The 90,677-nt window shown below is 69.4% G+C and carries 84 protein-coding genes; 57 read left to right on the top strand and 27 right to left on the bottom strand.

What is annotated here, in order from left to right:
• Window positions 1–91: 91 nt before the first annotated feature.
• Window positions 92–346: a hypothetical protein gene (locus ACIA58_RS38005; RefSeq protein ID WP_396408705.1), complete on the bottom strand. Its 255-nt coding sequence runs from the start codon at window positions 344–346 to the stop codon at window positions 92–94.
• Between the two features lie 75 nt (window positions 347–421).
• Here ACIA58_RS38005 and ACIA58_RS38000 point away from each other — a divergent pair, with 75 nt between their 5' ends.
• The 3 genes from ACIA58_RS38000 to ACIA58_RS37990 all read left to right on the top strand — a co-directional run bounded on the left by ACIA58_RS38000 (window position 422) and on the right by ACIA58_RS37990 (window position 2,846).
• Window positions 422–967, top strand: a complete 546-nt coding sequence (locus ACIA58_RS38000) for a hypothetical protein (RefSeq protein WP_396408704.1) — start codon at window positions 422–424, stop codon at window positions 965–967.
• A 72-nt stretch (window positions 968–1,039) separates the two neighbouring features.
• On the top strand, window positions 1,040–1,564 hold the full coding sequence (locus tag ACIA58_RS37995) for a hypothetical protein (protein WP_396408703.1): 525 nt from the start codon (window positions 1,040–1,042) through the stop codon (window positions 1,562–1,564).
• Window positions 1,521–2,846 carry an APC family permease gene (locus ACIA58_RS37990; RefSeq protein WP_396408702.1) on the top strand — a complete coding sequence of 442 codons (1,326 nt, stop codon included), beginning with the start codon at window positions 1,521–1,523 and terminating at the stop codon, window positions 2,844–2,846. The genes ACIA58_RS37995 and ACIA58_RS37990 overlap by 44 nt, the downstream gene beginning before the upstream one ends.
• On the opposite strand, the gene ACIA58_RS37985 is transcribed toward ACIA58_RS37990, so the two are convergent.
• The 4 genes from ACIA58_RS37985 to ACIA58_RS37970 form a co-directional block, all read right to left on the bottom strand.
• The gene (locus ACIA58_RS37985) at window positions 2,812–3,864 is read right to left on the bottom strand and encodes an ABC transporter permease (protein WP_396408701.1); all 1,053 of its coding nucleotides are present in this window, start codon (window positions 3,862–3,864) and stop codon (window positions 2,812–2,814) included. The two genes, ACIA58_RS37990 and ACIA58_RS37985, sit on opposite strands and share 35 nt — an antisense overlap.
• On the bottom strand, window positions 3,861–4,739 hold the full coding sequence (locus tag ACIA58_RS37980; protein ID WP_396408700.1) for an ABC transporter ATP-binding protein: 879 nt from the start codon (window positions 4,737–4,739) through the stop codon (window positions 3,861–3,863). The genes ACIA58_RS37985 and ACIA58_RS37980 overlap by 4 nt, the downstream gene beginning before the upstream one ends.
• The gene (locus tag ACIA58_RS37975; RefSeq protein WP_396408699.1) at window positions 4,736–5,128 is read right to left on the bottom strand and encodes a GntR family transcriptional regulator; all 393 of its coding nucleotides are present in this window, start codon (window positions 5,126–5,128) and stop codon (window positions 4,736–4,738) included. The genes ACIA58_RS37980 and ACIA58_RS37975 overlap by 4 nt, the downstream gene beginning before the upstream one ends.
• A 74-nt stretch (window positions 5,129–5,202) precedes the next feature.
• Complete coding sequence (locus ACIA58_RS37970; protein WP_396408698.1) at window positions 5,203–6,501, bottom strand: cryptochrome/photolyase family protein; 1,299 nt, start codon at window positions 6,499–6,501, stop codon at window positions 5,203–5,205.
• Between the two features lie 69 nt (window positions 6,502–6,570).
• On the opposite strand from ACIA58_RS37970, the gene ACIA58_RS37965 reads away from it, so the two are divergent.
• The 10 genes from ACIA58_RS37965 to ACIA58_RS37920 all read left to right on the top strand — a co-directional run bounded on the left by ACIA58_RS37965 (window position 6,571) and on the right by ACIA58_RS37920 (window position 14,393).
• Window positions 6,571–7,275 carry a metal-dependent transcriptional regulator gene (locus tag ACIA58_RS37965; protein ID WP_396408697.1) on the top strand — a complete coding sequence of 235 codons (705 nt, stop codon included), beginning with the start codon at window positions 6,571–6,573 and terminating at the stop codon, window positions 7,273–7,275.
• 237 nt (window positions 7,276–7,512) lie between these two features.
• Window positions 7,513–8,292 carry a class I SAM-dependent methyltransferase gene (locus tag ACIA58_RS37960; RefSeq protein ID WP_396408696.1) on the top strand — a complete coding sequence of 260 codons (780 nt, stop codon included), beginning with the start codon at window positions 7,513–7,515 and terminating at the stop codon, window positions 8,290–8,292.
• Window positions 8,293–8,335: 43 nt separating this feature from the next.
• A complete protein-coding gene (pabB, locus tag ACIA58_RS37955) occupies window positions 8,336–9,700 on the top strand; it encodes an aminodeoxychorismate synthase component I (RefSeq protein WP_396408695.1) in 1,365 nt (454 codons plus the stop codon).
• Between the two features lie 12 nt (window positions 9,701–9,712).
• Window positions 9,713–10,411, top strand: a complete 699-nt coding sequence (locus ACIA58_RS37950; RefSeq protein ID WP_396408694.1) for an aminotransferase class IV — start codon at window positions 9,713–9,715, stop codon at window positions 10,409–10,411.
• A 66-nt stretch (window positions 10,412–10,477) separates the two neighbouring features.
• Window positions 10,478–11,383 (top strand): SPFH domain-containing protein, encoded by a 906-nt coding sequence (locus ACIA58_RS37945; protein WP_396408693.1) that lies wholly within the window; start codon window positions 10,478–10,480, stop codon window positions 11,381–11,383.
• Between the two features lie 13 nt (window positions 11,384–11,396).
• Window positions 11,397–11,606, top strand: coding sequence for a hypothetical protein (locus ACIA58_RS37940; protein WP_396408692.1), 210 nt, complete (start codon window positions 11,397–11,399; stop codon window positions 11,604–11,606).
• Complete coding sequence (locus ACIA58_RS37935) at window positions 11,599–12,315, top strand: GPP34 family phosphoprotein (protein ID WP_396408691.1); 717 nt, start codon at window positions 11,599–11,601, stop codon at window positions 12,313–12,315. The genes ACIA58_RS37940 and ACIA58_RS37935 overlap by 8 nt, the downstream gene beginning before the upstream one ends.
• 58 nt (window positions 12,316–12,373) lie before the next feature.
• On the top strand, window positions 12,374–12,733 hold the full coding sequence (locus tag ACIA58_RS37930) for a GntR family transcriptional regulator (RefSeq protein ID WP_396408690.1): 360 nt from the start codon (window positions 12,374–12,376) through the stop codon (window positions 12,731–12,733).
• A complete protein-coding gene (locus ACIA58_RS37925) occupies window positions 12,733–13,626 on the top strand; it encodes an ATP-binding cassette domain-containing protein (protein ID WP_396408689.1) in 894 nt (297 codons plus the stop codon). Before ACIA58_RS37930 ends, ACIA58_RS37925 begins: the two co-directional genes overlap by 1 nt.
• Window positions 13,623–14,393, top strand: coding sequence for a hypothetical protein (locus tag ACIA58_RS37920; RefSeq protein WP_396408688.1), 771 nt, complete (start codon window positions 13,623–13,625; stop codon window positions 14,391–14,393). The genes ACIA58_RS37925 and ACIA58_RS37920 overlap by 4 nt, the downstream gene beginning before the upstream one ends.
• A 391-nt stretch (window positions 14,394–14,784) precedes the next feature.
• Here the strand turns inward: ACIA58_RS37920 and ACIA58_RS37915 are convergent, their stop codons facing one another.
• The 4 genes from ACIA58_RS37915 to ACIA58_RS37900 form a co-directional block, all read right to left on the bottom strand.
• Window positions 14,785–17,445 (bottom strand): glycogen debranching protein, encoded by a 2,661-nt coding sequence (locus tag ACIA58_RS37915; RefSeq protein WP_396408687.1) that lies wholly within the window; start codon window positions 17,443–17,445, stop codon window positions 14,785–14,787.
• A 43-nt stretch (window positions 17,446–17,488) separates the two neighbouring features.
• Complete coding sequence (locus tag ACIA58_RS37910; protein ID WP_396408686.1) at window positions 17,489–18,493, bottom strand: LacI family DNA-binding transcriptional regulator; 1,005 nt, start codon at window positions 18,491–18,493, stop codon at window positions 17,489–17,491.
• A gap of 74 nt (window positions 18,494–18,567) precedes the next feature.
• A complete protein-coding gene (locus ACIA58_RS37905) occupies window positions 18,568–19,257 on the bottom strand; it encodes an LLM class flavin-dependent oxidoreductase (RefSeq protein WP_396408685.1) in 690 nt (229 codons plus the stop codon).
• Between the two features lie 121 nt (window positions 19,258–19,378).
• Window positions 19,379–20,119 (bottom strand): SDR family NAD(P)-dependent oxidoreductase, encoded by a 741-nt coding sequence (locus ACIA58_RS37900; protein WP_396408684.1) that lies wholly within the window; start codon window positions 20,117–20,119, stop codon window positions 19,379–19,381.
• Between the two features lie 120 nt (window positions 20,120–20,239).
• On the opposite strand from ACIA58_RS37900, the gene ACIA58_RS37895 reads away from it, so the two are divergent.
• The 3 genes from ACIA58_RS37895 to ACIA58_RS37885 are packed head-to-tail and all read left to right on the top strand — an operon-like array spanning window position 20,240 to window position 22,778.
• A complete protein-coding gene (locus tag ACIA58_RS37895; RefSeq protein WP_396408683.1) occupies window positions 20,240–21,733 on the top strand; it encodes an AlkA N-terminal domain-containing protein in 1,494 nt (497 codons plus the stop codon).
• Between the two features lie 2 nt (window positions 21,734–21,735).
• The gene (locus ACIA58_RS37890) at window positions 21,736–22,290 is read left to right on the top strand and encodes a GNAT family N-acetyltransferase (protein WP_396408682.1); all 555 of its coding nucleotides are present in this window, start codon (window positions 21,736–21,738) and stop codon (window positions 22,288–22,290) included.
• Window positions 22,287–22,778, top strand: a complete 492-nt coding sequence (locus tag ACIA58_RS37885) for a methylated-DNA--[protein]-cysteine S-methyltransferase (protein WP_396408681.1) — start codon at window positions 22,287–22,289, stop codon at window positions 22,776–22,778. Before ACIA58_RS37890 ends, ACIA58_RS37885 begins: the two co-directional genes overlap by 4 nt.
• 16 nt (window positions 22,779–22,794) lie before the next feature.
• On the opposite strand, the gene ACIA58_RS37880 is transcribed toward ACIA58_RS37885, so the two are convergent.
• Both ACIA58_RS37880 and ACIA58_RS37875 read right to left on the bottom strand, forming a co-directional pair.
• Complete coding sequence (locus tag ACIA58_RS37880; protein ID WP_396408680.1) at window positions 22,795–24,006, bottom strand: cation:proton antiporter; 1,212 nt, start codon at window positions 24,004–24,006, stop codon at window positions 22,795–22,797.
• 1 nt (window position 24,007) lies between these two features.
• On the bottom strand, window positions 24,008–24,484 hold the full coding sequence (locus ACIA58_RS37875) for a cation:proton antiporter regulatory subunit (protein WP_396408679.1): 477 nt from the start codon (window positions 24,482–24,484) through the stop codon (window positions 24,008–24,010).
• Window positions 24,485–24,611: 127 nt separating this feature from the next.
• Between ACIA58_RS37875 and ACIA58_RS37870 the strand changes: the two genes are divergently transcribed.
• The 3 genes from ACIA58_RS37870 to ACIA58_RS37860 all read left to right on the top strand — a co-directional run bounded on the left by ACIA58_RS37870 (window position 24,612) and on the right by ACIA58_RS37860 (window position 28,602).
• A complete protein-coding gene (locus tag ACIA58_RS37870) occupies window positions 24,612–25,154 on the top strand; it encodes a PadR family transcriptional regulator (protein ID WP_396408678.1) in 543 nt (180 codons plus the stop codon).
• The gene (locus ACIA58_RS37865; protein WP_396408677.1) at window positions 25,151–27,172 is read left to right on the top strand and encodes an FAD-dependent oxidoreductase; all 2,022 of its coding nucleotides are present in this window, start codon (window positions 25,151–25,153) and stop codon (window positions 27,170–27,172) included. The genes ACIA58_RS37870 and ACIA58_RS37865 overlap by 4 nt, the downstream gene beginning before the upstream one ends.
• Window positions 27,173–27,369: 197 nt before the next feature.
• Window positions 27,370–28,602 (top strand): FAD-dependent monooxygenase, encoded by a 1,233-nt coding sequence (locus ACIA58_RS37860; protein WP_396408676.1) that lies wholly within the window; start codon window positions 27,370–27,372, stop codon window positions 28,600–28,602.
• Here ACIA58_RS37860 and ACIA58_RS37855 read toward each other — a convergent pair.
• The 5 genes from ACIA58_RS37855 to ACIA58_RS37835 all read right to left on the bottom strand — a co-directional run bounded on the left by ACIA58_RS37855 (window position 28,552) and on the right by ACIA58_RS37835 (window position 33,773).
• A complete protein-coding gene (locus ACIA58_RS37855; protein ID WP_396408675.1) occupies window positions 28,552–29,142 on the bottom strand; it encodes a TIGR03086 family metal-binding protein in 591 nt (196 codons plus the stop codon). The genes ACIA58_RS37860 and ACIA58_RS37855 overlap by 51 nt on opposite strands.
• A 136-nt stretch (window positions 29,143–29,278) precedes the next feature.
• Window positions 29,279–29,869, bottom strand: coding sequence for an HhH-GPD-type base excision DNA repair protein (locus ACIA58_RS37850; RefSeq protein ID WP_396408674.1), 591 nt, complete (start codon window positions 29,867–29,869; stop codon window positions 29,279–29,281).
• Between the two features lie 21 nt (window positions 29,870–29,890).
• On the bottom strand, window positions 29,891–31,942 hold the full coding sequence (locus ACIA58_RS37845; protein WP_396408673.1) for an iron ABC transporter permease: 2,052 nt from the start codon (window positions 31,940–31,942) through the stop codon (window positions 29,891–29,893).
• Between the two features lie 29 nt (window positions 31,943–31,971).
• Window positions 31,972–32,946 (bottom strand): ABC transporter substrate-binding protein, encoded by a 975-nt coding sequence (locus tag ACIA58_RS37840; protein WP_396408672.1) that lies wholly within the window; start codon window positions 32,944–32,946, stop codon window positions 31,972–31,974.
• A gap of 11 nt (window positions 32,947–32,957) precedes the next feature.
• Window positions 32,958–33,773, bottom strand: a complete 816-nt coding sequence (locus ACIA58_RS37835; protein ID WP_396408671.1) for an ABC transporter ATP-binding protein — start codon at window positions 33,771–33,773, stop codon at window positions 32,958–32,960.
• Between the two features lie 98 nt (window positions 33,774–33,871).
• On the opposite strand from ACIA58_RS37835, the gene ACIA58_RS37830 reads away from it, so the two are divergent.
• Window positions 33,872–34,759 (top strand): GntR family transcriptional regulator, encoded by an 888-nt coding sequence (locus tag ACIA58_RS37830; RefSeq protein ID WP_396408670.1) that lies wholly within the window; start codon window positions 33,872–33,874, stop codon window positions 34,757–34,759.
• Window positions 34,760–34,901: 142 nt separating this feature from the next.
• The gene (locus ACIA58_RS37825) at window positions 34,902–35,777 is read left to right on the top strand and encodes a hypothetical protein (RefSeq protein WP_396408669.1); all 876 of its coding nucleotides are present in this window, start codon (window positions 34,902–34,904) and stop codon (window positions 35,775–35,777) included.
• On the opposite strand, the gene ACIA58_RS37820 is transcribed toward ACIA58_RS37825, so the two are convergent.
• Window positions 35,760–36,707 (bottom strand): NAD-dependent epimerase/dehydratase family protein, encoded by a 948-nt coding sequence (locus ACIA58_RS37820; RefSeq protein ID WP_396408668.1) that lies wholly within the window; start codon window positions 36,705–36,707, stop codon window positions 35,760–35,762. The genes ACIA58_RS37825 and ACIA58_RS37820 overlap by 18 nt on opposite strands.
• A gap of 166 nt (window positions 36,708–36,873) precedes the next feature.
• Between ACIA58_RS37820 and ACIA58_RS37815 the strand changes: the two genes are divergently transcribed.
• From ACIA58_RS37815 to ACIA58_RS37800, 4 genes are all read left to right on the top strand, one after another.
• Window positions 36,874–38,340 (top strand): LCP family protein, encoded by a 1,467-nt coding sequence (locus tag ACIA58_RS37815; protein ID WP_396408667.1) that lies wholly within the window; start codon window positions 36,874–36,876, stop codon window positions 38,338–38,340.
• Window positions 38,341–38,598: 258 nt separating this feature from the next.
• Window positions 38,599–38,976 (top strand): YciI family protein, encoded by a 378-nt coding sequence (locus tag ACIA58_RS37810; protein WP_396408666.1) that lies wholly within the window; start codon window positions 38,599–38,601, stop codon window positions 38,974–38,976.
• A gap of 36 nt (window positions 38,977–39,012) precedes the next feature.
• Entirely contained in the window at window positions 39,013–39,822 is an 810-nt protein-coding gene (locus ACIA58_RS37805) for an alpha/beta fold hydrolase (protein ID WP_396408665.1), read from the top strand.
• Between the two features lie 220 nt (window positions 39,823–40,042).
• Entirely contained in the window at window positions 40,043–40,669 is a 627-nt protein-coding gene (locus tag ACIA58_RS37800; protein ID WP_396408664.1) for a superoxide dismutase, read from the top strand.
• Between the two features lie 96 nt (window positions 40,670–40,765).
• Here ACIA58_RS37800 and ACIA58_RS37795 read toward each other — a convergent pair whose 3' ends face one another.
• The gene (locus tag ACIA58_RS37795) at window positions 40,766–41,548 is read right to left on the bottom strand and encodes an alpha/beta fold hydrolase (protein ID WP_396408663.1); all 783 of its coding nucleotides are present in this window, start codon (window positions 41,546–41,548) and stop codon (window positions 40,766–40,768) included.
• Between the two features lie 232 nt (window positions 41,549–41,780).
• Between ACIA58_RS37795 and ACIA58_RS37790 the strand changes: the two genes are divergently transcribed.
• The 3 genes from ACIA58_RS37790 to ACIA58_RS37780 all read left to right on the top strand — a co-directional run bounded on the left by ACIA58_RS37790 (window position 41,781) and on the right by ACIA58_RS37780 (window position 44,947).
• Window positions 41,781–44,081: a M4 family metallopeptidase gene (locus ACIA58_RS37790; protein ID WP_396408662.1), complete on the top strand. Its 2,301-nt coding sequence runs from the start codon at window positions 41,781–41,783 to the stop codon at window positions 44,079–44,081.
• 117 nt (window positions 44,082–44,198) lie between these two features.
• Window positions 44,199–44,645 (top strand): phage holin family protein, encoded by a 447-nt coding sequence (locus ACIA58_RS37785; RefSeq protein ID WP_396408661.1) that lies wholly within the window; start codon window positions 44,199–44,201, stop codon window positions 44,643–44,645.
• Window positions 44,642–44,947, top strand: a complete 306-nt coding sequence (locus tag ACIA58_RS37780) for a DUF3618 domain-containing protein (RefSeq protein WP_396408660.1) — start codon at window positions 44,642–44,644, stop codon at window positions 44,945–44,947. The genes ACIA58_RS37785 and ACIA58_RS37780 overlap by 4 nt, the downstream gene beginning before the upstream one ends.
• Window positions 44,948–44,951: 4 nt before the next feature.
• Here the strand turns inward: ACIA58_RS37780 and ACIA58_RS37775 are convergent, their stop codons facing one another.
• Window positions 44,952–46,493 carry a carboxylesterase/lipase family protein gene (locus tag ACIA58_RS37775; protein WP_396408659.1) on the bottom strand — a complete coding sequence of 514 codons (1,542 nt, stop codon included), beginning with the start codon at window positions 46,491–46,493 and terminating at the stop codon, window positions 44,952–44,954.
• Window positions 46,494–46,608: 115 nt separating this feature from the next.
• Here ACIA58_RS37775 and ACIA58_RS37770 point away from each other — a divergent pair, with 115 nt between their 5' ends.
• On the top strand, window positions 46,609–47,742 hold the full coding sequence (locus tag ACIA58_RS37770) for a sensor histidine kinase (protein WP_396408658.1): 1,134 nt from the start codon (window positions 46,609–46,611) through the stop codon (window positions 47,740–47,742).
• Window positions 47,739–48,389, top strand: a complete 651-nt coding sequence (locus tag ACIA58_RS37765) for a response regulator (protein ID WP_396408657.1) — start codon at window positions 47,739–47,741, stop codon at window positions 48,387–48,389. The genes ACIA58_RS37770 and ACIA58_RS37765 overlap by 4 nt, the downstream gene beginning before the upstream one ends.
• On the opposite strand, the gene ACIA58_RS37760 is transcribed toward ACIA58_RS37765, so the two are convergent.
• Both ACIA58_RS37760 and ACIA58_RS37755 read right to left on the bottom strand, forming a co-directional pair.
• Window positions 48,390–49,646, bottom strand: a complete 1,257-nt coding sequence (locus tag ACIA58_RS37760; RefSeq protein WP_396408656.1) for an RNA polymerase sigma factor — start codon at window positions 49,644–49,646, stop codon at window positions 48,390–48,392. It lies immediately after the preceding gene.
• Window positions 49,643–50,533 carry a TIGR03564 family F420-dependent LLM class oxidoreductase gene (locus ACIA58_RS37755; protein WP_396408655.1) on the bottom strand — a complete coding sequence of 297 codons (891 nt, stop codon included), beginning with the start codon at window positions 50,531–50,533 and terminating at the stop codon, window positions 49,643–49,645. The genes ACIA58_RS37760 and ACIA58_RS37755 overlap by 4 nt, the downstream gene beginning before the upstream one ends.
• 93 nt (window positions 50,534–50,626) lie before the next feature.
• Here ACIA58_RS37755 and ACIA58_RS37750 point away from each other — a divergent pair, with 93 nt between their 5' ends.
• Together ACIA58_RS37750 and ACIA58_RS37745 are read left to right on the top strand one after the other, a co-directional pair.
• A complete protein-coding gene (locus tag ACIA58_RS37750; RefSeq protein WP_396408654.1) occupies window positions 50,627–51,160 on the top strand; it encodes a TetR/AcrR family transcriptional regulator in 534 nt (177 codons plus the stop codon).
• A gap of 54 nt (window positions 51,161–51,214) precedes the next feature.
• Window positions 51,215–54,202, top strand: a complete 2,988-nt coding sequence (locus ACIA58_RS37745; RefSeq protein WP_396408720.1) for a glycine--tRNA ligase — start codon at window positions 51,215–51,217, stop codon at window positions 54,200–54,202.
• Window position 54,203: 1 nt separating this feature from the next.
• Here the strand turns inward: ACIA58_RS37745 and ACIA58_RS37740 are convergent, their stop codons facing one another.
• Together ACIA58_RS37740 and ACIA58_RS37735 are read right to left on the bottom strand one after the other, a co-directional pair.
• Window positions 54,204–55,190: a GDSL-type esterase/lipase family protein gene (locus ACIA58_RS37740; RefSeq protein WP_396408653.1), complete on the bottom strand. Its 987-nt coding sequence runs from the start codon at window positions 55,188–55,190 to the stop codon at window positions 54,204–54,206.
• Window positions 55,187–55,882, bottom strand: coding sequence for a GntR family transcriptional regulator (locus tag ACIA58_RS37735; protein WP_396408652.1), 696 nt, complete (start codon window positions 55,880–55,882; stop codon window positions 55,187–55,189). The genes ACIA58_RS37740 and ACIA58_RS37735 overlap by 4 nt, the downstream gene beginning before the upstream one ends.
• 105 nt (window positions 55,883–55,987) lie before the next feature.
• Between ACIA58_RS37735 and ACIA58_RS37730 the strand changes: the two genes are divergently transcribed.
• From ACIA58_RS37730 to ACIA58_RS37705, 6 genes are all read left to right on the top strand, one after another.
• The gene (locus ACIA58_RS37730) at window positions 55,988–57,031 is read left to right on the top strand and encodes an isocitrate/isopropylmalate dehydrogenase family protein (protein WP_396408651.1); all 1,044 of its coding nucleotides are present in this window, start codon (window positions 55,988–55,990) and stop codon (window positions 57,029–57,031) included.
• The gene (acnA, locus tag ACIA58_RS37725; RefSeq protein WP_396408650.1) at window positions 57,028–59,511 is read left to right on the top strand and encodes an aconitate hydratase AcnA; all 2,484 of its coding nucleotides are present in this window, start codon (window positions 57,028–57,030) and stop codon (window positions 59,509–59,511) included. Before ACIA58_RS37730 ends, acnA begins: the two co-directional genes overlap by 4 nt.
• Entirely contained in the window at window positions 59,508–61,280 is a 1,773-nt protein-coding gene (locus ACIA58_RS37720; RefSeq protein ID WP_396408649.1) for an aldehyde dehydrogenase family protein, read from the top strand. The genes acnA and ACIA58_RS37720 overlap by 4 nt, the downstream gene beginning before the upstream one ends.
• 96 nt (window positions 61,281–61,376) lie before the next feature.
• A complete protein-coding gene (locus ACIA58_RS37715; protein WP_396408648.1) occupies window positions 61,377–62,099 on the top strand; it encodes a VIT1/CCC1 transporter family protein in 723 nt (240 codons plus the stop codon).
• Window positions 62,096–63,994, top strand: a complete 1,899-nt coding sequence (locus ACIA58_RS37710; RefSeq protein WP_396408647.1) for an FAD-binding protein — start codon at window positions 62,096–62,098, stop codon at window positions 63,992–63,994. The genes ACIA58_RS37715 and ACIA58_RS37710 overlap by 4 nt, the downstream gene beginning before the upstream one ends.
• 10 nt (window positions 63,995–64,004) lie before the next feature.
• Complete coding sequence (locus ACIA58_RS37705; RefSeq protein WP_396408646.1) at window positions 64,005–64,574, top strand: Chromate resistance protein ChrB; 570 nt, start codon at window positions 64,005–64,007, stop codon at window positions 64,572–64,574.
• 19 nt (window positions 64,575–64,593) lie between these two features.
• Here ACIA58_RS37705 and ACIA58_RS37700 read toward each other — a convergent pair whose 3' ends face one another.
• Complete coding sequence (locus ACIA58_RS37700; RefSeq protein WP_396408645.1) at window positions 64,594–65,526, bottom strand: MurR/RpiR family transcriptional regulator; 933 nt, start codon at window positions 65,524–65,526, stop codon at window positions 64,594–64,596.
• A 199-nt stretch (window positions 65,527–65,725) separates the two neighbouring features.
• On the opposite strand from ACIA58_RS37700, the gene ACIA58_RS37695 reads away from it, so the two are divergent.
• The 16 genes from ACIA58_RS37695 to ACIA58_RS37620 all read left to right on the top strand — a co-directional run bounded on the left by ACIA58_RS37695 (window position 65,726) and on the right by ACIA58_RS37620 (window position 83,997).
• Window positions 65,726–66,910: a C45 family autoproteolytic acyltransferase/hydolase gene (locus ACIA58_RS37695; protein ID WP_396408644.1), complete on the top strand. Its 1,185-nt coding sequence runs from the start codon at window positions 65,726–65,728 to the stop codon at window positions 66,908–66,910.
• Between the two features lie 49 nt (window positions 66,911–66,959).
• Window positions 66,960–67,991 (top strand): Fe(3+) dicitrate ABC transporter substrate-binding protein, encoded by a 1,032-nt coding sequence (locus ACIA58_RS37690; protein WP_396408643.1) that lies wholly within the window; start codon window positions 66,960–66,962, stop codon window positions 67,989–67,991.
• Window positions 67,992–68,022: 31 nt separating this feature from the next.
• A complete protein-coding gene (locus ACIA58_RS37685) occupies window positions 68,023–69,066 on the top strand; it encodes a FecCD family ABC transporter permease (RefSeq protein ID WP_396408642.1) in 1,044 nt (347 codons plus the stop codon).
• Complete coding sequence (locus tag ACIA58_RS37680) at window positions 69,063–70,091, top strand: FecCD family ABC transporter permease (RefSeq protein WP_396408641.1); 1,029 nt, start codon at window positions 69,063–69,065, stop codon at window positions 70,089–70,091. Before ACIA58_RS37685 ends, ACIA58_RS37680 begins: the two co-directional genes overlap by 4 nt.
• Before the next feature lie 9 nt (window positions 70,092–70,100).
• On the top strand, window positions 70,101–70,910 hold the full coding sequence (locus ACIA58_RS37675) for an ABC transporter ATP-binding protein (protein ID WP_396408640.1): 810 nt from the start codon (window positions 70,101–70,103) through the stop codon (window positions 70,908–70,910).
• Window positions 70,911–70,934: 24 nt separating this feature from the next.
• Window positions 70,935–71,909: a pyridoxal-phosphate dependent enzyme gene (locus ACIA58_RS37670; RefSeq protein ID WP_396408639.1), complete on the top strand. Its 975-nt coding sequence runs from the start codon at window positions 70,935–70,937 to the stop codon at window positions 71,907–71,909.
• A 178-nt stretch (window positions 71,910–72,087) separates the two neighbouring features.
• Entirely contained in the window at window positions 72,088–72,876 is a 789-nt protein-coding gene (locus ACIA58_RS37665) for a COG4280 domain-containing protein (protein WP_396408638.1), read from the top strand.
• Window positions 72,873–73,091 (top strand): hypothetical protein, encoded by a 219-nt coding sequence (locus tag ACIA58_RS37660; protein WP_396408637.1) that lies wholly within the window; start codon window positions 72,873–72,875, stop codon window positions 73,089–73,091. Before ACIA58_RS37665 ends, ACIA58_RS37660 begins: the two co-directional genes overlap by 4 nt.
• Before the next feature lie 102 nt (window positions 73,092–73,193).
• Window positions 73,194–74,645, top strand: coding sequence for a TldD/PmbA family protein (locus tag ACIA58_RS37655; protein ID WP_396408636.1), 1,452 nt, complete (start codon window positions 73,194–73,196; stop codon window positions 74,643–74,645).
• On the top strand, window positions 74,642–75,964 hold the full coding sequence (locus ACIA58_RS37650) for a metallopeptidase TldD-related protein (RefSeq protein ID WP_396408635.1): 1,323 nt from the start codon (window positions 74,642–74,644) through the stop codon (window positions 75,962–75,964). Before ACIA58_RS37655 ends, ACIA58_RS37650 begins: the two co-directional genes overlap by 4 nt.
• A gap of 70 nt (window positions 75,965–76,034) precedes the next feature.
• Entirely contained in the window at window positions 76,035–76,709 is a 675-nt protein-coding gene (locus tag ACIA58_RS37645) for an MBL fold metallo-hydrolase (protein ID WP_396408634.1), read from the top strand.
• A 15-nt stretch (window positions 76,710–76,724) separates the two neighbouring features.
• Window positions 76,725–78,971 (top strand): aminotransferase class III-fold pyridoxal phosphate-dependent enzyme, encoded by a 2,247-nt coding sequence (locus ACIA58_RS37640; protein WP_396408633.1) that lies wholly within the window; start codon window positions 76,725–76,727, stop codon window positions 78,969–78,971.
• Window positions 78,972–78,976: 5 nt separating this feature from the next.
• Entirely contained in the window at window positions 78,977–79,885 is a 909-nt protein-coding gene (locus ACIA58_RS37635; RefSeq protein ID WP_396408632.1) for a ribonuclease Z, read from the top strand.
• 103 nt (window positions 79,886–79,988) lie between these two features.
• Window positions 79,989–81,113: an EfeM/EfeO family lipoprotein gene (locus ACIA58_RS37630; protein ID WP_396408631.1), complete on the top strand. Its 1,125-nt coding sequence runs from the start codon at window positions 79,989–79,991 to the stop codon at window positions 81,111–81,113.
• On the top strand, window positions 81,110–82,330 hold the full coding sequence (efeB, locus tag ACIA58_RS37625; RefSeq protein ID WP_396408630.1) for an iron uptake transporter deferrochelatase/peroxidase subunit: 1,221 nt from the start codon (window positions 81,110–81,112) through the stop codon (window positions 82,328–82,330). The genes ACIA58_RS37630 and efeB overlap by 4 nt, the downstream gene beginning before the upstream one ends.
• A gap of 20 nt (window positions 82,331–82,350) precedes the next feature.
• A complete protein-coding gene (locus ACIA58_RS37620) occupies window positions 82,351–83,997 on the top strand; it encodes a phospholipase C (RefSeq protein WP_396408629.1) in 1,647 nt (548 codons plus the stop codon).
• Here the strand turns inward: ACIA58_RS37620 and ACIA58_RS37615 are convergent.
• Together ACIA58_RS37615 and ACIA58_RS37610 are read right to left on the bottom strand one after the other, a co-directional pair.
• A complete protein-coding gene (locus ACIA58_RS37615; RefSeq protein WP_396408628.1) occupies window positions 83,994–84,815 on the bottom strand; it encodes an alpha/beta fold hydrolase in 822 nt (273 codons plus the stop codon). The genes ACIA58_RS37620 and ACIA58_RS37615 overlap by 4 nt on opposite strands.
• A gap of 16 nt (window positions 84,816–84,831) precedes the next feature.
• Window positions 84,832–85,842: a helix-turn-helix transcriptional regulator gene (locus ACIA58_RS37610; RefSeq protein ID WP_396408627.1), complete on the bottom strand. Its 1,011-nt coding sequence runs from the start codon at window positions 85,840–85,842 to the stop codon at window positions 84,832–84,834.
• Window positions 85,843–85,905: 63 nt separating this feature from the next.
• Here ACIA58_RS37610 and ACIA58_RS37605 point away from each other — a divergent pair, with 63 nt between their 5' ends.
• A complete protein-coding gene (locus tag ACIA58_RS37605; protein WP_396408626.1) occupies window positions 85,906–87,045 on the top strand; it encodes an epoxide hydrolase family protein in 1,140 nt (379 codons plus the stop codon).
• Window positions 87,046–87,056: 11 nt separating this feature from the next.
• Here ACIA58_RS37605 and ACIA58_RS37600 read toward each other — a convergent pair whose 3' ends face one another.
• Window positions 87,057–87,887: an oxidoreductase gene (locus ACIA58_RS37600; protein ID WP_396408625.1), complete on the bottom strand. Its 831-nt coding sequence runs from the start codon at window positions 87,885–87,887 to the stop codon at window positions 87,057–87,059.
• 92 nt (window positions 87,888–87,979) lie between these two features.
• On the opposite strand from ACIA58_RS37600, the gene ACIA58_RS37595 reads away from it, so the two are divergent.
• Both ACIA58_RS37595 and ACIA58_RS37590 read left to right on the top strand, forming a co-directional pair.
• Complete coding sequence (locus tag ACIA58_RS37595) at window positions 87,980–88,537, top strand: TetR family transcriptional regulator (RefSeq protein ID WP_396408624.1); 558 nt, start codon at window positions 87,980–87,982, stop codon at window positions 88,535–88,537.
• A gap of 82 nt (window positions 88,538–88,619) precedes the next feature.
• Window positions 88,620–90,278, top strand: coding sequence for a S1C family serine protease (locus ACIA58_RS37590; RefSeq protein ID WP_396408623.1), 1,659 nt, complete (start codon window positions 88,620–88,622; stop codon window positions 90,276–90,278).
• Window positions 90,279–90,677 lie beyond the last annotated feature (399 nt).

The raw sequence follows: 90,677 nt of genomic DNA, 5'->3' as shown, positions 1-90,677 counted from the left end.
CTCACCTTCTACAACAATCAACGCCGACACACCGCACTCGGCGGCCGACCACCCATCAGCCGACTGTCACCAACCTCATGACCGAGTACATCTAGAGCGTCGCGCTGCCGCGGATCCAGTGGGCGCGGAGGTTGTCGCGAGCGCGCTGGACCTGCTCGCGGGCGGCCGGGTCGGGGACCTCGAAGTCGTCGATCAGCCGGGTGAGCGCGAGCTCCAGCGCCGCGACCAGCGCGTCCTCCTCGGACAAGTCGGACTCGGCCACCCCGCGGAGCCCGGCGGTGAGCGCGGTCAGTCCGGCGCGCTCCTGATCGGTGAAGTGCACCCGGATCTCGGTCCTGCTGTCCACGCCCGTCCCTCCTCGCCGGTTGGTACAGTCATGGTGCAGTGCAACGGCCATGTTGCACAAGAGTGAGGGGTCGCGGTGGACGAGACGCTGCGTACGGCGACCATCGCCGTACTGGCCGAGCACGGCTGGTCCGGCGTGACGCTGGAGCGGGTCGCGGAGCAGGTCGGCCGGTCGCGGGTCACGCTCTGGCGGCAGGGACTCACCGTCGAGGCGCTGCTGAGTTCGTTGCTGGACGCGCTGGCCGCCGACTACCGGGACACCATGTGGCCGGTGCTGGCCGGTTCCGGGACCGGGCGGGAGGGCCTGATCCGGACGCTGGAAGCGCTGTTCGACGTGATCGATCGGCATCTGCCGCTGATGTTGTCGTCGGACCTGGTGTTCCACCAGGAGCAGGCGCGCAACGGGCCGGTCTCGTTCCTCGACCCGTTCGAGCGGTTCCTCCGCGAAGGCGAGTCGGACGGCACACTGCACCCGCACGGCCGGATCAGCGATGTGGCCGAGGTACTGATGGTCTCCGCGGCCTTCACCTACGTCCACATGCGTGGGCGCCACCACTGGTCGCGGTCCCGCGCCCGGCGGCTCACCCTCGACCTGGTGCTCCGCGGAGTCATCGACGCGTGAAACATGTCTGTTGCATTTCTTGCAACAAGCGTGTTTCACTGGCGGCATCGTCACCTTCGGTTGGAGACCGCCATGACACTTCCGTACGCCGAACCGCTGGTCCGCCGCGAGCCGCAACCGCGGGTCATCCCCGAACCTCCGCGCGTCGGGGAGCCCGGCGGGGAGCACTGCGGCCTGTGCGACTGGCTGGCCGACTTCGAGAACTCCGAGCACCGGCCGCCGCTGTGGCACGACGACGACTGGGCGCTGTGCCGGGCGACCGGGGTCACGATCCCCGGCGTGGTCTGGCTGACCAGCCGGAGCCACCACGACTCGTTCGCCGACCTGCCGGACCGGCTCGCGCAGAGCTACGGTCCGGTGGTCGCGCGCATCGAGCGCGCCATCCTCGCGCTCGGCGACATCGCCCGGGTGCACGTCTATCGTTGGGGCGACGGTTCGGCCCACTTCCACGTGTGGTTCTACCCCCGGCCGCTGGGCATGCTCGAGGCCAAGCGGGAGATGCTGCCGTTGTGGGCCGACCTGCTGCCCGAAGCGCCCAAGGAGGTCGTCGCTGATGCCGAGGCCAAGATTGCGGCCGCTCTGGCGGCGGACAACTGACATGAACGCGGCCGCGCGGCCAGAGGAGCCGGCAGCGGCCGCTCGGACCGGGCCAGGGCTGGCGCGCCGACTCGGTGTCGGTGATGCCGTGGTGATCGGGCTGGGGTCGATGGTCGGCGCCGGTGTCTTCGCCGTCTGGTCGCCGGCCGCGCAGGCGGCCGGCTCGTGGTTGCTCCTCGGCCTGGGGATCGCCGCTGTTGTTGCCTACTGCAACGCGGCCTCGTCGGCGCAGCTCGCGGCGGTCTACCCGATCTCGGGTGGCACCTACGTCTATGGTCGCGAGCGGTTGGGGGAGTGGTGGGGCTTCGCCGCCGGTTGGTGCTTCGTCATCGGCAAGACGGCGTCGTGTGCCGCGATGGCGCTGACCTTCGCGACGTACGTGACGGACGTCGGCTGGCTGCGGCGGTTGATCGCGCTGGCGGCAGTCCTCGCCTTGGCTGCCGTCAACTACCGGGGAGTGACCAGGACGGCACGCCTCACCAGGATCCTTGTCACCTGCACCCTCGTAGTTCTCGCCGTCGTGCTCGTCGTGCTGTTCACCGGCGAGCATCAGCATCAGCCGGCAACCGGCACTTCGGTGTACGGCGTTCTGCAGTCCGCCGGGCTGCTGTTCTTCGCGTTCGCCGGTTATGCGCGGATCGCGACCATGGGCGAGGAGGTCCGCGAGCCGGCCCGGACCATCCCACGGGCGATCACCGTCGCCGTGGTCATTGCCATCGGCATCTATCTGCTCGTCGCGCTGGCGCTGCTGCGGACCGGCGACCCCGCGTCGACCGCGGCGCCCCTCGCAGCCGCAGTCGACGGGGTCGGTGCGGCCTGGGCGACACCGATCGTCCGGATCGGCGCCGCCCTCGCCAGCCTCGGCGCCCTGCTCGCCCTGATCGCCGGCATCGGCCGCACCACGCTCGCCATGGCCCGCAACGCCGACCTCCCGACCTGGCTGGCCGCCGTACATCCCCGCTACCAGGTCCCGCACCACGCCGAGCTCGCGCTCGCCGCGGTCGTCGGCGTCCTCGTCCTCACCACCGATCTGCGCGGCGTGATCGGCTTCTCGTCGTTCGGCGTCCTGCTGTACTACGCGATCGCGAACGCGTCCGCCTTCACCCAGCCGGCCGGCCAGCGTCGATGGCCCCGCGCCGTGAACGTGGTCGGCCTGACCGGTTGCGTCGTACTCGCGGTCACCCTTCCGTGGAGGTCCGCGGTCGTGGCTGCCGCACTCCTCGCGGCAGCCCTTCTCGTCCGCCGGTTCAGGACAGGTCGCGCCGGATCCGCCAGAAGCTGAACCCGGTCAGCCCCAACGCCAGGAGCATGAACAGCCCGAACTCGCGCCACTGCAGATCCCAGAAGGTGCCGGCCGTGAAGTAGCGCACATGCTGCCGGTAGCCCTCGTCGGCGAGCCGCTGGAAACACGCCACCTCGGCCGGCGTGGTCGTCACCTGCTGCTTCGGCCCGGCGGGCGGCGGCCCGGGCGCACACGCCATCGTCCAGTCGGGCAGCGTGCTCAATTCCTTGCCGGACTTGTCCACGGTCTGGTCGGACACCTTCCAGGCGGCGACCGCACCGGTGGCGACCTCGATCTCTTTCACCTGCTGATTCGCCCCGTCGCCGCTGATCCCGAACCCACGGATGTTCTCCGCGGTCGCGGCGATGTACCTGTCGACCGGTGCCAGCAGGTGCGGCCGGATCAACGACGGCGTGAGGATCTGGACCAGGATCACCGCCGCCAGCGTGATCGCGAGTGCCACCAAGGTGCGGCGTACCGCCAGCCCGATCGCGACTCCGAGAGCGAACGCGAAAGCCGCGTAGCCGACCGGGACCAGGCCACGGGCCGAGAAGGTCGACGGGAACATCCGCGGCAAGTAGGTGTTCGAGTCCTGACCGGCGTTCAGCGCGTCGTCGATCGGGGCCGACCACCAGGTCACCGCGAAGCTGAGCAGCCCGGTGATCGCCATCGCCGACAGGCCGGTCACACCGAGCTTCGTGGCCAGCCAGCGCCGGCGGGTGATGCTCTGGCTCCACACCAGCCGATGCGTGCCGGTCTCCAGTTCGCGGGCGATCAGCGGCGCACCCCAGAACGCACCGATCACCGGCGGTACGGCGTACAGCAGGAGCTGGCCGACGCGGTAGAGCACCGGGTTGAGCCGCTCGTAGGCGAGACTTTGGATGAAGTTGGTGGTCAGGCGGTGGTAGTCGTCGAGCAGGTTCGGTCCGGTCGCGGCGAGGAAGATCGCGGCCGCGACGATGACGGTCGCGACCACGACGAACTGCACGCGGAACTGCCGCCAGGTCAGCCAGATCATCGCTGCACCTCCAGGATCGGGCGCTCGGGCTGGACGTCGCGGCCCATGTAGGCCAGTACGAGGTCCTCGAGCGAGAGTTGGCTGACCGTCCAGGCCGGATCGTGGATCGGCCGGTCGGTCCGGATCAGGTACGTCGACTGCCGGTCGGTGTGGCTCGCCGTCACCACGAACTGGTCCTGCGGCAGATCCTTCGGGTCGCGGCGCGGACCGACGAGCCGGTAGTGCGTGGCCAGCAACGTGTCGATCTCGCCGCTGACCTGCACCCGGGAGTCCACCAGGACGATCACGTAGTCGCAGGCGCGCTCGACGTCGGAGACGAGATGCGAGGACAGTACGACGCTGAGCTCCTGGTCCGCGACCGCCTCCATCAGGTCCTGGAGGAACTCGCGCCGGGCCAGCGGATCGAGCGCGGCGACGGGCTCGTCGAGGATCAGCAGCTCGGGCCGCTTGGCCAGGCCGAGCGTGAGCGCAAGCTGCGCGCGCTGACCGCCGGACAGCTTGCCCGCCCGCTGCTTCGGATCGAGTTTCAGGTGCTGGATCCGCTGCTGTGCAAGGGATTCGTCCCACGCCGGGTTGAGCCGTCGCCCGAGTCGCAGGTGGTCCGCAATACTCAACCGCGCGTACGTCGGCGTGTCCTGCGCGACGTACCCGACCTTGGCCTGCTGCGCCCCGGCCCGCGCCCCCAGCACCTCGACCGACCCCGCACTGGGCGTCAGCATCCCGACAGCCAGATTCAGCAAGGTGCTCTTACCGGCCCCGTTCGGACCGACCAGCCCCACCACATGCCCGGCCGGAACCTCGAGATCACAATCGGTCAGCGCCCAGCGCCGCCCATACTTCTTACCCAACCCATGGGCCTGCAGAACCGTTGTCACGCTATGTCCTCCTGAGCGGCGGTCCGAAAGGTTGTCAGGAACAACGCCTCGATGCTCTCGTCGTCGAGTCCGGCCTTGCGGGCCTTCGCCAGCCAGCGGCGGAGGTCCTGGCGGAGCGGGCCGTGGGCGGCCAGGGTGTTGTCGGTGAGGGTGCGGGTGACGAACGTGCCGCGCCCGGGCCGGGCCTGGACCAGGCCTTCGTGCTCGAGCTCGCGGTATGCCTTGAGCACGGTGTTCGGGTTGATCGCCAGCGCCGCCACCACGTCCTTGACGGTCGGCAACTGGTCCCCCTCCCGCAGCAGGCCGAGCCGCAACGCGTTGCGGACCTGCTGAACGATCTGCTGGTACGGCGAGACCCCCGACCGGCCGTCCAGATGGAACTCGATCATCCATAACCCCATTCATCTAGGTAACTAGCACTATAGGGGTATGGCGCAAACGCCCGTCAAGAGCGGGACGCGGATCAGCGGATGGCGTCGTACCGGCGGAGCGCCTCGCGGCGGGCCTCGCCGTGGTCGACGACCGGGGTCGGGTAGCCGTCGGCGTCGTGCTTCCACGGCTCGTGCGCCGCCTTGCCGTCGAGGTGGCGCAGTTCCGGGACCCAGCGCCGGACGTAGTCGCCGTCGGGGTCGAACTTCAGCCCCTGCCCGACCGGGTTGAAGATCCGGAAGTACGGCGCCGCGTCCGCGCCGCAGCCGGCCACCCATTGCCAGTTGAGCGAGTTCGACGCGAGATCGCCGTCGCGCAGCGATCGCATGAACCACCGGGCGCCGAACCGCCAGTGCACATGCAGATCCTTGACCAGGAACGACGCGACGACCATCCGCACGCGGTTGTGCATGAACCCGGTCTCGGCCAGCTGCCGCATCCCGGCGTCGACGAACGGGAAGCCCGTCCGGCCCGCGCACCACGCGTCGAACAGTGCGCCGGGCTCGTCGTACTCCATCTTCTCGAACTCCGGACGCAGCGGCTTCCAGGCGGCCTGCGGGTGACGCGCGAGGAGGTCCGCGCAGAACTCGCGCCACGCCAGCTCCCGCCGGTACGCCTCCGCGCCGGCGCTGCGCTTGCGGGCCAGATCGGCGAGCATCGTCCGCGGATGGATCTCGCCGTACTTCAACGGGATCGACATCCGCGAGGTGCTGTCCAGATCTGGCCGGTCGCGCTCGTCGTCGTACGCCGCGACGTCGTCGAGGTACGCCTGCCAGTGCTCGAGCGTCGCCCGCTCACCCGCGCCGTCGGCGGACGGCAGGTCCTCGCCGTCCGCCTTGATCCACTGCACGTCCGCCGGCGCCTCCACCGGCTGCCGCCATCCGTGCGCCAGCCACGCCTTGAAGTACGGCGTGAAGACCTGGTACGACCGCCCCTGCTGATTGAGCACCCGGCCGGGGGCCACGGCGTACGGCGATCCCGTCCGCTCCAGTGGACACTTCAATGAGGCTTCAACTTCTTGATCGCGCTGTTGCCCGTACGGCCCGTAGTCCGCGCTGACATGCACGCTCGCCGCCCCGACCTCGGCCGCGATCGCCGGTACGACGGTCGCCGGATCGCCCCGCCGTACGACCAGCCGGCCGCCCATGGAGTCGGACAGACTGCGCAGCGATGCCATCAGGTGATCCCGCCGCGGATCGCCGGACCGCTCCCACAGCAGCGGGTCCACCACGAACATCCCGAGCACCCGGCCGTCACCCGCCGTCACCGCATCGAGCAAGGCCGGGTTGTCGCTCAGCCGAAGGTCCCGCCGGAACCACATCACCGCTGTCATCGGGCTCATCATCCGCCGGTACCCACAGCGATTGGGTAAGGCTTGCCTACATAGGTGAGAATGGGTGTCGTGAGCGAGCTGATCGATACCACCGAGATGTACCTGCGGACCGTCTACGAGCTGGAAGAAGAGGGGATCCTGCCGTTGCGGGCACGGATCGCCGAGCGCCTGCACCAGTCCGGTCCGACGGTCAGTCAGACGGTGGCGCGGATGGAGCGCGACGGTCTGATCAAGGTGGAGGGCGACCGCCATCTGGAGCTCACCGACGTCGGCCGCAAGCAGGCGGTCCGGGTGATGCGCAAGCACCGGCTCGCGGAGCGGCTGCTGGTCGACGTGATCGGGCTCGAGTGGGAGGACGTGCACGCCGAGGCCTGCCGCTGGGAGCACGTGATGAGCGACGCGGTGGAGCAGCGGCTGCTGACGATCCTGAACCACCCGACCGAGTCGCCGTACGGCAATCCGATCCCGGGCCTGGAGGAGCTGCAGACCAGCGGTATCGCGAGCGGGACGGAGGACTTCCGGATCGGTGTCGAGCCGCTCGACCAGGTCCTCGACCAGGCCACCGGTGAGAGTGTGCGGGTACTGGTCCGCCGGATCGCCGAGCCGGTGCAGACCGACGACGGCGCGATGGCGGTGCTGCGCAAGGCCGGCGCGCTGCCCGGCCGTGAGGTCGACTCGACCCTGGACGCCGACGGCGTACTGGTCGGCAGCCACGAAGCCGGCGGCATCATCAGCGACGAGACGGCCGGCCACATCTTCGTCAGCCGCGTTTAGGGGGTGTCCCCCACTCCCGCGCCTACTGCGCGGCACTCGGCACGGCACCTCGCCGCGCGGGTGCAAAGGGAACGATGCTCCGCATCGACCCCTTTGCCCCCGCGCGCCGATGCACCGCACCGAGCACCTGCTCGCTACGGCGTGGGAGTGGGAGACACCCCCTGATAGTCAACTCTGCGTTAACGCTGAGCACCCGGCGGAGCACGCCGGGTCGCCTGCCGGTAGCGTCGGTCCGCGATGTCTGAGAACCCTGTTGATTGGCCGCAGTACCTGCGGGAGTTTCATACCGCCACGCCCGGCAGCACGGAAGCGCTGCTGTCCCGGGCGGTGGCCGGCGACCATACGCCGTACCGCTGGCTGGTCCGCGCCGTCTCGGGCGAGGCCCGTAGGGTGCTCGACCTGGCCTGCGGCAACGGGCCGGTCGCGCGCGAGCTGTACGGGCGCCAGGTGGTCGGGGTGGACAACAACCCGGCCCAGCTCGCCGGTGCGCCCGGTCCGAAGGTGCAGGCCGACGCGTTGCACCTGCCGTTCGCGAACGAGGTCTTCGACGTCGTCACCTGCTCGATGGGCCTGATGGTCCTCCAGCCGCTTCCTGACGTCCTGGCGGAGGCGGCCCGGGTACTGCGGCGAGGTGGTGTGCTGGCGGCGATCGTGCCCGCCGTACGGCCGCTGCGGCGCGGGGACATCCGCACGTTGAGCGGTCTGACCACGCGGCTGCGATCGACGCCGCAGTTCCCGGCCGGCGGCGAGATCACCGAGCTGAAGGACCAGCTGCATCACGCCGGGTTCCACGTGATGGAGAGCCAGCGCGAGCGGTACGTGTACATGATCCGCAGCCGCGACGACGCGATGCGACTCGTCAACGCGCTCTACCTCCCGGGTACGCCGGACGTCCGCCGCGACACCGCCGCCGGGTGGCTCGCGGACCGCGCCGAGTCCAAGGACGGCCTCGAGGTCGCGATCCCGATCCGCCGCATCACCGCGATGCGCACGAAGGTCGCCCTGACCATCTCCTGAACGGTGGGGTCCGATCCGGGCCCGCGGTCGGTACGGTGTGCTTGTGAGTGCGCTGCGCTGGTCCGTCCGGACGCTCGATCGGGCGCTCGACGGTGAGACGGTCTACCGCGAGCTGCTGGCCGCTGAGCCGGTTGCGTTCTGGCTCGACGGCAGTCTCACCGACCGCGCGCCGCGCCGCGTCTCCGTCCTCGGTACGTCGCTCGGGGCCGAGGTCATCGTCCGGGATGTTGCCGATGGCGACGTCTTCGCCGAGCTTCAGGAGTTGCTGGCCGCGCGGGTCGCAGAGCCGCCGCCGGAGCTGGCCGGGCTCTTCTGCGGCGGGTACGTCGGATACTTCGGGTACGAGCTGAAAGCACTCACCGGCGGCGTGGTCGCCCACGAGTCGCCCACGCCGGATGCGCTCTGGATCTGGGCGAACCGGTTCGTCGTGATCGACCACGATCGGGACCGGACGTACCTGGTCGCAGTCGACAAGCCTGACGGGGAGCCCGGCGCCGGCGAGGACTGGCTGGACCGGGCCGAGACGGCCGCCGCCGACTGGTGGATGGGCAGCTTGGAGACGCCGGCGATCTCGACGCTCGACCTCGAAGTACATCTCGAGCAGGACCGGGCGACGTACCTGGCCGGCATCGCGCGCTGTCTGGAGGAGCTCGAGGCCGGCGAGACCTACGAAGTGAACCTGACGAACCGGGTCCGCCTGCCGGCCGTGCCGGACCCGTTCGAGTTCTTCCGCTGGCAATGGTCCGCGAACCCGGCGCCGTACGCCGCCTTCATCCGGTACGGCGATCTCGCGGTGGCGAGCTCCTCCCCGGAACGGTTCCTGACCGTCGACGCGGACGGCTGGGCCGAGTGCCGGCCGATCAAGGGGACCGCGCCGCGCGATCTCGACCCGGCGCAGGACCAGCTCGCGGCGAAGGCGCTGGCCGAGGACGACAAGACCCGGGCCGAGAACCTGATGATCGTCGACCTGATCCGCAACGACCTCGGCCGGGTGAGCGTGCCGGGGACCGTGAACGTGCCGCAGCTGATGCAGGTCGAGAGCTACCGGACCATGCACCAGCTGGTGACGACGGTCCGGGGCCGGTTGCGGGACGGGCTGACCGCGGTCGACGCGGTCCGCGCCTGCTTCCCGCCGGGGTCGATGACGGGCGCGCCGAAGATCCGCACGATGCAGATCATCGACGAGCTCGAACCGAGCGCGCGCGGGGTGTACTCCGGGGCGCTCGGCTACCTGTCCCTGGACGGGCGGGCGGACCTGAGCGTGGTGATCCGGACGGCGGTGCTGACCCCGGACGGGACCGTGATCGGGGCCGGGGGTGCGATCGTGCTGGATTCCGACCCGGTCGCGGAGTACGACGAAATGGTGCTGAAAGCAACGGCAGCCGTCGGCCGGGTGGGCCGCGGGTGAAGGGTGGGGGAGATGAGTGGTCTGCTGGTGGCGGATTCGTTCCTGGTTGCCAATGGCAAGGTCCGGGGACTGGAGCTGCACCGGGAACGGTTCGTCCGGTCGTGTGCCGAGGCGGGGGTCGCCGCGGAGCGGTTCTGGGACGAGCAGGCCGGGCGGCTGCCCGGGTTCGGTCGGTGGTTCCCGCGGTTCGAGCTGCCGGCCTCCGGTGAGCTCGCCGTCCAGCTGCGGCCGGCGCCGCCGATCGGCGGTCGCGTGCGCGTCGCCGTACACGAAGGTCCGGATCCGCGGACCGCGCCGCGGGTCAAGGGTCCGGATCTGGAGCTGCTCGGCAAGTTGAGGGAGGCGGCGCCCGACCGGGCCGACGAGATCCTGCTGCTCGACGCCGACGGGACCGTGCTCGAGGCGGCGTACTCGGCGGTCGCCTGGTGGGAGGACGACACGCTCTGCTTCCCGCCGTCCGACCGGCCGCTGCTCGCTTCGGTGACCGCCCAGCTGCTGCGCCGCATCGCGGCGAATCAGGGCGTCGAGATCTCCGAGCGGGCCGTCACCCCGCAGGAACTGCAGAACGCCACCGAGGTCTGGCTGGTCAACGCCCTGCACGGCATCCGCCCGATCCACGCCTGGGGCGCGTCTGCCATCGACCCGCTGCCCAACTCCGTCTCCACGGTCTGGCAGTCCCACCTCGAGTCCCAGGCGGCCCGGCTGCCCTGATCCGCCGCTTGTAAATGTGATATCACTTTGCTACCTTTGCGCTATTCGAGCAAGGGAGCGTGTGTGATGGTGGATGTCGCGGTGGAGATGCCGGCGCCGAAGGTGACCGAGCGGGCCGGCCGGGATCTGAACGGCTGGCCGATGGCGCTGCTGGCGTTCCTGCTGCTGGTGGCCGGGGTGGCCGGATTCATCATTGGTGTCACCCACGACCGGGGCCCGCAGGTGGTGGGTGGGATCGCGCTGTTCGTGGTCGGCGTGATCGTCGCCGCCGGACTGACCGCGGTCTCGCCCGGGCGGGCCCGGGTGCTGCAGATCCTCGGGCGGTACGCCGGGACGGTCCGCACCAACGGGCTGCGCTGGGTGAACCCGATCTCTTCCCGGCGCGAGGTCTCGACCCGGATCCGCAACCACGAGACAGCCGTTGCCAAGGTCAACGATGCCGACGGCAACCCGATCGAGATCGCCGCGGTGGTGGTCTGGCAGGTCGAGGACACCGCGCAGGCGATGTTCGAGGTGGACGACTTCGTCGAGTTCGTCGCGATCCAGACCGAGACCGCGGTCCGGCACATCGCGAACAGCTATCCGTACGACGTGCACAGCGACGACGACGTGTTGTCGCTGCGGGACAGCACCGACGAGATCACCGAGAAGCTGTCCGCCGAGATCGGCGCCCGGGTGCAGGCGGCCGGTGTCCATGTGATCGAGTCGCGGATCACGCACCTCGCGTACGCACCGGAGATCGCCCAGGCGATGCTGCGCCGCCAGCAGGCCGGCGCGGTCGTCGCGGCCCGGCAGCGGATCGTCGAAGGTGCGGTCGGCATGGTCGAGCTCGCGCTGGACCGGCTGTCCGAGCACGAGGTGGTCGAGCTGGACGAGGAGCGGAAGGCGACGATGGTCAGCAATCTGATGGTGGTGCTGTGCGGCGACCGTGACGCCCAGCCGGTGGTCAACGCCGGCTCGCTCTACCAGTGAGTGGTCGCGTCCCGTGGCTGTCGAACGCAAGAAGATCCTGCTCCGGCTGGATCCCGTGGTGCACGACGCGCTGGCCCGCTGGGCGGCCGACGACCTGCGCAGCACCAACGCACAGATCGAGTACCTGCTCCGCCGGGCGCTGGCCGATGCCGGCCGGCTCCCGGGCGGGGTAGGCAAACTCCGCCGCCCCGGCCGCCCTCCCAAGGAGGAAGACGATGAGTAGAAGGAATGCGACGATCGTCACAGGTGGACAACTGCTACGCCGAGCGCCGAGACCTGCTCGGAAGATTGTTGCGCTTGGCAACCTCCAGGTCCCGGATGCCTTGCCGGCAAGGATGTTCTTGCTGGCTTACGATCCGGACCGGGGGCGGCTGACGGCTCGGTCGAAGCTTGGGAAGGTGCTTCGGGCGGCGGTCCTGGTGGACCTGGTGCTGAGTGGGAATCTCGTCGACGACAACGGGCGGGCGCGGGTGACGTCGGCCGCGCCGCCGATCGACCCGGTGCTCGCGGCGGTGCTCGAGGAGGTTCGGGCGATGGGCCCGCGGCGATGGCGGTACTGGATCGACCGGCGGACGGGTGCGACCGTACGCCGGGTTCGCGACGACCTCGACCGCGCGCGCCTGATCAGGGTCGAGCCGCACCGCGTCCTCGGCATCTTCCCGGCGGACCGCATCACCGTCCGGCACCCGCTCATGCGCCGCCAGCTCCTGCAGGCCGGCCACGACACCCTCCGGGCCTCGCGACTCGTCTCCCGGGTGGATCTCCGCGACGCATCCCTCGTCGTGCTCGCGTCCACCGCGGACCTCCGCACGGTCATCAGCAAGGACCAGCGCCTTCGCCACAAGGACCGCCTGGCGCAGCTCGCGGTTCGCGTCGGGCCTGTTGTACCGGCGTTGAAGAAGACGCTCCAGCAGGCGCAGTACTCCGGCTGACCCCGGGTGCCGCTATGGTTCGTTGCTCAACCAACGAACCGAGGAAGGGGGGTGGATTGTGTTCGACGACCGGAGTCCGATCTATCTGCAGATCGCCGAGCAGATCAAGAACGACATCGTGACCGGCGCGTTGGCCGAGGACGAGCAGGTGATGTCGACCAACCAGTACGCCGCCTTCTACCGGATCAACCCGGCCACCGCCGCCAAGGGGTTCGCACAACTGGTCGACGAGGGCGTGCTGTACAAGAAGCGCGGGATCGGGATGTTCGTCTCCCCGAACGCCCGCGACCTGCTCCGCACCGGCCGCCGCGATTCGTTCTTCGCCGACGTCGTCGACCCGATGATCCGCGAAGCCAAAGCCATCGGCATCCCCCTCAAAGACATCCTCCAGCACATCCGCACGTACGGAGAAGCCTGATGACCGCCCTGACTGTGAGGACCGAAGAGTTGTCGGTCCGGTTCGCGGGTGTGCCCGCGCTGGATCGGCTCGATCTGCGGCTGGCGCCCGGGAAGATCCACGGGCTGCTCGGGCGGAACGGGTCCGGTAAGAGCACGCTCGCCGCGGTCCTGGCCGGTTTCCGTCGGCCGGACGAGGGGCGGGTGCTGATCGAGGGCGGTGACCTCGGTGCGGCGCAGGAGCCGTACGAGAACGCCGTCGTCACCAGCCGCGTCTGCCTGATCCGCGAGTCCGGCGACCTGCCGGAGGCTGTGCAGGTCAAGCAAGCGATCGGTCTGGCCGCCGCGCTGCGCCCGTACTGGGACGCGGACCTCGCGGGCGACCTGCTGGACCGCTTCGAGGTACCGGTGAACAAGAAGATCCAGAAGCTCTCCCGCGGTAAGAAGTCCGCGCTCGGCGTCGTTCTCGGCCTCGCCAGCCGGGCTCCGCTGACGATCTTCGACGAGAGCTACCTGGGCATGGACGTCCCGTCGCGGAACCTGTTCTACGACGCACTGCTCGCCGACTACAGCGAAGTGCCGCGCACGTTCGTACTGTCCACCCATCTGGTCAGCGAGGTGAGCGCGATGCTCGAGGAGGTCGTCATCCTCGACAACGGCCGACTCGTCACGCAGTCGCCGGTGGACGCACTGCGCGGCCGCGGCGCCTCGATCGTCGGCCCGGCGGCGGCCGTGGACAAGTTCACCGCCGGCCTCACCGTGCTCGCGGAGGAGCGGCTCGGCGGCACGAAGTCCACCACCGTCCTCGGCGACCTCGATCCGGCCCTGCTCGCGGAGGCGTCCGCCGCCGGCCTGGAGATCGGCCCGGTCGGCCTGCAGGACCTCTTCGTCCACCTGACAGGAGCCCGCTCTTGACCAGCACAGTGGTGGACGGCCGCGCAACGCTTCCGCGCGGAGCGACGAACCGGCACCGGCTGAAGACGGTGTTGTGGTCGATGACTGTCGGCCTGCGCCAGATGCTCGTCGGCTACTGGATCGTGATGCTCGTCGCCTTCCTGGTGATCGGGCTCGTCATCCAGCTCCTCACCAGCGGTGTCACCGGCAGCATGTGGGACTACGGCACCCAGTCGCCGAAGTACTTCTCGCTGGCCTTGGGCGTCACGCTCACTCCGCCGTACCTGGCCCTGCTCGTCTCGCACGGCGTGACCCGCCGGATGTTTGCGGTTGCCTCCGGCATCTATCTGACCGGCGCGGCCGCGGCCACCTCGATCGTGTGGGTGGTGGCGTACCAGCTGGAGCACGCGCTCTACGCGTCGCAGGGCTGGCCCGACAAGCTGACGAACCCGCACCTGTTCACCGACACGTCGCAGGTCGGCCTGATGTTCGCCGAGTTCTTCCTGCTGATCCTGTCTCACGAGGTGACCGGCTGGTTGCTCGGCATCACGTTCGTCCGCCTCGGCTTCTGGCGCGGCGTGCTGATGCTCCCGCTCGCCCTGGTCCCCGCGGTCGCCGCCGAGTTCCTCCTCGTCGCGCAGTGGCTCGCGGACGTCCTCACGAGCACCGGCTATCACCGTCCGCCACTCGCCGTCGCCATACCTTCCGTCCTCGTGGTCAGCGCGCTCGGTGTGTACGCCGGGTATCGCATTCTGCAACCGATGGCCCTGAAACCCGCTAAGGGCTAAGACACGTTATGCACAGGGGGTGTGTATAACTGCGACGGTTTCTGTGGATGGTTGCGTGTTCACTGTGGACGACCAAAACTGTTGCCAGGAAAGGCTTGTGCGACCCCTGTCCAAGAGCGTAGAAATGTCGACACGCCGCTTCGGACTGGAGTGGCGGGTCGATCGGAAACCGAGGGCCCTCGCGGTGGGGATCCCCACCGAGGTAGACCGGTGACGGGGTCTGCCGGCCTCCACGGACCCGTATCGGGAAGCTGGAGACGTCACCTTCCTTCAGCTGGTGCGGGCCCCTCCGACTCATACTCGGAGGGGCCCGCCTTCTTGAACTCCCCGGTGCCGAAACAAAGAACCCCCGAGGTCGCGAACGACCTCGGGGGTTCTGAGTGGGCACCTCTCAGTTGAGCGTGATCCTCAGCTCGGTGTGAGAGCCCTTCGCCGGCACGTGGACCTCGGTCCCGCGACTGGTGGTGACGAGCTTGTACTGCGCTGTGCGGCCGTCGACCGTCACAGTCTTCACCTTCGCCCCGGACGGCAGTACCGCACCGATCGTGAGCGTCGCACCGACGCCCTTCGCGGTCACATCGGTCGATAACGCCTTACCTGTAAGGCGCGCGGACACATCGACCGAGCCGCGGCCGACCAGGATGTTGCTACCGGCCACCTTCTGCTGGCCTTCCGGCAGCTGCGGCACCACGGCGATCCGGCCGTGGCCGAGGTCGGGGTCGACGCCGAGCTGCTGGTGGATCACCGGCCAGAGGATGCCGTACGCGCCCCAGGCCTGCAGCGCCATCGAGCGGTCGTAGAACGGCCGGCCGATGTTCGCCGCGGAGTCCGGCGACGGGGCGATCTCCGGCATCGCGCCGGGCGTCTCCCATACCGACGGGTCGAGCTGGATCCGGGCGTTGCCGGTGGTGTACGCCTGCTGCTGCTTCGCGCCCATCCGGCCGAAGTTGCCTTCCGCAACGGCCATGATCGAGGTGTTGAGACCGAAGATGCTGCGCTCGCTCTTCACCTGGGACACCACCGGATCACAGGTCGCGCCCGGGTTGCCGGCCGGGTCCGACGTCGCACCGGTGCCGGTGTGGAACAGGCCGAATTCGCCTGTGTAGCAAGCCGTTTCGCGCTGGTCGAGCGCGGTGTTCGCATGGTCGGTCGAGGCGAGCGGCGAGGCCGGCTTGCCCGGGCGGGCCAGGACCGCCTCCATCGGCGTGACACCGATCCAGTGCCGCTGGAAGATCGGCGTGTTGTCGTTCGCCGGGTCGGCCGGGTCGTCGATCGAATCGGCGTAGCCCATCGCCTGCGGAACCCACCACTGCGCCTCGAAGCGCGACTCGAGGTCGTTCGCGCGGCTCGTGGCCCACTGCTGCGTCTTCGTGTCGTGCTTCGACGCGGCCAGATCGGCGAGGTCGGTCAGACCGCGGATCAGGTAGACGGTGTTGTCGAGCTTCTCCACGCCCATCCCGGTGCGCTCGACGTTGCCGAGACCCTCCGGCCAGCCGTCGCCGTCCTTGTCGAGTTCGCGGTACACGTACTCCAGGTTCCGGACGCTGAAGTCGTACATCTCGTCGCGGAACTTGTTGTCACCCGTCCAGCGCCACAGCAGCGCGACCGTACTCGGGAACTTCACCGTCTCGTCGGTGTTGCCCGCGCTCTGGTTCGAGCCGAAGTACACCGAGCCGGTCGGTGTCACCTCGTGCGCGACCTTGCCGCTGCGGTTGTTCAGGATGTCGCTCACGTCGCGCAGCGATCGCAGATGCGCCTTCACGGTGTCGAACTGACCCGCTGCCACCGCGGCGAAGGCGGTGTACTCACCGTCGGTCGCGAACAGCCACGGATAGTCCGGGAAGCCGGCGCCGAACCAGCGTGCGGTCTGGACCGTCCCCGCCGGTGCCGGGTAGTCCTTGCCCTCGTTGACGTCCCGGATCTGCAGGTTGTGCGCCTCCTGCACCGAGTCGGCGAGGTTCTGCTTGCTCCACTCGACGCTCTGCTGCAGCAGTCGGTCACCAGGCAGGTCCACCGCGGACTGCGCGTCGATCTGCTGCCGCGCGGAAGTCTTTGCCCGCAGCAACTTCTCTGGGTTGCGCAGCGCCTGGCCGTACTCGCGTTGTGCGGCCTGGCTGCCCTGGTCCGACCCGGCCACTGCGAACCAGATCGTCTTGTGCTGACCCGCCGAGAGCTTCACGTCGTACGTGAGCCGGCCGCCGGTGCCCTTGCCGACGAGCGAGTCGTCGCAGCGTGCGGGCGTCGTACCGTCCTTCGGGCAGATCACGGCCGGATCCTGCGGCCCGCGGTGGTCCGGACCGAGCTCGTGGCCCGTCGGACGCAGGGACGATCCGACGAACGCGGCGTAGTCGTGGGCGGTCGCGTTCGGGTACGACGGCGTTCCCTGCTCGCTGAACTTGAGCGCACCGCCGGCGTAGTCGCCGGTGTCGGGCAGGTTGGCGTCCGCGGCGCCCGGGGTGGTCCAGTCCCATGGATAGGACTGCATCAGCTCGGAGTGCGCGTCCACGTCGAGCTTGACCTTCTTCGCCGTACTCGAGCTGAGCGTGAGGCCGACCAGCGTCGCGCGGACCCCGTCGGGGACGAAGTCGGTACGGCGTACGTCGACGGCGCCGGAGTAGTCGATCCGGCTGTAGCCCTGGCCGCTGGTGTACTTCGCGGCGGCGACGTCCTTGCCGAGCCAGTTGCCGTCGAGGCCGAACCAGATGCCGTCGAGCAGCTTGATCGGCTGGGTCCAAAAGCCGCCCATCTCACCGCGGACGTGCCAGCCGGTGGCGGGGTACAGGCCCGACTCGTCGCCCATCGCGTACGCGCGGTCGCCGACGACGAGCGATCGCCGGTCGGCGAGGCGGGTGGTCTCGGACAGCTCCGACCCGGCCGGTGCGGAGACGGTCGCGGCGCGCCCGGTCGTGGTGGACGAGCCCGCGGGGCCGGCGATCGCCGAGGCGGTGCCGGCGAGGACGGTCGCGGCCGCGAGCAGGGCGATGCCGGCGCTCCGGCGTACCGGTCTGCGGCCGGGTGGGGAGCTACTGCGGTTGGTCGGATGGGGAGTCATGGCGGTTCCTCCTTCTCGCGGCGCCCGGGGGACAGCGCCGGGATCAGCCAGGGGCTGAGCTGCCCCTGATCACCAGTTCGGGCTTCAGCAGGCATTCGGCCGGTGTGCCGTCGGGCGCGCCGGTCAGGATCTTGATCAGTTCACCGGCGATCTCGTCCATCGGTTGCCGGAGGCTGGTCAGGCCGGGGGAGACGACGTCCGCGAGCGGCGAGTCGTCGAAGCCGGTGACGCCGAGCTCGCGGCCGGCGGTGAGGCCGCGGCGGGTCAGCTCGCGGAGCGCGCCGAGGGCGAGAATGTCGCTCAGGGCAACGATCCCGTCGATCGCGCGGCCGGCGTCGAGCAGATCCGCGGTGGCACGGGCGCCTTCGTCGAGGCTGTCCTCGCGGCAACGCACGGACAACCCGCTGGTCGGCAGGCCGAGCGCCCTGCACTCGTCCCGCCATCCGCCGGCGCGGTCCTCGGCCAGCCCCGACGACTTCGGCCAACCGAGGAAGGCGATCCGGCGGCGGCCGGTCTCGTACAGATGCCGGACCGCCATCGCGGAACCGGCCGCACCGTCGACGTCCACCCACGGACCGGGCTGTGTCGTCTGTTTCCACACCCGCCCGAAGCTGACGAACGGGATGCCCTGTTCCTTCAGCCAGCCGTGCCGCGGGTCGTGCGTCTCGGTCTGCGAAAGCACGAACCCGTCGACGAGCCGGCGCGCGTGCAGATCGTCGTACGTCGGCATGCCGTCGACGCCGGGCGGTGCCGTGAACAGCAGGATGTGCCGGCCGGTGCGCTCGGCGGCGGCGCAGAGCGCGTGCAGGAACTGGTCCATCACCAGATGGGTCTGGTTCGGCCAGTCCGGGACGCAGTACCCGATCAGCTCGACCGCGCTGGTGCGCAGACTGCGGGCGTTACGATTGGGCCGGTAGTTGAGCAGTTCGATCGATTTGTTGACGCGTTCGAGCGTGTCCGGCCGGAGCCGGTGCGGCGCGTTGAGTGCGTTCGACACCGTCTGCACCGACACCTCGGCGTGGGCGGCGACCTGCTTGAGCGTGGCCACGCGACCTCCCACGGACGTTTTGAACGTTAAAAACATCGGCAGTCTGCCCCGGGCCGTCCAAAACTGTCAACGGTTCAGAGCGGCGGTGGCCCCTCGCGGACGATCGACAGCGTCTCCTCGGCCCCCATCGGCGCGATCCACCGCCCCCACCACGCGGCCCCCGCCTCGGCGAACGCCGCCGGGTCACCCCCACTGACCTTCACCTCGCGGGCCCCGTCCTCCAACAGTCCGCGGACATCGTCAGGAGTGATCTGCTGCGGTGCATCCGTGCTCCCCTTGTAAGCACAGGACCCACCCCAGCGCAGAATCCGCCGCCTGACGGCAGGCACCAACATGTTCCCGCCCACCCAGACAGGAATTCGGGGCTCCTGCACCGGCCGAGCCGTCAGCCGCACATCGTCCAGCCGGTAGTGCTTGCCGCGGAAGCTCACCCGCTCCCCGCTCCACAGCCGATCGATCAACTCCAGCCCCTCGTCCAGCATCTCCGCCAGCACCTTGGGACTCTTTCCCTCCATGAACGGATCGCCCGGATCCCCGATCCCCACCCCGAGCACGAACCTCCCGTCCGAGAGGTGATCCAGCGCAACCGCCTCCGCCGCAACCTTCCACGGCCGGCGCCGGGGCAGCGGCGTCACCGTCGTACCGATCCGGATCCGCTCTGTCGCCACCGCCATCGCCGCCATGCAGATCCAAGGGTCGTACGTCGGCTGGGACGCGTCGCCCTGGTAGACGAGAATCCTCCAGGAACAACGCGTCCCAGCCACACTCCTCAACCATCCGGGCAAGCTCCGCCAACCCACGCGGATCCCGCCCCGCACCCACCGCCCCGACCGTCACCGAGAACTTCATCCCCAGACGCTAGCCGGGTCCACCGACAGGCTGTGCTCAGGCGGTGTGGCCGCCGTCGATGGTGAGCTCGGTGCCGGTGATGTAGGCGGCATCAGGACCGGCGAGGTAGGCGACAGCGGCGGCGATCTCGGTGGAGTTGCCGAAGCGGTCGATCGCGAGGTTGGCGATCTGGACGGCGGCGAAAGGGCCGTCGGCCGGATTCATGTCGGTGTTGATCGGGCCGGGCCGGACGACGTTCGAGGTGATGCGGCGCGGCCCGAGCTCGCGGGCCAGCGCCTTGCTGAGCCCGGTGACAGCGGACTTGCTCATCCCGTACAGCGTCATCCCGGGGGTGGTGACCCGGCCGGAGACGCAGCTGCCCAGGTGGATCAGCCGACCGCCGTCGGCGAGCAGCGGTACGGCGGCCTGCGTGGCGGCGTACACACCGCGCACATTCACCGCGAGTACCCGATCCACGTCATCCAGCGTCAGCTCGCCGATCGGCGCGATCGCCCCGATACCGGCGTTGTTCACCAGGATGTCCAACCCACCAAGGGAATTCGCGGCCCGGCGTACGCCGTCGCCGACCGCGATCGCGTCCGCCGCGTCGACCGCCAGCGCGACGCTGCGCCGTCCGAGGGACTCGATCTCCTTCACCACCTTCGCCGCCGCGTCGGCGGATGCGTTGTACGTGATCGCGACGTCGGCGCCACGCTCCGCCAACGCGATCGCGGTCGCCGCGCCGATCCCGCGGCTGCCACCGGTTACCAGGGCCTTCTTGCCAAGCAGTTCGTTCATGTGGTCAAGTCCACGCGACGTCACCGGGGCAAGGCTGGCGAGAATCCGCCACCGGATCCTGCCGTCGCAATTTCGCGACCCCGTCCCACCTCCATGTCGTAAAACCGCTAGAGACTGTCGGTGCCGGCAGGGATGCTGGAGGACGTGTACGAGTGCAGGGAGCGATGCATCCGGGCCGTGCAGTCCAAGGACGCGCGGTTCGACGGGTGGTTCTTCACGGCTGTTCTGACCACGAAGATCTACTGCCGGCCGAGCTGTCCGGTGGTGCCGCCGAAGGTCGAGAACATGCGGTTCTACCCGAGCGCGGCCGCGGCGCAGCAGGCCGGGTTCCGCGCGTGCAAGCGGTGCCGTCCGGACGCGAGCCCGGGCTCCCCGGAGTGGAACGACCGCGCCGACCTGGTGGCCCGGGCGATGCGCCTGATCGCGGACGGCGTCGTCGACCGTGACGGCGTACCTGGCCTCGCCGGCCAGCTCGGGTACAGCGTGCGCCAGGTGCAGCGACAACTCCAGGCCGAGCTCGGCGCCGGGCCGCTCGCGCTCGCGAGGGCGCAGCGTGCACAGACCGCCCGCCTGTTGATCGAGACGAGCGACCTGCAGATGGCGGACGTCGCGTTCGCCGCCGGGTTCTCGAGCGTGCGGACGTTCAACGAGACCGTGCAAGAGGTCTTCGCGCTCGCGCCGACCGAGCTCCGCCGCCGTGCCCGCCGGGGTACGACGTCGTCCGCGCCGGGCACGATCTCGCTGCGACTCCCGTTCCGCGCGCCACTGACACCGGACAACCTGTTCGGCCACCTGATCGCGACCGGCGTGCCGGGCGTCGAGGAGTGGCGCGACGGCCACTACCGGCGCACCCTGCGGCTCCCGCACGGTCACGGCGTGGTCGCGTTGCGTCCGATGCCCGACCACATCGCCTGCCAACTCTCGCTCACCGATCAGCGCGATCTCGCGATCGCGATCAGCCGTTGCCGGCGGATGCTCGACCTCGACGCGGATCCGATCGCGGTCGACGACCTGCTCAGCGAGGACCCGGTGCTCGCGCCGCTGATCGTGAAGGCGCCGGGCCGACGCGTTCCGCACACGGTCGACGGCGAGGAGTTCGCCGTCCGCGCGGTGCTCGGTCAGCAGGTGTCCACCGCGGCGGCGCGGACGCACGCGCATCGCCTGGTGCTCCAGCACGGCGAGCCGATCGAGGATGCGGCCGGTGGACTCACCCATCTGTTCCCGACGATGCAGGCGCTGGCCGGCGTCGACCCGGAGACGCTGGCGTTTCCGAGGTCCCGGCGGACGACGCTGATGACGCTGATCGAAACACTCGCCGCCGGGGAGATCGACCTCGGCGCCGGTGCGGACTGGGATCGCGCGCGGGAGCAGCTGACCGCGCTGCCGGGGATCGGACCGTGGACGGTCGAGTCGATCGCGATGCGCGCGCTCGGTGACCCGGATGCCTTTGTGGCCAGTGATTTAGGTATCCGGTACGCCGCCCGTGACCTAGGCTTGTCCGAGGCCCCCAAACTCCTGACCGACCACGCCCGCGCGTGGCGGCCTTGGCGTGCGTACGCCGTGCAGTACCTGTGGGCCACCGGTGACCACGCGATCAACAAGATTCCGGAGTGAGAATGACCGACCTGACCACCGACCGTCTGTTGCTCCGCCAGTGGCGTGACTCCGATCGGGAGCCGTTCGCCGCCTTGAACGCCGACCCCGCGGTGATGGAGCACTTCCCGGCCCTGCAGACGCGTGAGCAGAGCGACGCCCTGATCGACCTGAACATCCCGCACCTCGACGGCCGCGGTTGGGGGTTGTGGGCGATGGAGGTGAAGGACACCGGTGAGTTCATCGGCTTCACCGGTCTGAACGTGCCGAGCTTCGAGGCGCCGTTCCTGCCCGGGGTCGAGATCGGCTGGCGCCTGGCGAAAGGTGCCTGGGGCAACGGTTATGCGACCGAGGCGGCCCGGGCCGCGTTGGCACATGGGTTCGGACCGGCCGGACTGGAGGAGATCGTCTCGTTCACCGCGACCCCGAATCTGCCCTCGCAGCGGGTGATGCAGCGGATCGGGATGGTGCACGACGAGGCCGGCGACTTCGACCACCCGCGCATCGAGAAGGGCCACCGCCTGCAGCGCCACGTGCTCTACCGGATCAACCGCGCCCAGTGGGAGTCCACCCAGTGACGTATGCCGTCATCGACAGCCCGCTCGGTCCACTCACCCTGGTGGGGACCGATGCGGGCGAGTTGACCGGCCTGTACATGGACCAGCAGCGCTACCGTCCCGAGGAAGCCGGCTTCGGCGACCGGGACGACGCGACTCTGCCGGCGGTGGCCGAGGAGCTGGACGAGTACTTCCACCACGGCCGCACGACCTTCGACGTACCGCTCCACCTCGTCGGCACGCCGTTCCAGCGCCAGATCTGGACCGCGCTCCAGACCATCCCGTACGGCGAGACCACCACGTACGGCGGTCTCGCCACCGCGCTCGGGCTGAAGCCGCAGTCGGCCCGGGCGGTCGGCCTCGCGAACGGGAAGAACCCGATCAGCATCATCGTCCCGTGCCACCGCCTGGTCGGCTCGACCGGCAGCCTCACCGGCTACGGCGGCGGCATCGAACGCAAACGCGCCCTCCTCGATCACGAGTGCGGACTCCAGCCACTCATCAACTGATCGTCCGCCGGCGGGTTCACGCCTGCGGCTGGCGGTCACGCTCCTCGGCGACTGGTTTGGTGAGTGCCGGCGATCCGCGCTTGAACAGCCGGCGGGCGAGCGGCTCGGTGTAGCGGGCGGCGACCGGGCCGAGGATGACCAGGATCAGGACGTACGCCGTCGCGAGCGGACCGAGCTTCGGCTCGACCCCGACGGCCAGCCCCGCGATGACGATCGAGAACTCGCCACGGGCCACCAATGTCCCGCCGGCCCGCCAGCGTCCGGCCGTCGAGATGCCGGCGCGGCGGGCGGCGTACCAGCCGGTGGCGATCTTGGTGAGCGCGGTGAGGACGGCCAGCCCGAAGGCGATCGCCAGCACCGGCGGGATCTTCGCCGGGTCCGTGCTCAGCCCGAAGAACACGAAGAACACCGCGGCGAACAGATCGCGCAGCGGGCTCAGGAGACTGCGGGCACCATGCACGACCTCGCCGGACAACGCGATCCCGACCAGGAACGCCCCGACCGCCGCCGACACCTGCAGATGCTGCGCGATCCCGGCCACGAGCAACGTGAGGCCGAGGACGACGAGCAGCAGCATCTCCGGGTTGTCCGACGACACCGCTCGGCTGATCACGCGCCCGTACCGAAGCGCGATGAACAGGACGACGCTCACCGTGCCGAGGGAGATCAGCAGCGTCATGCTGCCGCCGGCCAGCCCGACGCCTGCCAGCAGTGCGGTGAGGATCGGCAGGTAGACCGCCATCGAAAGGTCTTCGAGCACCAGGATGCCCAGTACGACAGGGGTCTCGCGGTTGCCCAATCGGCCCAGGTCCCCGACCACCTTCGCGATCACGCCCGACGACGAGATCCACGTGACACCGGCCAGCGCGACCGCCGCCACCGGACCCCAACCGAGCAGCAGAGCCACGGCGGCGCCGGGCAACGCGTTCAGCAGGAAGTCGACCGCACCCGACACGTACTGCGTCTTCAGCGTGCCCACCAGATCCGAGGCGGTGTACTCGAGCCCGAGCAGCAACAGCAGCAGGATCACGCCGATCTCGGCGCCGGTGGCAACGAATTCCTCACTCGCTGCCAACGGCAACAATCCGCCGTGCCCGAAGGCGAGCCCGGCCAGCAGGTACAGGGGGATCGGTGAGAAGCCGAGCCGTCCGGCGATCCGGCCGAGGATGCCCAGGGCAAGGATGACCGCCCCGAGCTCGATCAGCAGGGCGGTGATGTTCTCGTGCATGTCACCCACCCGCGATCAGGTCGGTCACGGCGTCCACGCCCTCGCGGGTGCCGACCACGACCAGGGTGTCGCCGATCGCGAAGCGGAAGTCCGGCGTCGGCGACGGCGTCGCCCCCGTGCGCCGCAGTACCGCGACGATCGACGCGCCGGTCCGGCTGCGCGCCTGGGTGTCCCCGAGCGTGCGGCCGGCGTACGGCGACCTGGCCGTGACCGGGATGTGCTCGGTGACCAGGTCGATCTCGATCTCGCCGCGGACCGGGTCGATCGGCGCCGGGACCAGCAGTTGCGCCAGCGCCGCTGCCTCGCCCTGGCCGAGCGGGACCGTGGCCTGACAGGTGTCGTCGTCGTCCGGATCATGGAACCCGAGGAACCGCCGGCCGTCGTTGTGGACCACCACCGAGACGTGTCTGCCGGCTTCGGTGATCAGGTCGTACCGCGTGCCGATTCCTGGCAACGTCGTCTTGGTCGGGTGATTCATGAGGCTCCGATCAATAGATGGCGTCTGCAACCATTCTCTCAAACCCCGAGCGCCCGGCCCGGTCCCTGGATGTGATCCAGGTTGCAATCAGGTGCAGTGCAACGAGTTGCATAGGTACGCTCCGGGGATGGCGCTGGAGCACGCGATCCTGGTCTCGCTGACCGAGCGCGCCGGGTCCGGCTACGAGCTCGCCCGGCGGTTCGACCGGTCGATCGGCTACTTCTGGCCGGCCACGCATCAGCAGATCTACCGGGTGCTGCGGCGGATGGACGACGCCGGCTGGGTGACGCACACCGAGATCGCCCAGGACGGGCGACCGGACAAGAAGGTCTACCGGGTCGCGGCCTCGGGACGGGCCGAGCTCTCCCGTTGGCTGGCGGAGCCGGAGGACCCCGCCGTACTGCGGGACGGTCTCGGCGTGAAGCTCCGTGGCGCCTCGCTCGGCTCGGTGGATGTCGTCTTCAAGGAGATCGAGCGGCACCGGGTCGAGCACGCGACCCGCCTCGAGGTGTACCGCGGGATCCAGAAGCGCGACTTCCCGAAGCCGACCACCCTGCACGGCCGCGACCTCCACCAGTACCTCGTCCTGCGTGGTGGCATCCGCACCGAGGAGTCGTTCGTGCAGTGGTGCGACGAAGTGATCGACGCCCTCCGGAAGGACAAACCATGAGCGCGTACCCGCACTTGCTCGAGCCGCTGGACCTCGGGCATGTGGTGCTGCCGAACCGCGTGATCATGGGGTCGATGCACACCGGCCTCGAGGACCGGTTGAGCGACCTGCCGAAGCTGGCGGCGTACTTCGCCGAGCGGGCGCGTGGCGGGGTCGGCCTGATGGTGACGGGCGGCTACGCGCCGAACCGGACCGGCTGGCTGACGCCCTTCGGGTCGATGCTGACCAGCCGCCGCCAGGCTCGCCGGCATCGCATCCTCACCGATGCGGTCCACGAAGCCGGCGGCCGCATCGCGTTGCAGATCCTGCACGCCGGCCGCTATTCGTACCACCCGTTCAGCGTCTCGGCCTCCGCGCTGAAGGCTCCGATCAACCCCTTCAAACCGCGTGCCCTCTCCGACCGCGGGGTGCTGAAACAGATCACGGCGTACGTCGACTGCGCCGCGCTGGCCCGCGAGGCCGGGTACGACGGTGTCGAGATCATGGGCTCCGAGGGGTACTTCATCAACCAGTTCCTGTCCGAGCGCACGAACAAGCGGACCGACCGCTGGGGCGGCAGTCCGGAGAACCGGCGCCGGATCGCCGTCGAGATCGTCCGGCGGACCAGGCAGCGGGTCGGCGACGACTTCCTGATCATCTACCGGCTCTCGATGGCCGACCTGGTCGAGGGTGGTCAGACCTGGGACGACGTGGTTGCGCTGGGCAAGGAGATCGAGGCCGCCGGTGCGTCGATCATCAACACCGGCATCGGTTGGCACGAGGCCCGCGTCCCGACCATCGTCACCTCGGTGCCGCGCGCGGCCTTCACCTCGGTGACCGCGGCGTTCAAGCCGCACGTGCGCATTCCGGTCGTCACCTCGAACCGGATCAACCTGCCGCAGGTGGCCGAGGAAGTGCTGGCGCGTGGTGACGCCGACCTGGTCAGCATGGCCCGCCCGTTCCTGGCCGATCCAGAGTGGGTGCTGAAGGCAACGACTGACCGGGCCGACGAGATCAATGTCTGCATCGCCTGCAACCAGGCGTGTCTGGACCACGTGTTCGCGAAGAAGAAGGCCAGCTGCATGGTCAACCCGCGGGCCGCCCGCGAGACCGAGCTGCGGTTGCTGCCGACCCGTCGTACCAAGAGCATCGCGGTTGTCGGTGCGGGACCGGCCGGGCTGGCTGCGGCGGTGACGGCGGCCGAGCGGGGACATCAGGTCGAGCTGTTCGAGGCGGATGCCGAGATCGGCGGGCTGTTCGGGATCGCGCGGCGGATCCCGGGCAAGGAGGAGTTCGCCGAGACGATCCGGTACTACCGGCGGCGGCTCGAGCTCACCGGGGTCAAGCTGCACCTCGGCCACCGCGCGAGCGTCGAGGATCTGGCCGGCTTCGACGAGATCGTGCTCGCGACCGGGGTCGTGCCGAGGGTGCCGGCGATCCCCGGTATCGACCACCCGACGGTCCTCTCGTACGCCGACGTCGTACGGGAGGGGAGACCGGTCGGCGACACGGTCGCGGTGATCGGGGCAGGCGGGATCGGCGTGGATGTCAGCGAGTTCCTGACCACGCCGGAGTCGCCCACGCTGGATCTGGACGCGTGGAAGGCGGAGTGGGGCGTTGGCGATCCGACCAAGCTCGCCGGTGCGCTCGGCGTACCGCACCCGGAGCCGTCGCCGCGGAAGGTGTACCTGCTGCAGCGCAAACCCGGGAAGATCGGCGCCGGCCTCGGCAAGACCACGGGCTGGGTGCACCGGGCCGCGCTGAAGAACAAGCAGGTCGAGCTGCTGCGCGGCGTCAACTACGAGCGCATCGACGACGAGGGCCTGCACCTCACCTTCGGGCCCAAGCGCGAGAAGCCACGCGTCCTCGCCGTCGACACCGTCGTCGTCTGCGCCGGCCAGGAGCCGGTCCGCGACCTCGCAGAGGCACTGCAGGCAACCGGCCGCCCGGTCCATGTCATCGGCGGCGCCGACGTCGCCGCCGAGCTGGATGCCAAACGCGCCATCGACCAGGCGACCAGGCTCGCGCTGACCCTCTGACCGGTACCGACCAACGGGTAGTGGTCCCGCCGCTCAGCCGTCCCCAGGCTCCGCGGCCTCGGAGCGACAGGCGATTCGGCTACCACTACCCGTCCGTCGGTACCGCTGTGCCCCCGGTGCACTAGTGCGCGCTGGCGGCCACCGCTCCGGCTAGTGCACCGTTTACGGCGTACGCGCACTAGTCAAAGGGGTGACCGATGAAGACTGTTCTGATCTCTGGTGGCGGGATTGCTGGGCCGGCGTTGGCGTTCTGGTTGCGGCGGTTCGGGTTCGCGCCGACGGTTGTCGAGATTGCGCCGGGGCCGCGGCCGGGCGGGCAGACTGTCGACCTGCGGGGAGTGTCCCGGGTGGTCGCCGAGCGGATGGGCGTGATGCCGGCAATCGCGGAGCGGAAGATGCACGAGCGTGGGCTCGAGTACGTGCGGGCCGACGGCCGGCGGTCCGCGGTGATGCACGCCGAGCTGATGGACGGTGCCGGGCCGGTCGCGGAGATCGAGATCCTGCGAGGCGACCTGGCCGCGATCCTGACCGAGGCGACGGCTGAGGTGGAGTACGTGTACGGCGACTCGATCACCCAGCTGCACCAGGACACGACCGGCGTCGACGTGACATTGGCGAGTGGGACGCAGAGGCGGTTCGATCTGGTGATCGGCGCGGACGGGGTGCACTCGCGGGTCCGGCGGCTCGCGTTCGGTCCCGAGGAGGAGTTCGTGCAGCACCTCGGCGGCTACACGTCGTACTTCACCGTCGAGACGCCCGAGCCGCTGGACCACTGGTTCAAGGTGTACACCGCGCCGCGCGGTCGGTGGGTCGGGCTGCGGCCGGATCACGATCCGCGGTTCGCGAGGGCGTTGCTGAGCTTCCGGTCGCCGGTGATCAGCTACGACCGGCGCGACGTCGCGGCGCAGAAGCAGTTGGTGCGGGAGCAGTTCGCCGGGCTCGGCTGGCACACGTCGCAGATCTTGAACCAGCTCGACAAGGCCGACGACTTCTACTTGGACAGCACCAGCCGCGTCGTCGTACCGCAGTGGTCTCGTGGCCGGATCGCGCTCGTCGGCGACGCCGGGTACTGCGGCTCGCCGATGGCCGGTCACGGTACGGCGCTCTCGCTCGTCGGGGCGTACGTCCTCGCGGGGGAGCTGGCCGCGGTCGACGGCGACCACGTCCGCGCGTTCCCGGCGTACCAGGCCCGGATGCAGGCGTACGCCGATCAGCGGATGGAGCTGCCGCCGGGCGGGATCAAGATGGCGATGCCGATGTCGTCATTCGGGATCCGGTACCGCGACTTCGTGTTGCGGGCGATGACGTCCCGGCTGATGGCCGGTGCGCTGACGAAGATGACGCTCGCGAAGCCCGACGCGATCGACCTGCCCGAGTATTCAGTCGAGCGGGGACACCCACTCCGGGTTGCGACCGAGCAGGCCCAGTAGCTGGTCGAGGTCGGGAGCAGACGCGGAGACCTTCACGGTCCGGTCGAACGCGTAGCCGGGGCCGCGGTTGCCCTCGGTGTCGGGGATGCGGCGGGCCAGCGTGAGCGCCATCTCGACCATGTCCGGCGGCGGGTTGTACGGGACGTCGATCGCGCGGGCCAGGTCCCAGGCGTGGACGACGCAGTCGAGTTGGTGGAAGGTCAGCGCGATCCGGCGCGGGAACGAGCCGAACTCGCGCACCTCCACCAGCCGGTCCAGTGCGCCGCCGTCGGCGAAGGCATCCGCGACCCGCACGTTCGACCGGCGGTACGCGCCGGCCGGGTTGTCGGCGAGGCGGCCGCCGTTCCAGGTGTGGATCGAGGCCGAGCCGTTCAGCGCGGCGGCCGCGAGGCCTTCGTTCTGGCTGACCAGATGACGGAGCAGGCCCCGGACGGTCCAGTCCGGGCAGGGGGTGGGGAACCACAGGTGCTCGGTCCGCACCTGCATCACGACTTCCCCGAGCACTGCGCCGGCCCGACGATCCAGATCCCGGATGTCCATCCGCTCTCCTCCCGTGGCGCACTGCCGAGCATAAGGCGGTATGTCGCCTCCTGCAGGAAACCGCGCGGTTCACAAGGGACAACCCGCACGCAGCGAGCCTGGCCTGCAACAGGTCGGGCTCCGGTGTCGCGGGGGTCTAGGCGCCGGCGACTTCCTTGGCGGAGGCCTTCGCGGCCTTCTTGAAGTTGCGGACCTGGACCAGGGAGGCCGCGTCGGTGACATCGGCGATCGAGCGGTGCGAGCCCCGGTCGCCGTAGTGCCCGGCGGCTTCGCGCCAGCCCTTGGGCTGTACGCCGCGCTGTTTGCCGAGCATCGCGAGGAAGATCTTCGCCTTCTGCTCGCCGAACCCGGGCAGCGCCTTCAACCGCTTCAGCACCTCGGCGCCGTCCGGCTTCGGGCGGCCGCTCAGCCAGATGTTCTCGGTCTCGCCGTCGTAGGTGTCGATGATGTGCTGCGCCAGCGCGTGCACCCGGCGGCCCATCGAGCCGCCGTACCGATGGATGGCCGGCGGCGTCACGCAGAGCTCGACGAAGGTCTCCAGGTCGGACGCGGCGATCTTGTGCAGGTCGAACCCGTCCATCCGGTTCGCGATCTTCCACGGGCCGGAGAAGGCGTGCTCCATCGGGTACTGCTGGTCCAGGAGCATCCCGACCAGCAAGGCGAACGGGTCGTCGTTGAGCAACTTGTCGGCGTCCGGGTTGCCGGTGAGGTGCAGTTCGCGCAGCATGCCGCCCATCTTGACACGGCGTCAGCTGGTAGGCACCCGGGTCCTCCAGAGCAGGTAGACGAAGTACGGCGCTCCGATCAGGGCGGTCAGCAGGCCGGCCGGGATCTGGGCGGGGGCGAGGACGGTACGGCCGAGGCTGTCGGCGACGCTCACCAGGATGGCGCCGAGCAGAGCCGCGACCGGCAGGATCCGGGCGTGCCGGCCGCCGACCAGTGCCCGAGCGGCGTGTGGGGCGACGAGCCCGACGAATCCGACCACGCCGATCGCGGACACGGCAGCTGCGGTCAGCAGAGCCGCGGCCAGCAACATCAGCAGCCGGGTCCGCTCCAGCCGCACCCCCAGAATCCGCGGCACATCGTCGTCCAACGCGAGCAGATCCAGCTCCCGCCGGGCATGCGCAACAACTGGAGTCAGGACTATCAGTGCGATCGCGAGCGGTAGAACCTGCGGCAGCGTCCGTCCGTATGTGCTCCCCGACAACCACGTCATCGCCAGACTGAGATTCCACGGGTCCGTCGCGACGATCAGCAGCGTGATGATCGCCGTGGCGACGGACGAGACGCCGACGCCGATCAGCACCAGTCGGTCGGAGCTCAGCCCGCCACGCCACGAGATCAGATAGACCAGCCCGAAGGTGACGACCGCGGCGACCGCGGCGACGCCGGAGAGCAGCCAGATGCTTGCTGACGGCAACAGGATGAGCGTGGCGATCGCGCCGACGCCGGCGCCGCCGGTGATACCGAGGATGCCCGGCTCAGCCAGCGGGTTGCGGCACACCGCCTGCACCGTCGTACCGGCGATGGCGAGGGCGGCCCCGCAGAGCAGCGCCGACACGACGCGGGGAAACCGCTGGTCCAGCACGAAGGTGATCGCGCGGCCGGAGGCGCCGTTGATCCAGTTCGCGAGGTCGCCGGTGCGGAGGAGCGCGTCGCCGGTCAGCAGCGCGCCGACCGCCGCGGCGATCAGCAGCACGGCGAGCGCCGCGGTCACGATCCAGAAGGTACGGCGACTGCGCAGACCGGAGCTCGTCCCGCCGGGGGAGCGGCTCGGCCCTGAGTCGCGGTGGCGTCGGGCCAGCCAGATCAGGACGATCGCACCGACGACCATCGTCATGATGCCGGTCGGGATCTCGACGCCGGCCTGCCCGCCGAACGCGGCCCGAAGTACGACGTCCGAGGCGAGTACGACGAGGACGCCGGCGAGACCGGAGAGCGGGAGGAGGACCCGGTGCCGGAGCAGGCCGGGGACGATCGGGGCGACCAGGCGGACGAGGACCGGCGCGACCAGGCCGACGAAACCGACCGGTCCCGCGACCGTGACGGCGGCCGCGGAGAGCATGACGGTGACGAGGGTGGTCAGGACGCGGATCCGGCGTACGTTCACGCCGAGGACGGACGCGGTGTCGTCGCCGAGGGCAAGGATGTCGAGCTTCGCCGCCAGCAGGAACGCGGCGAGGATGCCGAGGGCAACGATCGGCGCCATCTGGGTGACCGCACGCAGGTCGGTCTGCACCAGCGTGCCGGCGCCCCAGGCGAAGGTGCCGACCGTCTCCTCGCGGTACAGCAGCAGAAGCAACGTGGTCACCCCGGCGAGCGCCATCGCGACCGCCGACCCGGCCAGAATCAGCCGGGTCGGCCCGGTGGAGCCGCCCGCCGACAGGACCAGCACCAACCCCGCAGCTGCCAGTCCGCCGACGAACGCCACCCCACCGGCGGGCAGCACCGGCAGCGACACCCCGAACGCCGCCACCACCACAACCGCCAGATACGCCCCCGCGTTGACCCCCAACGTGTCCGGCGACGCCAGCGGGTTCCGGGCCAACGACTGCAACCCGGCGCCGGCCACCCCCAGCGCCACCCCCACCAGAGCCCCGGCCAGCAACCGAGGCAACCGCGACGCGACAAGCACGTTCGCGGCGTTGTCGGTCCCCTGGCCGAGCGCCAGCCGCACCAGATCCCCGGCCCCCACCGAGGAGGTGCCTTGGGTCAGATGCACACCGGCCAGCACCACGATCGCCGCCAGGGCAACCACAAACACCCCGGTGACCTGCAACCGGCGAACCGGAACAGCCAAGGGAACAGACTGAACGGCCTCCTGCTGGGTCAAGAGGTGACTGCCTGGACCGCGGCGTCGATGAACTGCTCGGTGGACTTCGGGCCGCCGAACATCCAGATGCCGTCCGGGAGGCGGTGGACCTTGTCGGTCTTGACGAACGGGAGGTTCTTCCAGATCGCGTTGCCGGCCAGGTCGCCGCCGAAGACATCGCCGCCGTCGTTCTTGTTCGCGATGTAGAGGAAGTTGCCGTCCGGCAGCTTCGTCAGCCCCTCGAGGTCGGTCTGCGCCAGCCCGTAGTCCTTGTCGCCGGCGCCGGTCCACCCGTTCTTCAGGCCCAGCTCGGTCGTGACCGCACCGAGCAGCGATCCGCTCGTGTACATCCGGATCGAGATCGTGCTGCCCTGCTTCCACCCGTCCGCCATCGTGAAGCCGGTCCCGGCCTTGCCCGCGTCGGCGATCTTCTGCTTGCCGTCGGCAAGCGCCTTGTCGAAGTCGGCGGTCAGCTGCTTGGCCTGCTCCGCCTTCCCGACCGCCTGGCCGACGAGGTCCAGGTTGGTCTTCATCTGCGGGATCGCGTTCGCGGCGTCCGCACCACGGATCACCAGCACCGGCGCGGCCTTCTCCAGTTGCGTGATCGTGTTCGCCGCCTCGTCGGTGGTGGTGATCACCAGATCGGGGTTGAGGGCAACGATCGCGTCGACGCTCGCCTCACCGCGGGTGCCGACATCTTTGACCGACGGGTCCAGCCTCGCCGCGGTCACCCAATTCGTGTACCCCTTGGTGTCCGCGACGCCGACCGGCATCACGCCGAGCGAGACCAGGTTCTCGGCGGCGTTCCACTCCAGCGCGACCACCTTGGTGGCCGGTGCCTTCAGGTCCAGCTTCTTGTTCCGCGCGTCGGTCAGCGAGACCGGCTGGGCGGCCGCGTCACTGGCGTCGTTGGAGGCGGCTGGTTCGCTCGTGCCGCAGGCGGTCAGGCCCAGGAGGGCAGCAGCGACCAGAGCGATGGCGGTTCGTCTCATCAGGATGACTTTCAGATCGTCGTGACACGGGTCAGGTGCTTGCCGATGGGCCGGGTGGTGACGAGGCCGGTGGCCGGATCGGTGCCGACCTCGATGGTGATGCCGTACGTCTCGGTGAGCGCATCGGCCCGCAGTACCTCTTCCGGCGTACCGGTCGCACGTACCCGCCCCTGATCGAGTAGTGCGATCCGGTCCGCCACCGCGGCGGCCTGGTTCAGGTCGTGCAGTACGACGCCGACCGCGACCCCGTGCTCGTCCGCGAGGTCGCACATCAGGTCGAGGATCTCGATCTGGTACCGCAGGTCGAGGAACGTGGTCGGTTCGTCGAGCAGCAGGACGCCGGTGTCCTGGGCGAGGCAGGTCGCGAGCCAGACGCGCTGCAACTCGCCGCCGGACAGTTCGTCGACCGCGCGCTCGGCCATCGACGTGACACCGGTGACCGCCATCGCGTGCTCGATCGCCCGCGGGCCGTCCGCGTCGTCGTTGCGCCAACGGCTGCGATGCGGATGACGCCCGTACCCGACGACGTCGCGGACGCTCACGCCGTTCGGGGTCGGCCGGGACTGCGAGAGCAGCGTGACCTTGCGGGCGAACTCCTTCGCCGACAGGTCGAGCGCGTTCCCGCTGCCGGGGAAGGTGATGCTGCCGGCGTCGGGGTGGTGCAAGCGGGCAAGGGCCCGCAGCAGCGTCGACTTGCCGCTGCCGTTGGGGCCGACGAGCGCGGTCACGTGAGCGGGCTCGAGGTGGAGCGAGGCGCTGTCGACCACGCGCCGGCCGTGATACCCCAGGCAGAGTTCGGTGCCGGTCAGCCCCATCGTTTCCTGCATGCGCCAGAGGATAGCCTTACCTAAGCTGACATGTCAGGAGGGGTCTCGTTCCGGGATAGTGCGCGTACGATGTATGCGCACTATTTCGGGAGGGGTCGATGACGCAGTACGAGGTGGTCGCGGCCGAGCTGCGGCGGCGGATCCTGGCGGGTGAGTTGCGGCCGGGGGATCGGGTGCCGTCGACGCGGGCGCTGGTGCGGGACTTCGGGGTGGCGATGGCGACCGCGACCAAGGCGCTGCAGGCGTTGCAGGCCGAGCGGCTCGTGCATCCGAGTCCCGGCGTCGGCACGGTGGTCGGTCCGCCGCCGCGGGCCGCGCGCCGCACCGAGCAACCAGAGCTGAATCGCGACGAGGTCGTGCGGATGGGGATCGCGATCGCGGACGGCGAGGGCCTCGCGGCGCTGTCGATGCGGCGGATCGCGGCCGAGCTCGGAGTGTCGACGATGGCGCTGTACCGGTACGTCGGGGGCAAGGACGCGCTCGTCGTGCAGATGGTCGACGCGGCGCTCGGCGAGTTCCCGTTGGGGCCCGCGCCGGACGAGTGGCGGGAGGCGATCGCGATGGTGGCGCGGGTGCACTGGGCGGCGTACCGGCGGCATCTCTGGCTGGCGAGTGCGATCAGCCTGAGCCGGCCGCAGTTGGTCCCGCGGTTGCTGCCGCACACGGACGCGGTGCTGCGGGCATTGCGCGGGTTCGAGAAGAGTGCGGCGTTGTCGACCATGATCAGCTTGTTCGCGTACGTGCGCGGTGTGGCGCTGGTGATGGAAGCCGAGATGCAGGCCGAGCAGGACACCGGCGTGACCGCGGACGAGTGGGTCACCGAGCAGGCGGACAAGCTGGGCACGATGATCGCGCTGGGAAATCTGCCCGCGTTCCGCGAGCTGCTCGCGGACGGGTTCGACTACGAGTACGACCTGGACAAGTTGTTCGAGTTCGGCCTCGCCGTCTTCCTCGACGGACTGTCTGCCCGGGGAAGGGGTGTCTGATGCTCCCGCGCCTACTGCGCGGCACTCGGCACGGCACCTCGCCCCCGCGCGCCGATGCACCGCACCGAGCACCTGCTCGCTACGGCGCGGGAGCACCAGACACCCCTTACGCTGAGTGCTGACGAGTTCTCCGGAGGTGGCGATGGAGCCTGTGTTCGCGCCGGGTGTGCCTGTGGGCGTACGGCGGTTGTACGAGCACCGGTCCGAGTTGTTCGTCGCGGCCGACGCGCCCCGGCCGAAACGGCAGACGTCGTGGTCGGTGGCGCCCGGGAACACGTTCGGCACGCTGCTGGTGTGGCTCGCGGTCTGCGTCGGTGGCTGGATCCTGGCGCTGATCGTGATGGCGGCGATCCTGCCGACCGCGGTGGCGGCCTGGGCCGCGGTGGCGCTGGCGGGCGTCGCCGTATTGGCGACCGGCGGGATCCTGGTGAAGTCGATGGTCGAGGACCGCGGGCACAAGGCGGTCCGGATCCAGCACGGGAAGTACCTGCTGCCGGAAGACTTCGACGAGCCGGCCGCGCGGCTGCTCGGCCGGGCCCAGCGCGCGGTGAGAACGGTGCTTGAGGCAACAGTTACCCGGCGCGGCCTGCTGGACGAGATGAAGAACGAGCTCGTGCTGCCCGAGCAACTGTGGGACATCGCGCAGGTGCTCCGCGAGCAGACGGTACTGCGGGCCCGGCAGAAGGACATCGCCCGCGGGATGGAGACCGCCGAGCTGGACGCCGTACTCGGCCCGCAACGTCGCGCCCTCGCCCTGTCGGTCGACGCGATCAAGCGCAAGGTGGATCTCCTGGACCGGTACGCCGATCGGGTTCGCTCCGCCGACGCAGCCCTCCGCGCCGAAGCCGCGCTGGAGGACGGCGACCGCTACATCGAGCTGCTCGCCCGCACCGAGCCCGTCGGCGACACGTCCATCGTCCAAGGCTTCGCCGACGAGGCCACCGCGTTGAAGGACACGCTGACCCGCTCGATCAACGCCGCCCGGGACGCTGGCCGGACGCTAGCGCTGCCGGAGTAGTTCTTCTTCCTGGTCGGGCGTCAGGCCGAGGTTGAGCTCAGGCGCACCGCGGTCGTGGTCCCACTGGAGGACGTCGGCGACCGTCGTCCGCAACGGGGTGACGGACATGCCGGCCGCGCGGGCCTTGGCCGGGTTGCGGCGGCGTTCGCCCCACTCCGCCTCCGGGTCCATCAACGGGAAGCGGGGCGGCACCGCGTCGAACGGGACGGGGACGATGTCGACCGTCGTGTGCGACAGTTCGGCGGCGGACTCGATGAGCTCGGCGATGGTGGAGTCCGGGCCGATCGCGTTGAACGCGCCGGCGCGCTCGTCGGCGATCAGCTGCACCACGAGACGCGCGACATCCCGGCTGTCGATGAGTTGCAGCGGCGCCTCGGGCTTCGTCGGGAGCGCGACCCGGCCGCCACGGGCACCGCGGCGGATCCAGTACAGCGCGGTGCCGGACGAGTCGCCGGGACCCGTCACCCGGCCAGGACGCACGATCGTCGCGCGGTCGCCGTACCGCTCGACCACGTCGTCCTCGCACGCGACCTTGCAGGGTCCGTACGTGTCGTTCGTGAGTACGTCGGCGTCCCGCATCGGCTCGCGCCGGGGAGCGGTCTCGTCGGTGCCGGCCGGCAGGTCCCGGACGTACACCGCGTGGCTCGAGACGAACACATACCGCCCGACCCGGTCACCGAGGACGTCCATCGCCTGGTCGACGTCGCGGGTCCGGAAGCCGCTCAGGTCGACCACCGCGTCCCACTCGCCGGTCCGGAGCGCATGGTAGTCCCCGGTCTCCCGGTCGCCGACCAGTTCGGTGACCTGCGCGGGCAGCGGTGCTCCGCTCTTCCCGCGGCTGAACGACGCGACCTCCGCTCCGTGCGCCAGCGCGTCCTCGACGATCGCGCGTCCGACAAACCCGTTCCCACCCAGCACCAGAATCTGCACGATCGGTCAACCTACCGGCCGGATCCGGCCGATTGACAACCGATTAACGCTGTAACACGTCTGAAGAGGTACAGGGTGTGGTACTTGGCGCACACTGGAAGTGGGACGGGCGACAGGGGAGCCAATGGGGAGACGTGCGCGCGCGGCAACGAGACGGCCACGATCGGTGCCGAAGTTGCTGGGGCTGACCCTGTTGGGCGCACTGCTTCCAGGACTCGGGTTGATCATCGGCGGCCGCCGGCGGATCGGCGCGTTCGTACTCACCCTCTTCCTCGGGCTCGTCGGCCTCGGCGTGTACGTCGGGCTGACCCGCCGGGACGAGGTCCTCGCGGCCGCCGTCGTACCGAGGCGGCTGCTGATGACGTCGGTGGTGATCGGCGCTGTCGCGTTCTTGTGGATCGTCGTCATCGTGGCGTCGCACCGGTCGTTGCGTCCGGCAACGGGTGGCGCGGGCGGGCGGGCGCTCGGGGCCGGGTTCGTCGGCATCCTCTGCTTCGCGATCGCGGCGCCGGCCGCGGTCGGCGTACAGAGTGTGCTCGCGCAGCGGACGCTCGTGCAGGACGTGTTCCAGGCGCAGGGCGAGAGCAAGAGCGCGACCCGGCCGACGACGGTCAACGTCAAGGACCCGTGGGAGGGCAAACCGCGGCTGAACCTGCTGCTGCTCGGCGGTGACGACGCACCGAGCCGGGAGGGCGTGCGGACCGACACGGTGATCGTGGCGAGCATCGACACCAAGACCGGCAACACGGCGCTGATCTCACTCCCGCGGAACCTGACCTTCATGCCGTTCCCGAAGGACTCGCCGCTGTACAAGTACTACCCGAACGGCTTCGGCAAGGAGGGGCTCAGCCTCGACGGGCGGCTGGAGTGGATGCTGACGGCGATGTACCAGAACATCCCGGACGCGCACCCCGGCATCCTCGGCCCGTCGGACAACGAGGGCGCGGACGTGGTCAAGCAGTCCGTCGGTGAGGCGATCGGGCTGAAGCTCGACTACTACCTGCAGGTGAACCTGCAGAGCTTCCCGGAGATCGTCGACGCGCTCGGCGGGATCAAGGTCAACGTCAACGAGCGGGTCGCGATGGGCGGTATCAGCAGCTCGCACATCCCGCCGAAGGAGTGGATCGAGCCCGGTCCGAACCAGCACCTCGACGGCCGGCACGCGCTGTGGTTCGCCCGCGGCCGGTACGGCGCCGACGACGACCAGCGGCAGATCCGGCAGCGGTGCGTGATCAAGAGCATCGTCGACGCGGCGGATCCGCAGACGCTCGTCACGAAGTACAAGGCGATCGCGAAGGCCGGTCAGCATCTGCTCCGCACCGACATCCCGCAGGAGCTCCTCCCGGCGATGGTCGAGCTGGCCCTCAAGGTCAAGTCCGGCACCGTCTCCAACGTGACGCTGAACTCCGAGAAGCTCCGGCTCAAGTACCTCCACCCCGACTACCAGGCCCTCCGCGACACAGTCGAGAACGCCCTCGAGTCCACCCCGGCCCCCGCCGTCACGCCGACCACCCCGCTCACCCCGAAGAGCACCCGCAAGCCGATGACCACGACGACCACCCCACCGCCCGGTCCCACGCAGAACCTGGTCGACGCCTGCGCCTACAACCCGTCCGGCGACCAGCCGAACTAGTACCGACGAACGGGTAGTGGTCGCACCCCACGGCCCGATCGCCGCCAGGTCCCAGCGCGAGCAGCTCTGCAGCCCGGTCGGCGGCGGCACCACGACCCGTCCTTCGGTACCGCGACAGACGGCTGAGGAACGGCTCGGCGACTGCGGCCGGGCGAGCCTGCACGAATCGGTTACCTGATCCGGGTTGCGTGTCGATCTGGTGGAGGGTCGATCGACGTGGGAGTAAGTGATCGATCGACACGACGAGGAGCTGCAGCGATGCGCTACATGATCATCAACAAGGCGGACGCCGGGTCCGAGGCGGGGAAGTTCCCGTCGCCGGAGGTGGCCGAGGGGGTGGGAGACGTGGTCGAGGCCCTGTCGAAGGCGGGCGTGCTGCTGTTCGCGGAGGGCGTGCACCGCAGTTCGCTCGGCGCCCGGGTGAAGGTCGAGGACGGCAAGCGCAACGTCACCGACGGCCCGTTCGCCGAGACCAAGGAGTTGATCGGCGGCGTGATCGTCGTCGAGGTCCGCAACCGCGACGAGGCGATCGAGTGGGCCGCCCGGCTGGCCGAGGCGCTCGGCTCCGAGGTCGAGGTACGCCGGGTCGTCGACGAGGCGGACTTCGACCCGGAGTCCGGCCTCTACGTGAACTGAGTGTCCATTCGTGCCACCGTCGTTCGTGGAGGTGGCATGAACAACACACTGAAGGTTCCCGAGGCGGAGTTGTACTACGAGGTGCGCGGATCAGGGCCGTTGGTGGTCCTGGTCGGCGCACCCATGGACGCGGACTCGTTCGCACCCCTGGCCGATCTGCTGGCCGGTGACTACACGGTGCTGACGACCGATCCGCGAGGGATCAAGCGCAGCACCCTCGATCCCGGCGGTACGTCGCGCCCCGAGCAGCGGGCCGACGATCTGGCCCGGCTGATCCGGCACGTCGACGCGGGCCCCGCCGTCGTCCTCGGCTCGAGCGGGGGAGCGGTCACCGTGCTGGCGCTCGCCCAGCAGCACCTGGACGCCGTACGCGCGGTGATCGCCCACGAGCCGCCGCTCGACCGGCTGGTCGAGGACGGTGACGAGCTGCTGGCCAGGTCCGAGAAGCTGATGGCCGACTACCTGGCCGGCGATGCGGTCGGCGCGTGGCAGCAGTTCTTCCAGCTGGCGAACCTCGGCGTGCCGGACGAGGTCGTCGAGGCGATGTTCAGCGGCGAGCGCGACCCGCAGCAGGTCGCCGCAGAGCGGTTCTGGTTCTCGCACGAGATGCGGGAGACGATCACGTGGATGCCGGACGTAAACAAGCTGCGTGCGGCCCGGGTGGTCGTCGGGATCGGTGCGGACTCGGTCGGGCAGCTGTGCGAGCGGACCTCGGAGGCGCTGGCCGGTCGGCTGGGCATCGAACCCAGCCGTTTCCCCGGTGGTCACACCGGGTTCGCCGATCAGCCGGAGGTCTTCGCCGACGCGCTCCGCGCAGAGTTGAAGGTCCTTCACCAGCCCCGGTGAGACTCGCCCGCGGGCCGCTGGGTGGAGTATGTGAAGCTGGGGGTGTCCGGTACGTGTTGCAGGGGTGTGAAGGCGGTCGTGCCGGGCACCGGTCGATGAGGGTGCCGCGGACGTCCACGTGGTTCCTTGACCTCAACCGTGGTTGAAGTTTCAAGCTGGTGCCGCTGAAACAGGACATCGGAGATATCGGCCCCCGGTGGGCCCCGACGAAGGAGCAGAGTTGACCACGTACACGCTTCCCGATCTTCCCTACGACTACAGCGCGCTCGCGCCGAGTATCGCCGGCGAGATCATGGAGCTGCACCACGACAAGCACCACGCGACCTACGTGAAGGGTCTGAACGACACTCTGGACAAGCTGGCCGAGGCCCGCGACAAGGGTGACTTCGGGTCGATCGTCGGGCTGGAGAAGACGCTCGCCTTCAACCTCGGCGGGCACGTCAACCACTCGATCTTCTGGAAGAACCTGTCCCCGGACGGCGGCGACAAGCCGGACGGCGAGCTGGGTGCCGCGATCGACGAGTTCTTCGGCTCGTTCGACGGCTTCCAGGCGAACTTCACCGCGAGCGCGACCACGATCCAGGGCTCCGGCTGGGCCATCCTCGGCTGGGACGCGCTGGGCAGCCGGCTGCTGATCCACCAGCTGTACGACCAGCAGGGCAACCTGCCGGCCGGCCAGACCCCGATCGCGATGCTGGACATGTGGGAGCACGCGTTCTACCTGCAGTACAAGAACGTGAAGCCGGACTACGTCAAGGCCTGGTGGAACGTCGTCAACTGGGCCGACGCGTCAGCTCGCTTCGACGCGGCCCGCGCCGGCGCCGGCGCGCTGATCACCGGCGCCTGATCTTCGCGGATCTGCACGCCATCACAATCCGTCGCGCCCGCCGGCTCCCCGCTCACGCGGGGCCGGCGGGCGCGATTGTGATGGCCCGGGGATCCGTTACCCGCAGAAGTCGGCGATCACCGGGGCGATCGCCGCGGCCTTGATCACGTGGTTCTGACCCGGTACTTCGGTGTGCTCCGCGCCCGGGACCGCGTCGGCGAGCGCCCGGGTGGACGTCTTCATCCAGGCCGGGCTCTTCCCGCCGTTCACCACCTGCACCGGCTGCTGGATCGCCGCCCACTGCGACGCGTCCATCGGGTCGCCGAAGCAGTTGCCGCCGAGGATCCGGGCGTCGTAGGGCAGGGTGGGCGCGATCGCCTTCATCGGCTTCCAGGCCGGCATCAGCTTCATCATCGTGACGAAGATCCCGGGCAGGCCGATGCCCTTGGTGAAGAAGTACTTGATCGCGTCCGACGGCTCGAGGGCCTCCAGGTCGGCGACCCAGCTGCGTGGGATCTGGGTCCGGCTGTCGTCGACGACGTACGGCGGCTCGAACGCGACCAGCTTCTCGATCGGCAGCCCGGCCGCGGCGGCCCGGAGCGCGAGCGCCGCGCCCGACGACGAGCCGTACACGTACGCCGACCCGCCGGCCGCCTCGATCACGGCCGCGAGGTCCTCGATCTCCCGGTCGACCTCGTACGCACCGGCGTCGCCGGAGTCGCCGCGGCCGCGCCGGTCGTAGTTGTAGACGGTGAACCGGTCGGCGAGCGCCTCGGCGACCGCGGGCATCGGGCCCTGTGCGCGGGAGCAGAGCGCGCCGTCGACGAGGACGAGCGCCGGCCCCGTCCCGCGCCGGTCGTAGGCGATGGTGGTGCCGTCCTTCGATACGACGGTGTTCATAGTGTTCCTCCTGGTGGGTGACGATCTCACCCCTGCGTCGAGCGTGAAGGTTCTCCCTCGACTCCGTGTGACGTAGATCACTCAGGCTCGCACTGTGCACTCGGCAGATGACAGGGTGCAGCCAACGCAAGCGTCCGCCCCCGCTTACGTGTGGGGTTCGGGCGTTCCGTCCGGGAACGAGCTTGGGGGCTCGACAGCGTTCCCGGTGTCCAACGGAACTGGGAGGAAGCCCGTGAAAGTTCGTTCCTGGCTGGCCGGTCTCGCGGCCGGCGCAGTCGCACTCACCCTCGCGTCACCAAGTCTGGCCAGCAGTGCTCCGGTCACGTCGGTTGCCAATGGCCCCGAGATCCGGCAGCTCGACACCCCGAAGGGCGGTGGCGCCGGTGTCGTCGCCAAGCGCGACGAGCTCGGTCGCGCGCACTCGATCCGGCCGGCGACGCCGCTGAAGGCGCCCGCCGCGGTCGGCGCGAAGGCGGCCAGGTCCGCGACCAGCAAGCCGGACGCGCTCGCGGTCGCGAAGGCCCAGGTCGACGCGGTTGCCCCGTACTTCGGTGCGCGGCCGGCCGATCTGGTGGCGAGCAGCAGCGCCCTGTCGGAGTACGGCTCGCAGACCCGCTTCCAGCAGACCATCGACGGCGTCCCGGTGTACGGCGGCCAGATCGTCACCAACCTGGACAAGTCCGGTGCGCTGGAGTCCGCCAACGGCGAGGTCACGCTGGCGACGTACGGCGCCTTCCCGGCCGCCGGCCAGGTCGACGCGGCGAAGGCGAAGGCGAGCGAGGCCGCGGTGAAGGCGGTCGCGGAGCGCGCCAAGCTCGACGCCGGCAAGCTGACCGCCAAGCTGGACGGGCCGCGCTGGTTCGACCTCGGCCTGATGACCCGTACGCCGGGCTCGGCCGCGATCCCGGTCTACCTGTTCGAGGTGACCGGCCCGGGCGACGTCCGCTGGCAGGCGATGGTGCACGCCTCGGCCGGGCAGGCGCTGCTTGCCTGGAGCCTGAACGAGAACCTGAACCGGGTGGTCTGCGACGCCAACCACACCGTCATCCAGACCGGCGCCGAGGACGTCCGCTGCGGCACCGTCTTCCCGTCGGCCCGCGCCGACGGCGAGGCGCCGTCGGCGATCCAGGACGTCAACCAGGTCTACGAGTACTTCGGTGACACCTCCGACACGTACGCGTCGCTGGGCACCGACCTGACCGAGCTGATCGGCGCCGACTACGGCGACGGCAAGGGCAAGGCGCTGCGCGGTACCGTCCGGATCTGCGTCGACGGCGGCTGTCCGTACGCGAACGCGTTCTGGAACGGCGAGCAGATGGCCTTCGGCGAGGGCGTCAGCACCGACGACGTGACCGGTCACGAGCTGACCCACGGCGTCACCCAGCACACCTCCGGCCTGGCCTATCTGTGGGAGGCCGGCGCGATCAACGAGTCGCTGTCCGACATCATGGGCGAGTTCGTTGATCTGACCAACGGTTCCGCGGACGACACCGCGGCGAACCGCTGGCAGATCGGCGAGGGCTCGAGCCTGGGCGTGATCCGGAGCATGTCCGACCCGACCAAGTTCGGCGACCCGGACCGGATGCGCAGCGCGAACTGGTTCGACGACGAGTTCTTCCAGGACAACGGCGGCGTGCACTTCAACTCCGGCGTCGGCAACAAGGCGGCGTACTTGATCGCCGACGGCGGCGCGTTCAACGGCCAGAAGATGCTCGGCATCGGCCTGGCCCGCTCCGAGGTGCTGTGGCACGAGACCCAGAAGGTGCTCACCACCGGCGCGGACTACGGCGACCTGGCCGAGGGGCTGCGGGCGACCTGCGCCAAGCTGGCCAAGAAGAAGAAGTCCGGCATGACCAAGGCCGACTGCGCCCAGGTCGAGCTGGCCATCAAGGCGACCGAGATGGACTTCGAGCCGGCCGTCGGCAAGCCGGCCCAGGCGCCGGTCTGCGACACGGCCGGTGCCAAGGCCAAGAACCTGTTCAAGGACAGCTTCGTCGAGTACCCGGACGGCAAGGTCGTCCGCGACGCGGGGTGGGTGCTCGGCAAGGCCGAGGGCCTGGACGGTTCGCTGGTCGACACGTCGTACTCGCTGGACGGTGACGACTCGATGCTCGGCGTCGTGACCGCTCCGGACACCTCGATCAGCCTGCAGACCGCGAACGGCACGAAGATCAAGAACCCGAAGACGTACCTGCGCTTCACGCACGCGTACAACTTCTACAACGTGTTCATCATCTTCGGCGTCCGGACCGGTACGTCGACGCTGGAGTACTCCGACAACGGCGGCGCGACCTGGAAGGACACCGCCGACCTGAAGTGGGTCAACGGCCCGACCGTCGACCCGAACTTCACCGACGAGCCGGCCGCCTGGCACGGCAACTCGGGCGGCTGGGAGACCAGCCGGCTCGACCTGACCGACTTCCAGGGCAAGCAGCTGAAGTTCCGCTGGACCGAGCACGGCAAGGACTTCGCCGACCTGCTGCCGGCCAACTGGTGGCTCGACAACGCCGCCGTCTACACCTGCTCGAAGTAGCTCGACCCAGCACGACCCAGCACGACGAGGGCCCGGCGGATCCGTCCGCCGGGCCCTCGGCTGCGTAGCGTGACGCGAATCGGGTACCGGGTCGTCAGCCGAACACGGGAGGCGGCCATGACGATACGTCCGGAACTCGCCCGGCACGATGCCGAGCCGAAGAACCACAACGACAACGTCGGTGCGCTGGTGAGTCAGGTGACCAGCGACCTGAGCCGGCTGGTTCGCGACGAGCTGCAGCTGGCCAAGGCCGAGCTCAAGGAGAAGGGCAAGGAGGCCGGAGTCGGCGCCGGGCTCTTCGGCGGAGCAGGCACGGTCGCGGTCTACGGGCTCGGCGTGCTGATCGCCGCGGCCGTCCTCGGCCTGGCCACCGCGTGGCCTGCCTGGCTGTCGGCCCTGGCGATCGCCGCCGTGCTGTTCGCGATCGCGGCCGTCGCGGCCTTGCTCGGCAAGCGGCACGTCACGCGTGCCACCCCGCCCGTACCGCATCGTGCCGTCGACGGCGTGCACGAGGATCTGGAAGCGCTCAAGGGACACCAGCCCGAAGGGAAGGTCACGTCATGAGCACCACCAAGAACGGGGCGCACCGAGAGCCGATGTCGGACACGGAGACGCTCCGCGTCGACCTCGAGGAGACCCGGCAGCACCTCGCGGACACGGTGCAGGAGCTCAGCCGCCGGCTGAACGTCCCGCACCGCGTCAAGGAGACCGCCGGTCAGGCCGGGCAGAAGATGAAGGAAGTTCCCGGTGCGATGAAGGATCTGCCGGCGATGAGCAAGCGGCACCCGAAGGCGGCCGCAGCCGCCATCGGAGGCACCGCCGTAGCCGTCGGCGTCGGCGCCTGGATGGCCCGTCGGCACAGCTAGACCATCACCACAGGTCGCAGTGGTGGTTGCCCCGGTCATCGATCGGATGGGTACCACCAGGAGCGAGGATCTGGGTGCTCGGCCACTGCGGCCAGGTTGGTGTTCCGGGACCGTTCGGGTTGCCGGTGCGGGCGAAGTTGGTCCAGTAGCGGCGCAGCTGGGCAGCGAGCTGCTGCTGGGCCGGCGTCAGCTGGTACGACGGTCCGCCCGCCGTGTCGAACAGGTAGTTCAACTCCGCGCCGTGTGACGAACCAGTGGGGAAGCCCGCCGGGAACATCACGTACCCCGGTGCCGCCGGATCCGCGAACTCGTAGGAGTACGCCGTGGTCCGCCGCGCGAAGGCAGCTGTCGTGGCCTGCTGGGTGCAGGCGAAGACCCGGTCTGTGTCCATCGCCGACCAGGCCAGCGCCGCGGCCCGATCACCGCTGTACGCGGATGCGGGGTACGCGGCCTGGACCGTGGCTGCCCGGTCGCCGAACGCCTCGGTGAGCCGTGTGCGGTAGTTGCCCTCGGTCACCGGATTGCTCATGAGCTCCGCGATCGACGCGATCGCACGGCCCTCGTCCTTGTTGTAACCGGACAGGATCGGGATCCTCGGGAACAGGCCGGCCCGAACCGCCTTCCCCGGCTCGACCGGCAACGTCGGGGTGTTGTAGGCAAGAGATCCGAAGGCGGCGGACTGGCTGAACACCTTCGCCGTGTCCAATCTCCGCAGACACTTCAGGACAGCGCTACGGGTGCAACCGAGCTTCGTCGCCGCGGCCTTGCCGGTCTGCTGCACCTGCGTGACCGAGTGCCAGAACGAACCGGCCGGGATGCCCATGAGCAGACCGTTTCGCGGCCAGTCGAGCAGGCACGAGCCGCTCTCCATGATCGCGCGATCGACCAAGCCACGGGTGGCCGGTGACGTGAGCAGTCCGCAAGTCCCGACCCCGCCACCGGACTCGCCGAACAGCGTCACGTTGTGGGCATCTCCACCGAAGGCGCCGATGTTCTGCCGGACCCAGCGCAGCGCGGCCTGCTGGTCCTGCAGACCGAAGGTGCCAGATCCAGGCAGGCCGGGCAGTCCGAAGTTACCGAAGACACCGAGCCGGAAGTCGACCGTCACCACGATGACGTTGCCCTCGGTTGCCAGCGAGGTCGCCGTGTACTGACTCCCCGAGCCGGCGTTGAACCCGCCGCCGTGCGACCACACCATCACCGGTCGCGGCGCGTTCGACGTTGCCTTCGGCACCGTCACGTGCAGGTACAGGCAGTCCTCCGACGCAGTGGGCATCGGCTGTCCGTCATTACCGAGCTGAGGGCAGGGCGGCGTGGGTTTCGACGCGTCCCGGACGCCCGACCAGCGCGCCGGCGGCTGTGGCGGTCGCCACCGCAACGCCTTGACGGGCGCGGCGGCATACGGAATGCCTTGGTATGTCACCGTCGACGGCCCGACCGCGCCACGCACCAACCCGTCATGGATATGGACGACGTCCTGAGCCGGGGGAGATGTGGTCGCCGGCACGACAGCCAGCAGGCTCAACGCGAGAAGGCTTCTGATCATGTCTTCAACCCTGCTGCCAGGCCCGGGCCGGCAGCAGTAGCCAGATGGCTAGTTCTACTGGCCGAACGGCGACGATGTGCCCCGGCAGGACCGAAGTTCTCCTAGGCTCGGGAGGGTGGACGAGGACCAGGAGCAGCCGTGGCCGCGTCGGCAGCGCCTCGCCGACGTCGGATTGACGCTGCTTGCCTACCTGGTCGCGGCCGTGACCCTGGCCGGTGAAGTGACGGCGGTTCCGCGGCCGGCGCAGGCGTGGATCGTGCTGGATACGGTGATCGCGACCGTCGCGCCGGCGTTGTTGATGTTCCGGCGCCGGTGGCCGGTTCAGGTGGTGGCGATCCTGCTGGCCATGACCACGGTCTCCACGACCTCGGGTGCGGCGGCGGCCATAGCGTCGGTCATGGTGCGGCGCCGGTACCAGCAGGCGCTCGCCGTCGCCGGGTTCGCACTGGCCGTCGTGACGATCAACCTCGTGGTGCGGCAGGGGTTCGCCACCTACTGGCCGATCTTCGGCGTGCTGGTGATGGTCGGGGCCATCGAGCTCGGGTTGTTCCTGCGCCTGCGGCTGCGGCTGGCCCGGGAGGCCGCGGAACGCATCCGCCGGGCCGAGGCGGAGCAGAAGGCCCGCATCGACCATGCCCGGCACTCCGAGCGGCTGCGGATCGCCCGCGACATGCACGACGTCCTCGCGCACCGGATCTCGTTGCTGAGCATGCACGCCGGAGCGTTGGCGTTCCGCCCGGATGCGCCGGCCGAGGACGTTGCCGCGACGGCGGAGGTGATCCGCGGCGCGTCGCACGACATCCTGACCGACCTGCAGAAGGTGATCGGCGTACTGCGGGACGACAGCCTGCCGCCCGATCCGGATCTGCGCACGCCCGGGCTGCGTCGCATCGCTGAGCTGATCGACGATGCGGTCCGGTCAGGGCAACCGGTCCAGGCGGATGAGTTGCCGGAGACAACCATCCCGGAGGCCGCCGGGCGAACGGTGTACCGGGTCGTGCAGGAGGGGCTGACCAACGCGCGCAAACACGCGCCGGGACGGCCGGTGCGGATCGGCTTCGCCGCCGACGACGGTCTGACTGTTGTCGTCAGCAACGAGCTGGTGCAGTCGACGGATGCGGGCGTGCCGGGGTCGGGGCTCGGTCTGATCGGGTTGCGGGAGCGGGTGGAGCTGCTCGGCGGAAGGCTCAGCTACGGGCCGTCGAACGGCGTCTTCCGGCTCGCCGCCTGGCTACCCTTGGCGTCATGAGCGACCGGTCGTTGCGGGTGTTGCTGGTGGACGACGATCCGCTGGTGCGGATGGGCCTGCGGACGATGCTCGGCGGCGTACCGGATCTGGTCGTCGCGGGGGAGGCCGAGGACGGGGCGGAGGTCCTCGACCTGGTCGCGTCGACCCGTCCGGACGTCGTGCTGATGGATCTCAAGATGCCTGGCACCGACGGCATCGCCGCGACCGCGCAACTGCGTGGCCGTCCGGATGCGCCGGCCGTCATCGTGCTCACGACGTACGACGCCGACGACCAGGTGCTGCGTGCGCTGCGGGCGGGGGCGGCGGGGTTCGTGCTGAAGCACACGCCACCGGCCGACATCGTGGCGGCCGTGCGGCGCGCCGCCGCCGGTGAACCGGTGCTGTCGCCGTCCGTCCTGGCCGGCCTGATCAAGCACGTCACCACCCCGGACCGCGACCGGCAGCACGCGCGGGACCTGCTCGACGCCCTGACCGACCGCGAGCGGGCGATCGCGACCGCCATCGCCCGCGGCCGGACCAACCGCGAGATCGCCGCCGAGCTCTACCTCAGCACCGCCACCGTGAAGGCCCATCTGACCCGGCTGATGGCCAAGCTGGACGTCGCCAACCGGACCCAGGTCGCCGTCCTCCTGCACGAGGCGGAGTAGCTAGCAGGCGGCGGCGCGCTCGAGCAGGAGCCTTCGTTCGCGTTCGTTGCGGGTCAGGGCGGCGGCCCGCTCGAACTCCTCGCGCGCCTCGGCCAGCCGGCCGAGCTTGAACAGGAGATCGCCCCGCACGCTCGGCAGCAGGTGGTAGTCCTTCAACGACGGCTCGTCCGCCAGCGCGTCCACAGCCTGCAGCCCGCGCTCCGGGCCGAACGCCATCGAGATCGCGACCGCCTGGTTCAGCTCGATCACGGGCGACGGCGTGACCTGCGCGAGTACGGCGTACAGGCCGGCGATCCGGGCCCAGTCGGTGTCGTCCGGGTCGGCGGCCCGGGCGTGGCAGGCGGCGATCGCGGCCTGGAGGAGATACGGGCCGGGTGGCTTCTCCAGGGCCCAGGCGCGATCGATCCCCTCGAGGCCGCGGCGGATCAGCAGCCGGTCCCAGCGGCGGCGGTCCTGCTCGAGCAGGAGCACCGGCTCGCCGTCGGGTCCGACACGGGCGTTGGCTCTGGACGACTGCAGCTCCATGAGGGCCAGCAGGCCGAGTACTTCGGGCTCGGTCGGCATCAGCTCCGCGATCAGACGGCCGAGCCGCATCGCCTCGTTGCACAGCGCCGGACGCATCCAGTCGTCGCCCGCGGTCGCGGAGTACCCCTCGTTGTAGATGAGGTAGACCACCTCGAGCACGGACGACAGCCGGTCCAGCAGGTCCGGCCCGGACGGCACCTCGAACTCGACGCCGGCCTTGGCCAGGTTGCGCTTGGCCCGGACGATCCGCTGCGCGATCGTCGGCTCCGGGGCGAGGAACGCGCGCGCGATCTCGTCGGTCTTCAGGCCGCCGAGCAGCTTCAGGGTCAGCGTCACCCGCGCGTCCATGGTGAGCACCGGGTGGCACGCGGTGAACACGAGCCGGAGCAGATCGTCCTCGATGTGGTCCTCGAGGATGGCCTCGACGTCGTCCTCGACGCTGTCGCCGTCGATCTCCAGCTCGTGCCCCATCTCGGCGAGCTTGCGCTGGTAGGTGTCCTTGCGCCGGATCAGGTCGATCGCCCGGCGCTTGGCGATCGCCATCAGCCAGGCGCCCGGATTGTTCGGTACGCCGGACTCGGGCCACTGCTCAAGCGCCGCCACCAGCGCGTCCTGCGCCAGCTCCTCGGCCAGACCGACGTCGCGCACGATCCGCGCCACACCCGCGATGATCCGCGCCGACTCGATCCGCCAGACCGCGTCGACCGCCCCGTGCGCATCCGTAACCGTCACCCGCCGATAGTAGACACGAACTCGGTCGTCCGCGCTTGTTCGGCCGGCGTACCGATCGGTGCGAGCATCAGGTCGGTGATCCCGGTGTCACGCAGCCGGTCCAGCTTCTTGCGCACCGCGCTCTCGTCGCCCGCGACCAGGATCTCGGCCGGCCCGTCGACGCCTTCGCGGTCGAGCACGGCCCGGTACTCCGGCACCTGGCCGGACAGCGCGAAGTCGGTGGCGTACTGCGTTCGCGTCGACTCGAGGTCGGCAGTCAGGCAGATGTGCAGACCGGCGACGATCCGCGGCGCCCGACCGCTCTGGGCCGCCTTGGTGATCGACGGTACGACATGGGTCTCGAGCGTCCTGGGCCCGGTCATCCAGGTGATGGTGCCGTCGGCCAGTTCGCCGGTGACCTTGAGCATGGCCGGACCGAGGGCGGCGACCAGCACCGGCGGCGCGACCGCTCCTTCGACGGCGACCGAGCCGACCGCGGTCAGCGTCTCGCCGTGATGGTCGACCGCTTCGCCGCGGAGCAGTGGTCGCAGTACCTCCAGGTACTCGCGGAGCCGGCGAGCCGGCCGATCGGTGGGTAGCCCGAACATCGAACCGACCATCAGCGCGATGCCGGCCCCGATCCCCAGCGTCAGTCGGTTGCCGGTCGCTGCCTGGACGGTGAGCGCCTGGCTCGCCAGCACCAGTGGATGCCGCTGGGGGAACGGCACCACCGCCGTGCCGAGTTCGACGGAGGTCGCGCCGGCGGTGGCCAGGGTAAGAAGGGCGTCGAGGTTCGGGCCCTGGGTGACCCAGACGGTGTCGATAGCGCGAGCCGTCCGGATCTGCTCGGTGATCCCGGCGAGATCGCGTTGTTTGCGGGCGTCCCCGAACGCCAGTCCGATCCGCATCTGCCACTCCTCACGAGTGATTAGTGGGGTGGTACCCCGGTTAACTCCTGATACGATATGGGGTGCCACCCCACTTAAGCAAGGAGCCCGATCGTGCGAGCGGACGCCCGGCGAAACCGCGACCGGATGGTCGCGGCCGCTGCCGAGGTGGTCGCTGAGCAGGGAGCCGAGGCCTCGCTGGAGGAGATCGCCCGCCGCGCCGGGGTCGGCTCGGCCACCCTGCACCGCCATTTCGGCGGCCGGGTCGCGCTCCTCGAGGCCGTCTTCGAGAGCAGCATCGCCGGCGTCTGCGCCCGGGCCGAGGAGCTCCGGGAGCATCCGCAACCCCTGCGGGCGTTCACGATCTGGCTACACTGCATGGTCGGCCACATCGCCACCGTCCACGGTCTCGGTCCGGCGCTGGTGATGAGCGCCGAACACGGCTCGCAGTGTCACGTCCGGATCCGCTCGGCCGGCCGGCTCCTGCTCGAGCGGGCTCAGGAGGACGGCTCGGTGTCCGCCGACGTGGACATCTCCGACCTGCTGACGCTGGTCAACGGCCTCGCGCTGGCCAGCGGCCAGGACGCCGGCCGGGCCGGCCACCTGCTCGACCTGGTCATCCGGGGAATAGCACCCGCGCAGGCCTAATAGACTTCGCTCCGAACACCCCCCGAATACGGCTTGAGGTTTGTTGTGCTCACCATGCAGGACGCGCTGCTCGCGCTGACGAAGTACTGGACCGACCGGGGCTGCATGGTCGTGCAGCCGTTCAACACCGAGGTCGGCGCCGGCACGCTGAACCCGGCGACCATCCTGCGGGTGCTCGGTCCCGAGCCGTGGCGGGTGGCGTACGTCGAGCCGAGCGTCCGACCGGACGACAGCCGCTACGGCGAGAACCCGAACCGCCTGCAGACCCACACCCAGTTCCAGGTGGTGCTGAAGCCGGACCCGGGCAACCCGCAGGAGTTGTTCCTGGACAGCCTGACCGCGCTCGGGATCGACATCCACGCGCACGACGTCCGGTTCGTCGAGGACAACTGGGCCAACCCGGCGACCGGATCGTGGGGGCTGGGCTGGGAGGTCTGGCTGGACGGCCTGGAGATCACCCAGTTCACGTACTTCCAGCAGGCCGGCGGCATGACGCTCGACCCGGTGTCGGTGGAGATCACCTACGGCATCGAGCGGATCATGATGGCGCTGCAGGGTGTCTCCCACTTCAAAGACATCTCCTACGCGCCGGGCATCTCGTACGGCGAGGCGTTCGGCCAGGCGGAGTACGAGATGAGCCGTTACTACCTCGACGACGCCGACGTGGAGTCACAGAAGCGTTTGTTCGAGGAGTACGCGAACGAGGCCCGCCGGATGATCGACGACCGGCTCCCGGTGCCCGCGCACATCCAGGTACTGCGTTGCTCGCACACGTTCAACGTCCTCGACGCCCGCGGCGCGGTGAGTACGACGGAGCGCGCGAAGGCGTTCGGCCGGATGCGCACGCTGGCTCGCGAGGTCTCGCGGCTGTGGGCCGAGCGCCGTGCGGAGCTGGAGTACCCGCTGGGGCACGCCGAGCTGCCGCCGGCCGCGGCCGAGCCGACCGAGTTCCCGGCGAGCACCGGGACCCGGCAGCTGACGTTCGAGATCGGCACCGAGGAGATGCCGCCGTCGGAGGTCACCAAGACCGCCGAGGCGGTGCGGAAGGCGCTGGAGGAGAAGCTGGCCGCGACGCGGCTCGGCCATGGCGCGATCACGACGTACGCGACCCCGCGCCGGGTGGTCGCCTTCGTCGCGTCGGTTCAGGCCGGTGAGCCGGACGCCGAGCGCGTGGTCCGCGGTCCGAAGAAGGCCGCCGCGTACGACGCCGACGGCAACATCACCAAGGCTGCCGCCGGGTTCGCCCGCGGTCAGAAGGTCGACCCGAGCGAGCTCCACGACCTGGACGTCGACGGCGTCGAGTACGTCGCGGTGACCAAGCCCGACCCGGGGCGGGGCGCCGCCGAGGTGCTGAGCGGCGTACTGAGCGAGATCGTCACCGGACTGCGCTCGGACAAGAACATGCGGTGGAACGACGCCAAGCTGTCCTTCACCCGCCCGATCCGCTGGCTGGTCGCGGTCCTGGGCGATCAGGTCGTGCCCGTGTCGGTCTCGACGCTCGCCGCCGGCCGCACCACCCGCGTCCACCGCACGGCCGCGCAGCCGAAGGTCGAGCTCGCCTCGGCCGAGGGCTACCTGGACCTGCTCCGCATCCACGGCGTCGAGGCCGACCCGGCCAAGCGCCGGTCGGAGATCGTGTCGGCGGCCACCGAGCTGGCGAAGGGCGTCAACGGAACCATCGACTTCGACGGCGAGTCCGCGCTCGTCGACCAGATCGTCAACCTGATCGAGGAGCCGACGTCGATCCTCGGCGGGTTCGCCGCGGACTACCTCGATCTGCCGAGCGAGATCCTGACGACCGTGATGCGCAAGCACCAGCGCTACCTGCCGGTGCGTGACACGGACGGCAAGCTGCTCCCGCACTTCGTTGCCGTGGCCAACGGTTCCGTGGACGAGGACGTGGTCCGGGCCGGCAACGAGGGCGTACTGCGGGCGCGTTACGAGGACGCCGCGTTCTTCTGGCGCGCCGACCTCGACACCCCGCTCGAGTCGATGAAGGCCGAGCTGGACAAGCTGGCCTTCGAGGAGCGCCTCGGCTCGATGGCCGACCGCGCCGGTCGCATCGGCCGGATCGCCCTGGCGCTGGCCGCGAAGGTGGGCCTCGACGGCGACGACCTGACCACGCTGAAGCGGGCCTCCGAGCTCGCGAAGTTCGACCTGGGCTCGCAGATGGTGGTCGAGCTGACCAGCCTGGCCGGCACGATGGCCCGCGAGTACGCGCGTCGCGCCGGGGAGACCGAGGGCGTCGCCCAGGCCCTGTTCGACATGGAGCTGCCGCGGTCGGCCGGTGACCCGGTGCCGTCGACGACCCCGGGTGCACTGCTCGCGCTGGCCGACCGGTTCGATCTGCTCGCCGGACTGTTCGGTGTCGGCGCGAAGCCGACCGGAAGCTCTGACCCGTTCGCGCTGCGGCGTGCGGCCGCCGGTGTGGTCGCGATCCTGCGCGAGCACCCGGAGCTGCGGGCGATCACACTCGAGACGGGTCTGCAGGCAGCCGCTGCGGAGATCGGCGCCCAGGGCATCGACGTACCGGCGGACTCGCTGGACGAGGTGGCCGAGTTCACCGTCCGGCGGTACGAGCAGCAGCTGCTCGACCGGGGTGACGATCACCACCAGGTCGCCGCAGTGTTGCCGTTGGCAACGGCGCCCGCGGCGGCGGACGAGACGCTGAAGGCCTTGCAGGGCCTGGTCGGCGACAGCGACTTCGCCGGCCTGGTCGCCGTTCTCCAGCGGGTACGCCGGATCGTCCCCGAGGGCACCGAGGCGTCGTACGACTCGAGCAAGCTGACCGAGCCCGCCGAGGTCGTGCTGCACGAAGCCGTGCAGAAGATCGGTCAGGCGCCGACCGGCCTGTCCGACTTCGTTGCCGCCGCGTCGGTGCTGGTCGAGCCGGTGAATGCGTTCTTCGACGAGATCCTCGTGATGGCCAAGGACCCGGAGATCAAGGCCGCGCGCCTCGGCCTGCTGGCCACGATCAGCCACCTGGCCGCACCGGTCCTCGACTGGCAGGCACTGGGCACCAGCCTCAGCCCGGCCGAGTGATTCAGCCGAGCGTGAGCAGTCCGGCGAGCCGCTCGCCGATCAGTCGATAACCGTCGGGCCCTGGATGCACTTCGTCCGCATACAGGGCCCGGGCTTCGTCCTCGCTGAGGACCGTCCGGCCGTCGATCACCTGTACGCCGGGGTCGGTGCGGGCGCCGAGCTCGACGCAGTCGCGGACGTCGTCGAGCCTGAGGCCGACCGAGTTCGGCTTGCCCTCGCGGTCCGGGGCGGGCAGCGGGGTGACCACGACGAGCGGAGTCTGCGGATGACCCTCGCGAACGGTGGCGATGAACGACTCGACCTGGCCGGGCAGCGTCCGGCCGCTGAAAGTCGCTCCACCGTAGATGTTGATGCCGAGACACAGTGAGATCAACCGGGCCGGCAGGCCGCGGATCGTCCGGGCCGCGATCGGGTCGAGGTGGCACTCGCCGCCGAAACCGAGATTGACGCCGTCCCAGCCGTTCTTCCGGGCGACCAGCGCCGGCCAGGTCTCCGACGGGCCGTACGCGCCGCCGGCCTGGGTGATCGAGCTGCCGTAGGTGATCCACCGCGGCCCGGTCGGCGCGAGCGACTCGGCCTCGCCGTCGAAGGACAACTCCCGGATCGCGATCTCTCCGGCCTGGGGGAGCCAGATCTCCGCCTCGACCGGGCGACCCGGCAGGTCGACGACCAGCCGCTGCTCGCCCTCCGGCACCTCGCACCGCCGGTGCAGCTGCCCGTCGACCAGGACGTCGACGGGCGCGATCCTGGAGTAGATGCCGAGCGCCGCGCGGATCTCCAGCTCGACCGAGGTCGCCGAAGTACGCCAGGCTCCGCGCACTCCCGCGGGCGTCGCGGCGCGCTTCCACAAACGATGGCCGGGACGGTCCGGATAACCCGTCCAGTCGGACAGGTGGAAGTCGTGGCCGCGAGGGTCGAGTCGCCAGAACGTCGTCCAACCGTCCGCATCGACCTCGCGATACTGGTACCCGGTCCACAGGTCAGTCATGATCGGCCTCCTCGAATGCCCCGGAGTGACCGGGCGGCGGGTTGCTCGGCGGCCGACGTCAGGCGGGCGACCGCGCGAGCACCGAGGCTGGCCTCGACGTGCGCCAGCATCACTGTCGTCGCGGTCGCGGAGTCGCCGGCGGCGATCGCGTCGACCAGCGCACGGTGCTCGGAGTGCGTGCGGTCCAGGTCCGCTTCGGGCCGGCCGTCCTCGAGGGCAAGTCTGCGATACCGGTCGGCCTTGTCCCAGAGTCCGTCCAGGTTCTGAACCAGGAGCTGGTTGTGCGACGCGGTGTAGATCGCCACGTGGAACCGCCGGTGCGTGAGCAGCTCGGCCGAACCGGGGTCGGTGCGCAGCGGCCGCAGCTCGTCGGCCGTCTGGCGGATCAGCGCCAGGTCTTCGCGGGTACGGCGTTCCGCGGCGAGGCCGGCGGCGAGCGGGTCGAGGGAACGGCGTATCTCGATCAGGTCGCGGGCCTCCTCGAGGGTCAGTCGGGTGACGCGGGCGTCGCGGTGCGCGTCGAGCTCGACCAGGCCCTCGGTCATCAGCCGGCGCAGCGCCTCACGCAACGGCGTCGTACTCACGCCGAGCTCGCGGGCGAGGGCAGCCTGCGGGATGACCGCGCCCGGGGTCAGGTCGCCCCGGAGCACCTGCTCCCGGACGAGTTCGTAGGCAGACTCCGCCTTCGTCACCAGCACCCCCTTCGGTTATAACGCCGAATCGCAGCATATCAAGGCACGAGACATCAGCGACCAAGGTCTTGACGTGAGTCGTTATAACGACTCACACTCCTGGACATGGCACATCGACTCGGAGTACTCGACGGTGACGGCATCGGGCCGGAGATCGTTCCGGCCGCCGCTCAGGTGCTCGACGCGGCGCTGGCCGCGGCGGGAGCCGAGCCGGTCGAGTGGGTGCCGCTGCCGGTCGGTGCGGCCGCGATCGAGACGCACGGCAGTGCGCTGCCCGACGTCACGGTCGAGACGCTGGACAAGCTCGACGGGTGGTTGCTCGGTCCGCACGACAGCGCGTCGTACCCGGCGGAGCATCGCGCCCGGCTCAACCCGAGCGGGTTCCTGCGCAAGCACTTCGACCTGTTCGCGAACATCCGGCCGGCCCGGGCGTTCGAGGGGACGCCGGCGCTGGTGCCGGGGCTCGACCTCGTCGTCATGCGGGAGAACACCGAGGGGTTCTACGCGGATCGCAGTACGTACAAGGGGACCGGCGAGTTCATGCCGACCAAGGACGTGGCGATCGCGATGGGCATCTTCACCCGGCCGGCGATCGAGCGGATCGCGCGGCAGGCCTGCGAGCTCGCGCTCCGGCGGAGCCGGCATCTGACGATCGTGCACAAGGCCAACGTGCTGCGGACCACGACCGGATTCTTCCTGGAGATCTGCCGGGAGGTCGCGGCCGACTACCCGCAGCTGCACGTCGACGACTTCCACATCGACGCGATGACCGTGCACCTGGTCCGGCACGGGGCGGACTTCGACGTGCTCGTGACCGAGAACATGTTCGGCGACATCCTGTCCGACCTGACCGGCGAGCTGGCCGGTTCGCTCGGGATCGCGCCGTCGATCAACGCGTCGCACGACCGGGCGATGGCGCAGGCCGCGCACGGCTCGGCGCCGGACATCGCGGGTCGTGGACTCGCCAATCCGACGGCGATGATCGCGTCCGGCGCGATGCTGCTCGACTGGCTGGGTGCGACCGAAGCAGCAAATCTCGTCAACCAGGCGCTGCGGAAGACCATCGCCGGGGGTGTGCGGACGTCGGACCTCGGTGGGACGGCCAGTACGTCGGGGTTCGCCGAGGCCGTCATCGGTGCGCTGGCATGATCCAGCAGCTGGCGGGGATCGCGCCGGATCATCTGCCGCGGACGCTGCGGATCCTGCTGGAGAACACGCTCCGGCACGGTACGGCCAGCGACCTACTGCGGAACTGGGAGCCGGGGGTCACGGGCGAGCTCGAGGTGTATCCGTCGCGGGTGTTCCTGCACGACACGAACGGCGTACCCGTGCTGGTCGACCTCGCGGCGATGCGCGACGCAATGGTTGCGTTAGGCAAGGATCCGGCGCTGGTCGATCCGGTCGTCCCGGCGGAGCTCGTGGTGGATCACTCGGTGGTCGCGGACGTGTTCGGCCGGCCGGATGCGCTGCGGCTGAACGTGGCCCGGGAGTACGAGCGGAACGCCGAGCGGTACCGCTTCCTGCGCTGGGGGCAGCAGACGTTCCGGCAGTTGAAGGTCGTGCCGCCCGGAGCCGGGATCATGCACCAGATCAACCTGGAGCACCTGGCGCGGGTGGTCGAGGAGCGGGACGGGTGGGTGTTTCCGGATCTGTGTCTCGGGACCGACTCGCACACCACGATGGTGAACGGCCTCGGCGTACTCGGCTGGGGGATCGGCGGCATCGAGGCCGAGGCGGCGATGCTCGGTCAGTCGGTGTCGATGGTCCTGCCGCCGGTCGTCGGTGTGTCGCTCACGGGCGCGCTACCGGCCGGCACCACAGCCACGGACCTCGTCCTCACCATCACCGAGACCCTGCGCGCACACGGCGTCGTCGGCAAACTGGTGGAGTTCACCGGCCCGGCGCTCGCCGATCTCCCCGTCCCTGACCGCGCCACCATCGCGAACATGAGCCCCGAGTTCGGCTCCACCGCGGCTTACTTCCCCATCGACCAGCAAACCCTCGACTACCTGACCTTCACCAACCGCCCCGCCGACAAGGTCGCCCTCGTCGAGTCCTACGCCCACACCCAAGGCCTATGGCACGACCCCTCCGCCAACCTGCTGTACGACGAGCGCGTCGACATCGACCTGTCCACCATCGCCCCCTCGATCGCAGGCCCGCGCAGACCCAACCAGCGAATCTCCCTGCGGGACGCGAAACAAGCCGCCGAAACCGAACTCCCCGAGGGCCTACGCACCAGCGCGGGATGCTCCGCTCCAGTTCCCCGCCTGGCTGGTAGCGGGATCGGGCATGGGGCTGTGGTGGTTGCGGCCATTACTTCTTGCACCAACACGTCCAACCCGGCGGTGATGGTGGCGGCTGGGTTGGTGGCTAAGAAGGCTGTGGAGCGGGGGCTGGGCAGTCGGGCTTGGGTGAAGACGACGTTGTCGCCGGGGTCTCGGGTGGTGATGGAGTATCTGGGGGCGGCTGGGTTGACGCCGTACCTGGAGAAGTTGGGGTTTCACCTGGCCGGGTTCGGTTGTATGACGTGTATCGGGGCGTCGGGGGAGTTGATCGACGATGTGGCGCGGACGGTGCGCGAGCAGGATCTGACGGTGGCGGCCGTGTTGTCGGGGAACAGGAACTTCGAAGGCCGAATCCAGTCCGACGTGAAACTCAACTACCTCGCCTCGCCGCCGCTGGTGATCGCGTACGCGCTGGCCGGGCGGATCGACATCGACCTGCTGACCGAGCCGTTGAGCGGTGACGTGTACCTGCGCGACATCTGGCCCCGGCCCGACGAGATCGACGCGGTACTGCGGGATGTCCTCGAGCCCGGCCTCTTCGAGCACGCGTACGACGACCTGTTCACCGGCGACGAACGCTGGCAGAGCCTGGATGCACCGCAGGGCGAGACATTTGCCTGGGGCAACTCGACGTACCTCCAGCAACCGGACTACTTCACCAAGCACACCAGTGACCTCGAGGGAGCCCGCGCTCTGGTGCGCCTGGGCGACTCCGTGACGACCGACCACCTCTCACCCGCCGGCGCCATCCCGCGCGACAGCGTCGCCGGTCGCTACCTGCAAGACCTCGGCGTGACCGAGCTCAACACGTATGCCTCCCGCCGCGGCAACCACGAGGTGATGATGCGCGGTGCCTTCGGCAACGTTCGACTGCGCAACCAGCTCGTCGACGTCGAGGGCCCATTGACCCGAGGACCCGACGGCGCGGTCACCTCGATCTTCAACGCCGCGATGGCCTACCAAACCGCCGACGTACCGATCATCGTTGTCGCAGGCAAGGAATACGGCACCGGCTCCTCCCGCGACTGGGCCGCCAAGGGCCCCGCCCTGCTCGGCGTCCGCGCCGTCCTCGCGCAGTCCTTCGAGCGGATCCACCGCTCCAACCTGGTCGGCCTCGGCATCCTCCCGCTCGAGTTCCTCCCCGGAGACGGCGACGACCTCACCGGGGAGGACCCGATCGACATCGAGTTGCACGACGACGGCTTCGCCACCGCGCGATCCGCCGGCCGGACCTACCGCCTCCGCATCCGCCTCGACACACCCCGCGAACACGACTACTACCAACACGGCGGCGTACTCCCTTACGTGCTAAACCGCCTCAGCGAAGGGCAGACCCTGTGATCGCCTCGATCAATCCCGCCACCGGCGAGCAGCTCGCGAGCTTCGAGCCGTACGGCGAAGACCGCGTCGACCGCCTGCTCAGCGCCGCACTGCTTGCCCAGAGCAACTGGCGACTGACGGCCGTCGGCGAACGCACTGCCCTCCTGCAGTCGATCGCGGACACCCTCCGCGCGCGCAAGGACGAGCTCGCGCACCTGATCAGCACCGAGATGGGCAAGCCGATCGCCGAGGCCGATGCCGAGATCGAGAAGTGTGCGATCACCTGCGAGTACTACGCCGCCAATGCGGAAGGCCTCCTCGCCGCCGAACAGGTCACCGCGCAAGGTCGCATCGAGGTCGAACCACTCGGCGTCGTCCTGGCCGTGATGCCGTGGAACTTCCCGTTCTGGCAGTTCTTCCGCTTCGCCGCCCCCGCGCTCGCGGCCGGCAACGGCGCCATCCTCAAACACGCGAACACCGTGCCGCAAAGTGCGCTCGCGATCGAGTCCGTCCTCTCCGACGCCGGCATGCCGACCGGTCTGATCGGGGTCGCGCTGGTCGAGACCGAACAGGTCGCCGGGCTGATCACCGACCACCGGATCGCCGCGGTGACATTCACCGGTTCCACCGAGGTCGGCCGGATCATCGCGACCCAGGCCGGGCAGGCGTTGAAGAAGCAGGTCCTCGAGCTCGGTGGCTCCGACCCGTTCATCGTCCTCGCCGACGCCGACCTCGAGGCGGCCGCCCGGTCCGCGGTGAAGGCGCGCTTCCTCAACACCGGCCAGAGCTGTGTGAACGCGAAGCGGCTCATCGTCGAGGACTCGGTCGCCGACGAATTCGTCGAACTCTTCACGATCGAGATCGAGAAACTGGTCGTCGGGGACCCGCTCCAGCGCGAGACCACCCTCGGCCCGCTGGCTCGCGACGGTCTGCGCGACACGTTGCACGACCAGGTACGCCGTACCGTCAAGGCCGGCGCCACCCTCGTCTGTGGCGGAGCTCCGGCAGGGCCGGGGTTCTACTACCTGCCGACCGTCCTCGATCACGTTCTGCCGGGGATGGCAGCGTTCGACGAGGAGACGTTCGGCCCGGTCGCGGCGGTCGTCCGGGCGCGTGATGCCGACGAGGCGATCCGGCTCGCGAACCAGACCGAGTTCGGCCTCGGCGCATCCTTGTGGACGTCGCCAGAGCGCTCCGCGGACCTGGTCCGGCGGATCGACGCGGGCGCGGTCTTCGTCAACGCGATCGTGGCGTCGGATCCCCGCCTGCCGTTCGGCGGGATCAAGCAGTCCGGGTACGGCCGTGAGCTCGGCGCCTACGGGATGCGCGAGTTCATGAACGTCAAGACCGTCTGGTCGCCGCAACCGGCGCCCCGGCTGGTGATCCGGCCGGACGAGACCGAGGTGTTCGACCGCGGCAGCGGCGTCCGCACCGTCCCGTACGTCGGCGCCTGGAACAACGACGCGAACCGGATCACCACCGGCACCACAACCTTTGCCGTCGGCACCGAAATCCCGATGCACTCGCACAACGTGGAGGAGTCGGTGCTGGTCTTCGCGGGGCAGGCGACCGCGGTGATCGACGGCGAGCGCGTCGACCTGGAGGCCGGCGATGCGACCTGGGTGCCGGCCGGCGTACCGCACCAGTTCATCAACCGTGGCAGGGACGAGCTGGTCATCTACTGGGTGTACGGCGGCCGCGCGGTGACCCGCACGATGACCGCCACCGGCGTGACCGTGCAGCACCTGTCGGCCGCGGACCGCGGCGCCGTTGCCGGCGCCAAGAAGTAACGAGTAGACTGATGTAACAGGTGATGCAAATTAACTGAGGTTACGCAAACCTCAGTGCGGCAAGGCTCACCTACCCTGCGGAAGGAATGTCTCCCCATGACCGCGGATGTTGCGGAAACCGAAACACCCGAGATCCACCACTCGCATCGCGACGTGACCGGCGGCTGGCTGCGGCCGGCGACGTTCGGCGTGATGGACGGCCTGGTCTCGAACTTCGCGCTGGTCGCCGGTGTGGTCGGCGGCGGCGCGACCGGCAAGGTCGTGATCATGACCGGCCTGGCCGGACTCGTCGCCGGCGCCTGCTCGATGGCGTCCGGCGAGTTCACCTCGGTGTCGTCCCAGACCGAGCTGATGCAGGCCGAGATCGCGGTCGAGAAGCGCGAGCTCGAGATCCACCCCGAAGAAGAAGAGCGCGAGCTCGCGATGATGTACGAGGCCAAGGGCCTGCGTCCGGAGCTTGCGGCCGAGGTCGCCCGCGAGCTGACGGTCAACCCGGCGGTGGCGCTCGACGTCCACGTCCGGGAAGAGCTCGGCGTCGACCCCAACGATCTCCCGTCGCCGTGGGTCGCGGCCGGCTCGTCGTTCGCGGCCTTCGCGGTCGGTGCGGTGATTCCGCTGCTCCCGTTCATCTTCGGGGCGACCTCGGTGCTGCCGGCGCTGCTGCTCAGCGCGCTGGGCCTGGTCCTCACCGGCGGCATCGTCGGCAAGATCACCGCCCGCCCGTTCTGGTACGGCGGCGGCCGCCAACTGCTCCTCGGCGGCATCTCGGCCGCAGTCACCTTCGCCATCGGACTGGCAGTCGGCACGGGCTTGTCATGAACCTCGTAGTCACGGCCCTGGTGAAGCAGGTGCCCAAGGGTGACCACAGCGGGCGTCTCGACGCCGACGGCCGGCTCGAACGGGCCGGTGCGGTCGCCGAGATGAACCCGTGGTGCCGTCGGGCCGTGGCGCAGGCAGTGCGGTTGGCGGGCGAGACGGGTGGTCGCAGTACGGCGATCACCATGGGCCCGGCCGCCGCCGTCGACGTACTGCGTGAGGCGCTCGCGTGGGGTGTCGACGATGCCGTACAACTGTCGGACCCCGCGCTGGCCGGGTCGGACTGTCTGGTGACCGCTCGTGCGCTGGCCGCCACCATCCGATTGCTCGACGATCCGCCGGACCTGATCCTGGTCGGCAACAGCTCGGTCGACGGCAGCACCGGAGCCGTCGGCGCGATGCTCGCCGAACTGCTCGGTCTGCCTTTCACCGGTCCCGTCCTGGCTCTCGAACCAGCCGACGGTCGCCTTCGAACCACAGTCCAGTACGACGCCGGCACAGAGTCAGTCACCATCGACCTCCCCGCGGTAGTAGCCGTCGCCGAACGCTCCTGCGACCCCGCGAAGGCTCCCGCCGACACCTGGCCGTCCCCCGACGTCGTCCGCCAGGTCACCACGGCAGACCTCGCCGAAGGCTCCTGGGGCCTGGCCGCCAGCCCCACCAAGGTCGCCCAGGTCCACCCCGCCCCCCTCACCCGCAACCCGGTCATCTTCCGCGGCCACCCCCAATCCCAAGCCACCCGCGCCCTGGCCGAACTAACAGCCAGAGGCTGCTTCCAGCAGCAGTCCACCCCGCCGCGCTCGGGGCGGCAGGCGGCGGGGGAGGGGTCGGGTGCAGCCCCAGCTCCAAGCGAGTGGACGGGGCTGCAGGTCGCGGCTGGGCAGGCGTCCCGGCTGCCCAGCACGACTCCCGCTCCTGACGGAGGCGCCGCCTCCCGTCCCCTCTCCACCGAGCGGCGCGGAGCGCCGCGAGGTGAGGTTGTGGTTTTGGTCGGGGACGGTCCCGTGGAAGGGACCCGGGCGTTGCTCGGGGCCGCCGCTGCGCTGGCTGCCGAGGTTGGTGGGGTGGTGACGGCTGTCGCGACGGAAGAGGGCGATCGGGAGTTTGCGCGGTGGGGGGCTGATTCGGTCGTCACTCTGGATGGTGATGAGCCTCGGGCGGTGGCTCGGGCCCTTACTGGGTGGCTGCAGGGGCGGGGAGCCTGGGCAGTGCTGGGGGCCGCGCTGCCGTGGGATCGGGAAGTGCTTGCTCGGCTGGCTGTTACCTCCGACGCGGGGCTGATGTCCGATCTGGTCAGCCTGTCCGCGAAGGAGGGGCGATTGAGCGGGCTGAAGCCGTCCGGGGGCGGGACGCTGGCGGAGATCATCAGTCGCGGGACTCCGCAGATCGCCACGCTGCGGACCGGTCTGCTTCCGTTGAGAACCCCGCGCGACGACCGGCCGCTCGAGCCGCAGACCCTGCACGTCGAGCCAGACACCGCGATCTTCAGGACCGAACGACGTACCGGCAGTGACGGCGACGCGCTCGACCGTGCCGAGGTGGTCATCGGCGTCGGGCGCGGCGTACCACCGGAGAAGTACGACGAACTGGAGCCCGTCCGCCTCCTGCTCAACGCGGAACTCGCCGCCACCCGCAAGGTGACCGACCAGGGCTGGCTCCCGCACGGTCGGCAGATCGGCATCACCGGACGCAGCGTCGCCCCGCGCATGTATCTGGCCGTCGGCCTGTCCGGCAACCTGAACCACCTGGCCGGCGCGAGCCGCGCCGGGACCGTCGTGGCCATCAACACCGACCCGGCCGCGGAGATCTTCGCGCACTGTGACGTCGGGCTGGTCGCGGACTGGCAGGAGGTGATGCCGTACCTCGTCGACGGGCTGCGGTCCTGTGTCAGCGGATAACCTGTCCGGCATGGCGACCCGACGTACCAAGGCCAAGAACCCCGAGAGCTGGCTGCTGCTCATCTACAAGGTGCCCAGCGAGTCGTCCCGGGCCAGGGTCGCGGTCTGGCGGGACCTCAAGCGCCTCGGTGGTTTCTACGTCCAGCAGGCCGTCTGCGTGCTGCCGGACCGTGACGAGCTGCGGGCCGGGATGGAGAAGGTCCGCGAGCGGGTCACCGAGTTGGGTGGCTCGAGCGTGTTCCTGACCCTGGCCGATGTGGACGACGACGCCCGCGAGCAGTTCGTCGAGGGCTTCCGGGTGCAGTCGGCCAAGGAGTACGCCGAGATCGTCGAGGAGTGCGAGACCAAGTTCGTCAAGGAGATCGAGTTCGAGCGGTTCCGCGAGAACTACACCTTCGAGGAGGCCGAGGAGATCCGCCAGGACCTGGAGAAGCTCCGCCGCTGGCTCGCCAAGGTGGAGGACCGCGACTGGATGGATGCCGACGGCAAGGAGTTGGCGAGAGCCAAGGTGGCCGACTGCGAGCGGCTGCTGGAGGAGTTCGAGGCCGATGTGTACGAACGGACCGAGGGGACCGTCTGAGGCTGGAGCAGTCCGGCCGTCAGCCCCGACGGCGTGGCGTGCGCTTCGCCTTGGGCAGTGTCAGCAACCCTTCGTCCGCGAGCGAGTATCCGTTGAGCTCCTCCCGGAGCTGGTTCATCCGGTCGGCGTAGCCGAGCGCCTGATCCCGGTTCTGGGCCGCGACCGCGATGGTCAGCGCCTCGAGCAGGATCAGCACGGTCGCCTGACTGGTGAACGTGCCGGGCCGGCTCATCGGCGCCGACAGCACCACCTCGACCTCGTCCCGCAGCGCCTCGCCGAGGGTGTCGGTCAGCAGGATCACCGGTGTGCCGATCGAGGCGCAGTAGTCCAGGATCACCCGGGTCTCGCGGTTGATCCGGTTGTGCCCGATCGTGATCACCACGTCCTGCTCGGACAGCAGCAGCAACCGGTCGGCGAGCCGGTAGCCGGTGTCGGACGCGGCCCGGGCCTGGTGCCCGATCCGGGTCAGGTGGGTGGCGATGTACTCCGCCACGCCCTCGAGACCGGCGAACCCGCAGATCACCGTCTCGCGGGCGCCGATGATCAGGTCGACCGCCCGCCGGAACCCGGCGGTGTCGATCGAGCTCTCCGCCTGGGACAGCCGCTCGATGTGATCCCGCAGGGTCGCGCTGAGCACCGCCTCCGGGTCGTCGCCGGCCGTCTCCAGGCTCGCGCTGAGCCGGTTGGCCGGCGTCAGCAGGCTCTGCAGATGACCCTGCAGCGAACGCTTCAGCCCGGGCAGGCCGTCGAAGCCCAGGGCCTTGGCGGTCCGCACCACGCTCGCGTCACTGGTGCCGGTCGCGCGGCCGAGCTCCTCGGCCGACGAGAACGCCGCCTCCTGCGGATGCGCCGACAGGTACTCGGCCACCCGGCGCTCGGTCGCGGTGAGCGTCCCGATCCGGGCGGCGACCCGCTCCTGGAGGGTGGGCGGCTTGGATTCCGCAACACTCACGACGGGCTCCTTCGCCTCGCAACACATCTGACCGGTTCCCACCGATCATTTCATCCGGCCTCGACGGGTCGTGTCCGGATCACCGACAGGTAAACGATCTGCTGACTCGTTGACAGCAACTGTAGCAGTCACTACCGTCAGGTGAATATTCGTAGTAGACACAACAACGAGTTGTTCCGCTCAACCCACGGAGACTTTCGTGACCGATCTCCTCACCATCGACCTCTCGGCGACCGACGCCCGCGAGCGCGGCCGGCAGTACGGCGAGGCGGCCCGCGAGCCGATCGCGGCCTCGCTCGCCTTCTACGCCGAGTCGATGACCCGGCAGACCGGGCTGACCTGGCGGGAGATCCTGGACCGGGCGCCCGCCTGGGTGCCGGTGATCGACGGGTACCTGCCGGAGATCGTCGAGGAACTGCGCGGCATCGCCGACGGGGCCGCCCGGGAGTTCGAGGAGATCCTCGCGCTGAACAGCCGCGGTGAGCTCACCAAGGGCAACCCGTTCGCCGCGGACCGCGGTACCGAGACCGACGAGGGCTGTACGTCGTTCGCGATGCTCCAGCAGGCCAACGCGCTCGGGCACGTCTGGGCCGGCCAGAACTGGGACCTGTGGGACGGGATCGCCGACACGGTCGTCGTCCTGCGGATCGCCCAGCCGGGCAAGCCCACGATCATCTGTCACGTCGAGGCCGGCCAGGTCGGCCGGCACGGCGCCAACTCCGCCGGCATCACGCTGAACGCCAACGGGCTCGGCGCCGGCTTCGGCACCGGCCTCGGGGTTCCGGGGACGTTCGTCCGCCGGAAGGTGCTGGAGAGCTGGGACATGCACGACGCGCTGGACGCGATCTTCGGCGTCCGGCAGAGCCTGTCCAGCAATCTGCTGCTCGCCCATCGCGACGGTTTCGCCATCGACGTCGAGACCACGCCCGGCCGGCACGGCTGGATGTACCCGACCGACGGGTTGCTGGTGCACGGCAACCATTTCCAGTCGTTCGTGCCGGCCCAGATCGACCGTACCTACAAGCCGTTCTCGGTGGACTCGCTCTACCGGACACCTCGGGTCGAGGAAGGCCTGTCCAGGGCCCGCACCGACGGAACCACCGAGGAGGCGGTCCACACCATCGTGCAGACCACGATGAGCGACCACTTCGGCCACCCGAACGCCGTCTGCCAGCACGTCGACCCGCGCCGGCACGAGCTCGACCGCTATTCCACGATCGTGTCCAGCCTGGTCGACCTGACCACCGGCGCGTATCGGCTCACTCCCGGCCTGCCCTGTGCGAACAGCTACCAGCAGGCCCCCTGGAACTTGTACGACGGTCCCGGTCCCGAGGACCGTCCACACGTCCCTGGCCCCGAACAGGTCCTCGTGGCTGCCAGGTGATCCCTACCTCAACCCCTGCAAGGCAGCTTCGACTCGAGGAGTCAATGCCATGTCCCTTTCCGCCACCAAGGTGCGGCGCTCGATCGCCGTGCTCGCCCTGACGGTTGCCGCGGCCGCTCTGACCGCCTGCGGCACATCTGCCTCGTCCTCGTCACCGGCCGCGGGGGCGGCCCCGAACGCCGACCGGGCCGCCGCCGCGACCGGCGTCAGCTCCGGTGTCAACCTGGACGAGTGCGGCAAGCCGACGCGAACGATCAAGCACGACCTCGGCACCACCACGATCACCGGCACCCCGACCAAGGTGGTGGCGCTGGAGTACTCCTTCGTCGACGCCCTGGTCGCGGTCGGCATGTCGCCGATCGGGGTGGCCGACGACAACGAGCCGAAGCGGATCATCCCCGCGCTGCGCGACAAGGTCGGCAGCAGCTACAAGTCGGTCGGCCTGCGGGCGACGCCGAACATCCAGGTGATCACCGCGCTGAAGCCGGACCTGATCATCGCCGACAGCGGCCGGCACAAGGCGATCTACGCCCAGCTGTCCAAGATCGCGCCGACCATCGCCTACGCCAGCCTGAACGGCAACTACCAGCAGGTGCTGGACAGCGAGATGTCGACCGCGATCGCGCTGAACAAGTGCGACGAGATGAAGCAGCGGCTCGCCGAGCACGCCAAGATGATGGCCGGCTTCAAGGCCGAGGCGCCCGCCGACGAGAGCCGCAAGGCGTTGTTCGTCCGGGCCTCGGACAAGGGTTTCACCGGCTTCCCGCCGAAGGCGTACACGCCGGGCGTACTGTCGGCCATCGGGATTCCGTCGGCGTTGCCGGACAGCGGCACCGACGCGTCGGTCTCGCTCACGCTGGAAACGCTGGTCTCGACCAAGCCGGACATCATGTTCATCGCTCCCAACGACGGCCCGACGCTGCGTGACACCTGGGCGAAGAGCTCGCTCTGGAAGCAGCTGCCGGCGGTCAAGAACAACGCGACCTACGACGTCGACCCGAACGAATGGTCCCGCTCGCGGGGTCTGATCGCGTCCGAGGTCGTCGCCCAGGAAGCCGTCAAACTCCTCTACGGGAAGTGACCTGGCTGTGTCTGCCTCATCAGTGGGCACCGTGCCCAAACCAACCGAGGACGCCGCCCACAAGCGTCCGAAGATCGTCACCAGCAGGCAGCGGGTCACGTGGGTGGCGCTGGCACTGCTGGTGCTGCTCGTGGCCGGCGCCGTGTGGGGCATGTCGATCGGGAGCCAGCACATCTCGCTGACCAGCTTGCCGGGCGCACTCGGCAAGGCCGACACCCCCGACGAGCTGATCCTGCAGTCGATCCGGATGCCGCGGGTGGTGCTGGCGCTGTGCGTCGGCGCCGCCCTCGCGGTGGCCGGTGCGCTGATGCAGGCGGTCGCGGCGAACCCGCTGGCGGCACCGGAGATCATGGGCGTCAACGCCGGTGCGGTGTTCGTCGTCGTCATCGCCATCACCATCGTGCCGTCGCTGTCGGGCGCACCGACGATCCTGCTCGCGTTCGGCGGAGCAGCAGCAGCCGGTGTCTCGGTGATGCTGCTGGCCGGATCGGGCCGGGGCCGGGTCAGTCCGGTCCGGCTCGCCCTGGCCGGCGTGACGGCGAGCAGCCTGCTCATCTCGCTGACGCAGGTGCTGATCATCTTCGACGAGAACTCCACCGACAGCGTGTTGTTCTGGCTCGTCGGCGGCGTCAACTTCGCCAGCTGGCAGGACGTCCGCAACCTGTTGCCCTGGCTGGTGCTCGGACTGATCGGCGCGTTCGCGATGGCCCGCCCGCTGAACCTGCTCGCCCTCGGCGAGGACATGGCCCGCGGTCTGGGCCAGAACGTCGAGCGCACCCGGATCCTCGGGTCGGCACTGGTGATCGTCCTGTGTGGCGCCGCCGTCTCGGTTGCCGGTCCGGTCGCCTTCATCGGCCTGATCGTGCCGCACATCATGCGCCGGCTGGTCGGCTCCAGCTACACGGTCCTGCTGCCGCTGGCCGCGCTGGGCGGCGGCGTGATGGTGCTGTACGCCGACATCCTGTCCCGCTACGTCAAGCCGCCGTTCGAGGTGCCCGCCGGCGTCGTCACCGCCCTCATCGGCGCACCGATCTTCGTGTTCCTCGCACGCAGGCAGAAAGCGACCTCCTCATGACGACTACGGCGATTGTCGCGCAGCGGGTACGGCGTACGTCGCTCGCGCAGAAGCATCCGGCGGTTCTGATGGGGTCGCTCGGTGTGCTGGCGCTGGTGCTGAGCTTCTACAGCCTCAGCGTCGGCGCGACCGATGTCTCGATGAGTGACGTGTTCCGGGCCGTGATCGGCGAAACCACCGATCAGGCCGCGCAGATCGTGGTGCAGTTCCAGTTGCCGCGGGTGTTGCTCGCGTGGCTCGTCGGGATCGCGCTCGCGGTGTCGGGAGCGGTCATGCAGGGCGTCATCCGCAATCCGCTCGCCGCACCCGACATCATTGGCGTCACCAAGGGAGCGGGATTCGCCGGGATGCTGTTGCTGCTGGCGATCCCCGGCCTTCCGGTGGTTGCCGTCGTACCGGCGGCCTTCATCGGTGGTCTCGCTGCCGCCGGACTGGTGTACCTGCTCGCCTACCGCCGCGGTGCGACGCCGGTGCGTATCGCGCTCGTCGGTATCGCTGTCAGCGCGGCCTTCGAAGCAGGTATCCGCTTCCTGCTGGTGCGCAATCCGCTCGATGTGAGCGCGGCGCTGATCTGGCTGACCGGCAGTCTGTTCGGCCGGTCGATGAGCTCCGTCCTCGAGATCCTCCCGTGGGTCGCCGTGCTGGTGCCGCTGATCGTGGTGTGGGCGCGCAAGCTCGATGTACTCGGGCTCGGCGACGACCTCGCGTCCGGACTCGGTGAACCGGTCGAGAAGACCCGCCGGCTGTTGCTGTTCTTCGCCGTCGCACTGGCCGCCGCGGCAGTCGCGGTGGCAGGGACGATCGGTTTCGTCGGCCTGATCGCGCCGCACATGGCCCGCCGCGTGTTCGGCGGCAAGCACCTGGCGTCGATCCCGGCCGCCGCCCTCTTCGGCGTACTGCTGATGCTGATCGCCGACATGCTCGGCCGCGGGCTCGCCCCGCCGCTGGAGATCCCCGCCGGTCTGGTGACAGCCGTCGTCGGGGGACCGTACTTCCTGTACCTGCTCGTGAAGACCGGAAAGTAGGAGAACGCCATGCGACTGCAGGCTGAAGGCGTCGAACTGGCGTACGACCGCGCGGTCATCGCCAAGAACCTGACGCTGACGATCCCGGACGGGAAGGTCAGCGTGCTGATCGGTCCGAACGGTTCGGGCAAGAGTACGGCGCTCCGCGCGCTCGCGCGGCTGCTGCCACCGTCGAAGGGGCAGGTGGTCCTGGACGGCAAGTCGATCCACGACACGCCCACCAAGGAGGTCGCCCGGCTGCTGGCGATCCTGCCGCAGGTGCTGATCACGCCGGAGTCGATCTCGGTCGAGGACCTGGTCTGGTTCGGCCGGCATCCGCACCGGACGTCGCTCAAGGTGCCGAGCGCGGAGGACAAGGAGGCCGTCGAGTGGGCGCTGAAGGTGACCCAGACGGCGGAGCTGCGGCACCAGCACGTCGACCAGCTGTCCGGTGGTCAGCGGCAGCGGGTGTGGATCGCGCTCTGCCTCGCGCAGGGTACCGACCTGATCCTGCTCGACGAGCCCACGACGTACCTCGACGTCGCCTACCAGCTCGAGGTGCTCGACCTGCTGCACCAGCTCAACCAGGAGCAGGGCAAGACGGTCGCGATGGTGCTGCACGACTTCAACATGGCCGCGGAGTACGCCGATCACGTGTTCGTGATGAAGTCCGGCGCGCTCGTCACCCAGGGCTCGCCGGAGGACGTGTTCACCTGCGACATCATTCGCGACGTGTTCGGGGTGGAGTCGAAGGTCGTCCCGCATCCGGTGAGTGGTAAACCGATGTGTATCCCGCTGCGCGCCGGCCTCCGGGCGCAGCTGTCCGTCGCTACTGGATAAGTCGCCACCGGATAGGAGTACTGCATGACGTTGAGTCCCGCGGAAATCGCCGAGCGGTCCGAGGCGGTCGCGCCGAGGCTGCGCGAGCACCTGCCGCCGACGCCGTTCGTCCGGTTCGACGCGTTCAGCGACGAGGTCGGCGCCGAGGTGCTGGTGAAGTGCGAGCACCTGCAACGCACCGGCTCGTTCAAGGCACGCGGTTCGATGGCGAAGATCCTGACACTGACCGACGCACAGCGAGAGGCCGGCGTGGTGACCGCGTCGACCGGGAACCATGGTCTCGGTGTCGGCAACGCGCTCGCCACCCTCGGCGGGCACGGCATCGTGTACCTGCCGGAGAACGCGTCGCCGAGCAAGGTGGCCGCGCTGCGCCGGATCGGTCTGGAGATCCGGGCCGAGGGCAACGATTCCGGCGTACTCGAACCGAAGGCCCGGGCGTACGCCGCGGAGCACGACCTGACCTACGTTCCGCCGTACAACGACCCGGATGTGGTGGCGGGGCAAGGCACCGTCGCGGTCGAGATGCTCGAGCAGCTGGCCGGCGAGCCGCTCGACGCGGTCGTTGTCGCGGTCGGTGGCGGCGGGCTGATCAGCGGGGTCGCGTCGGTGCTGAAGAAGCACCTGCCGGGCATCCGGGTGTACGGCGCTTCGCCGGTGCGCGACGACGCGATGGCGGCGTCGGTGCGGGCCGGCGAGATCATCCAGATCGACGCCCAGGAGACGCTCTCGGACGGTACGGCGGGCAGCGTCGAAGCCGGAAGCATCACCTTCGGGCTGTGCCGCGAGCTCGTCGACGACTGGGTGCTGGTGAGCGAGGACGCGATCAGCGCCGGCCTGCGGATGGTCATCGACACCGAGCACCAGCTGATCGAGGGATCCGCCGCGATGGCGTTCGCAGCGGTCCGCGAACGGCGGGCCGAGCTCGCCGGCCAACGGATCGCCGTGGTGTCGTGCGGTGGCAACATCTCGAGCAAGACCCTGGTGGCCGCGCTGGCCTAGAACTTTTCCGGGCACCCTCCCAGGCCGGGGCGCCCGAGACGACTCCCTGATCGTCTCGGGCGCTTCGGCCTGCCTTGTTCACAAGGGTTTTCGCCGATCCGGGCCGTTGACACGTCTGGAACGACGTAACTATCGTTACGTGCAGCATATGTTTCATCTAGACGTGAGGATGTGAGTGATGGACGCGGCAACTTCGGCGTTGATCATCGCGACGTTCGTCGCGTGCTTCGTGGAGATGGTCGAGGCGACGACGATCGTGATGGCGATGGGGTACACCCGGAGCTGGCGATCGGCCCTGACCGGAACCTTCGCGGCACTCGGCGTACTCGCGGTCGTGACGCTGGCCGCCGGGTATGCCCTGGCGACCTGGCTCCCGGAGTCGGCACTGCAGCTCGCGATCGGCGGTCTGCTGCTGATCTTCGGGCTGCAGTGGTTGCGGAAGGCGATCCTGCGCTCGTCGGGCCGGAAGGCGGTCCACGACGAGGATGCGATCTACCGCGAAGAGGTCGAGGCGGCCAAGGCGGCCGGCGGGACCGGCAAGGGTCTGGACATGTTCGCCTTCATGGTGTCGTTCAAGGGCGTGTTCCTGGAGGGCATGGAGGTGGTCTTCATCGTGCTGACCTTCGGCCTGAATGCGAACAACATCCCGGCGGCCGGCGTCGGTGCGGCCGCGGCGGTGGTCATCGTGCTCGGTATCGCGATCGCGCTCCGGCGGCCGCTGTCGATGATCAACGAGAACCTGCTCAAGTACGGCGTGGGCCTGCTGCTCGCGTCGTTCGGGACGTACTGGGCGGTCGAGGGCATCGGCATCTTCCGCGACGGCCGGGAGAGCCTCGGCTGGCCGGGCCACGACGTGATGATCCTGGCCCTGATCGCGGCCTGGTTCCTGCTCAGCCGGATCTTCGTCGCCGCGCTGCGCAAGCCGGCCGTCCCGGCGGCGCCGATTGCTGTGGAGGTGCAGAAATGAAGTTCCTCAAGTCCTTCGGGCAGTTCTGGTACGACTTCATCATCGGTGACGACTGGAAGATCGCGGTCGCCGTCGTGCTCTCGCTGCTGGTGCTGCTGGCGGCGATGCTGTCCGGCGCGTTCAGCGACACCGTGCTGACGCTGCTCGGCGGCGTGCTGATCGTCGTCGCGTTCAGCATCAGCCTCGCGATCGACGTCCGGCCGAAGCGGCGATGAACGCGGCTCACCGGCTCTGTAGTGGAAATGACGTCTTCACTAAATCTCGTAGTGAATGCTACAGTGCCGGTGAGGCGCTCATCCAAACCGTGGAGGTTCCAGATGCGTGACACCGCCGAAATCGTGCTCGGGCTACTGCCGCCGGACGTTCAGTACGGCGACATCCGGGTGATCCGGCGTACCCACGAGCAGGTGCTCGTCGAACTCGACGGTCCGGGCGAGGTGAACTACGACGACTCCCTCGGCCTCGGGCTGCGGGTGCTGATCGACGGCCAGTGGGGCTTCGCGGCCACGCACCGGCTCGACCCGCAGGGTCTCGACGCGGTCGTGTCCCAGGCGGTCGGCCAGGCCCGCGCGACCGGAGGCGGCGGCCACGTCGTCCTCGGTACGCCGGTCACCACCCGCGACACCTGGTCGTCGCCGATGGACGTCGACCCGTTCACCGTGCCGCTGTCGACCAAGCTCGACCTGCTGTCCGCCGCCGTGAAGGAGGCGTCGACGGCCGGTCCGCTGGTCCAGCAGATCGAGGCGTCGATGGACTTCTACCGCGACGAGAAGGTGTTCGCGAACACCGAGGGCGCGCTGATCGAGCAGACGCTGACCGAGAGCGGCGGCGGCCTGATGGTCAACGCGGGCGACGGCAACGACGTACAACGCCGCTCCTTCCCGCAAGGTGTGCCACGGCAGATCCGCGGGCAGCGCGGCGACTTCGCGACCGCCGGCTTCGAGCACGTGCTGTCGCTCGGCCTGGTGGAGAACGCGGCCCGCGTCGCGGCCGAGGCGGTCGAGCTGCTCTCGGCTCCGCAGTGCCCGGACGAGGTCACCACGCTCATTGCTGGCAGCAACCAGTTGGCGATGGTGCTGCACGAGTGCGCCGGCCACCCGATGGAGGCCGACCGGGCGCTCGGTACCGAGGCGAGCCTGGCCGGCGGGACGTACGCGACACCGCAGCGACGCGGCAACTTCCGCTGGGGCACGCCGATCGTCTCGGCGTACGCCGACGCGACGATCCCGGGCGCGCTCGGATCCTTCAAGTACGACGACGAGGGCACGCCGTCACAGCGCACCCAACTGGTCAAGGACGGCATCTTCCTCGGCTATATGTCGAGCCGCGAGTACGCCGGCGCGCTCGGGCTGGAGTCGACCGGGCAGGCCCGCGCCGACGGCTGGCAGCGGCTGCCGCTGGTGCGGATGACCAACATCTGCCTGGAGCCGGGGGAGTCCTCGCTCGCGGAGATGATCGACGGCACCAAGCGCGGCATCCTGGTCGACATCAACCGCGGCTTCTCGATCGACGACCAGCGGATGAACTTCCGGTTCCAGACCGAGATCGGCTGGGAGATCCGGGACGGCAAGGTCGGCCGGATGCTGAAGAACTGCACGTACCAGAGCGACACCCCGACGTTCTGGGGGAGTCTCGACGCACTCGGCGGCCCGTCCGAGTGGAGGGTGCACGGTGTCCCGTCGTGCAACAAGGGTGAACCGCTGCAGGTGGCCCACGTCGGCCACGGGACCGTACCCGGCCGCTTCCAGAATGTGCAGGTGGGACGATGAGCATCGAGCAGACCGACGTCCAGCAGGCGCTGGAGATCCTCGGTGCGGGGACCCGCCTGGACATCCTCGGGGAGAACGCGGACCTCCTGCGGTACGCCGAATCGGAGATCACCGCCCAGCACAGCGAACGCCGGTTGCGCGTCCGCGCCCGCATCAACCGCGACGGCCGCTCGGTGGCCGGCTCCTTGGAGACGCTGGACCCTGACGCCGTGCGTGTCCTCGCCGACCGTTTGCACGCCGCCCTGGGCGAGCTCCCACCCGGTACTTCGGCCGCCGCTCCGGTTGCGGATCACTCTGCTGCGACTCCGGACGTCGCCGCGGCCTCCTCGGTCCTCGAGTCCGACCCGGCGGTCCGGCACCAGTGGTTCAAGACGGTGCGGGACGGTCTCGACTCCAGCGCCAAGCTCGGTGGCGCGATCCGGTACGACGTGCTCGACCGCGTCGTCGCGGACTCGACCGGGCTCTTCCGCGCCGAGACGTTGACCAAGGCATCGATCCAGGCGATCGCCAAGCAGGACGGGAAGTCGGCCAGCGTACGGATCATGCACCGCGACGCGGACCAGATCCCGGTCGACGAGATCCCCGGCCGGCTGCGCGAAGCGCTCCGCCCGCTCCCGATGGTCCAGGCGCAGCACGGGACCTGCCGGGTGCTGCTGAAGCCCCAGGCGGCCAATGCGTTGATCGCCACCTACGGCTACGCGGTCCTCGGCGCGAACGCGTACGCGACCGGCCGGTCCGCGGTCTCGGGCCGGCTCGGCGAGAAGGTTGCGAGCGACCTGATCACGCTGGTCGACGACGGCTGTGATCCGGACGGTCTTCCGAGCGGTTTCGATGCCGAGGGCAACGTACGGCGCAGGACCCCGCTGCTCGAGAACGGCGTACTCGTCGGTGTGGTGTCGGACCAGCGGCGTGCGGCTCTCACGGGCGGGGTGCCGACCGGTCACGCCGTACCCGACGGGTGGCGCTTCGGTGGCGATCCCGTCCCGTCGCATCTGCTGCTCGACGCGGGGGAGTCGACCGACGACGAGTTGCTGGCCGACTGCGGTAGCGGGCTGGTGGTGAACCGGCTCGACTATCTGCGGGTCCTGCATCCCAAGGAGACGCTGGTGACCGGTACGACGCGCGACGCGACGTACTGGGCCGAGGACGGCAAGATCGTCGGCTGGCACCCGCAACTGCGGTTCACGTTCCGGATGGAGGACGTGATGAACGCGGTCATCGGTGTGGGGTCGGTGCGGGAGCGGTGTGACCAGACGTTCATGGAGAGCGTCGTCGTACCGTCACTGCTGATCGACGCCGGACCGCTTACTCTCCCCTGATCCAGCAGCGCCCCGCGTGTACGTGCTCAAGTCCGCGGGGCGCTGCTGCTCCATTGTTCTAGGACCTTGTATGCCTGTGGTGACGCAGATCCTGGCCGGCCATTTGCTGACGTCGTCCCAGGGCAATCCGGCGTTCTGCTCCGTCTTGCTGGTCGAGAGCGGCGGGCGGCTGGCCCTGTTCGACACCGGCCATGCCGGGCGACGGCGTCACCTGCTCTCTGGGCTGTCGGCGTACGGCGTGACACCTGGTGAGGTGGAGAAGGTGGTGGTCTCGCATGGTCACTGGGACCACGTCCAGAACGCCGACCTCTTCCCGTCGGCCGAGATCCTGATCCATCCGCTGGAGCTTCGCAATCTCAGCGACCCGCCACCCCACGACCTGGGGACGCCTCGCTGGGCGCGCGCGATCCTGGACGAGTTGGATGTCCACGAGGTCGTCGAGGGCGATGAGGTGCTGCCCGGTGTGCGGGTGCTGGAACTGGGCGGCCACACCCCTGGCTCGATCGGTCTCCTGGCGGATCGATCGGTGCTTGCTGCCGACGCCGTGCCGACGCTCGAGGTGTTGCGGGCCGGGCGGGCCGGCGGGCACCCCTATGACCAGTCCCGGGCCGACAGCGCAGTCTCCCGGGTCGCCGCGCTCGCTGATGTCGTGTATCCAGGCCATGACCGGATGCTGCGACGTACGGCGGGCGGTGACTTCGAGCACGCCGAGGACGCGGTCCCGTTGACGTTCCGCGTTCCCTGACCGAAGGAGCCCGTCGTGGAGCAAACCCCCAGCATGGTCGCGGACCCGCCCGCCATCGACATCGTGGCCGCGAGACAGCTCCTGCTGTCGGAGTACGGCGTGGATGCCGAGCTCGCGGACCTTCGCAGCGAGCGGGACCGCAACTTCCTCGCGGAAGGTCCCCGCCTGGTGCTGAAGGTGTCGAACTCAGGCGACGACACCGACCAGATCGCGATGGAATGCGCCGCCATGCGCCACGTGGCCGAGGTCGATCCGGCGTTCCCGATCCCGCGGCTGCTGATGACGGGCGACGGCCGGCCGACATCTACCTGGTTGTCGGATGACGGTCGGTCCCACCTGGTCCGCGTTGTCTCTGTGGTGTCTGGTCAGGACGCGGATCTGGTCGCCTTGCCTGGTTGGTTCGCGGGCGAGTTCGGCGCTGTGTGCGGACGGCTTGCCCGGGCGTTGCAGGGCTTCGGGCACCCCGCGGCGTACCGGCGGCTGGACTGGGATCCGCGGCACGTGAGCAGCCTGGGACGGTACGTCGACCAGGTGCCGAACGAACGCCGCCGGGACGAGTTGCGCGCACTGGTCCACCGCTTCGAGCGACTCGAGGACGCCACCCGCGGACTACCCGCCTCGGTCTTCCACGGCGACGTGACGTTGAGCAACGTGCTCATCGACGACGTCGCGATCACCGGCGTGATCGACTTCGGCGACATGCACCACACCGCGCGCGTCGCTGACCTGGCCATCAGCCTGACTTCGCTGCTGCGCGAGTCGAGTGAGCTGTGGACGGATGCTCGGCAGTTCCTCGACGCCTACCAACGGGTCCTGTCGCTCGAACCCGCCGAGGTCGAGGTGCTCGGCGAGCTGGTGGTGGCGAGGTCGCTCGCGAGCATCCTGATCTCGGCCTGGCGGGCGCCGCTCTACCCGGACAACGAGGAGTATCTGACCAGCCTGGTGGCCGGCAGTTGGCACATCCTCGACGAGCTGGGCGACCTGGACCCGGCCGCCCTCGCCGCCCGCTTCCACCGGTTGTGCGGCACCTCCCGGGTCATCTCGGCGTCTCCTCCCAACCTGCTCGAGCGGAGGAAGGCTGTGCTGGGCGGGGATCTTGCTCCGCTGTTCTACCAGGAGCCGTTGGAGGTGGTGCGCGCGGCGGGCGCCTGGATCCACACTGCGGACGGGCGGCGGTACCTGGATGCCTACAACAACGTTCCTGTCGTCGGCCACGCGCATCCCGCCGTCGTACAGGCGATCTCGCGGCAGGCCGCCGTACTCAACACCCACTCGCGCTACCTGCACCCGAACGCGGTCGAGCTGGCGGAGCGGTTGATCGCCACCATGCCGGACGGGCTCGACACGGTCGTGTTCGCCAATTCGGGCAGCGAGGTGAACGATCTCGCCTGGCGGATGGCGCGGGTAGTGACCGGGCGCGGTGGGGCGATCGCGGCCGACCTGTCGTACCACGGGGTCAGCGAAGCGACGGCAGCGTTCTCGACCAACACCTACCCGCCGTCCGCCCGGCCGGCGCACGTCGCGGTCTTCGAGGCGCCGCGTGGTGTGGACGACGACGGGGCTGCTGCGGTTCGGCGCGTTCAAGAGGCTCGCGAGGAGTTACGGCGCGCTGGGCACGACGTCGCGATGCTGGCGGTCGACAGCGTGTTCAGCAGCGCGGGGATCCTGACTCCGCGGGACGACTTCATGTGTGGTCTGCAGGACGAGGTAGGCGCTGCGGGCGGGTTGTTCCTCGCCGACGAGGTGCAGGCCGGCTTCGGGCGGGGTGGGCGGAACCTCTGGCGCTTCCAGGACTTCGGACTGACGCCGGACTTCGTCACCCTCGGCAAGCCGATGGGCAACGGCCATCCGGTCGCGGCGCTGATCACCCGGCGCGAGATCGCGGCCGAGTTCACCAGGATCGACGAGTACTTCAGCACCTTCGGCGGCAATCCGGTGTCCTGCGTCGCGGCGCTCACGGTGCTGGACGTAATCGAGGAGTCAGGCTTGGTACGCCGTTCGGACTCCGTCGGCGCCCTGCTGCGCAAGGGCCTGCAGGAGTTGGTGCCCGATGTCGCGGTCCGCGGACAGGGGTTGATGGTCGGGGTGGAGCTGCCTGGCGCGGCCGGCTTCGCCGAGCGCCTGCGCGAGCACGGCGTCCTGGTCGGAACCACCGGACCCGGTGGCGGTGTGCTCAAGATCCGCCCCCCGCTGATCTGGGGACCCGAGCACGTCGAACACTTCCTCGCAGCGTTCGCCGCATCGCAGCTTGCACTAATCTGAGGCGCGTGCGTGAACTCGTTGTGCTGGGCACCGGTAGTCAGGTGCCGTCGCGCGAACGCACGCAGAACGGCTACTTCCTGCGCTGGGACGACGAGGGCTTTCTGTTCGATCCCGGCGAGGGCACGCAACGGCAGATGCTGTACGCCGGGGTCGCGGCCGGTGCGATCACGCGACTGTGCGTGACGCATTTCCACGGTGACCACTGTCTCGGCGTGCCGGGGATCGTGCAGCGGTTGTCGCTGGACGACGTACCGCATCCGGTGCGGGCGCACTATCCGGCGTCGGGGCAGACGTACTTCACCCGCTTGCGGTACGCCGCGTCGTTCTTCGAGAGGGCCGAACTGCTCGAGGAGCCGGTGGAGGAGGACGGCCTGCTCTCGGTCGGGTCGTTCGGTCAGCTGTGGGCGCGGCGGCTGGAGCACTCGGTCGAATCGTTCGGCTACCAGTTGATCGAGCCCGACGGCCGCCGGATGCTGCCGGACAAGCTGGCCGCTCACGGAATCGTTGGCCCGGCCATCAGCCGTCTCCAGCACGCCGGCTCTGTCGACGTGGACGGCCGTACAGTGCGGATCGAGGACGTCAGCGAGCCTCGGCCCGGTCAGCGTTTTGCGTTCATCATGGACACCCGCCTGTGCGAGAACGTACTGCGCCTGGCCGAGAACGCCGACCTGCTGGTGATCGAGTCGACGTACCTTTCGCCGGAGGCCGATCTGGCCCGTCGTTTCGGGCATCTGACCGCCCGGCAGGCCGCTCGCGTCGCCGCCGAGTGCGGCGTCCGCAAGCTGGTCCTGACCCACTTTTCCCAGCGCTACCTGGAACCTGAGAGTTTTCTCAGTGAAGCCGCCGCCGAGTTCGACGGCGAGATCGTCGTCGCCTCCGACCTGTCTCGCACCCCGGTACCGTCGCGCCGCTAGGGCGAACAGTGGATGACGAGACGGCCAACAACGTCTCTCCCCGGCAACCTCGTGATTAATATCGGCGACGAATTGATCTGCCCAGCCTCAGGAGCAACATCTCGTGCGCACCCCCCGTCCGCTGCCGGCGGCCGTCTCGCTGGTAGCCGTAGGCGCGGTAGTCGCATTGGCGATCTGGCGGCCCTGGCAGGATTCCGCCGCCGACGCGGCCGGTGGCCCACCCGAGGTCGCGGTGTCCCGGAGCCGGTGCGGCCAGGGCTGGACCAACGCCAGGACCGGCCGGCAAACCATCACGCTGCACAACACCGGTGATGCGGCGGCCGAGGTCGACCTCGTCGAGGTCGGCAGCAACAAGGTGTACGGCGAAGTCGAGGGCCTCGGCCCGAACACGAGCGCGCCGATGGACGTGCAACTCGGCGCCGGACGGTACGCGATCCGGTGCCTGATCGAAGACACCGACGCCATCACCGGCCCCACGGTCACGATCGCGGGCGACGCGAAGGGCGGCCCGGCCGCGGTCGCCGTCACCAAGAACGACATGTTGCCGCTGGTGAAGCAGTACGAGGCCGAGGTCGCCACCGGCGTCGCGAGTCTGGCCGTCAAGACGGACAAGCTGCGCGCCGACGTGGACGCCGGGAACCTGGCGGCAGCCCGGGCCGACTGGCTGCCCGCGCACCTGGCGTACAACTCGCTAGGCGCGGCGTATGACGCGTTCGGCGACTTCGCGGCCAAGGTCGACGGATCCGGCGGCTTCCATCCGCTGGAGAAGGGCCTGTGGCACAACGCCTCCGCCGCCGCCCTCAAGCCGATCGCGGATCACCTGGCCGCCGACGTACATGGCCTCCAGAAGGACCTGCCCAACGAACAGGTCGATCCGAGCGATCTAGGCCTGCGCGCCCACGAGATCATGGAGAACGCCCTCCAGTTCGAGCTGACCGGCGAGAACGACCAAGGCAGCGGTACGTCGCTGAACACCGCACTGGCCAACCTGGACGGCACCGCAAAGGTACTGGCCATCCTCGACCCGGTTCTCGAGTCCCGCGACCCCGACCTGCCCGAGGTGCAGAAGTGGGAAGCGCGGGTGCGTGTTCTGCTCACCGCGCACCGGAACACCCCGGTCGCCCAGCTGGACCGCACCACCCGGGAACAGCTCAACGGCGCGGTCGGTGAACTGTTGGAGAAGCTCGCGCCGGTAGCGGCGATCTGCGAAGTCCGGAGAAGCTCATGAGTGACGTCGGCCGCCGATCCTTCTTGCGCGGCGCGCTCGCCGGCGCCGGCGCGGCAGCGGTGACCGGTGCCGGTACTGCGGCTGTGACTGGGTCGGCCGGCTCGACTGCCGTCGCGGCTCCGGCGACCGCCGTACCGTTCCACGGGGAGCATCAGGCAGGCATCACCACCGACCAGCAGAAGCAGGCGATCTTCGCGTCCTTCGACGTGATCGCCGCGAACAAGGCCGAGCTCACCGACCTGTTCAAGACGCTGACCGAGCGGGTGCGGCTGCTGACCTCGGGCGGCGCGCTTCCGCCGCTGGGTATCACCGCTCCGCCGGCCGATTCCGGCGTACTCGGGCCTGACATGCCTGGTGACGATCTGACCGTGACCGTCGGCGTCGGATCGTCGCTGTTCGACCACCGGTACGGACTGAAGGCGCTCAAGCCCGCGAAGCTCAAGCCGATGAAGGAATTCCCCAACGACAGCCTGGACGACAGCCAGTGCCACGGGGATCTGAGCCTGCAGCTGTGCGCGTCCGAGAGTGACATCGTGCTGCACGCGCTGCGCGACATCGCCCGGCACACCCGCGGCGCGATGCAGCTGCGCTGGCGGGTCGACGGCTTCCAGAGCCCGCCGCGGCCGTCCGGCACGCAGCGCAACCTGATGGGCTTCAAGGACGGCATCGTGAAACCGGCGGTCGCCGATCACGACAAGCTCGTCTGGGTCGGCCAGGGCAACGGCGAGCCGGCCTGGACCGAGGGCGGCAGCTACCAGGTGCTGCGGCAGATCCGGATGCTGGTCGAGTTCTGGGACCGGGTGTCGGTCGGCGAGCAGGAGAACATGTTCGGCCGCCGGCGGGACTCCGGCGCACCGCTGGACGGCAACAGCGAGACCGACATTCCGGACTACGCGGCCGACCCGACCGGCGGGGCGATCCCGCTGACCAGCCACATCCGGATGGCCAATCCGCGTACCACGAGTACTGCGGCCAGCCAGTTCCTGCGCCGCGGCTACAACTACGACAAGGGCACCGACCCGGTCGGTGACCTGGACATGGGGCTGCTGTTCTGCGCCTACCAGCAGGACATCGCCCGGCAGTTCGAGGCCGTGCAGACCCGGCTGATCGACGAGCCACTCGTCGACTACATCCGGCCGGTCGGTGGCGGCTATTTCTTTGTGCTTCCCGGTGTTCGGGACGGCAACGACCACTTCGGGCGGTCGTTGCTCGGATGATTCATCTCAGAGGAGAAGGCATGCGCGCAAGACTCCGTGTCCTCGCCACGGCCGGTGTGGCCGCGACGAGCTTGTTGCTGGCCGCCTGCAGCGGCGCCGGCAGCAATCAGGGCAGCGCCAGTCAGGGCAGCAATGATCAGGGCGGCGCCGCTCAGGTGGCCAACGCCGCGTTCTCGTTCCCGACGGTGCACCCGTCGACGCCTATCCAGCACGTAGTGGTGATCTTCGGCGAGAACATCTCGTTCGACCACTACTTCGGGACCTACCCGTACGCGACCAACCGCGACGGCACGAAGTTCACCGCCGCACGGAACACGCCCAAGGTGAACGGGCTGTCCACGAAGCTGCTGGTGGCCAACCCCAACGCCTACAACCCGAAGCGGCTGGCGCCGTCGCAGGCGCTGACCTGCGACCAGAACCACGGCTACGGTCCGGAGCAGAAGGCCGTCAACGGCGGCAAGATGGACAAGTTCGTCGAGAACACCGAGACCGACAAGTGCACCGGTCAGCCGGTGCTGTTCGGCGAGCCGGGCCTGGTGATGGACTACTACGACGGCAACACCGTCACCGCGATGTGGAACTACGCGCAGCACTACTCGCTGAACGACAACTCGTACGACACGGTCTACGGTCCGTCCACCCCGGGCGCGCTGAACCTGATCTCCGGCCAGACCCACGGGGGCCAGGCCGTCGATCCGAAGACCGGCAAGCCGACCACCGACGCGTACGCCGTGCAGTCGCCGGACAAGAACGGGATCGGCACGATCACCAACGACCCCGACCCGTACTACGACGACTGCGCCAACAACAACGGCAAGTCGACGAACAACCTGGCCGTCATGCACGGGCAGAACATCGGTGACCTGCTCAACCAGAAGCACGTCACCTGGGGCTGGTTCCAGGGCGGCTTCAAGCCGACCGGCACCGCCAACGGCAAGGCAGTCTGTGGCTCGACGCACCCGAACGTCGGCGGCATCGCGGCGACCGACTACAGCCCGCACCACGAGCCGTTCGAGTACTACAAGTCGACGGCGAACCCGAAGCACCTGCCGCCGAGCTCGGTGAAGGCGATCGGCTATACCGACCAGGCCAACCACCAGTACGACACCTCGGACTTCGACGCGGCGCTCGCGGCGAACAACCTGCCCGCGGTCAGCTTCCTGAAGGCCGGCGAGTACCAGGACGGCCACGCCGGGTACTCCGACCCGCTGGACGAGCAGGCGTTCATCGTCAAGGAGATCAACCAGCTGCAGAAGTCCAAGGAGTGGGCGTCGACCGCGGTGGTCCTGGCCTACGACGACTCCGACGGCTGGTACGACCACCAGAAGTCGCCGACCGTCAACGGCTCCAAGGACGCTGCGCTCGACCAGGCGGCGACCTGTGGCAAGGCCCCGGTGTCCGGCGGGTACGCCGACCGCTGCGGCTACGGCCCGCGGCTTCCGCTGCTGGTGATCTCGCCGTACGCGAAGACCAACCACGTCGACCACACGCTGACCGACCAGACCTCGGTGCTGAAGTTCATCGAGGACAACTGGCGGACCGGCCGGATCGGTGACCACTCGTTCGACCAGCGCGCCGGCAGTCTGAACAGCATGTTCAACTTCTGGCAGCGCCCGAGCAAGAACAAGCTGATCCTGGACCCGAAGAGCGGGGCCGTGGTCCGCTAACAGGTTGCAGCGCCCTGATCGGCGAGGAAGTCGTCGATCAGGGCGTTGACCTCTTTCGGTGACTCGAGCGCGGCCAGATGCGCCGACTGCTCGAGTACGACGAAGCGCGCGCCGGGGATCGAATCGGCCATCTCCTCGGTCTCCGCGACCGGGAACGTCTTGTCCTCCCCGCCGGCGACGACCAGGACCGGCGTACGGATCCGGCCGAACAGCGCGCGCTGATCGGGCCGCCGGGGAACCACGCTGGTCACCGCGTGCCGGCCGGAGGTGATGTTCACCCTGCCGGCCAGCTCGTTGACTGTGGCAACTACCTCTGGCTTCTCACGCTGGGCCGTTGGACCGAGGAACGCGTCCCGCACCGGCCCGGTGAGCGGCCCGCGGATCCCGCCGAGGAGTTGCGCGGAACGGGTCAGTACGCCGTACTCGAATCGTTGCCGGCGGCCCGCAGGTGAGGCGGTGGCGTTCATCAGGACGGCGATGCCGGTGCGGTCGGGATGCAAGGCCGCGAACGTGCCGCCGATCATCCCGCCCCAGCTGTTGCCGATCAGGTGTGCTTTGCCGACGCCGAGGTCGTCGAGGATCTGGGCGATCACCTGCGCGCATTGGCCGAACGTGAACGGTCCGGTCAGCGGTTGACTGCCGCCGTGGCCGGGCGGGTCGACGAGGATCACCTGGAAGCGGCCGGCGAAGTGCGCGGCCTGGGCGGACCAGAGCGTGCCGTCCATCAGCAGGCTCGGCCAGAACAGCATCGCGGGCCCGGATCCGTTGATGCGTAACCGGATCCGGCCCAGCACGGTCTCGATGTACCGATCCTGCATGCCTGAACGGTACCGGTCAGGACGGCGGGATCGACGCAGCCAGGCGCGTCGCCAGGTCGCGGACGCGCTCGATCAACTCCGGCGGCGACTGGATCTCGAACGGATGATCCAGCCGACCGAGGTAGAAGGCGATCTCGTCGAGGGAGTTCGCGCCGGTCTCGACCAGCGTCGTCGCCACAGCGCCGGGATCCCGGTCGCCGCCGCCCCGGTCGTCCATACCAAACGGTTTGGTATGGACGCCGTCGATCGGAGTCACCGTCGCGACGCTCGGGCCGAAGCGGTCGGCCACCTGCTCGGCCGGTGCGTGGACCAGGATGCGCGCCCGGTAGCGGTAGCCGCCGTGCGCGACACCACGGTTCGTGGTCGCGAGGTCCGGTACTTCTTCGCGCGGCGTGAATCGCGGGCCGGTCGGGATCCGCGGCTCGAGCCGGTCGAGGCGGAACGTCCGCCAGTCGGTCCGGTCCAGGTCCCACGCGACCAGGTACCAACGCCGGCCGGTGTGCACGAGCCGATGCGGCTCGGTCGTCCGGGTGGTCGCCGTACCGTCGTGGTTGCGGTAGTCGAAGCGGAGCCGCTGGTGATCGCGACAGGCAGCCGCGACCGCCAGCAGTACGTCGGGTTGGACGGACGGACCGCCTGCCGGCGTGACGGCGATCTGCTGGAGGAGCTCGATCCGGTGGCGGAGTCTGGACGGCAGGACCTGCTCTAGCTTGGTGAGCGCCCGGACCGACGACTCCTCGGTGCCGGCCACCGTACCGCTCGCGGCGGCGCGCAATCCGATCGCGACCGCGACGGCCTCCTCGTCGTCCAGCAGTAGCGGTGGAAGCGCCGCGCCGGAACCGAGTCGATAACCCGCGACCCCGGGTACGGCGTCGACGGGATAGCCGAGGTTGCGGAGCTTGTCGACGTCCCGCCGGACGGTACGGACACCGACACCGAGCTCGCCGGCCAGCGCGGCGCCGCTCCACTCCTTGGGCTGCTGCAGGAGCGAGAGCAGTTTGAGCAGTCGTGCCGAGGTCTCGAGCATGTTCTGAAGTCTGTCATGGAGCTAGGGCCGAAGCTGTCCTAAGCAGGTGACAGAGTTCTAGACATGATCAAGCCCTTCACGATCGACATCCCGCAGAGCACGCTCGACGACCTCGCCGCCAAGCTGGCGAGCACCCGACTCCCCGCGCCGCTACCCGGTGACGACTGGAACACCGGCGTGCCGGTCAACTGGCTGTCGTCTCTGGTCGACTACTGGCGGACCTCGTACGACTGGCGCGCCGCGGAGAAGGAGCTGAACTCGTACCCGCAGTTCATCACCGAGATCGAGGGTCAGCAGATCCACTTCATCCACGTCCGGTCGGCCGAGCCGGATGCGCTGCCGCTGATGCTGACGCACGGCTGGCCGGGCTCGATCGTGGAGTTCCTGGACGTGATCGGACCGCTGACGGACCCGGTAGCGCACGGCGGGCAGGCCTCGGACGCGTTCCACGTGGTGATCCCGGCGCTGCCCGGGTTCGGGTTCTCCGGGCCGACCGCGGACGACGACTGGACGTTCCCGCGGATCGGGCGTGTGTGGGCCGAGCTGATGAGCCGGCTCGGGTACGAGCGGTACGGCGTACAGGGCGGTGACCTCGGCGGGTCCGTGTCACCGGAGGTCGGGCGGTCCGCTCCGGAGCGCGTGGTCGGCGTACACACCAACGGCGGGACGAACCTGCCGCCGATGGAGCTGTCCGAGGAGGAGTTGAAGTCGCTGACGCCGCTCGAGCAGGACAAGATGGCGCGGATCGGCCGGTTCATGCAGGAGGAGTTCGGCTACATCTCGATCCAGTCGACCCGGCCGCAGACGCTGGCGTACGGACTGGTCGACTCGCCGGTCGCGCAGCTGGCCTGGATCATGGACAAGTTCAAGGCCTGGACGTTCCCGGCCGAGACGTTGCCGGAAGCAATCATCAGCAAGGATCGGCTGCTCACGAACGTGATGATGTACTGGCTGACCGGCACCGGCGGATCCGCGGCGTACATCGGCTACGCCCAGCCGCGCTCGTGGGCGCCGCGGCCGGACTCCGGCGTACCGACGGCCGTCCTGGCGCTCGCCCACGACGTCGCGATCCGCCGGTACTGCGAGACGTCGAACACGATCACGCGCTGGACGGACGTCGACCACGGCGGCCACTTCGCGGCGCTGGAGGAGCCTGAGCTGCTCGTCGGCGACGTCCGCGAGTTCTTCCGCGAGCTGCGCTGATCGTCGGGCAGTCAGTCGAAGTCGGTCGAGGTGGTCAGGTGCGACCATGCGGCGGCTTCCTCGGCGCGGGAGTTGGAGGCGCGGTCGGCGTGGGTGAGCGCATCCCTGCCGAGCAGCAGACGGAGCGGCGGGTTGTCGAGGTCAACGATCTGGAGGATCGCCTCGGCAGCCTTCGCCGGGTCGCCGGGCTGCTTGCCGTCGGTCTCCAGGCGGTAGCGGTTCATCTGCCCGACGGTGGAGTCGTAGTCCGGGTGCACTTCCGCGAGCTGCATCGACGAGCCGCCCCAGTCGGTGCGGAACGCGCCCGGCTCAACGAGTGTCACCTTGACCCCGAACGGTCGAACTTCGTTGTTGAGCACCTCGGAGAACCCTTCGACCGCGAACTTCGCGGTCTGGTACGCGCCCATCCCGGGCGTGCCGCCGACCCGCCCGCCGACCGACGAGAACTGCAGGAAGTGCCCGCTCTTCTGCTCGCGGAACACCGGCAGCGCTGCCTTCGTCACGTTGACGACGCCGAACAGGTTGGTCTCGACCTGCGCCCGGAAGTCCTCGTCGGGGGTCTCCTCGATCGGGGCGCTGTTGGCGTAGCCGGCGTTGTTCGCGACCACGTCCAGGCCGCCGAACGCGTCGAGGGCGGTCCGTACTGCGGCGCGTGCGGCCGCGGGGTCGGTGACGTCGAGAGCGACGGCGCGGATCTGCTCGCCGTACTTCGCGACCAGGTCGTCGAGCTGCTCGGGCCTGCGCGCGGTGGCGACGACGCGATCGCCGGCGGCCAGCACGGCCTCGGTGAGGGCGCGACCCAGGCCGCGGGAGCTGCCGGTGATCAGCCAGATCTTGCTCATCATCATTCCTAACTAACCAGTTGGTTGGATCTGGTTCCAGTTAACCAACTGGTTGGTTGGAAATCAACTGACCAGTTGGTTACCCTGGCCACATGCAGCAGCGCAACGCCGACCGGACCAGGGCGCGGATCCTGGCGGCGGCCATCGAGGAGTTCGCCGCCCGCGGGATCGCCGGGGCGCGGGTCGACCGGATCGCCGAGGTGGCCGGATGCAACAAGGCCATGCTCTACGCGTATTTCGGCAACAAGGACGACCTGTTCGACGCGGCGTTCGGTGCGTCGGTGGAGCAATACCTCGAGGAGGTCGGGTTCGACGTCGACGACCTCCCGGCGTACGCGGGCCGGGTGTTCGACTACTTCGAGGCGCACCCGGAGCGGCTCCGGCTCTCGACCTGGTACCGGCTCGAGCGGCCGTCCGGTCAGCCGCTGGAGGCGATCGTCGCGGTCAACCACAGCCGGCTGGACGAGTTGCAGCGCGGGATGCGGCGGCGCGCGGTGCCGCGGCAGTTCACCCCTGTCAGCCTGCTGTCGCTGATCCAGGCCATCGCGACGAGCTGGTCGTCGATGAACCCCGAGTTCGGCGTCGATGAGCCGAACGCGATCGTGCGGCGTCGGGCCGTGGTGATGGCCGTGCAGAAGATTCTCAGCTGATTCATTGGCTGGCCCGATGGAGTTCTCAGTCTGGTGCGCTCTACTCGAAGGCAGAGGGAATTGGCTGAGGAGGGCACCGGAGATGAACGAGAGCGCTGGACCTGGACCGTACGACGGTGGGCAGTACGGAGGAGGTTGGCCGCCGGCGCATGGCGGGTACCCGCAGTATCCGCAGAACGGGCCGCACCCGCAGCAGCAGGGGCCGCAGTACCAGCAGTACCAGCAGGGCCCGCAGTACCAGCAGGGCCCGCAGTACAACCCGCAGTACCCGTTCCCGCCGAAGCCGCCGAAGAAGCGCGGCCGCCGGCTGCTGGGAGCCGGGGCGCTCGGGCTGGCGGCGGTCGTCGTCGCGGGTTCGGTTGCCTGGGGCATCGACCAGCACAGCGCCGGGAACAGCTCGCAGCTGTCCCAGAAGGCGTTCGACGCGTCGTCGGTCGCGGCGAAGATCTCGCCAGGACTGGTCGACGTGAACACCGTGCTCGGCTACGAGAACGCGCGGGCCGCCGGCACCGGGATCGTGCTCACCGCCGACGGTGAGGTGCTCACCAACCACCACGTGGTCGAGGGCGCCACGGCGATCACGGTGACCGACATCGGCAACGGGAAGACCTACACCGCGAGCGTCGTCGGGTACGACGAGCAGCACGACATCGCCGTACTGAAGCTGAAGGACGCGTCCGGGCTGCAGACGGCGAAGACCGGGAACTCCGACCAGGTCAAGCTCGGCGACCAGGTCGTCGGAGTCGGGAACGCGGGCGGCACCGGCGGTACGCCGAGCTACGCGGCCGGCAAGGTGACCGGCCTGAACCAGGCGATCACCGCGACCGACGAGAACGGGCAGGACCCGGAGAACCTCACCAACCTGATCGAGACCGACGCGAACATCCAGGCCGGCGACTCCGGTGGCCCGCTGGTGAACGCGAACGGCGAGGTCGTCGGAGTGGACGTCGCGGGCGGCAACGGCAACAACGGCGGGCAGGGACGGCCGGGTCAGACCGCGGTCACCTCCGGCGCGACGGCCACGGCGACGCTGGCGGCGGCCGGATCCGGGAGCGACAACGGCTACGGCAACGGCTACGGTTACGGCTCGCCGTTCGGCGGAGGCGGCTTCGGGAACGGGTCTGGCAACGGCTCCGGCGACGGCTCCGGCTTCGGTGACGGCAACGGCTCAGGCAACAGTTCTGGCGACGGCTCCGGCTTCGGTGACGGTAACGGCTCAGGCAACGGTTCTGGCGACGGCTCCGGCTTCGGTGACGGCAACGGGTCAGGCAACGGATCCGGCGACGGCTCCGGCTTCGGTGACGGCAACGGGTCAGGCAACGGTTCCGGCGACGGGTCGGGGAACGGCCAGGGCGGTTCCGGGTCCGGGGCGACCGCCGAGGGGTACGCGATCCCGATCAACCAGGCGCTCGGCATCGCGGAGCAGATCGAGAGCGGTAAGGCGTCGGACGCCGTACACATCGGGGCCTCCCCGATGCTCGGTGTCTCGGTCGTGACCAGTCAGGGCACCAGCGGCGCGGTCGTCGGCGATGTACTCGCGGACGGTCACGCGGACGAGGCGGGCCTCGAGGCCGGTGACGTGATCACCTCCTTCGCCGGTCACTCCGTCGACTCGCCCGACACGCTGTCGACGCTGCTCAACAACCAGCACCCCGGTGACAAGGTCGAGGTCGGCTGGGTCGACCAGTCCGGCCAGACCCACAAGGCCACCATCGAACTCATCACAGGCCCGGTCCGCTAAGTACGCAGCGCTACCCCCCGCTGCAGCGGACCGACCCGATCGGGCCCGACGCTCCCCTCCCCCTCAGAGCGCCCCGGGCCCGATCGGCACTTTCACGCCCACATCCCCCGCCCCACCCCTCCTCCCTTCGTGTAACCAGGCGAGAAGGATCATCCCGCGCGGATAACCCCTCGCCCTCCCCAAAGAACCCCCTGCCCCCGGCCCGGGTTGCCCGGGTTGCCCGGGTTGCCCGGGTTGGCCGGGCTGGCCGGGCTGGGCTGGGTCGGCCGGGGTCGGCCGGGGTCGGCCGGGGGTGGCGGGGGTTGGCCGGGGTGGCGGGTTCGAGCCGAGGGGTTATCCCCTCGGGTTGCCGGTTCTCGGCTCGTGTGAGAGGGGAGAAGGGGCATTTCGCGGGGATAA

This window comes from Kribbella sp. NPDC051586 (genome assembly GCF_044453965.1).
Taxonomy (GTDB): Bacteria; Actinomycetota; Actinomycetes; order Propionibacteriales; family Kribbellaceae; genus Kribbella.
The sequence above is the reverse complement of the archived record's forward strand: the minus strand, read 5'-3'. Positions and strand labels throughout refer to the sequence as shown.

Bases quoted from the DNA above. Each gene is read 5' to 3' on its own strand.
- ACIA58_RS37595 (WP_396408624.1), top strand. From the start codon at position 87,980: ATGCAGCAGCGCAACGCCGACCGGACCAGGGCGCGGATCCTGGCGGCG.
- ACIA58_RS37660 (WP_396408637.1), top strand. From the start codon at position 72,873: ATGAAGTTCCTCAAGTCCTTCGGGCAGTTCTGGTACGACTTCATCATC.
- ACIA58_RS37620 (WP_396408629.1), top strand. From the start codon at position 82,351: ATGCGCGCAAGACTCCGTGTCCTCGCCACGGCCGGTGTGGCCGCGACG.
- ACIA58_RS37990 (WP_396408702.1), top strand. From the start codon at position 1,521: ATGCCGAGGCCAAGATTGCGGCCGCTCTGGCGGCGGACAACTGACATG.
- ACIA58_RS37985 (WP_396408701.1), bottom strand. From the start codon at position 3,864: ATGATCTGGCTGACCTGGCGGCAGTTCCGCGTGCAGTTCGTCGTGGTC.
- ACIA58_RS37880 (WP_396408680.1), bottom strand. From the start codon at position 24,006: ATGCACGAGAACATCACCGCCCTGCTGATCGAGCTCGGGGCGGTCATC.
- ACIA58_RS37780 (WP_396408660.1), top strand. From the start codon at position 44,642: ATGAGCACCACCAAGAACGGGGCGCACCGAGAGCCGATGTCGGACACG.
- efeB (WP_396408630.1), top strand. From the start codon at position 81,110: ATGAGTGACGTCGGCCGCCGATCCTTCTTGCGCGGCGCGCTCGCCGGC.
- ACIA58_RS37850 (WP_396408674.1), bottom strand. From the start codon at position 29,869: ATGCTGCGCGAACTGCACCTCACCGGCAACCCGGACGCCGACAAGTTG.
- ACIA58_RS37900 (WP_396408684.1), bottom strand. From the start codon at position 20,119: ATGAACGAACTGCTTGGCAAGAAGGCCCTGGTAACCGGTGGCAGCCGC.
- ACIA58_RS37690 (WP_396408643.1), top strand. From the start codon at position 66,960: ATGTCCCTTTCCGCCACCAAGGTGCGGCGCTCGATCGCCGTGCTCGCC.
- ACIA58_RS37680 (WP_396408641.1), top strand. From the start codon at position 69,063: ATGACGACTACGGCGATTGTCGCGCAGCGGGTACGGCGTACGTCGCTC.
- ACIA58_RS37970 (WP_396408698.1), bottom strand. From the start codon at position 6,501: ATGACAGCGGTGATGTGGTTCCGGCGGGACCTTCGGCTGAGCGACAAC.
- ACIA58_RS37810 (WP_396408666.1), top strand. From the start codon at position 38,599: ATGCGCTACATGATCATCAACAAGGCGGACGCCGGGTCCGAGGCGGGG.
- ACIA58_RS37590 (WP_396408623.1), top strand. From the start codon at position 88,620: ATGAACGAGAGCGCTGGACCTGGACCGTACGACGGTGGGCAGTACGGA.
- ACIA58_RS37950 (WP_396408694.1), top strand. From the start codon at position 9,713: ATGAGTGGTCTGCTGGTGGCGGATTCGTTCCTGGTTGCCAATGGCAAG.
- ACIA58_RS37710 (WP_396408647.1), top strand. From the start codon at position 62,096: ATGAACCTCGTAGTCACGGCCCTGGTGAAGCAGGTGCCCAAGGGTGAC.
- ACIA58_RS37615 (WP_396408628.1), bottom strand. From the start codon at position 84,815: ATGCAGGATCGGTACATCGAGACCGTGCTGGGCCGGATCCGGTTACGC.
- ACIA58_RS37870 (WP_396408678.1), top strand. From the start codon at position 24,612: ATGGCGCTGGAGCACGCGATCCTGGTCTCGCTGACCGAGCGCGCCGGG.
- ACIA58_RS37715 (WP_396408648.1), top strand. From the start codon at position 61,377: ATGACCGCGGATGTTGCGGAAACCGAAACACCCGAGATCCACCACTCG.
- ACIA58_RS37925 (WP_396408689.1), top strand. From the start codon at position 12,733: ATGACCGCCCTGACTGTGAGGACCGAAGAGTTGTCGGTCCGGTTCGCG.
- ACIA58_RS37610 (WP_396408627.1), bottom strand. From the start codon at position 85,842: ATGCTCGAGACCTCGGCACGACTGCTCAAACTGCTCTCGCTCCTGCAG.
- ACIA58_RS37730 (WP_396408651.1), top strand. From the start codon at position 55,988: ATGGCACATCGACTCGGAGTACTCGACGGTGACGGCATCGGGCCGGAG.
- ACIA58_RS37855 (WP_396408675.1), bottom strand. From the start codon at position 29,142: ATGGACATCCGGGATCTGGATCGTCGGGCCGGCGCAGTGCTCGGGGAA.
- ACIA58_RS37915 (WP_396408687.1), bottom strand. From the start codon at position 17,445: ATGACTCCCCATCCGACCAACCGCAGTAGCTCCCCACCCGGCCGCAGA.
- ACIA58_RS37805 (WP_396408665.1), top strand. From the start codon at position 39,013: ATGAACAACACACTGAAGGTTCCCGAGGCGGAGTTGTACTACGAGGTG.
- ACIA58_RS37840 (WP_396408672.1), bottom strand. From the start codon at position 32,946: ATGAGACGAACCGCCATCGCTCTGGTCGCTGCTGCCCTCCTGGGCCTG.
- ACIA58_RS37675 (WP_396408640.1), top strand. From the start codon at position 70,101: ATGCGACTGCAGGCTGAAGGCGTCGAACTGGCGTACGACCGCGCGGTC.
- ACIA58_RS37755 (WP_396408655.1), bottom strand. From the start codon at position 50,533: ATGCGGATCGGACTGGCGTTCGGGGACGCCCGCAAACAACGCGATCTC.
- ACIA58_RS37825 (WP_396408669.1), top strand. From the start codon at position 34,902: ATGGAGCCTGTGTTCGCGCCGGGTGTGCCTGTGGGCGTACGGCGGTTG.
- ACIA58_RS37655 (WP_396408636.1), top strand. From the start codon at position 73,194: ATGCGTGACACCGCCGAAATCGTGCTCGGGCTACTGCCGCCGGACGTT.
- ACIA58_RS37765 (WP_396408657.1), top strand. From the start codon at position 47,739: ATGAGCGACCGGTCGTTGCGGGTGTTGCTGGTGGACGACGATCCGCTG.
- ACIA58_RS37945 (WP_396408693.1), top strand. From the start codon at position 10,478: ATGGTGGATGTCGCGGTGGAGATGCCGGCGCCGAAGGTGACCGAGCGG.
- ACIA58_RS37645 (WP_396408634.1), top strand. From the start codon at position 76,035: ATGCCTGTGGTGACGCAGATCCTGGCCGGCCATTTGCTGACGTCGTCC.
- ACIA58_RS37745 (WP_396408720.1), top strand. From the start codon at position 51,215: ATGCAGGACGCGCTGCTCGCGCTGACGAAGTACTGGACCGACCGGGGC.
- ACIA58_RS37890 (WP_396408682.1), top strand. From the start codon at position 21,736: ATGACCGACCTGACCACCGACCGTCTGTTGCTCCGCCAGTGGCGTGAC.
- ACIA58_RS37740 (WP_396408653.1), bottom strand. From the start codon at position 55,190: ATGACTGACCTGTGGACCGGGTACCAGTATCGCGAGGTCGATGCGGAC.
- ACIA58_RS37860 (WP_396408676.1), top strand. From the start codon at position 27,370: ATGAAGACTGTTCTGATCTCTGGTGGCGGGATTGCTGGGCCGGCGTTG.
- ACIA58_RS37995 (WP_396408703.1), top strand. From the start codon at position 1,040: ATGACACTTCCGTACGCCGAACCGCTGGTCCGCCGCGAGCCGCAACCG.
- ACIA58_RS37960 (WP_396408696.1), top strand. From the start codon at position 7,513: ATGTCTGAGAACCCTGTTGATTGGCCGCAGTACCTGCGGGAGTTTCAT.
- ACIA58_RS37835 (WP_396408671.1), bottom strand. From the start codon at position 33,773: ATGCAGGAAACGATGGGGCTGACCGGCACCGAACTCTGCCTGGGGTAT.
- ACIA58_RS37650 (WP_396408635.1), top strand. From the start codon at position 74,642: ATGAGCATCGAGCAGACCGACGTCCAGCAGGCGCTGGAGATCCTCGGT.
- ACIA58_RS37875 (WP_396408679.1), bottom strand. From the start codon at position 24,484: ATGAATCACCCGACCAAGACGACGTTGCCAGGAATCGGCACGCGGTAC.
- ACIA58_RS37665 (WP_396408638.1), top strand. From the start codon at position 72,088: ATGGACGCGGCAACTTCGGCGTTGATCATCGCGACGTTCGTCGCGTGC.
- ACIA58_RS37865 (WP_396408677.1), top strand. From the start codon at position 25,151: ATGAGCGCGTACCCGCACTTGCTCGAGCCGCTGGACCTCGGGCATGTG.
- ACIA58_RS37600 (WP_396408625.1), bottom strand. From the start codon at position 87,887: ATGAGCAAGATCTGGCTGATCACCGGCAGCTCCCGCGGCCTGGGTCGC.
- ACIA58_RS37795 (WP_396408663.1), bottom strand. From the start codon at position 41,548: ATGAACACCGTCGTATCGAAGGACGGCACCACCATCGCCTACGACCGG.
- ACIA58_RS37705 (WP_396408646.1), top strand. From the start codon at position 64,005: ATGGCGACCCGACGTACCAAGGCCAAGAACCCCGAGAGCTGGCTGCTG.
- ACIA58_RS37935 (WP_396408691.1), top strand. From the start codon at position 11,599: ATGAGTAGAAGGAATGCGACGATCGTCACAGGTGGACAACTGCTACGC.
- ACIA58_RS37785 (WP_396408661.1), top strand. From the start codon at position 44,199: ATGACGATACGTCCGGAACTCGCCCGGCACGATGCCGAGCCGAAGAAC.
- acnA (WP_396408650.1), top strand. From the start codon at position 57,028: ATGATCCAGCAGCTGGCGGGGATCGCGCCGGATCATCTGCCGCGGACG.
- ACIA58_RS37975 (WP_396408699.1), bottom strand. From the start codon at position 5,128: ATGATCGAGTTCCATCTGGACGGCCGGTCGGGGGTCTCGCCGTACCAG.
- ACIA58_RS37775 (WP_396408659.1), bottom strand. From the start codon at position 46,493: ATGATCAGAAGCCTTCTCGCGTTGAGCCTGCTGGCTGTCGTGCCGGCG.
- ACIA58_RS37670 (WP_396408639.1), top strand. From the start codon at position 70,935: ATGACGTTGAGTCCCGCGGAAATCGCCGAGCGGTCCGAGGCGGTCGCG.
- ACIA58_RS37830 (WP_396408670.1), top strand. From the start codon at position 33,872: ATGACGCAGTACGAGGTGGTCGCGGCCGAGCTGCGGCGGCGGATCCTG.
- ACIA58_RS37605 (WP_396408626.1), top strand. From the start codon at position 85,906: ATGATCAAGCCCTTCACGATCGACATCCCGCAGAGCACGCTCGACGAC.